The following is a 115,343-nucleotide window of genomic DNA, read 5'->3' as shown; positions in this document are numbered from 1 at the left end:
AAATGTTGTTCCAACTTGAAAATAGATTCTGAATTAACGTTACACCACAATAATTTGCGGTATAATCTATCGCAAATAACATAATAAACCTGTTAATTTAGAGGGTTAATGATAAGCGTATTTTTAAGCTCCCAATGGGGTGCATTTGAATATCTGCAAGTTACTACAGGGTAACTAGAACAATAATTCAGCAGAGTAGCAATGCACGATGTCTTTTCGGGAAAATAATGACACAAGAACAGAACCGGCACCTGTTAGAGTTAATTGTAAACTCTAGTGCAAAACAGCAGGGGAATTTTACTAAAACCTCTGAATTGGTTAGTAGACTTTTGCAGGAACATTTTGTTGCCTCATCTGTCTCTGTTTGGCTGTTTGACGAAAAATTTGATAGTGCCCACTCTGCTAATGACAGTAATCAAGTATCATTCAACTCTTGCTCTAAAAGGCAAATCGCCCATTACTGTGAAACCGATTTAAATCAATCAAAGACCATTTTTGAAGATCCACAATCAGAAATTCAATTTAGTTTTTTTGATGAGCTAAGACGTTACCGCTTTATTGCTGCCGATATTATTACCGCTAAAAATCAGTTGATCCATTCTTTTGACTATTATCAACGCCACTCAATACAGAGTACTTTGAATGTGGCAATACGGATCAATGGTCACATTGAAGGTGTATTAACCATTGAATTTAAACAGCCATTTGAATGGCTGCATGATCAAATTCAAATTGTTATTCAGTGTGCTGATCAGCTTGCGCTAACGCTTGCCACACGTTACTCCTACGATAAGTCTGAACAAATCAATTTATTGCGTAATGCCGCGGAGCATTCAGATCATGTGGTCATGATTGTTAATCTTGACACCTTGATGGTGGATTATGTCAATTTTGCCCATCAAAACATGACTGGGCTATTACGCAGTGATATAGAACATCATAGTGTGATGAATCTTGATATTTTTAGAAACAAGCCTGACGTATTGCAATATGTTCTGGATAAGTTGACTAAGAATGAAAGCGTGGTTGGTGATATTAAGCTAAAACGCATCGATAACCGCGAGTATTGGTTGCATTACCATGTGACAGGTTTTACGACGCAATTGGGTAATAGTTACGCATTGGTTTCAAGTTACGATATTTCATCAGAATTTCAACACAAAGCTGAATTAGAACGTTTAGCATGGCATTGTAGTTTAACCGGATTGCATAATCGCTCTTTTTTCACCCCAATACTTGATAGGGCTACTGATGGAGTATTACTGCTTGTCGATTTATTGGGTTTTAAACGGTTTAATGATTCCCATGGGCATGAGCAAGGTGACTCTTTACTCATCGAAGTCGCTAGACGCATTAAACACTTTGGAGCAAACCATCAAGCTATCAATGTAGCTCGAATTGGCAGTGACGAATTTTGCATTTTACTCCCTAAATTACCTCAAGACGGTGTAATAGAGGATATTGTCAGTAAATTGATGGCCAATCTCTCTGCTTTTGCTTTAATAAACCGTGAAAAAGTAGAGCCCAAACCCGCTGTTGCCGTAGTTGATATTGCATCTGTTGTTCATTATTTTTCGCCATTATCATGCGCAGATATAGCGTTACAATATGCTAAGAAAAAGTCTTTAGAACACTATCAATTTTTCAACCAAGATTTACTGGAACAATTCAAAAATAACGCTGAAATAGAAAAAGACCTGCAGTATGCAATTAAAGGTCGTCAATTTGAGTTGTATTATCAACCGTTAATGGATCTTCAAAACCATCGCTATATTGGTGCGGAAGCATTAATTAGATGGAACCACCCTAAAAAAGGCGTGTTGTATCCAGGTGCATTTATCGACATAGCTGAACAATCAGGCATGATTAATGCTTTAGGCGCCTGGGTGCTTGAAAGTGCTTGCAAGCAACTTAACCTTTGGCAGCATAAAAATGTCGATATCACTATGCATGTTAACGTCGCGGCAAGGCAGTTTTTCAGCGGAGATCTTTTTGATCAAGTATGGGATTTATTAAATCGCTATCGCATCAAACCCAAAAGTTTAATTCTGGAAATTACTGAAACAGAGTTGATGGGCGACATTCGTTATGCGACTCATTTATGCCAAGAATTAGCAGACTTAGGCGTAGGCATTGCGATTGATGATTTCGGCACGGGTTACAGTTCTATGAAGTATTTAAAACAGTTCCCCATTAGCAAACTCAAAATTGATCGTTCATTTATCATGGACATTTCATCCAGTAAGCAAAGCCGTGAAATTGTCAGTGCGATCATTGCTATGGCAAGAGCACTGAATATCTCAATTACTGCTGAAGGTGTTGAAACAAAGGAACAAGAAGAGTTTCTTGAGAAAATGGCTTGTGAGCATGCTCAGGGCTTCTTATACAGCCCTGCGATACGTGTTAATGATTTCAACAACTTCATTTTAGCTAAACTGCAGTAATGTAACCAACTCCAAGTGCCGCTTTAGTGTGATAACTCGCGCTTTTTACCTGCCACAACACAGCTTAAACTTTTTACCGCTATGACAAACACAAGCATCATTGCGTTTGGGCAAAGCCGCTTCCATTTGAACCCCTTGGGTGTAAAACCATTGACCATTTTGTTGCACAAAATGAGAGCGTTCAAAAATTGCATCGACACTTTTACCGTGTTTATACCATGCTTTAAAAGTAACAAAGGCTTGCAGGCTGCTTTCTAAATCTGTTACAAAATCAACGTGATGACTATCAATTAAGCCATGCTCTAACACGGTCAAGCCTAACCACTGGGTGTTACCTAATGCTAATTGCGCAGCCGTTAAGCCGTTGAGATAACTCTGATGGTGAGTTTTAATGAGATAATCAAATGCATTAACCACAAAAGCACAATAGCGTGAACGCATTAGTTGCTCAGCACTTTCGGCTTGTTCGGCGTTTGTATGAAATCTCTGGCAACACTCTTTATAAGCTAGCTGACTGTTACATGGGCAGGGGTGGGTTTCGGCAAATGTTATCATTATGGCTGTGGTGTGCTGTGTTGTATAAATTGGCGGCCATAATACCAATTTGGCATAGGCTTGGCGCTATAATAAAACTCTGGTTTAGAGCGGGTGTTAGAATCAACGCTAATTTTCCATTCGCCTTTTGACGTTCGTGTTGAGACAGTCACAAACTTACCAGCAAACTCACTTACCGGTTCGCCTGAATCGTCACCAGGGTGAAATTTTACCAAATAATAACCAACATCAGTTGATTGATTATCAGAAAACTGTCTCATAACGACTCTAAAATCGATTTCAATTTTGGCTTGTTTATGGCGGATTTTATTGAAGAACTTCTGATATAAATCAATAATTTTTTCACGCCCGAAAACAATGCCTTTGTCTTGTGTTTCAGAAATATACACAGCATCATCAACATAAATATTATTAACAATATCCATGTTCAGCTGTTCAAACCCTTGAGCAATAAACTGGTAGTTTTGATTGAGTTTATCGTTATCCACTTGAGTATTGCCATAGCAAGGAGAAACACTTGCAATAATTAGCAAGCCAAGTAATACGGGGATAAATGACAGTTTAAAAAAATTCATTAAAGCGATTTTCTCATCCGGTTGATCTGAACCACAACATGGCGTGTACTATAAATTATTATGCCGCATCGCAATAGAACATAATCATTACAAATTGTGTAGGAGGTCATTGTGGAACGACTAGATGACAACAGTTTATTTTTTCAAGAGATGGCAGATGTTAAGCCGCTAAAAGCAAGCCAAAAAACACAATCGGATGTATTTACCGTGCAGCTTTTGCCAACATTAGGGCAGTTAGCTAAACAAGCTGCGTTAAATGAACACGAGCTATTAGCCATGCTACCTATTGTACCTTTCGAGTTTCCTACTGTATCGCCCGATGTCGTGGTCAGTGAGAAACATGATGGTATGCAAGACGAAGTCTACAAGAGGCTCAGACAGGGAAAGTATGACATTAAAACGATTTTAGATGTGCATGAATACAGCTTACCACAAGCAAGGAGCAGTTTAGTTAATTGCATATTTGCGGCAATAGCACGTGGCGAGCGAAATATTTTAGTGATTCACGGTAAGGGATATCACAGTAAGCCGTATCCTGGCTTAATGAAGAGTGCTGTTTGTCACTGGTTGTCGGTTATTGATCAGGTAGCTGCTTATCATAGTACAACACGTGAACAAGGCGGCACAGGAGCTTTATTTGTTCTACTCAAAAAATCATCACAACAAAGAATAGAAAACAGTGAGCTAAACAGAAAGGGTGGTGGTTTTAGGTAAATCAAAACGCCAAATGATTTTGGCGTTTTGATTTAATAATCAACAAAGCACTAATACAACGAATAGGCTTAGATTAATATTTGTTGTTTACCAACCGCATTGACGGCTCGCTTGTGTATTTTGTTCATCCAACCACACTTGTAACGGCGCAAAATAATCGAGTACCGCTTTCGCATCCATTTGCTTGGTCCCGGTAACGACATTTAATGCTTCTGGCCATGGCTGACTTGCACCCATTTCCAGCATTTCATTTAATTTCGAGCCAGCTTCTTTATTACCATAAATACTACAGCGGTGAACTGGTCCAGTATCGCCAGCGATATCACATAATGCTTTATGGAACTGGAACTGTAAAACGTGTGCAAGGAAGTAACGGGTATAAGGCACATTCCCTGGGACGTGATATTTAGCCCCGGGGTCAAAATCCATTTCGGTGCGCGCAATTGGTGCTTTTACGCCTTGATATTTTTCACGCAATTGCCACCATGCTTGATTGTATTGTTCTGGTTTTATCGTGCCGTTAAAAACCTGCCAACGCCATTGATCAATCATTAACCCAAACGGCATAAAGGCAATTTTATCTAATGCTTGCTTAAGCAATAAACCAATATCTTTATCGGCGTCAGGTACTGTGTCGAGCAAGCCTATTTGTTGCAGATATTTTGGCGTGATAGAAAGCGCTATCGTGTCTCCAATGGCTTCATGAAAGCCATCATTGGCAGAGTTTTTAAAGATAAACGGTTGCTCTTTATAAGCGCGCTGATAAAAATTATGTCCTAGTTCATGATGGATGACGGTAAAATCTTCAGATGTTTTTTGGATACACATTTTAATACGAATATCATCTAGGTTATCCAAATCCCAAGCAGAAGCATGACAAACAACATCACGATCTTGCGGCTGAACAAACATCGAACGAGACCAAAATGAATCAGGTAACTTGTCAAAACCCAGTGAAGTAAAGAAACCTTCAGCCTGTTTTACCATTTTGACTTCATCATAATTGTTTTCAGCCAGAAGGGCGGTGACATTATAACCAGGGTCAGCATTGTCAGGGGCAACGGAATTGTAGATTGTGCCCCATTGCTGTGCCCACATATTTCCTAGTAAGTGTGCAGGAATAGGGCCTGTTTTAGGGGCGACCTCATCACCGTACTTTTGATTTAATTCACCGCGTACATAGCAGTGCAGCGAATCATATAACGGCTTAATTTGTCCCCAAAGGCGGTCTAATTCAGCAGAAAAGTCTTCGGGTTTCATATCATATTGACTACGCCATAATTCAGACAAATCCTGATAACCTAGATCGCGGGCACCTTCATTGGCTAATTCTACTTCACGCTCAAATAATGGTCGCATTGGCTTAGCGATGTCACGCCAGCCTTGCCATGCTTCTAATAGAACAGCCGGATCGCTTGATTCAGCCATAAGATTAGATAATTCTGGCTGGGTTAAACATTTACCATCGGCAAAACAATATTTGCCTTTTCCATATAGGCCGTTAAGTTCAGAACTGATTTTAGCCAGTTCAGCATTTTTTAGCGGATCTAATGGTGCGGGTAACACTAAGCTGCTACGTAAACTGTTCAGCTTACGCGCGTTAATGGGATCTAACTCCACATTGGCATATTTTGCGGCTTCAGTAGCATAGCGAACGGATGTAGAGATAACCTTTTCACCCATAGCAGCAGAGAGGGCGGCAGTGTCTTCAGTAATGAAATTGGAATATATCCATTCAGCACGATTTGCTTCTATTGATAGTTGGGCTAAATCGGCCTCAGCTTGATTAATAAATGCAATCGCTGAACTAGCATCAATTGTGTTGGTTTGTTGAGAAACACCATTAGCTGGCGCAGCATTACTTTGGCTAACATTATCACTTTCACTACAGGCAGCAGTTCCCAACACCAATGCAACAAGTAATGCAGTTTTAGACGGTCGTTTTAAAGGCAAATTCATTTTATTTTTCCTTATTGTTATTAGTCCTATAGTGTACCTAAAAACTTTGTATATTGCATGCAAGTTAAAACTGTTGGCTTTATGTGGGTGTTTGTGGTTTTTTTGCTAACTAAATAAGCTAAATTTAAATTGACATCTGTTCGCTCAATGATTAATTTAAACGGGTGTTTAAATTGAGAGTGAGTTAGAGGATGGCAGGTCGTACTGATACGAAAACAAGAATTCTAGACGCAGCAGAAAAACTTTTTGCCGAGCGAGGATTTTCAGAAACGTCTTTGCGTTTAATCACCAGTAAAGCAGAAGTGAACTTAGCATCGGTTAATTATCATTTTGGCTCGAAAAAAGAATTAATACGGGCAGTGTTAGCACGTTACCTAGATGTGTTTATGCCAACGGCTGCCAGTGAAATAAAAAGACTACATTTAGCACCAGAGCATGCATCGTTGAATGAAATATTTTCGGCATTGATTAAACCATTATTAGAACTTAACAAAGTTCGAAATGGTGGCACGATTATATTTTTACAACTGTTAGGTCGTGGCTATATTGAAAGCCAAGGTCACTTACGTTGGTTTATCACCACGCATTATGGCCAACACTTAACGACATTTGTACAAGCAGTATCAGCAAGTGCGCCTCATATTCCACCGGCTGAAATGTTTTGGCGTTTGCATTTCACCCTAGGCACCATTGTATTCACTATGGCGTCAGCTGATGCATTAAATGAAATTGCCGCTTCAGATTATGGTGAACATAATAATACTGAAGCCATTATCCGAAAAGTAATCCCCTACATGGCAGCAGGTGTTGCTGTGCCAGTTATATCTAACGAGTAAAACTTAAGAAGGTTAAAAATGAGTATTCTTATATTACTAATCATTGCCGTTGCAGTACTCTTTGGTGTGCGCAGTGTCAGGATGCAGGTTATCACGCGTCCCGCATTTACATTTTTCAAAAAAGTGCTGCCGCCACTATCAAGTACTGAAAAAGAGGCGATGGAAGCAGGGGATGTATGGTGGGAAGGTGAGTTGTTCCGTGGTAAGCCTGACTGGAATAAACTTCATGGTTACGCAAAACCGACATTAACGCCAGAAGAACAGAGCTTCTTAGACAATCAGGTGCAAACAGCGTTAACGATGATCGATGATTTTGATATCGTTCATAACCGCAAAGATCTTCCACCAGAGCTATGGGAATACTTTAAGAAAGAAGGTTTCTTTGCGTTAATTATTCCTAAAAAGTACGGTGGCCGCGAGTTTTCTGCTTATGCTAACTCGACTATTGTTGCCACAATTGCAACTCGCAGTGTTAGTGCCGCAGTAACAGTAATGGTGCCTAATTCGTTAGGGCCTGGTGAGTTATTGACTCACTATGGTACCCAAGAGCAAAAAGATCGCTGGTTACCTTCTTTAGCTGTTGGTAAAGAACTACCGTGTTTTGCGTTAACAGGGCCTGAAGCAGGCAGTGATGCTGGCGCAATTCCTGATATCGGTGTTGTCTGCCGTCAAGAGTTTGAAGGCGAAGAAACCTTAGGTATTAGCTTAACCTGGAACAAACGTTACATCACCTTAGCTCCGGTCGCTACCGTACTGGGTTTAGCGTTCCAAATGCGCGATCCAGATAAGCTATTGGGCGATAAGAAAAACCTTGGTATTACCTGTGCGTTGATCCCAACCGATCACGTAGGTGTTGAAATCGGTCGTCGTCATAACCCATTAATGATGGCGTTTATGAATGGTACAACAAGCGGTAAAGATGTGTTTATCCCATTAGATTGGATCATTGGTGGTCCACAATATGCGGGTAAAGGTTGGAGAATGTTAGTTGAGTGCCTATCAGCGGGACGTGGTATTTCATTACCTGCACTTGCAACAGCATCAGGTCACGTTACCACCAAAACCACTACTGCCTACAGTTATGTACGTCAGCAATTTGGTATGCCAATTGGAAACTTTGAAGGTGTTCAAGAAGCATTAGCGCGTATTATTGCCAATACCTATCAGTTAGAAGCCGCGCGTCGTCTAACAACAACGGGTATTGATGCCAACGTCAAGCCTTCAGTCGTCACCGCTATTGCTAAATACCACATGACAGAGTTAGGTCGTGATGTGTTAGAAGATGCGATGGATATTCAATCAGGTAAAGGGATCCAGTTAGGGCCTAAAAACTATTTGGGTCATGCTTTTATGGCTAACCCAATTTCAATTACCGTTGAAGGTGCAAACATTTTAACGCGATCGTTGATGATTTTTGGTCAAGGGGCAACCCGTTGTCATCCATACGTGCTTGCTGAAATGGAAGCTGCGGGTATGGAAGATGAAACGGCTGCAGTCGATCGTTTTGACCAGTTATTATTAGGCCATATTGGTTATGCAACTCGTAATGCGCTTAGCGCTTTTGCAAATGCATTAACTGGCAGTCGTTTTTCATCATCACCTGTAAGTGGGCCAACCCAAAAGTACTATCGTGATATGAATCGCATTTCGTCTTCATTGGCGATTATGACTGACTTATCGATGTTAATCATGGGCGGCGATCTTAAACGTAAAGAAATGATTTCAGCAAGAATGGGTGATGTACTCAGTCAATTGTACCTAGCATCTGCAACATTGAAATTCTATGAAGACAATGGCCGCCAACACGATGATTTACCGAGTGTGCATTATGTGATGACTGAACGTCTTCACTTAGCAGCTAAAGCGTTAGAAGATGCGATTCGTAATTTCCCAAGCAAAATTGCGGGTATATTACTAAAAGTGTTAATTTTCCCATTAGGTAATCACTTTACCGCCCCAAGCGATAAAGCGGCAGTTGAATTAGTAAAAGCTATGCTGAAGCCAAGTCCTGCACGTGACCGCATTACCTTTTTGTGTAGTGAGTTTGAGGGTGACACTGGTGGCATAGCAGAAGTAGAAGATGCATTCCTTGCAAAATATGCAGCAAGAGATTTGTATAAGAAACTGAAAAAAGCACAGCGCAGTGGTCATATTAAATCAAAATTACCTATGCTTGAATTATTCGAAGTAGCATTAGAAAAAGACATTATTACTGATGCAGAATATCAACAATTATTAGAAGCTGATAAGAAGCGTTTAGCGGCTATCAACGTCAATGATTTTGAAAAGCTATAACCTTCTAAGATAAATATTTAGCTTAGATACCAACCCCAAAAACGCTGACATTGTTCAGCGTTTTTTATTTTATGATAAAAACTGCCAAGTCAATTTCAACAAGATAGGATCTCTGCAACATGACGTTTTTATTTAGCTAGGGAAAATGAAAGGGAATGATATTGAGTCCAACATAATGATATGGATAGTAATCAATTGCCTGCAGCATGGGTGTTCAGGATGAACGGAATGTCGTGGTCAGATCAAGTCTGAGCTAGTACAATTTATATCTTCGATTTAGCTTCATTTGAGATAAGTTTTGATTTTAAAGCTAGCTTGGTTTTTGCCCCAACGTTTGCTTGGAATATGGCCTAAGGCCACTAACGTCGTGGCGCTTCGCCCACACCAGACCAAAGGGGCAAAACGCACGCTTTTTTACAAAAGAAGCCTTTGGAAACCCTCAGCGCCCCAGACGAAAAATGCTGAGAAGCGCATAATTTTCGATGGGGATCGATCCTGCTTTTAACCTCATCTGTAATCTGCTTCGGCCATTGTCACCTAATATAAAAAATATCCTAACGCTTCCGATGGGCCGTCCATGGCCCAACGAAAGCTAGCGTAGCATCCATGCCAAGCTCGCAGCCTTTTTTCGATGACCTCAACATCCAAGCTTTTCTTATGGAATTGTTACGAATGAAGTTAAATCGAAGATGTGAAAATTTCGGGTGCAGATGAGCCAGCGAGTATCCAAAACATGGATGTGTAGCGGTCAAGTAAAATTGGCCACGGTTTTAGAGTCATTCCAATATAAACGTTCTGACTCATTTGGCGTTAACCCACCATTATATTGATGGGGTCTGGTTTCACTGTAATATCCCGTGATGTAGTTTGTTATTTCTTTATCTGCTTCTGTAAAATTACCATAACCATTTACTGGCACCCATTCAGATTTCAAACTTCTAAAGAAGCGCTCCATTGGTGCGTTATCCCAACAATTCCCGCGACGACTCATACTTTGCTCAATTTGAAGACGCCATAATAACTGTCTGAATTTCAAGCTTGTGTAATGCGAACCTTGATCACTGTGATAAATCACATTCTCAGGTTTACCCCTTAACTCAAACGCCATATTCAAGGCTTTGCACGTCAGTTCGCTATCTGGCGATAATGACAAGGCCCATCCCACAGGTTTGCGGGAAAATAAATCTAGAACAACCGCTAAATATGCCCAACGATTACCGACCCAAAGTAGAGTAAGAGGCAGAGCGTAGTCGAGCTATTTCTCTGCTTCTCCTCTCCGAACCGTACGTGCACCTTTCAGCGCATACGGCTCTCCGCTTAATTGTGGCTAACAGCCATGGCAACATCGCTATAGCGAGACGTGACAGTATTTCTAATTTCATCTCTGAGGTAGGGATTTGCTTCTGGTGATCGCCATCTAAAGGGTAATTTAGGGCTACTCACTAATCTAAATAGTGACGCGCCACATAAATTTCCACGATTGCTTTTACCAAATAACACCCATGTCGTTGCCTGATTTGGTGTCGGACGTTTGATCCATTTCATCATTAACGATTTAATAGAACAACGATATTTCCTAGCCAACCACTTAGCGAGTTTCCAGAAAATAATACGATCAATTTTGCTGTAAACTTTCGCGGTGTAATCAGTATGTCGATAAAATTGTGCCCAACCCTTAAGTTTGCGATTGAGTTGTTCCACTTTGTCTATCTTGCTACAGCTATGATCCCCTGATAAAGCCTGACTCAATGAATGAGAAAATGCTTTGGCTTTACCGTTTGGAATACCAGACACCACTCGCATATTTCCCTTAGGTCCACGCTTTCGAATGATCCTATGTCCGAGAAATATAAAACCGTCATTCACATGTGTAATATGAGTTTTATCCATATTTAACGTGAGTTGCAGCTTACCTTCTAGGAAGTGTCGACATTGGTCCCGAATTGCCTCTGCTTGTTGTTTATTGCCTTTGACAATCACTAGAAAGTCATCAGCATAACGGCAATAAGCAACGGCAGGTTTCCATTGTCTGTTTTCCTCAACCGCAGGTTTTCGCTTGATTTTGATACTGTGGTTCCAGTACCAGCGGTCTTTACGGGCTTTCTTGCTCAAGTAACATTTATCCAAATATTGATCGAACTCATTAAGCATTATGTTTGACAATAACGGAGAAATTACACCACCTTGTGGTACGCCTTCGCTTGTTGCACAAAATAGGTTACGTTCAATGTGTCCAGCTTTAATGAAGCGCCAAAGCAAATCATTAAATCGACGGCAGTTGATCCGTTTACGAACACATTTCATCAATAATCGATGGTGAACTGTATCAAAATAACTTGATAAGTCACCTTCAACTACCCAGCGGCCTCTAGGCTCCTTGGATTCAGTCATTTGTAGCTTAACTGTTCTAATGGCGTGATGGACGCTACGCTCTGGTCTAAAACCATAGGACAACGAATGAAAATCATTTTCCCATATCGGCTCCATTGCCATGAGCATGGTACGTTGAACTATTCTGTCCCTAAGCGTCGGTATACCTAAAGGACGTAGCTTTCCATTGGCCTTGGGGATATAGATCCGTCTAGCAGGCATCGGTTGATAGTTAGCTGACAGCAGATCATTTCTGATCTCATCAAGATAACCAGCCAGATTAGCCTGTATATGAATCTTTGTTAGTCCATCAACACCAGGCGTTTTAGCGCCTTTTGAAGAAAGCGTTACTTGTGCCGCTTGGCGAAGCCAATGTGGATGACTGATAAGGCGCAACAGTCGATTAACGCGGTGCGCTTTATCGGTTGCTGTCCATGTTGCTAATTTGCGTTGCATTTCGCTGATTATCAAAGGTCTTCACCTCATTAAGGTCAGATAATTTGCTCACGCAAATCAATTAAACTGCGTCCCTTCGCCATGTAATGGGCTTTCCCCATCTCAGACTACTACGAACGCTCCGCCAGCTTGCTTGTCATCGGGGTCGTGCTCCCTTAGCATTCAAAACAAACCTTCCCCGGTTTACCTACCTGAACTCGAGCATATTGGGGTGGATGCCGATCGCAGTCTTTGACCTTATCATTCTGTAAGGTGATGATGCTTAAACGCAGAATTGTGATTTAACGTTTATCCATTAAATAAGTACATATTTATTACTCATTAATTCGGTAATAGTGCCCATACATTTAGCACTATTGCAGCACCATATTACCTATTAATTCGTGTAGGCAATGGCGACGTTTCAGCCCATAGATGCGGGTTAATCGGTTCATGTTCTTCATCCGTCCAATACTTAGTCTAGAGGAGCATCTTGGCTTAACGAATTCGCCTCACTCCCCGTTGTCAGCGAGTTACATCACCTTATCAGCATACGATAAGTCACTGCCGCTCAGACTCAACTATCTGCACAACCAGATAGTGCCATAAACAATGTAGCTCCTGCCGTAGTGTTCATGTATTTCAGATAGACTCGTGGTTCATTAAAGCATTCCGTGCTAGTGCTGAACTCCGGGCACACCATACGTCACGTCGCCACACCACACTTTATTTGGTTGGGTAACAGCAAACTGTCGATTAAGCGTATTAGGGATAGCAACATGCTCTTGTGTTGCTTTCCTATAAGCATGCTTAGGCTGCTGACAACTCACTAATCCAAGTTTGAGCATGAGATTTCGAGCTCGATAACGACTGAGTTTAATCCCTTTGTTCGTCACTAATTGCGCTATCGTTCTAGCACCGGCAGAGCCATTACTAATACGATGCGCGGCCTTCACTTCACTACATAAAATTGTAAAATCAGCATCGATATGGTCTTTTCTTTTTAGCCAATATTTATAGCTACTTCGATGCACTTTGAATGCATTACAAATTGTAAGAATAGAGTGGCTCTGCTTGAGTTGGCTGATTAGCGCAAATTGTTCATCGAGTCTGTAGGTGGCCAAAATAACTATGCCACTACAGTTTTACTATCTTCGTTATCGTGATCTAGTCGATTAGATTGTCAATTGATACGTCTGAACAAAGCATTGCCTTTGCCATGTTTTGAATTGTTATGGTAAAACCAGTTTATTATTACAAGACACAATAGGGCAAAATTTAACCCAAATGTTATGTTTTTTGGCTAATGTTAAAGCTATTCACTTTGCTACGTAATGAGCTAATAAAACATCAATTGATGAAGTTTCTTCATATCAGCAAGTAGGTATAAAAACATATCATTAGCTGTGATTTATCATTAATCATCCCCACATCCATGTTATCGCCTAAAAATTCATATCAATGTTCTACATTCAACTATTTAGCCTAGGCAGTCTTAAGTGATATGATATATAACTGTATGCCTACTAAGCTAAAACTGTGTCAGTTGAAACGTGAAAATATCGGCCTTTTTTGTATGGCAATTGCGATAATTTGATTTAAATTTGATGTATTTTTATTCTTCCGCCCTATATGAGGGCGCAGCCTTTAGATTATTTCAGCATTACTGGAGACAAATCTCATGACCAACGTGAATGTGGATGCCGCTATGTTAACGACTAAGCCATCCCAAGATGGATTTAGCATGCCTGGTGAGTGGGCACCGCAGCAAGCGGTATGGATGATTTGGCCACATCGTCCAGACAATTGGCGCTCAGCAGGTGCTTATGCTCAGGCGACGTTTGCTAAGGTTGCAGATGCCATAGCTCCAGCAGCACCTGTTTATATGGGCGTACCTAAAGCATTTTTAGCCCAAGCTAAGACTGTTATGCCGTCACACGTTACTTTAGTTGAAATTAATAGCGATGATTGCTGGGCTCGTGATACTGGCCCTACTGTTGTCGTCAATTCCAAGGGGGAATGCCGTGGTGTTGATTGGGGATTTAATGCTTGGGGCGGTTTAAATGGCGGTTTGTATTCGCCATGGGATAAGGACGAACAAGTCGCACAAAAGATGTTATCTGTGCATGGTTTTGAGCGTTATCAAGCGCCGCTGATCCTTGAAGGTGGATCAATTCATGTCGATGGTGAAGGTACCTGTTTGACCAGTGTTGAATGTTTACTTAACAGTAACCGCAACCCTGATCTAACCCGTGAACAGATAGAAGCATTACTATCTGACTATTTAAATGTGCAACAGTTTATCTGGTTAGAAGAAGGCGTTTACATGGATGAGACCGACGGACATATCGATAATATGTGTTGTTTTGCTCGCCCTGGAGAAGTGATTTTACACTGGACTGATGATCAAACAGATCCTCAATATCCTCGTTCAAAAGCGGCTTTAGAGGTTTTACAAAATACGGTTGATGCACAAGGTCGTAAGTTGAAAATTCATTTATTGCCACAACCAGGTCCTTTGTATTGCACAGCTGAAGAAGCGCAAGGTGTAACCCAAGGATCGGGTGTGCCTCGTACAGCGGGTGAACGTTTAGCCGGTTCTTATGTTAACTTTTTAATTACTAACCAACGAATTGTGTTCCCACTGCTTGACCCTCTAACGGACGATATTGCTGCACAAAAATTGCAGGAGATTTTCCCTGAGTATGAGATTGTTGGCGTACCAGCCCGTGAAATCTTATTGGGTGGGGGTAATATTCATTGTATTACCCAGCAGATCCCTTCAGGGCGATAAATAAAAACCAAGACCAATATGAAGACAGTGAATAATTAATCACTAATCACTAATCACTGTCTTTGATGATATCTATCTTTTAGAGCATTGATCTTCTACACAATTGCCTTTCAATAAGAGGTCGTAACATGTTTGAAGTAACTGAAGTTTCCATTGCTGAGCTGCGTGCCGCCCTAGAGTCCGGTCGTACCACAGCAGTTGAACTGGTTAAGTCTTATCTCGCAAGGGTGGAAGCTTATGACGGCCCAGCAACAAACACCAAGCTAAACGCGCTAGTGGTTCACAACCCTGACGCCATAAAAGAGGCTGAAGCTTCTGATGCGCGCCGCGCTAAAGGCGAAACACTGAGCCCACTTGATGGCATTCCTTATACTGCAAAAGACAGTTATTTAGTGAAGGGGCTTACGGCCGCATCTGGCAGTCCTGCATTTAAAAATTTAGTAGCCCAATACGATGCTTTTGCGGTCGAGCGTCTTCGCGAGGCTGGAGCCATATGTTTAGGTAAAACTAATATGCCTCCTATGGCAAATGGTGGCATGCAACGCGGTCACTATGGTCGCGCCGAAAGTCCATACAATGCTGATTACTTAACAGCACCCTTTGCATCGGGGTCTTCAAATGGCGCTGGCACCGGTACGGCTGCAAGTTATTCTGCTTTTGGTTTAGCAGAAGAAACCTGGTCGAGCGGTCGTGGGCCTGCATCAAATAATGGTTTGTGTGCCTATACTCCGTCACGGGGCGTTATTTCTGTGCGCGGTAACTGGCCGTTAACACCGACTATGGATGTTGTGGTGCCTTATACCCGTACAATGGCAGATATGCTTGAAGTACTAGATGTTATTGTTGCTGATGATCCTATTACCCGTGGCGACTTATGGCGTTTACAGCCTTGGGTAGACATCCCTAAAGCATCAAGTGTGCGTCCACAATCTTATTTAGATCTGGCAGCGCAAGCTGACTCCCTCAAAGGCAAACGTTTTGGTGTGCCACGCATGTACATCAACAAGGACGAATTGGCTGGCACCAGTGAAAATCCAGGCATAGGTGGTCCTACTGGCCAGCGCATTAATACCCGCGCATCGGTGATTGATCTTTGGCAAGCTGCCCGTAAAGCGCTTGAGTCTGCCGGAGCTGAAGTGGTTGAAGTGGACTTTCCGTTGGTGTCAAACTGCGAAGGTGATCGCCCAGGTGCGCCGACGGTATTCAATCGCGGCATTGTGACTCCAGAATTTCTTGATGATGAGCTGTGGGCATTATCAGGCTGGGCTTTTGATGAGTTTTTACGTGCCAATAATGATCCTAAATTGAATAAACTGGAAGATGTGAATGGTTATTTGATTTTCCCGCATGATCTTGGCACCTTGCCGAATCGTGAGGGAGATCTTGCCGCAGGCATGGATGAGTATGTCAATATGGCTAAACGGGGTCTAAAATCCTATAACCAAATTGATAGCATTCCGGATGGACTGCGTGGTTTAGAAAAAACCCGTAAGCTGGATCTGGAAGACTGGATGGACGAACTCAAACTTGATGCTGTGTTGTTCCCAACGGTGGCTGATGTTGGACCTGCTGATGCGCATGTAAATCCTGCGTCTGCAGATATTGCGTGGAGCAACGGTATTTGGGTGGCTAACGGCAATCTTGCTATTCGCCATTTAGGTGTTCCGACCGTTACTGTGCCGATGGGCGTTATGGCTGATATTGACATGCCAGTGGGTTTGACTTTTGCAGGCCGTGCTTATGACGACAACAACCTACTGAGGTTGGCTGGGGCGTTTGAGGCAACAGGCAATAAGCGCATGGTCCCGCCTCGCACACCATCACTGAGTTGATAAATATTTAATTAATATATATCGAATTAATCACTACTCATTTTTGACAATCGGGATTGGCTTCTTAAACCAATCCCGTTTTTGTATTCAAAGATAAATTCAGCCTCAACCTTCTAATTTTAGTAATCTTGATAGTGGATTTGAGCTACAAATGAGTTCTGCTAAACTGGTCATTTACTCAATCGGTCAAATAATTCTTCATGCAGCAAAAGACATTACGCCAAGCCAAAACCATTGATAACGTGTTCAGTAATGCTTATTGGCACCTTGGTCAACAAGACTTTACCATTAATGAAATCCGCACCAAGCTTGAACGAAAAACAGACAATCAACAGTGGATTGAAACCGTTATCACCCAGTTAGTTGATAATGGTTATTTAAAAAATGACTATGAGTTTGCTATTCGTTATTGCGAGTTGGCTTTTAGCAATCAATTGGGTAAAGGTGCAATAAAACGTAAATTGCAATTGCGCGGGCTAAATATTACTGATATCGATAATGCGATTGAACAAGTGATGGAACAGCAAAATATCGATTCTTATGCTTTGGCCACATCAAGACTGCTCAGTAAGTTTGATGATTTTCATCATACTAGTCGAGAGAAAATCTTTAGCCAAATGACTACCAAAGGGTTTTCGCGTGTTGAAATTGAATATGCATTCGCACAGCATCCGCAGCGGGACACTTTACGAAGTAAATTGGCCATAAAAGCCGATAAAGTCGATTTAAAGGCTGAAATTATTAAGCTGTATAAAAAAGGTAAGGGTAAAACATTAATTTTTCAGGAGCTAAAACAGCGGCTGATAGATATGAGTGAATTTGAAGACGCCCTGTACCAATTAGCATTAACGGATGAAGTTGATTTTTACCTCAGTTGTAAAAATGAGTTAGCAAAAAAACGTTACGATTTATCTGATTACAAACAAAAGTCTAAAGCCTATGCTTATTTAAGCCGTAAAGGCTTTGATAGCGAACAAATAAAACATGCTATGTCTGATGAAGAGAAATAATACCCACGTTTAACATCATTGATGTTTGCTTTTGGCGCTAATCCACGGAATACCACAATCAGCTAATACTTAAATAATCTGCTCAAATGGCTTTGTTGGCTATTATCTCGCTAAATGTCAGCAACATCCAAATGGTAAGTTGCCACATACAAAATAGCTCTTCCACTTTTTGATACTTTGCCATACATCATTTAAAACACAGCTTTAACAATGAAAATATCCATTTGGGTCATTGAATAATTGCGTTTAGGAATTTAATCTTATTTTAAGGTATTCCACATTTGAGAGTCATTCAAACTACAGTTGAGGTGAATAATGAGTGTAAAAGGGATAGTTGCCATTATTACAGGTGCGACAAGCTGCATATGATTAGAGGTCATAGATGCTTGTGCCGAACTGTAGCAAAGGAGGCTGCACCTCATGGCATTAATGCTAATGTCATTTTACCTGATTATGATAGAACGCTTTAGTTGAGAAGCAATTACCGTAGCAGGCAAAAAAACTTGGGCTAAGTGAAGATGAAGTTATTCACAATGTATAACTAAAAGCTACTGTTGACGGCGAGCTCACTTCACTTGAGGATGTAGTAAAAGCAGCTGTGTTTTTAGCGGGCTTTGAAAGTTGTGCTATAACTGGACAATCATTAATTGTAAGCCATGTTTGGTTCAAGGAGGAATTCAAAATTAACCTTGTTTAGGTATTGGTAATATCTTAATATGTAAAATGCGGCTAAAAACTAATAAGTATTTAATTTTAATTGTTATTTTTGTTAAGTACCATGAGTTCAATGATCATATTACGAAAGGATTTTGTATGAAAAAGCGCTATTTAGTTGTTTGTTCAATGTTGTTGAATATACTGCCATCTTCCCCTATATATGCACAAGATTACGATCTGGTTATTAATGGTGGTAGGGTGATAGATCCTGAAACCCTCTTTGATGACATAGCAAATGTCGCTGTAAAAGACGGCCGAATCGTTGCGATTTCTAAAAAAAGTATGAAGGGTAAAGAAACTATCGACGCGAAAGGAAAAATTGTCGCGCCAGGGTTTATCGACACCCATTTTCATTTTCAAATGCCGATCGGCTATTCCCTTGGGCTGCGTGACGGCTTGACCAGCAGCATGGATTTAGAGATGGGCTGTGCGGGATCCTATATTGAAAAGTGGTACAAGGCGCGCGAAGGTGTGGCTGGTGCTAACTACGGCTGTGCGGTGAGTCACGAATTTGCCCGCGCGAAGGTTATCGACGGGTCAAACGGCGATTACTTGCTAAACGGTCCCATAGCCGCTCTTGAAACCCGCAAGAAAACCGGGTGGAGCGTGACGCGTCCGACTTTAGAGCAAGGTAACAAGATCCTCGAAGAGATTGATAAGGGGCTACAGGCTGGCGCACCTGGTATTGGCAGTACTGTGGGCTATATGCGAGAAGGGGTATCTTCACGCGAGATGTTCGAGGTGCAGAAAGTCGGCGCACGCTATGGCCGCGCGACCGGAGCTCATACCCGCTATACGCTCGGCACAGACACCACAGAGGTTAACGGCGCGCAAGAACTCATTGCCAATGCGCTAGCGCTCGACGCACCGGCGATCGTTTTACACTTCAACAACCCCGGCTGGCGCGTGACGCACGAAATGATTACCGGGCTTCAAGCGCAAGGTCACAATATATGGGGTGAAATTTACCCGTATGCTGCCGGTTCCACCCCGATGAATGCATCGTTCCTGAAGCCTGAGAGCTGGGTTGACGATCTAGGCCACCGCTACGAAGATACCATGCTCGATCCGGAGACCGGTAAGTACTACACGTTAGAGACCTATAAGGCTACCGTCGCATCTGAACCAACGAAACCGATTGTGATCTTCAAGATGCCCGCCGAAGACGAAGCAAAATGGCTGACGCTGAAAGGGGTAACCATGGCCAGTGATGCAACGGCTGCCACGCCGTACGACGCAGCGTGGGATTACCCGATGGCGAAGTTAGGTGGCACCCATCCCCGCACGGCCGGTGCCCGTGGTGCGACAATTCGTCTTGGTCGGGATAACAATATTCCGATGATGCAACTGATGTCTATTCTGAGTTACAACGCGGCTAAACACTTAGGTGATACGGGGCTGAAGTTTATGCAAGAGCGCGGTCGTATCCAAGAGGGTAAGGTTGCCGATATCGTTGTTTTTGACCCTGAATTATTCAAAGACAATTCAACCTATCAACAGGGCGCGATCCCTTCAACGGGTATGAAAGCGGTTATCGTCAATGGTAAGGTCACTGTGCGTGATGATGAGCTACTTCCCGTTTTTGCGGGACAGCCGATCCGCTTTGAACCTGAAACTAAGCCGCGCTTCGAACCTATTTCACTAGAATCGTGGAATAATACCTTTTCAACAGGTATGCCTGATTTCCATTAACAAAAAGAGGCTGGATCAGGTCAATATTAATCTCATTGCAGCCTTTAAATACTCGATTTCTAGTACGGCATATTTGTCGTACTGGATTTTTGTGCAAAGTGAAAAATTCATATTTTAATATATGTAAATAATGACACAGGAGCGGGTGCACAATTAAATCGGTATTAATAATCTTTTTGGCATAACTTATTTTAAGTAGACAACCTCAACCTAGTTGAGATTAAACTTTACAGGGGCATTATTATGAAAATAAAAGTTCAAACTAAACTCAGGCTAACTGCGCTCAGCTTAATGGCCATTTTAGGTACCGCAATATCCTTCTCAGTAATATCCGAAACCTTCGATGTCGTTATCAATAATGGTCGAGTTATGGATCCTGAAACTCAGTTTGATAATGTTGCCAATATTGGTATTAAAGATGGCCTTATTGCAATCATTACCAAGCAGGAAATCAGTGGCACTGAAACCATTAATGCAGAGGGCTTGGTTGTAGCACCAGGATTTATCGATACCCATTATCATGCGACTGACCTGTTCGCCAGTAAGATGGCTTTAAGAGATGGTGTCACTACCGGTATGGACCTTGAAGCGGGTTCATTTAACGTCAAAGGTTGGTATGACGAAAAAGCCAAGACAGGTTGGCAGGTAAACTATGGTACTAACGCCAGTTTGTTATATTCGCGTATGGCCATTCATGACCCAGAGACAAATCTAAAAGCGCCCATCGATTTTTCTAATATCCCAACTTATGCCGCCAAGGCGTTGCAGGATGGGGTGCAAGGTTGGGCCGAAACTAAATCGTCCATTGAGCAGATGAACCAAGTTATGTCGTTAGTGGATGAGGATTTACGCCAAGGTGCCCTTGGTATTGCTGCGCCAATTGCTTATATGGCCAAAGGGATCACTAGCTACGAGTTGTTTATCGGCCAAAAGGCTGGTGCAAATTACGGCCGCCACACATCGGTTCATACCCGATACCATCTGTTATCTGAAACACCAACAGAAGCCCCCATTGCTTTTGATGAAGTGTTTACCAATGCGATGTTGTTAGATGCGCCTTTATTAATGGCGCATAACAATGATTATGGCTGGTGGGAAATTGAAGAGAAATTACAACTTGCTCGTAAAAAAGGCCTCAATATGTGGTCAGAATATTACCCTTATGCCGCAGGCTCAACCGCTATTACGGCTGCTTTTTTAAGTCCTGCTGAGTGGGTAGAAAAACGCGGTTACCGTTATGAAGATACCATTTACGACCCTATTGATAATAAATACCTCACCAATGAAACCTATGCTGCATTGATGAAAAAAGATCCCGGTCGCTCAGTTGTGGTTGAGTTTCCTTATCGTAAAGAGTGGATGAATCATTGGTTAGCTGTGCCACATATGACGATTGCCAGTGATGCTATGGCTGGTGTTGGTGATGATGGCAAATTATTACCTTGGGATGCAGATTGGAGCGAATATCGTGGTCATCCACGCACTTCAGGATCCCGCGGTGCTGTTTTACGTATGGCGCGTGAGCAGGGTGTACCACTTATGTTTACCATTTCACAAGCCAGTTACTGGCCAGCAAAACACCTAGGTGATTCAGGGCTTGTGGCTATGCAAGAACGTGGTCGTCTGCAAAAAGGTAAAATTGCTGACATCACCATTTTTGATCCTAAAACGGTTACCGACAACTCTAGCTTTAAAGTCGGTGAGCATGGAACGCCTACCACAGGTATCCCATATGTGGTTGTTAACGGTAAGCTTGTCGTAAAAGACAGTGAAGTGCTACCAGTTAAAGCGGGCCAAGCGATTAGATATCCTGTTGAAGCTAAAGGACGGTTTGTGCCAATTGAAAGAGCGGGTTGGTTAAATCAACATACTATTGGTTTAAACCCTGATCTAGTAGAGGCGCATTTAGACGATGACTCTGGTGCAGGTGCGCAGCTAAAACAACATAACTAAACTTGGGTTCAAAGCTGAACTCAATCAGCCACATTTTATCGATTTAGAGGGTGATTCGAGTTCAGCTTGAATATCAGAGCAGTAAAGAAGTAGCGATAGTTTTTAAAATATTCAAATTTTTAAATGGAAGTTAACAAGGAAATTGTGATGAATATAAAAGTTCACACTAAAATTAAGCTGACTGCAGTTGGTTTAATGGCGGTGCTAGGGACGGCTTTATCCTTCTCTGCTGTATCGGAAACCTACGATGTCGTTATCAATAACGGCCGAGTAATGGACCCTGAAACTAACTTTGATGGTGTTCGCAATGTCGGTATTAAAAATGGCAAAATTGTGGTTATCACTGAAAAGGCAATCAGCGGTAAAGAAACCATCAACGCCAATGGGCATGTTGTCGCCCCCGGCTTTATCGATCCACATAGTCACAATGTATCAACACCGTTCGGTCAAAAACTAGCGTTGCGAGATGGTGTAACAACGCCGCTGGAACTCGAGCTTGGAGTGCTTCCGATTAATTTTTGGTATGAGGGAATGAAGGGGAAATCGCAAACCAATTACGGCGCATCCGCCAGCCTTGAGGCGGCTCGTGAGAAAGTGCTCAACCCCAAATATAAAACCTTTGATGGAGCACTCATCAATGATGCCTCGATAATGGATGAGGCCCATCTCACCATGGCGTGGTCCAAGAATGTTGCTACCGACCAGCAAGTGGATCAAATTATCGCTTTGGTGGAAGAGGGATTAAAGCAGGGTGGCCTTGGCGTTGGTTATACGCCTGGCTACATGGTCCGCGGTGCAAGGACGGAAGAAGGGATCGGTGCCCAAAAACTGGCGGGAAAGTACGGCCGTTTTGTTTATTTGCACGGTCGTTTCTCTGGACAACTACCGCCCAATGACGGTTTAACAGGAGTGCTGCAACAGCTGGGGGCCGCAGAGGCATACGGCGGCGGCCTGGTTGTCGCTCACATGACAGCGCAGACTTTGAGTCAAACACAGCAGGCGCAGGCTCTCATTGATGCCGCAGCTAGGAAAGGTATACCTGTGGTGTCTGAAATTTATGCCTATACCTATGGCTCCAGCATCGTCGCTGCGGACTATCTCGAACCGGACAATTACCAAAATAACATGGGTCATGATTACAAGGACATTATCAACCTGACGACCATGCAGCCGTTAACTAAGGAATCCTACGAGCAATTGAAAAAAGATGCTCCCACCACTAACGTAACATTTGAAAATGCCAAGAAAGAAGACCTCTATTGGGCGCTTTCCCATCCGACTTCCCTCATAGGCAGCGATGCGTTTCCCGGTGTTTCCAAGCTGGATGGTTCTCTGCCTAAAAGTTGGGACACGCCTTATGAATCTGTCAATGCTCACCCCCGAGGTGCGGGTACACATGCGCGTATTTTTAAGTTGGTACGTGAAGATAATCTGATGCCCTTGATGCTTGCAATTTCCAAGATGACCTACATGCCGGCCAAATTCCTGCAGGAAAACGGTGTTGTGCAAATGTCTAACAAGGGACGGATTCAGCTGGGAAAAGACGCGGATCTGACAATTTTCGATCCAGCCACTATCAAAGACAACGCGACACCGCAGATGGGGACCTTACCATCGACGGGTATTCCCTACGTCATCGTCAATGGCAAGATCGTTGTCAAGGACTCCAAGGTTTTGAAGGATGTCTTTCCCGGTCAGCCGATCCGAGCATCGAGCATCAATGTTTTATAGATTTAAAGAGTGACTCAAGTTTGGTTTGAAAATTAGTGCAGTAAACAAGTAGCGATAGTTTTTTAAAGATCTAAATTTATAAATGGCATTTAACAAGGAAATTACGATGAATATAAATGTTAAAACTAAAATTAAGCTGACAGCAGTTGGTTTAATGGCGGTGTTAGGGACGGCTTTATCCTTCTCAGCCGTATCAGAAACCTACGATGTGGTCATCAATAACGGCCGAGTGATGGATCCTGAAACTAACTTCGATGCTGTGCGAAATGTCGGTGTTAAAAATGGCAAAATTGTCGTGATCACTGAAGATGTGATTAAAGGCAAACAGGTTATCGATGCCAAAAATCATGTTGTTGCCCCAGGTTTTATTGAGGGGCATCAGCATGGAACCGATCCGTTCACTCGCAAGGTAAATTTGCGCGATGGTTTAACCACTCAGATGGATTTCGAAGCGGGCGCTGGCGATATCGCTAAATGGTATGCGGCTCAAGAGGGGCAAACCCAGGCTAACTACGGTATGGTGGTGTTGGCAACGCTTGCTAGGGCACATGTGTTAGACGGTCCTGAAATAGCGGCTGCTGGAAATGAAATGGGCACGCTATTCACTACAGTGGTTCCTGCTTCCGCGGCAAAGGCTCAAAAACAGGGCCGCAAGCCAGGCTGGAGTGCAACTTTGCCAAACAAAGAGGAAATGACTCAGATTATGGCCTATGTTGATGAAGGTCTTCGCCAAGGCGCTTTGGGTGTGGGCATTCCTGTAGGTTACATGACTACCGGTGTTACCCAGTACGAATTGTATAAATATCAAGAGTTAGCGGCAAAATATGGGCGTATTTCCAATGGACATGTGCGTTTTGCGGGGATCAGACCGCCTAATGAGGGGCAGTTGGGGGTGCAGGAAATGCTGGCCAACGCCATGGTGTTGGATGCACCTTTTATGGCAGTACATCTGAACTCCAACATGGACTGGGAATACACCATTCCTATGATAAATGATGCACGAGAAAAAAGAGGCGCCAAGGTATGGGGTGAGGTTTACCCTTATTCGGCTGGCTCTACTATTGCTTCTACTGATGTGATCACCGAGCAAGGTATGGCCTCAATGGGTATTACTTACTCAGATGTTGCCAACCTTGATGGCACTCGTTGGGATAAAGCAATGTATGATGACGTTCGTAAGAATGATCCCGGCAGAGCGGTAGTTATTTACACCAATCCACAAGAAGCCATTGCTAAATGGTTGGCGATGCCAGGAGTGGTGATTGTCTCAGACGGGATGGCAATTCAAGATGAAAAAGGCCAATACTACCCTTGGGATTCTTCTTATGAAGCTAAATCAGTTCACCCACGCAGTGCAGGTACCCGCGCCAAGGTACTTCGTATGGTGCGTGAAGAAAAAATCATGCCGTTAATGGAAGCCATCTCTAAAATGAGCTACTTGCATGCTAAATATTTTGATGAGTTAGGCGGCATTCCTCATTTTAAAACCAAGGGACGCATGCAAGAAGGTATGGATGCGGATATTGTTGTGTTTAATCCCGATACTGTAAGAGACAACTCTACCTACGAAGCCGGCAAGGGCGCGCTACCAACTACCGGAATGCCTTATGTGTTGGTTAATGGTGAAGTAGTGGTGAAAGATTCTGTGGTGCAAAAAGTGTTCCCAGGCAAGCCAATTCGCTTCCCTGTTTTGGAAAAAGGCCGCTTAGACCAAATAGATATTGAGCCAAGAATCTTTATCCCAAATCAGTCGTGATTTGATGAGCGCTTAAGAGTAAAGGCGTTCCGCGCATTTAGCCCATAGGCATGCAGGAACGCCACTATCTGCAACGGCAAAACCGAAAACGGCTTAAAAATTGCCTGTGCAGGTGAAGAACACCCCAAAGCTTGTCTCACATAAGGAGATGCTTAATATGAAGTATCGTCATGTTATTGTAGCCCTTGCGGTTTTCGCGGCGGTTACCTTGAACTCGGCCTGCGGCCGGACAACGCAAGAACAATCCGTTGGCACCGCCTCGGTGTCCACGCAGCAGGCCGCGGATACGATCTATTTTGGCGGCGACATACTGACGATGGAAGGCAAAGCGCCACGCTATGTCGAGGCGCTCGCGGTAAAAGACGGCAGGATTACATTCGCCGGAGCGATTTCCGGCGCAGGTCGCTGGAAGGGGCCGAACACACACGAGGTCAATCTCGCAGGTCAAACACTTTTGCCTGGCTTCGTCGATGGTCACAGCCACATCTTCCTGCATGTTGAGGGCCAGGATTGGGCTGATCTTTCATCGGCTCCTGTAGGCTCGACCAAAAACTTCGACGACATCATTCGGGCGTTGAAGGACAAACAGAAGGCACTCGGCGCAGATGAAACACAGTGGTTGATAGGCTCTGGCTACGATGAGTCCCTGCTTGATGAGAAGCGTCATCCAACAGCCGCCGATCTCGACAAGGCATTTCCCAACACGCCGGTGCTGTTATTTCATGTATCCGGCCACATTTTTATTGTGAACTCGGCCGGCCTGAAGGCCAAAGGCGTCAATGCGGATACACCCGACCCTTCGGGCGGCGTGATTGTAAGGCTGCCCAACAGCCGCGAGCCCAGCGGCGAGTTGCAGGAAAACGCCCGCTTTCCGTTTCTTGACGTTATTGTAAAGGACCGCCCCATCGACGAATCTGCGAAGAAGTTGGCGAAAGCTTTTGCGTATTACGCCCAAAACGGGGTGACGACGGTTCAAGAGGGCGGATTGCAGGAATCGCACCTGCCAGTCCTTCGCGCGGTGGCAGAGCGTGGCGATATGAGCCTGGATTTTGTGGGTCTGGTTTTCCAACCTGTGGCCGAGAAGTTGATTGCCGAAGGCAACACCCAGTGGGGTGTTTACGAAAAAGGCGTCAAACTGGCCGGAATCAAGATTACCATCGACGGCTCACCGCAAGGCAAGACGGCTTACCTCAGCAAGCCTTATCTAACGCCGGTGCCTCACTGCCATGGGGATTGCCGCGGTGTTTCAGCACTGACCGCCGAGGAAGTCAAAGAGCTTATGCTGCTCAGCTACCAGAACAATGTGCAGGTGTACGCTCACTGTAATGGTGACGCCGCGGTCGATCTGATGCTGGCGGGTCATGAGTATGCCCTCGATCAGATGAAGGAAGACCCAAAAGCCAAGGATCGCCGCACCGTCATCGTTCATTCCCAAGTCATGCGTCCCGATCAGCTTGATGCTTACGCAAAGTATCGGATTTTTCCCTCATTTTTCACCAACCATACGTACTTTTGGGGAGATGCGCATCGCGCCAACTTGGGAGAGGAGCGCGGGGCCTTTATTAGTCCCATGCGATCGGCAATTGACAAAGGTATCCGCGTGGCCAACCACACCGATTATAGTGTGACGCCGGTCAACCAGATGTTCGTCGTCTGGTCCGCAGTGAATCGCATAACACGCACTGGCAGCGTGATTGGGCCGGAAGAACGCATCACGCCCTATGAGGCACTGCAGGCGATCACCATCAATGGTGCGTACATGTACTTCGAGGAAGACGGGAAGGGGTCACTCGAGCCTGGCAAGGTTGCCGATCTGGTGATTCTTGACCAAAACCCGCTCAAGGTGGATCCATTGACCATCAAGGACATCAAGGTGATGGAGACAGTTAAGGCTGGGAAGACAGTATTCACGCTTGAGAGCGCTAAATGATCCAGAAACTCGCACTCCTAGGAGGCCTGCTGCTCTGGCTCTGACCGCTCTTCACTAGGTGACTGGTTCGTAATGCTTCAAACCCTGTAAATTTTAAAAATGGAGATTGGAAAACATGATGAAAAAGATAGTCAGCCACTACAGTTGATAAACGTAATTGACCAAAGGAGAGGTCCCATGAAACGAAACATTCTACTATTTTTTATTGTAATAAGTGCGTCATTTGTTGCAATTAAACCGGTATTGGCTGAGGCGCAACAGGTGCCAACGCTTGTGCTTATCAACAATGTTAATATCTTCGACGGAAAAACCGAAACACTCCAAAAGGGTATGCATGTCCTAGTTGAAGGAAATCTAATCAAGCAAATTTCTAAAGAGCCCTTGATGGTTATGCAAACCGATAATGTGACCATCATTAATGGTGAAGGGCGAACCTTGATGCCTGGCCTTACCGATTGTCATTGGCACAGCATGGGGGCTTATATGACTGGCAACCCGTTTGCAGCGGGTTTGGGCAAACTGAATCTCGTGGCAGCCCATGGGTCAGAAAAGACGCTTATGCGGGGCTTCACCACAGTGAGAGACGTGGGCGGCCCTGTATTTGATGTAAAGGCGGCAATCGACGAGGGGCTGTTCGTTGGCCCTCGGATCTACGCTGCGGGTTCGATGATCTCGCAAACGTCTGGACATGCCGATTTCCGTAGCCCGATTGAAGTTCCTCAAAGCTATTCACGGGATCTTACTCCCCAAGAAAGGATGGGGACGGTCGCGATCGCAGACGGCAGGGCGCAAGTCATGCAGAGGGTGCGCGAGAACCTGATGCATGGGGCGGCCTTTATCAAACTGATGGGTGGTGGAGGAGTCGCTTCCCCTTCAGATCCACTCGATGTATCGCAATACACTATCGATGAAATTGCAGCAGCGGTTGAAGTCGCGGAGAACTGGGGCACCTATGTGACCGTTCATTCCTATACCGCGAAGGCGATCCAGAACGCAATCCGCGGCGGTGTTCGTAATGTCGAGCACGGCCAGATGATTGACAAGGAAACTGCAAAACTGATGCAGGAAAAGGGCACATCAGTTTGCATGCAGCCCTTCTATAACGATGAGGATGCCATCCCACTGCCTCCCGGTTCATTTGCGGAAAAGAAATACCAGCAACTGCTCTCAGGTACCGATAATGCCTTCAAGTTAGCAAAAAAATATGACTTGCTGATCGGATTTGGGACTGATTCGCAGGGGAGTCCTGCACTCGCAGAGCGTCAGGGTGCTCAGTTAGCGAAGCTCACCCGCTATTTCGAGCCGTGGCAAGTGCTGAAGATTGCGACTAGCCAGAACTATGAAATATTGAAGCGTTCTGGGCCTCGCGATCCCTATCCAGGCGAGAATGGAGTGGTTAAAGAAGGCGCTTATGCCGACCTGCTTTTGGTCGACGGAAATCCCTTGGAGGATATTAACCTGATAGCTGATCCGCATAAAAACTTCGTAGTTATTATGAAAGATGGTGTGATCTACAAAAACACTATTCAATAATTAACTGATTAGTCATGCTTCAAACCCTGTCGCTTTTAAAATAGAGAGAGTGGAAAACATGATGAAATAGATTGTCAGCTACTCTAAGTTGATAAACGTAATAAACGTAATAAACGTAATAAACTAAATAGACTAAAGGATAAGTCCAATGAAAAGAAACATCGCACTGCTTTTAATGGTAATAGCCTCGTCATTGGTTGCAGTGCAACCTGTCTTGGCTAAGGAACAAAATATTAAAGATGTTTCTCAGAAAATTGAGAAACTTTCACAGGGGCTGGTTGGCCGCATTGGTGTGGCTGCGCAGGAAATTGGCGGCGACCAGGTCATCGCGGTCAATGGCGATGAAACCTTCGCCATGGCCAGCACCTACAAGGTGGCGATCGCCACGAAAGTGATGGATCTCGTGGACAAGGGGGAACTGAGCCTCGACCAAATGGTCGACGTTCCACAAAACATATATGTTGCCGGCGAAGTTGCGATTGCCGAGAGATTCCCTTACCCAGGGGTCCAGTTCTCGGTAGCGAACTTGATATATGCGATGATTACAGAGAGTGACAATACGGCGACCGACGTCTGTTTGGGGCTGGTAGGCGGACCAGCGGCGGTGACCAAGAACCTGCGCAGGCTCGGGATCAAAGATTTCAGAGTCGACCGGCCTGTCAGCGGGATCCTCATGGATTTCTACGGCGTGCCAGCGGTAACCCCGGAAGCTATCGTTGAGGCCATCAGTAACAACCCAGCTCTGGTGGCGGCCCAGGCTAATCCCAATCCAAAGTTCGAGGCGGATCCCCGCGACCACACAACGCCCAATGCGTATCTGAAACTCTTACTTGCCATCGACAATGGCACGGCGATGAGCGACGAGAGCCGTAAGTTCCTACAGGGCGTCATGTCACGCACGCGCACCGGTGCTGGCCGACTCAAAGGATTGCTGCCGAAGGGAACGCCCGTAGCGCACAAGACCGGAACCCTAGGCGGAGTTGCCAACGACGCCGGTTATATCACGCTCCCCGACGGTCGCCGGTTTGCTATCGCTGTGTTCACCAACAGCAGCAACACACCCTCTGCGGACAGGGATCGAGCAATTGCAGAAATTAGCCGCACGCTATATGACTTTTATTATTTAACAGCTTTAGACAAATAGCTTTGTTATGCCCATTCCGACGCAAAAGCGCCGGCTGGTTGAACATGCATACAATAGGACTAAACTCAGAGCTATTGGACGTTTATTTTGGATGATAGCTCTGGTTTAGGTGTGCAATTAAACAATATTGATAACTTTCCTAATTATCTAATTTAAACAGATAACCTCAATCTACTCACCCTAGTTGAGGTTAAACTTCACCGAGATATTATTAAAATATAGGTTCAAAGTAAATTTAGGGAATACACCATTCCAATGATTAATGACCCCCGTGAAAAAAGAGACGCTAAAGTATGGGGTAAGGTTTACAGTGACGTTTGAGCCTTCGAGGCTATTTTTACCGCGAGTTGTCGGTGATTTTACACTTCTGTAAATTTGCAATATCAATATGACCTAGAAACTAAGCCAAAAGAGCCCTCACTATTAGTGGGCTCTTTTATCTTGCGTGTTTACTAGACCCTCGTTCAAACGCTTTCCATTTAAATAACCATTTGCCTATATAGAATGCCACATGTAATGTAATCAGAGACTTAATTTTTAAATATTAACTATCCTATTGTGAAAGTTGGAGCATATAAATGTATATAGAGTTGGCGATTTTAGCTGCTTTTGTTTTGTGTTATAGCCTAGTGGCAGGGCGTATAGAACGCTCGATTATTTCTGGGCCAATGGTGTTTGTGGTAGTAGGTTTTGTACTTGGACCATCAGTTTTAGGTTGGCTTGGAAAAGATATGGACGGTATGGGGATCCGTATTTTCGCTGATATCACATTGGCTATAGTATTATTTTGTGATGCCTCTAATTCGAATCTATCTGTTTTGAAAAGTCATATAAACTTACCGACGAGAATGTTGCTTTATGGTTTACCCGGAGCCATCATACTAGGATTCACAGTTGGGTATTTATTGTTTCCTGATTTAAGTCTGTTTGAAATTGCTGCATTAGCGACCATGCTAGCGGCAACCGATGCGGCATTAGGTAAGGCGGTGGTTTCTAGCCCGATAGTGCCTGCTAAGTTACGTGAAGGATTAAATATTGAAAGTGGTTTGAATGATGGTATTTGTGTCCCCATTTTGTTTGTGTTTCTGGCACTTGCTGCTGGCAGTGTCGCAGAAGGTGAAGTGTCTGAACTCGCAGTGCATTTTCTAGTTGAAGAATTAGGAATAGGGTTAGTTGTAGGGTTAAGTGTCAGCTTTATAGGTGCCCATTTAATTAAATGGAGTTATCAAAAGGGGTGGATTACTGAGGTCTGGAGCCAAAACATTGTATTAAGTTTGGCGTTAGCGTCTTTTGCGTTTGCGCAAGAACTTGGCGGTAGTGGTTATATTGCAGCGTTCTCAGGTGGCTTGTTATTTGGTCACTTATGTCAAGAACATAAACATAAACTCCTATTACCAACTGAAGGTATTGGTGAGATTATGGCATTACTGACTTGGTTATTGTTTGGCGCTTTGGTGATTGGTAAAGCGTTTCATGAATTTACCTGGACCATGCTAATTTATGCACTATTGAGCTTGACCATTGTTCGTATGTTACCCATATTTTTAGTCTTAGGTAAACAAGGTGGAAATGTGCCATCAAAATTGTTCCTTGGATGGTTTGGCCCTAGGGGACTAGCATCAATTGTGTTCGTGATTATTATGCTGGATAGGGGCTTACCAGGTGGTGAATTTATTGCCATGACTGTAATTTGTACTGTTTTTATCAGTCTTATTTTACATGGTATGTCAGCACAGCCTTTGGCGAAGTGGATAAGTAAACGCGCTGATTAAAATCATTTCTATTCAATAAGGAGTTGAGAGATTTTTCAACTCCTTTTTTATTTCAACATAATCTGTTATTGCTAATCAAATATTAAATGTCTAAAGATTTTTATTTATCTGAAACTTCAGCCGATTATAAAGGCTGCTATAGAGTAGAATGAGTCAATAAGGTTCAATTTTGCTTTTAACCTTTTGTTAACATTGGCTCATTTCTGTTAGTATGATTGTTACTATACTATTTAAAATTAAAATAACTTTTCAGTTAGCACTTTTTAAATACAAATCATTACAGGAAATCTAAATGGGCATGTTTTCAAAAAATTCAAGTCAGTCCATTGTCAGCCATACTCTGTTTTCTGTTGGCATTAGAATTTTGTTAGTGATCTCTTTAGTCACAACAATCAGTTATTACCATATTTTTTCCAATATGGAATCAACCAAATTAGCTGAACTGCAGTCATTTACCCAAGAAAGAGCAGCAAGGGAAAGCCAAGTGTTTACTTTGGCTGAGGATAACCACAAACTGCTAAAACAAGCTATTTTGAATGCTTATCAACCATTAAATACCGCTGAAACCCTGTCGTTTTTTGAGCATCAACTAGTCGTTCAAGAAGATGGTGCTATACGAATCAACCCAGAAACATTCAATGCAGAAGAAAGCGCAGGGGTGTGGATCGCAAAAGATGTCAAGATTACTGAAGAATTGAAATATCGTGTTAGCTTATTACATGAGCTTGTCAGTCATTATGGTAAAAGTTGGCGCAATCGATTTATTAATACCTATGCATTCGGTATTGAAAATTTTGCCACCATTTACTGGCCATCAATTGGTGATTTTACGTACCGTCTTGAAGCTGATTTCGATATTCGGCTTGAAGAATATTTTGCAATATCCATTGAAGAAAATAATCCGCAGAAACAAACTGTCTGGACAGGTGTTTATCTTGATAAACAATCTGATATTTGGATGGTATCTATTGAAACACCAATATATTTCCAGCAACAACACATTGCCACAATTGGTAATGATATGTCATTGGATGAATTATTTAAAAGAACCATTAATAAAGCGCCTCAAGGTGGCTATAACCTTATCTTTAGGGAAGATGGAAGGTTAATTGCACATGAAGAATATGTTCAACAGTTAAAAGAATTTGATGGAAATTTTATCATCGAGCACAATGGTGATGATAATTTAAAGTCCATTTACCGTACTGTAATCAATGCAGAAGATGATCAGCAGATGCTTGAACTCCCTTCTTTGAATGCGTATTTAATGGTCAGTAAATTAGATGGACCTGCTTGGTATTATGTTAGCGTTATTCCTAAGTCCGTTGTCAGTAGTGTGGCTTCAAATACTGCGATGATCGTTTTTATATCCGGTTTCATTGCGCTAGCAATCGAATTACTAGTGTTATTTGTTGTTATGAAACAAAAAATTACTCGACCTTTAACTCAGCTTAATCAAGCTACATTGGCGTTAACACAAGGACTTCTAGCGGATCATATTGATGAAGATCGTCCTGATGAACTAGGTCGATTAGCACGTTCTTTTAATCTCATGAATCAAAACCTGCTTAAACGTGATAAACAGCTTGCCGATGCAAATCAAACATTAGAGCAACAATTACAGCAGATACAATTCAGCCAAGACAGCTTAACTAATGCCCAAGCTGTTGCACGTTTGGGTAGTTGGCAATATGACACTGAAAATCATAAGTTAACGGTTTCTGATCAATTAATTTATTTACTTCAGTTAACGCCATTTCAGCAACAAGAGCTTAATTTAAATACTTTGTTTAATTGTCTAAGCAACAGTGGTCTAGATGAAATAACAGCGGTTTACCAGTGTTTTATTAACGAAGGCAAAGCGTTTACGTTTACCCATGAGATAAACGGCATTCATTCTCCTCAAGATATAAAATATGTGCACTCAACTGGGCAGGCTAGTGACGATGGTCGTGTGCTGACTGGCACTGTACAAGATATCACCTTGCAGCATAAAGCTGAGCTAGCAAAAATAGAAAGTCAGAAGTTATTTAATAATGTTTTTGAAAACTCGACTATCAGTATGGCTGTGGTGAGTTTAGACGGGGAAATACAACAAGCTAATAACACAATGTGCCAAACCTTTGGTTACACCCAAGATGAAATAGAACTGTTAAATTATATTGATTTACTGCCGTTTGATGAGCGCAGTGGCGGTGATGGTGAGTTAGAAATCATTCAACATGTAAAATCTGCATCCTATGATACTGAACGCATCTTAGTTTGTAAGGATGGTACAGAGCTTTATTGTTATATTAATGTATTCGTTCAAAAAAACGCATATGGTTTACCTGATTATATTTTCATACAGTGCATTGATATTAGTTTAAGAAAGCAAGCTGAGGTGAAACTCAATCAATTAGCTTTTCATGATCCTTTAACTAACCTCGCAAATAGAACGTTATTTATAGAGTTTTTAACAAAAGCAATTAGACAATACCAACGGAGTCCTAAATACAATTTTGCCTTATTATTCCTTGATCTTGATGGCTTTAAACTGGTCAATGATAGTTTAGGGCATTTAGAAGGTGATAAATTACTGGTCGGAATTTCAGAACGACTGAATCACGTTATTCGCAATTCTGATACTTTAGCGAGATTTGGCGGTGACGAATTTTGTGTGTTAATGGAATACATCAATGACGAACAACAGGCTATTGAATTGGCAGAGCGAATTAACCATGCACTTGCTGAGCCTTTTATATTGAAAAAAGAGTCCGTTATTACCAACGCCAGTATCGGTATTGTGTTGGCCAATGAAAGCTTAATGGACGCTCAAGAATACCTTCGAGACGCAGACAGTGCTATGTATCATGCAAAACATAGTGGTAGAGGTTGTTATGCGGTATTTAATGCAGATATGCATCAAATGGCTAAGGCTCAGTTGAGGCTGCGTAATGAAATGAATCAAGCATTGGATGACAAACAATTCGTTGCGTATTTTCAACCTATCATCAGTACACAAAACGGCGAAGTTACTGGCTTTGAAGCACTTGTGCGTTGGTATCATCCGACAAAAGGCTTAATTGAACCTGATACTTTTTTACGTATGGCTGAAGAAATTGGTCGTATTGCTGAAATAGATTACCTAGTAATAGATCAAGCCATGGCACAAACTGTAAAATGGAGAAAAATCCTCAATAGGCATGATTTATCTATAAGCTGTAATGTCTCAAGTGAGTTATTATCAACCCATCACGTCGTCGACAAACTAAAAAATCTGTTACACAAGCATGCATTACCGGCACATTGTTTTAATATTGAAATAACCGAAAATGTGTTGATAAATGACCCTGAAATGACCATGAAAATATTATATCAAATTGAATCCTTGGGTATTAAGATTCATTTAGATGACTTTGGTACAGGGTATTCATCTCTGAGTTACTTGCATCGTTTTCCGATCCATAACATTAAAATCGATAGAAGTTTTGTGAACCGATTAATGGATAATGAAAAAGATCACGCAATTGTCGAAAGTATCACTTTGCTTGCAAATAGGCTCGGTATAGGAGTCACAGCCGAAGGTGTCGAAACCTTGGCACAATATGAGGCTTTGCAATTGATAGGTATTGCAAATACTCAGGGCTATTATCACGGTAAACCAATGGATCAAGCTGCCGCGTTAGCGCTTTTATCTACCTAATCCATAATGTTGCAGGATCTAGAGTAGATCTGAATCTTTCCTAATCTAATGGTAAACAACTTTGAATCTGGACAGTAACAAATCACATGCGACTTGATAAATTTGTGCTAAAAAGTACTCGATTAACAAAAACCGAGGTTGTTACTCAAATTTGTGACGGCAATGTGTCAGTAAATGGCGTGGTAGAAACAAAAGTAAATTGTCAGGTACATGAAGATAATAAGATTGAGCACAATGGGGCTCTACTTGTAACTAGACCATTTCGGTACCTGTTAATGCATAAGCAAACTCACACCTTAAGTTCTAACCTTGATGGCCATTATCCATCTTTACTGTCTTCGTTAAATATTGCGGATAAAGACGAGTTACACATAGTCGGGCGATTAGATGCCGATACGACAGGTTTGGTATTAATAACCGATGATGGCCGTTGGTCCTTTAACATTACCCGACCGCAGAGTCATTGCCCTAAAGTGTATCGAGTGACATTAGCAAAGCCGATTTGTGATGAGGCCGTAACGAAAATCCAACAAGGCATACTCTTGCAAGGTGAAACGAAACCGACATTGGCGGCTAAAATAAACATCATTAATGATTATGAAGTGAAATTAACTATCACCGAAGGCCGTTATCATCAAATCAAAAGAATGTTTTTTGCTGTAGGTAACCGCGTCAACAAATTACACCGTGAACAAATTGGCCAAGTTGTGCTAGATATCCCTACAGGAGAATGGCGGCTATTAACCCATGCCGAAGTGATGTCGTTTATCTAATATTGTTCTATTGGCGTTGATTATTAACTTGTTAATGCGATTGCCAATGTTAAAAATGTGCCACAAAAAAGCAGCACATCATTTTACAAACACTCTAATTTATAACTACTGCAAGTCACTGAAGACTAATAAAAATAGTTTAAATTACATGGAAATATGTTTGAGATTTAGCTATTTTATTAAATAATATGAATTAACAATTAGTTGCCGAGTCAGCGGCTTAGTACACAGTGTCGGTATGCTTTAAGTTAGTCAGATTACAAAGGATTTTTATGACAACTAACAAGCAACAATCTTCAGATACACAAGTTACAGATAAAACAGAAGAGACGACGGACGTTTCAACGCAACAACTCGCACAGGATAATGCAAAAAACCTCAAGATTAGAAAAGTCACCAACATTATTTTACTCGTCGTATTTGGCATATTCATATTTCATCTAATTGCCGACAGGTTTATTCCAATTACCGATTTAGGGCGTGTCAGAGGATTTATTGTCCCTATTACGCCGCAGGTATCTGGAGAAATTATTAAAATTTCTGTATCCCCAAATACGCCTGTCAAGAAGGGGGATGTACTGGCACAAATTAATCCCATTGATTATGAGATTGCGCTGCAAACTGCAGAGCAAAATGTGACTAAAGCGGGTCAAAACATGGGGGCGTTAACTGCCAATGTCACCGCCTCAGAAGCGAAAGTAACTAACGCTCAAGCCAATTTAAAAAATGCCCAAGTTCAATCTAAACGTATTTTCGCGATGGTGAAAAAAGGGGTTATGTCAGAAGCGGATGCAGATAATGCCCGTGCTGAACTGACAAGCGCCGAAGCTGGAGTGGCCAGTGCAAATGCAGATCTTGCCAAATCAAAAGAACGTTTAGGCAGCGAAGGTGACAATAACACTAACGTAAAATCAGCTTTACTGGCACTTGAGCAAGCTAATATCAATTTACAAAGAACAAAGATAATTGCTCCAAGCGATGGCGTAGCGGCAAACTTTAGACTTAAAGAAGGCGTTTATGCAGCTGCTGGTCAGCCTGTAATGACGTTTATTTCAGCTGAGGATGTATGGATTGAAGCCAGTTTTCGTGAAAATAGTTTAGGTAATATGAAACCGGGCGATACTGCGGAATTTGCACTAGATTTTGCACCAGGGAAAATTTTTAAGGGTAAAGTTGCTTTTATCGATTATGGTGTTGATTGGGGCCAAAATGAACAGAATGGTAAACTCGCTCAAACTGCTGGGCAAACAGGTTGGTTACGTCAATCACAGCGATTTCCTGTAACGATTAAATTTGATGATGATGTCGCAAAAGGATTTAAACGGGTAGGTGGGCAGGCTGATGTCATCGTTTACACCGATGACAGTAGTGTGGTGAATGTGTTTGGGCGTTTTTGGATTAGATTAATCAGCTGGTTGTCTTATGTCCGCTAATCATTTGCTTCTAGATAGTGCTCAAGCACAGCGCATTCTTAATCGTCGGGTATTAAGATTTGCTTTAGGCATTGGTATTGCGATTGCTATTTCGGCGATTTTTTCCTGGCCTTTGGCTTATATAGTGCCTGTTTTTGTCGCTAAATTTTTAGTCGATCGTCAAGCACCAACCATTCAAACCGTGTATGAGTTATTAATTGCGACGCTAGTGACGATGGCAATTGGCTGGTTAGTCAGTAATGGACCAACTCATTATCCTTCGGTTTTGTTGCCATTGATCGCTATTGCAATGCTATGGGCATATTATTTATTCAGTGATCCTAAATGGAACTTCTTCGCATTAATTCTCATTGTCGCCTCGATAGTATTACCTTATTTAGCGGTGCTTCATCCTGGTGCATCCATGTTAGTGGCCTACGGATTGAGTTTATCTGGCGTAGTGTCGGTATTGATTTTTGCGTTATTGCATGTATTGCTGCCCGATTTTGCAGAGCAAAAGGACCAGCATCAGCGGTCTGAATTAGATAGCGAATCTCGTGAGCATGAGGCATTTCGCGCATTGATGTTGGCCTTCCCGATAATCTGTTTTTTTTATTTACTTGAGATCACTGGCGCATTACTGACTATGATCATGATAGCTATTTTGTCGCAACAAACAGCCGGTAAAAAAAGTGTTAAAGTCAGTTTGTTTTTACTGATCACTAACGGAGTAGGTGGTTTATTAGCTATCGTATTTTACAATTTTTTAGTCACTGTGCCGACTTTGCCATTCTATGTTGCATTATCGATGCTTTGTGCGATGATTTTTGGCTATAAAATTTATAGCGAACCGTTAAAATCGGCTATTTATGCTGGCATATTCTCAACGCTTTTAGTTGTCGTTGCTTCAACCGCAGCTTCTACAGATGCAGATGTCGCTAGCAATTTTTATGTACGCTTAGCCCAAATATTTCTAGTTGGTGTGTATATGGTTATTGCCTCTTATTATTTAGAAACGCGCAATTGGGCATTTTTGAAAAAACGAAAATAATTATCTAAACTTATTTAATAATATTAAAGATTTAACAAATACTTAAATTAACCAAAGGATTGATAAATGAATTCAAAAAATGATTTAACTTCAGGTACTTTTACCCATGCGGTAATTGATGCAGCAATTAAGGTTGCCCTGATATTTGTGATGGTAATTTGGTGTTTTCAAATTATTAGACCTTTTTTAATGCCCATTTTATGGGGAGGCATTATTGCCATTGCGCTTTATCCTATCGTGATGGTGTTAGCTAATAAGTTAAAATTATCAGTGGGTAAATCGAGTTTAGTTGTCACCTTATTTGCCTTGTCAATATTGATAGTTCCGAGTGTGTTGTTTTCTGAAGCCCTCGTATCAGGTACAACAGATTTCGTGGCAGAAATAAAAGAGGGAACTTTTGTTATACCGCCGCCAAAAGATTCAGTTGCTGAATTGCCTGTTATAGGTAAAAAGTTGCATGAGTTTTGGCTGCACTTGTCTGTAGATCTACAAGACGTTATTCATGAAAATAAAGAGTACATTACCCATTTTTCCGCTTCTGCAGCTTCGGCCATAGGGAGCTTTGGCTTAACCGTTTTACAATTCTTTATTTCGATTATTATAGCTGGTGTATTTATGAAACATGCTGATGGTTCTGGGCAAATGTTTTATAAAATCGCAACCAAATTGGCAGGTAGTCACGGCAATGAATTTGCCTCACTTGCGGTGGCCACGGTGCGCAGCGTGGTGCAAGGGGTTATTGGAGTAGCCTTTATTCAATGTATCTTAGCGGGTATTGGTATGGGGCTGGTTGGTGTTCCTGGTACAGGGATTTGGATGTTGTTGGTGTTAATTTTAGCCATAGTACAATTACCCGCGTTAATTGTATTAGGACCGATTATTGCCTATGTGTACTCGGTTGAGAGCTCAACTGTTGCAACAATATTCATGATTTGGAGTTTATTGGTAGCCACCAGCGATACATTCTTGAAGCCAATTTTAATGGGCCGAGGTGTTGATATTCCAATGCTAGTGATTTTACTCGGCGCTATTGGCGGCATGTTGTTATCAGGTATTGTGGGCTTATTTGTTGGCGCGGTGGTTTTAGCATTAAGCTATAAACTGTTCTCTGCATGGTTAGTGATTGAAACGACCGAAGCACCAGTTGAAGATGCCAAAGAAACTGTTGATACTCAAGCGTAATCGGCTACTAATAAATCGTTATCATTGACTGTTTAGCATTTTTTTTCATAAACGTGACATTTAATGGCTGATGATCTCATCAGGTTTTTAAAATACAAAATGGCCAATCTAACTGATTGGCCATTTTTTATTGTTACCAGTAATCAGTTAAATGGTTATAAATCTTTGTATAGGGTTTCTATCCATTTATCTTGATTGATAAATGCCCAGCTCCACGTTTTATATTGCTCTGGTACACCGATGTTTTTTATTTCATCTAAGCTTAGGCCATTTACTTTATTTGCCCTCATCCAATTTATGCTGTCATCCAACATATGCTTGAATTTTAATAAATCACTTTTACTGGCCAAGTCACCATGTCCAGGAATAATTTGAGCATTATCATCAATTTTGGCGATAACAGCAGCTACATTATCTCTATAGCCAACAACAGAACCACCGCCGTCTAAATCGATGTAGGGGAACCTATCTTTAAAGAACAGATCACCCATATGAATCACATTGGCTTTTTCCCACTTCACTACGCTGTCACCATCGGTATGACCTGGGCCTAAATGAAATACATCTAGCGTATCCTGGTTAAAATGAATCGAGATATGATCCGAAAATGTGATAACAGGCAAAGCGCTGGATGGGGTGTTACTGTCGGACGATAATCGTTTTAATACATTGTGGTGAGCCACTATGGTGCCTTTTTTACCAAAATGAGCATTACCCCCAGTGTGATCACCATGGTAATGCGTATTGACTATGTATTTTGGGGTACCCGCTTGGATCATATTCAGTGACGCGGTAATTTTGTCAGCCAGAGGTGCAAATTGGTCATCAATAATCAATAAACCATCAGATCCAGCAGACACTCCAATATTGCCACCAGAACCGACAAACATGTAGGTAGATTCAGTTAACTGTGTAGACGTAATGCTTACATCTTTGAACCTATCATCTGCCACACTTTGTCCTGCCAGCGTTATTCCTATAATTAACGCGCATGTTGATATGTTTTTTAATGGTTTCTTTTTATAAGCTAAAGTATTAAATAACATGATTTATCCTAAAATTAATTTCCAAATTAACTACACAGTCCAAGGTAGCAGTTTTTTGGCAAATTTGTCAGCAAGACCTAATCTTATTGCCGCGTTATGACGCAAGATATACAGTCCCTGATAACACAGTGGCACTAAGTATAAGCTTGTCACTGTGGAGAAGGTCAGTCCGCCAATAATTGCAATCGCCATAGGTGAATAAGGTGGACCCCCTCCGCCTATTTGGGTGTCGCCCATTGCTAAGGGCACTAATCCTAATACAGTGGTTGCAACTGTCATTAACACTGGGCGCAATCGAGTTATACATACATTGATGATCGTGTCTGACAACTTATCTAAACCCGGTGTCATTTGATTTATTTGGTCAACTAACACAATGCCGTTATTCACTACGATCCCCATTAGAATAAGGATCCCTATCATTGACATAACAGACATTGGCGTGGCTGTTACCCATAACGCCCAAAAAACTCCAGTAATAGAAAACAGAATAGAAGTTATAATTGCCGTTGGTAATAACAATGACTCAAATAATGCAGCCATAACGATATAGATCATCACAATAGCTAATAACATGTTAACAGCCATGATAGATTGGTCTTCATCCTGTCGTTCAAACCCACCACGTAAAGAATAGTTATAACCATAGGGGAAATTAACTGAATCCATGACTCGTGAAATCTGCTTTTGTGCTTCTTCTGTTGTCATGTCATCTAAATTAGCGCCTATGGATAATGCGGTTTGACGATTGTAATGTTTGATGCTGTCAAAACGCGGCACAATATTGATTTGCGCCAAACTATCTAAGGTATAAACACGATCATCTTTACGTAATATGGGGAGTTGCTTTAAGCGTTCCAATGAATACTGCCATGATTTATCGTAGGCCAGTTCAATCCTTAATTCGCCTGACGGATCATGTCTAAAGGATCTTAAAGGTGTACCTCTAAGTGCCAAGGCAATACTAGAGGCTACGTCATTAAGCTTAACATCGAGTCTGGCAGCCATTTCGCGGTCAACGATCACGACCACTTCTTGCTGGGCACTATTTACTTCCGAACGCACATCGACTAAACCCTCAATATCGTTTAATAAAGGCACAACCTGATTACTCAAACGAATAAGCTCAGAGGTAGACCGGCCAGTTAAAGTCACTCTGACGCCATTTTGCTCGTTACCCCAACCAAATTGCGGCGTAGCAATAGAGAACTTAGGAAATCCTTCACGGATATTCTTCTTCAGTTCCTTCATGTCGATGTCTAAATCTTTTTGTAAAATAATGGTGGATTGCGCATCGTGGGGAGCGTAATAGCTATATACCGCATCAATGTGAAACTTTTCTTTGTTGGCATACAAGTAGGTTTCCATTTCAGACACTAAGGCTTCGGTGACACGCAGGGCATGTCTACCTTCTAATTGATAATTAATGTAAAGGCGATCATTACCTTCACCGTCACCTTGGTCCTGTTGCACCATAGATAATGGTAAAGCGGTGGAGAGTAAAATTAACACTGAAACCACAGCAGAACGTTTAGGTCTTGCCAGTACCCAGGTCAAGCTGTTGTGATAAAACGCTGCTAATTTTCCCTGTTTCTCATTTAGGTTAATATCAAAGTGAAATGTATTTAACATCAATGGAATAAGTGTTTTAGCCACTAATAATGACGCGGCTAACGAGATACAAATGGCGATCGCCACATGCTCAAGAAAAATAGTTAGCTGTACTTTTACCCCAAAAATATTAGGTAAAAACACAATTGCGGTCGTTAGCGTTCCAGCTAACACAGCAAGCGAGACTTTATCTACACCCGCTAATACCGCGGTTTCGTTAGCCTTGAGTTGCTTGGTATCATCGATATGGCCAGCTTGTTTTTCCTGTAAAACACTTTCTGTTACGACAACAGCATTATCAATCAACATACCAACGGCCAATAACAGACCCATCATGGAGAGAATATTTAAGCTATAGCCCAGAAAATACATACCCGCTAATGTCATACAAAGTGAAATAGGGACTGATGAAACGACGACTAAGGTCATTTTCAAATTACGCAAAAATAAATACAACACACCAAATGACAATAGGGCACCTAACAGACCAGATAGGAGTAAATCCTGTAATGAGGATTTAACTCCAAAGGCCTGATCTTCCATAATAAATAATTTAACGCCATTAAATTGTTTATCTTGCTTTGTCTCTTCGATGACTTTCATCACACGATCGGACACTTCAACTAAATTGGCCCCAGACTCTTTGAATACATCGACACCGACAGCGTATTTTTGGTCTAAATGACGACCTTCAATTTTTTCAGGTAAGGCAAAATTAATTTTAGCAATATCCCCAAGAGTGATCCCTGGGATAAGGACTAAGCTACTGATGTCATCAAGGTTGGTGAATTCACCTTTAGGAGACACTTGAAACACGTTACCATCGCTTCTTAACGTGCCGGCATTGATAACAAAGTTTTGTGAGAGTAAACGATTCTGTAAGATTTGATTGCTGATACCACTGGCAATTAATTTGTCAGCATCGATTCGAATATCAATCTGTTTTTGTTCCACACCATACAAAGTGACCTTAGATACTCCATCAACACGCTCTAGGGGCTTACGTAGCTGTTTATCAAGTAAATCGAACGCATTGGAAAGTTCTTTTTCACTGGATATACGTATAGTAAGCACAGGCATATCAGCTGTTGAAAATTGCTGAATAATAACGCGCTCTACATCTTTGGGTAATAAATGTCTTACCGAATCGATTTTTTCACGGGCTTCTAAACTTTTCGTGGCAACTTTTTCACCCCACTTTAAATTTAGCTGAATAAAGGCGCCATCTTGAGTCGAATCTGAATGAAGCTCTTCTATACCCCCTATAGTGGCGAGGGCTTCTTCAAGTACTTTGGTGATATCCCGTTCAACTTCTGCAGGGCTTGAGCCTTTGTAAGGCACCTGTACCATAATTTGCGGAATATCAATCCCAGGAAACATCTCCAATGGCAACATTCTGCTAGCCGCCATGCCAAACAGCATAATCGCAACAAAAAACATGCTGGTAGTCACGGGACGTTTTAACGCCAGTTTGGTGATATTCATAGCTTTACCTCCGAATCCGGTGTTAACTCGGAAAAGGCGGCGTAATTCTTACGGTCAAATAAACCGTATAAGCATGGAATAACGAGAAGCGTCAGTAAGGTAGATAAAAGTAGGCCAAAAATAACCGTAATTGCCATTGGCGCTCTGACTTCGCTACCATCACCTATGCCTATCGCCATAGGAAGTAAACCTAGTGCTGTTGTCAGTGTGGTCATAAGAATAGGACGTAAACGCGATTTGGCTGCTTGCTCAATAGCATGAAGTTTATCCATACCATCTACACGTAATTGATTGATACGATCTACCAGCACAATGGCATTGTTAACCACAATACCCGCCAACATAATTAAACCAATGAATACAACAACACTTAGGTGAGTGTTGGTGATAAATAAGCCCAGAATACTACCGGCAACGGCCATAGGTATTGCGATCAAAATAAGTAACGGGTGTAGTAATGATTCAAACTGACTGGCCATCACCAAATAGACTAAAAATATAGCGAGCACTAAGGCAATTTTCAATGAGTTAAATGAATGTTCCATCTCTTCATTTTGACCACCAAAGTTAGTTTGAATCGATGAAGAAAATTGCTGCTGATCCAATATTAATTTTGCTTCGGCTACAGCGTCACTTAAATCACCGAAACCGAGGTTTGCCGATACAATCGCTACACGTTGTTGGCTAATGCGGTTAATCGCTGAAGGACCAACTTGTAATTGAATGTCTGCTACCGCACTTAACGGAATAGGTTGTGAGCTATTAGGATTAATGATTAACGCATCTATATCAGATATTTGATCGCGTTCTGATAATTCACTGCGAACCAAAATGTCGACTTTACGATCACGAACGGTATATTGACTGGCAACAGTACCACCGACACGCTGTGCGATACGGGCTGCAACTGTAGGTGCATCCATGCCCAGCGCGGCAAGTCTTTGATGATCAAATTGAATACTGATCTCCGGCTGCCCATCACGTAACGTTGTATTCAAATCGGTAAATCTTGCCGATTGTGCCAGTGCATCAACGAGTTTATCTGCACTGCTTTTGAGTTGAGCTAAATCGTAGCCTGACAATTCAATTTCTAACGGAGTTTTAAAGCTAAATAATTCTGGCTGTTCAATTTTTGCATCCAACTCAGGGATCCTTTTAGCGGCTTGTCGCAATATAGCTGTGACAGATTCAAACGCTGTAGGATGAGCAAGAACGACCTGAAGTCGACCCCAGTTCTCTCCGCCTCTAGCTGTATCGGAGGTCATAAGTCCGCCACTTCCTGCCTGGCTGAAAGTGTGTTTGACGTCAGGATTGTCACTAATCGTCAGTGCCAGTTGCTGTAAAACTTTATCTGTTTCGCTGACCTCTGTGCCAGGTGGTAATAACAGTTCAACATAAAACTCGCCTTGATTCATAGGTGGGATCAATTCCATCCCTAATTTAGGCAACAAACTACCTGCACCAAGGGTAACCCCTAGAGCGACGAGTAATGTCAGTATTTGATGTTTGAGCACATGATTAAGTAAATGGTCGTACACTTTCGCTATTGCGTTATAACCATAGTTAAATACTGTTGCTAGTGGGCGCATGACAAGGCCAACTAACCAACTTACAAATCGGACAATCACAATGCCAAAGGTCAGTAAAACCGCAGGAATATATCGAAACAGTAATTTAAATGGCCAACTGATAACAGCCGAAGCGTAGTAGCCGAATTTTCCATATCGAGTTGTAGGTATTACTACTGGCACAGCCTCATTAGACGGTGGCAGACTTTTGAAACCTTGACGCGAGGCTAACATTGGAATGGCTGTTAATGCGATAAACAGCGATGCCAGTAAGGCGAAAGTCACGGTAAGAGCCTGATCGGCGAACAAGGCGCCAGCGATTCCATCAACAAAGACTAAAGGAACAAATACCGCCAATGTTGTGAGGGTTGATGCCACAATTGCGCCAGAGACTTCTTGGCAACCAGCAACAGCAGCGTCCATTTTGCTTAAGCCCTGAGACTGATATCTGTCAATATTTTCAAGCACAACAATCGCGTTATCTACTAATAATCCAATGGCTAATGCAATTCCTCCCAACGACATGATATTGAGACTAATATCAGCAAAGTACATCATGTTAAATGTGGCAATAACAGAGAAGGGGATTGAGATGGAAATAATTAACGTTGCTAGAATATTACGTAAGAATAAATAAATGACTATCATAGCCAATATGCTACCAATTAGCGCTGAAGATGTGACTTCATTTACGGCACTTTCGATAAATTCAGATTGGTCATAAATAATGTTGAGTTGTTTATTTTCATCAGCGTTATTGATCTTTTCTAATTCTGCTTGCAATTTTTTTGCTACAGTAACAGTGTTTGCATCACCTTCCTTATAAATCGCTAACTCGATAGACTCAACGGCACCAATTCTTGTAATATCACTACGTTCTTTATACGCGTCACTGATTTGTGCGACTTCACTTAAGCGTACCAAAGTCTGCTCATTACGAAAAACAATCACATTTCCTAACTCTTCCAGTGAATTAAATTGATTCAATGTTCTGACTAAATACTCTTTGTCACTTTGAATCACTTTACCCGCTGAAAGATTAATGTTTTCTTGATTGATCCTTTGTTTAATATCATCTGCATTTAAGTTTAATTGCGCGAGCTTTTGCTGGTTCAATAAAATATGTACTTCTTGCTCAAGTCCCCCTGACAATCTAACCGCTGCTACACCTGACAGAGCTTCTAAGCGACGTTTTAACTCTTCTTCAGCAAATGTACGCATTTGCTTAAGATTGCTATCAGTAGCATCAGGCACTGAAAACGCTAATCGCATGATTGGATCAAGGTTAGGGTTAAACCTTAATAATAGCGGTTTATTGATATCTAGTGGCAACTCAATTGTGTCAAGTTTTTCTCGTACCTCTAGGCTTGCCATGTCCATATTGCTGCCCCATTCAAACTCGAGCACCACATCTGACATACCAGAGCGAGAGATAGAGCTGATTTTTCTTAAACCCTTAACTACGCCGACAGCTTCTTCAATTGGCTTTGAAACCAGCTGTTCTATTTCAACCGGTGCAGCGCCATCGTAAGCCGTGCGGATAGTGACGCTTGGGTAACTTAAGTCTGGCAGTAACATGACTGCAAGTCGGCTAAATCCAACCATACCGAATAGCATAACCGCAAGCATGAACATCCAAACCGTCACGGGACGATTAACAGAAGTGTTAATGATAGACATAAAATCGCTCCGTTATCTAATAGCCGCAACATTTAAAGGATTAATCACTTCTACAAGAGATTGATCTTTCAGGTTTTGTTGGCCACGGATGACGATTTGTTCACCGACAGCAACGCCCGATATAATTTCAACGGTATTATCTTGACGATACCCAAGGCTGACGACTCGACGTTCTGCGATTGTATCTTTAATGACATATAATGCTTGGGTATCATCCTGATTAATTAGCGCGTTATATGGCACCGTTATCACATCATCATGAGTGTCGTACTTAATTTCGACCCGAGTAAACATTCCGGCTTTTAAAAGGGCATTTTTATTGGGTACAGACAAGGTTACTTTAAACGTGCCACTTTGGGCATCAACAATTGGGCTTATCCTAAGCACAGTAGCATCGACCATATTGTTATCATGTTGATTTTGGCGAACACTTGCATGTTGGCCTAAGCGAAGGCTAGGAAGCTGTTGCTCTGGTAAATGCACGATACCGTGGAGTTCGTCTTGGTTAACCACATAGAATAGTTCGTCAAACTCACGCACCATGTTGCCTTGTTTAACATGTCTTTTAGCAACAACACCATTAATTGGCGACACGATACGACTTTCTTTGACTTGCAGCTCGGCCAAATCGCGCTTTGCAATAGCGGCTTGCAGATTAAATTCGAGTTTAGCCATAGTGTCTTGGCTAATAAACTCTTTGTTAGTCATTTTGCGTAAGCGATTTAATTCTTGTTCAATAATTTGTACTTCAGCTTGCGAACGGTTGAAGTCATATTGCTGACGCTTAGCATCTATTATTGCTAATACTTGTCCTGTGGTAACACGGTCACCTTCTTCGACATTAATGTTTTCAATTAATCCAGAAATTCGCGTCATAACGTGAGCTTCTTGAGGCGCTTCTAACGTAGCAGTAGTGCTGTAGAAAGACGATACATTGCCCTGTACAACTAATGTCGTTTCAACGGGAACAGCAAATTTGTCTTCTTCTTTTGCCTGTTCTTCTTCTCCATTACAACCCGCTAGCATCACTAAACAACAAAAAGGGATAATAAATTTTTTTACTGATTGAATCCTGTCCATGGGAACCTGCCTTAAATAAGTTAATCTGTGCTACGTTGCGAATTAAACCAATTTAGCTTGTATTAGCCTACGCCGTTTATTGGCTTCGTCACGCTGACTTTTGTAACAAATGTTGATTTATTGTTGAGTGTATAGCAGGAAGTATGCCAATAATTATTATTGTTTATTTTCAGGTGGTTATCGATTGGCTTTTGGTCTTGGGAAATCTGGTTAAGTCTTTTGTAGTGAGAACAATAACATGTTAGTCATAATGACTAACATGTTTTCGATAATTCACTCATGACTCAATTTTATCTCGGGGGATATAAGTAAGTTATATCGTAACCTGGGTGTAGGTAGAAGATGTTACTGATTCTGTAGGTGCTTTAATTTCAGGGCAGGTTGCTAATATATTAATATTATCACTCGCGTCAATTTGCTCTAAGCTCACTTTGAAGCCCCATAAACGGTGTAAATGTTTTAAAACTTCATTAACGTTATCCGACAGTGGAATATTATTGTGCGGGGTATAGCGTAAGGTTAATGATCTATCGCCATTAATCTCTACATTTTGTACCTGAATATTTGGCTCAATATTTGATAAGTTGTATTGTTGTGACAACATATTGCGTATTTCTTGATAACCACTTTCATCGTGAATGGCAGAAACATGAATAAATGATCGTTTCTCATCATCTAAAATGCCGAATAACTTGAAGTCTCGGATCACTTTTGGCGACAAATACTGGCTAATAAAACTTTCATCTTTAAAGTTTTTCATTGCAAAATGTACTGTTGTTAACCAATCACTGCCAGCGATATCAGGGAACCAATGTTTGTCTTCTTCTGTAGGGTTTTCACATATACGTCTAATGTCGACAAACATACTGAAACCTAAAGCGTATGGGTTTATCCCATTGTAATATGGACTATTATAGACAGGCTGAGCTACCACCGCGGTATGACTTTGTAAAAATTCAAGCATAAATCTGTCAGTGACTTTACCAGTGTCATATAAATGGTTGAGTATGGTGTAATGCCAGAATGTCGCCCAACCTTCGTTCATCACTTGTGTCTGTTTTTGTGGGTAAAAATATTGAGCCATTTTTCTAACAATTCGGACTATTTCTCGTTGCCAAGGCTCAAGTAATGGCGCGTTTTTCTCTAAAAAGTAAAGGATGTTTTCCTGTGGTTCTGATGGAAATTGTTTACGTTTGGTTTCAATATGCTCGTGATTGCTGGTGGGCACTGTACGCCATAAATCATTAACCTGGCTCTGTAAGTATGCCTCTCGATCTTTTTGTCTTGCTTGTTCTTCACTAAAAGAAATTTCAGAGGGGCGCTTGTACCTATCGACACCGTAATTCATTAAAGCGTGACATGAATCAATGGTAAGTTCGACTTGATCGACGCCATATTTAAGTTCGCATTGGTGGATATAGTTTTTAGCAAACACTAAATAATCAATGATAGAGCTAGCATCTGTCCAAGTTTTGAACAAGTAATTATTTTTAAAGAAACTATTATGGCCAAAACTTGCGTGTGCCATGACTAAGGCTTGCACCGTTATGGTGTTTTCTTCCATAAGGTATGCAATACACGGATCTGAGTTAATAACGATTTCATATGCCAAACCCATTTGGCCGCGTTTATATCCTTGCTCAGTCTCAATAAATCGTTTGCCAAACGACCAATGCGTGTAACCAATCGGCATACCTATTCCTGCATAGGCATCCATCATCTGTTCAGCAGTAATAATTTCAATTTGATTGGGGTATGCATCAATGTTAAAAAATTTTGCCGCTTTTTCAATTTCATCAAGATAGGCTTGCAGCAGGTCGAAAGTCCATTCTGGGCCATCACTTAAAGGCGAACGGGTAGATTTATCCATAGTGCCTCCTAAACAGCTTGTTTCTTAAAGAGTTCTCTAAATACTGGGTAAATATCATCAACTTGCTTGATATGTTGTACTGCCATGTTGTCAAAGCTTTGTTGTAACTGTTCATATTCTTGCCACAATGACTGATGAGCCCTATGGGTGATTTCGATGTAGCTGAAATATCTGACTAACGGCAGAATGTGTTTAGTTAATAGGTTTTTACATACAGGTGAATCATCCGACCAATTATCTCCATCTGATGCCTGCGCGGCATAAATGTTCCATTCATTTGCAGGATATCTTGCTTGCTGGATCTCGTGCATCAATTTTAAAGCACTAGATACAATGGTGCCGCCAGTTTCTTGTGAATAGAAAAACTCGTGCTCGTCAACTTCCTTGGCTTGTGTGTGATGACGTATGTAAACAACCTCTAAATTTTTATAAGTGCGGGTTAAAAATAGGTATAACAAAATATAAAATCGTTTCGCCATATCCTTGGTGGCTTGATCCATAGAGCCAGAAACATCCATTAAACAGAACATTACCGCTTGGCTAGAGGGCTTTTCTTTTTTTGTATAGTTGTTATAACGTAAATCAAACGTATCGATAAAAGGCACTTTAGCAATTTGTTTTTTGAGTAATTCAATTTGCGCTTTTAAATCAAGGATCAATTCTGCTTTTGAACCGGGTGTGTTTTCTAATTCAAACAGTTGTTGTTCTATTTGTTTAAGTAGTTTCTTTTTGCTGCCACTCATGGCGATTCTTCTTGCTAGAGAAGAACGTAAAGAACGGACAATATTAATATTTGCCGGTACACCGTCGTTGGTAAAGCCTGCTCTAAAAGTTTGGTATTCAATCAATTTATTCAAACGATTTTTTTGTAAATTCGGTAACTCCAAATCTTCAAACAGTAGTTCAAGGTATTCATCTTTAGATATTTGAAATACGAAGTCTTCATTACCTTCACCCGAATCAGAGGCATCACCTTTACCTGAGCCTCCGTCACCTTGTCCACCTTGAGGCCGCTCAATTTTGTCGCCTCGATTAAACTTATCGTTACCAGGGTGAACCATCTCACGACTTCCCCCTTTACCTTGTCTAAAAAGGGGCTCGCTGATATCTCGAGTGGGGATACTGATTTTCTCGCCTTTATCAATATCCGTTACACTGCGCCTTGTGACCGCATCACTGACAGCTTTTTTAATTTGTTTCTTATATCTTTCGATAAATCGTTGGCGATTAACTGTGCTTTTTCCCTTTGCATTTAACCGTCTATCTATAAAATTAGCCATACGCACCTCCCAAGCCTAAATGCAGGCTTTACGTCACTAAACTGCAGAGTAAAGCCTGTGTTGGGTTATGATGATTTACGCACGCGTAAATACCATTCCGACAGCAATCTGACTTGTTTCTTGGTATAGCCTTTATCCATCATCCGATTTACAAAATCATCGTGTTTTCGCTGGTCATCGTTAGATGTTTTGCCATTAAATGAAATCACTGGAAGCAAATCTTCAGTATTGGAAAACATTTTCTTTTCAATTACGGTACGGAGTTTTTCGTAACTGGTCCACAGTGGATTATTACCTTCATTATTGGCTCTAGCTCTAAGCACAAAGTTGACTATTTCGTTACGGAAATCTTTTGGGTTGCTTATTCCTGCTGGTTTTTCAATTTTTTCGAGTTCCGCGTTTAATGCGCCTCTATCGAATAGTTGTCCTGTTTCTGGATCTCGATATTCTTGATCTTGGATCCAAAAATCTGCATAAGTAACATAGCGGTCGAAAATATTCTGTCCATATTCAGAGTAAGATTCTAAGTAGGCGGTTTGAATTTCTTTACCGATAAACTCAACATATTTAGGAATGAGATATCCTTTTAAAAACTCTAAATATCGCTCACTTAGTTCATTTGGAAACTGTTCCTGCTCTATTTGTTTTTCAAGTACATAAAATAAGTGCACTGGGTTGGCAGCAATTTCAGTGTGATCAAAGTTGAATACTTTAGATAGAATTTTAAAGGCAAATCGAGTAGATAATCCATTCATACCTTCATCCACACCTGCGTAATCACGGTATTCTTGGTACGATTTTGCTTTAGGATCGGTATCTTTTAAACTTTCGCCGTTATAGACCCGCATTTTTGAATATATTGACGAGTTCTCTGGCGGTTTAATGCGCGATAACACACTAAATTGCGCTAGGGTTTCTAATGTACCTGGTGCACATGGCGATTGAGATAGTTCCGAGTTTGTTAATAATTTTTGATAGATCTCCATTTCCTCAGAAACTCTAAGGCAATAGGGGACTTTAACGATATATACGCGATCTAAAAAGGCTTCATTATTTTTGTTGTTTCTGAAGGTAGACCATTCTGACTCGTTACTGTGAGCCAATATGATCCCTGTATAAGGCAAAGCGGATAAACCTTCGGTGCCGTTATAATTGCCCTCCTGAGTTGCGGTTAATAATGGATGCAACACTTTTATCGGTGCTTTAAACATTTCAACAAATTCCATTAGCCCCTGATTCGCGCGACATAATGCGCCCGAATAAGCGTAAGCATCGGCATCATCCTGAGAGAAATGCTCTAATTGACGTATATCAACTTTACCGACTAATGCTGAAATATCCTGATTGTTTTCATCCCCTGGTTCAGTTTTAGCAATCCCAATTTGGTCTAGAATAGAAGGATAAACTTTAACTACTCTGAATTTAGATATATCACCGCCAAATTCATGTAAACGTTTTACAGCCCATGGGGACATGATCGTTTTTAAGTAGCGATGAGGAATATTATATTCTTGTTGCAGTAAGGCGCCATCCTCGTCTAAATCGAACAAGCAAAATGGATGGTCATTTACTGGGCTTCGCATGCCATTGGCGCTTAATATGTAGATAGGTACATGTTGGATAAGCGATTTTAGCTTTTCTGCCAGAGATGATTTACCACCACCTACGGGGCCGAGTAAATACAGGATTTGCTTTGACTCTTCTAAGCCTTGTGCCGAATGCTTAAGGTAAGAAACGATTTGTTCAATTGCTTCTTCCATGCCATAAAAATCTTTAAAGGCAGGGTAACAAGAGATAAGACGGTTTGAAAAAATGCGGCTTAACACAGAATTTTTTGATGTATCGACAACTTCAGGTTCGCCAATGGCCATCAATAAACGTTCTGCTGCAGATACGTAAGCACTTTTATCTTGCTTACAAATTTCAAGAAACTGCTCTAAGGTATATTCCTCATCAAGCTTTTTCTCGTAACGTTGTTGGTAATGTTCGAAAATGCCCATAATAACCCCCTAAAACATCAATGCCGGGATGGCAACTTAACGCGAGACATTAGCTAATTTGGGGCGGTTACCAAATTATCACTTCGGCCTCTTCTTATAGAGTTTAGGATAAAAAATGTGACACTGCGCAAGATAATTATAAATAATTGTTTATAAAACAATGATAAACGTAGCAATTGCAATAGTTGCATTTATTGGCGTCAAATTACAGATATAAAAAAGGAGCCCTAGGGCTCCTATTTTTAATTAACGGTAATAGTGATTAAGCAAAATTGCTGTTCACAAATTCCCAGTTAACTAATTGCCAGAAATGGTTTAAGTATTCTGGACGTGCATTACGATAATCAACGTAATATGCATGTTCCCAAACATCAACAGTCAGTAATGGTGTAACTGATTCATCTGTTAATGGTGTAGCGGCATTGCTTGTGTTAACGATAGCTAATGAGCCATCTGCTTTTTTTACTAACCAAGTCCAAGCACTACCGAAGTTGTTTACCGCAGAATCTGTAAATTTTGCTTTGAATTCTTCAAAAGAACCAAAAGAAGCATCAATAGCTGCAGCGATTGAACCAGTTGCAGCTCCTCCAGCGTTTGGTGCTAAACAATTCCAGTAGAAGGTGTGGTTCCAAACCTGTGCAGCGTTGTTGAACATGCCACCAGTTGAAGTTTTAACAACTTCTTCTAAGCTTTTGCCAGCAAACTCAGTTCCTTCAACTAAACCATTTAATTTTACAACATAAGTGTTGTGATGCTTACCATAGTGGTACTCAATTGTTTCTTGAGAAATATGTGGTTCTAGTGCGTTCTTTGCATAAGGTAATGCTGGTAATTCGAAAGCCATTAGTCTCTCTCCATGGATTTAGGTTTATCGTTTTTATACCTAATTGGTACATTGCTCTGCAGCTATTGTACTGATTATTTTTGTGATGTGAATCATTGTTTCTTGAATAATATCGATTAAGACGATTCAATAGTTGAATTAATCTATACCCTTACAAACTGTAGCATTTTGTTATTGCTCAAGGTGTCGTACAATATAGGCATTCTAGCTATTCATACTTTGTCTACCATTAGGAATTAAAATGGAAACTGTAGAAAAAATTAAGCAGCAGATCAGTGAAAACCCAATCATTGTTTACATGAAAGGCTCTCCTAAATTACCTAGTTGTGGTTTTTCTTCACAAGTTGCGCAGGTGATGATTAACTGTGGTGAACAGTTTGCCTTCGTGGATATTTTACAGCACCCAGATATCCGTGCTGAATTACCAAAATTTGCAAATTGGCCAACATTCCCACAATTATGGATTGAAGGTGAATTGATTGGTGGTTGTGACATCATCACTGAAATGTTCCAAAAGGGTGAACTTCAGCCAATCATTAAAGCAACTGCTGATAAATTCCGTACTGAAGACGCTGCTGAATAATTTTACTATTCAATATATTTGCGTTAAAAAAACCCAATGCATGCATTGGGTTTTTTATTATAAAGCATTAAATTGTTGAGGTATTAGTGCAATGTTGGCTTTACCTCGGCCTTTTTATCTTCTAGTTTGACATTAACAAGACGAGGTAAGTTTTTCTTGGTGCTCTTAATGTCAGCTAAATAAGGTCCAGGGTGCAGCGTTTCTGGCCAATCAAGCAACATCATCGCCAATACGTTTCTGTGCTCACCTGAAGCTAATTCAGCCTTACCCGTAGGTGAAGGGATCATCTGCATTTGTGGATTGTAAGATGAAATCACAAAATCTTTTACTTTTTGGGTTACTGGATGATTTTTATGTCCTGTGATCAAGAAGCTGATGCCCACCTCTGTAGTAATATCTTCAGTGGTGTCTGCAATGATCCTATCAATATTTTTTTCAAAATAGTCTAAAATCCACTGGTATTCTTTTGGATCTACCTGGTATTGATAATATTCACTAGCAGCAAAAATAAAGTGAGTCATGCCATAAATTTTGTTTTTAAACTGACCTTTTGACAATTTAGCGTCTTTACTGTCGGGATACGTTTTTCTAAACGCTGCTTTATAAGCTGGATAGTAATCACCAACACCGATTTGTTTTGCCCAGAAAACATAATTAATTAACTGTGCAGCCCATGATTTAATCATTTTTTTATCAGTAAATGCAGGCGTGAAATCATGCTCTTTTAATGTCTTGACCATTAAGTCATGACATGGACCTGTAAAACCAAACTCATCTATTCGACTGGAATAACGAAGTAGGGTATCGCTTAACAACATAAACTTTGGATAAAGCACAATGGCCTTTTTACGGGCTTTACCACGTGGACCTTTACCTAGTTTACTTCCTGCTAATGCTGATTCAGTTTCGATAAAATTAGGTTTATCCAAGTTACAAGCGTAATAAGCTTGGCGCTCAGCAACGGTTAACAAATCAATCAGTGCGCCATTTGCATATTTTTCATCACCTGTCATGCGGAACTGACGGATGGCATAATGTCCCTGCACACGTGGCGGTAATGAATACAAATTGGTTTCTAAATTGGTTTTTATTTGTTGGTAAACTTGCTCACCAGTTAAATTGTGTACTGGATTTACATAGGGTTCTTTGGCAAATAAACTGCTACTTAGTAACGCAGCGGATAATGCAACTAACGAGAGTGTTCTACTCTTGCTTAGTGCCAGCATAATTAATTCTCCGTAATAGGTTTTCAAAATCCATTGGCTGATTGAAAATAACAGACAATTGATCATAAATGGTTTGATTATGTTCATTGACAATGAGCACATCAAAAATGTCCTTGGCTTGACTGCTGGAAAGCGTTTGGGTATGGATTAACTGCGCCAGTGTTTCTTGCCACACCAGAAGATAATAACTAATCCCTTGATTAGCAATAGCCTGGTAACTAAATATTGCATTTGCACCATTTGTCCAAGGTACTCCAAAGCTGTCATAAAAAGCATTTGAGATGCTTTGATGTAAACTGGGTTCATGTAGTTGGTAATTTGAAAGATCCGCTTGCTGGTAAAACAAAAGGGCCACTTTTGCTCTGAAGACGTGTTGTTGTAGAGCAAAAGATTGTAGTAATTGTGCTCTGGCAGTTGTCGTATATTCATATGACAGTTTGTTTGCTAACCATGTAGCTAACCAATAACTCCCTAATTGTTGGTTAGCTAATGAGATATCAGATTGACTCAAATAATAAAAAACACTGCCTTTTGCTAGCTGATTAATGATATTACTCACCATAAAGACCAAATCATTATGCTGTTTGACACTGGTTATTTTTAATGGGAGCTTGAGTGTATATTGACCCATTTGATGACCAACTACGGCTTGTTTTATTCTGTGATGGTGAATTTTTGTCGTCTGTTTATCAAGCTCCACATAGATTTCACCTAGTAATCGAGAATTGAGCCATACCCGATAGAGTCGAAATGGGTTATCACTTGTCGAAATTAACTCAAATCGTAAATCAAATTCGCTTAATAGTTCAAATAATTGCTCAACAATCAATAATGATTCTTGTTGTTTAACCGCAATTTTAGGTAATGCATGCAACGCCCTAGGTAAATCCCAAGGAGCTAATTCAATGTTTTTCGTCTGGCTATTGAGAAATAACGTTAATTGCGAAGCCGTTAAGCCGTGCAAGGATAATTGATAATCGGCCACATTGTTAAAGCCTTGTTCGTTAGCCAGAACGGTTCTTAGTTTATGTAACGCTAATAAATTTGATTGATTATAGGTTGTAGTGCGCGCTTGGTAGGCAAGCCAAGCTTGTTTCCGGCAGTTTATATCTGGCTGTGTTATCAAATAATGCGCAATGCTTGATTCGGTGGTCACTTTTGCATTGGGCGTTTGATCCGTTTTATCAACAGCTTCTGCTAATGCGCAAGCTTGAGTGGTATCAAATTTAAAATCTTGGACGAAATAATGCTTAATACTGGCTTGTAAGCTATGTAATTGTGATTTTACGTTTAGGTCAAATTGCAGCTGTTGTAAGTGCAGTATTGTTTTAACATAAAGTGTAGATGGGGCATTAGTATCTATTTGAGTTCTAAGGATAAAATCATTTTTTAATTGATTGGCGTCGATGTTTTTGAACAATGCAGACAGTTCATCAGCCAAATGTACTTGGCAATTTAGTAGTTGCTGCTGTTGTTCAGTCTGCGAAGTTAAACTTCTATAATAGTTATTTCGATCATTTAAATTATTAAGTGAAAGTAAGCTGGATTCAAATTCAACCAATGAATTGTCAGAAGTAAGCGCTGTTGGGGGGTAGGGCGTTGATGATAATTGCCATTCTTGTGGAATGGCAATCTCGTGTAAGGCATCAAACTGTAGACATTGATCAACAAACAGATTTAAAGGATTAGCCACAGCAATTGCTGTGACTAAACAATTAAAATAAAGGCTTATCGCAAAAATGCTTTTTCGCATATTCTACTCTTTGCTCAACAGACATTGCAGGTCCCTTTAATGACTCTACATGTTTAAGGCGAGGTAGAATACCTTTACCATTAGCTATTTGAATGGTTAACCCAGGGCGGGCGTTTAATTCTAACAGTAATGGACCGCGATTTTTATCCAGCACCATATCAGTACCTAAATAACCTAGTTCACACATTTCATAAGCACTGGATGCTGTATGAAGTAAGGTTTCCCAATGTGGAACTTGAATATTAGATAACGGAAAATGGGTATCCGGATGTTTATCAACAGGTACATCAAATTGAACAGCATGCAAACTTCTGCCTGTAGCGATATCTAATCCAATACCAACAGCACCTTGGTGTAAGTTAGCTTTACCGTCTGAGGCTGCAGTTGAACAACGTAACATCCCCATTACAGGAAAACCTTTAAATACAATTAGGCGAATATCTGGTACACCTTCATAGCTGACACCGTTAAATATAGGATCAAATTCGATTAATCCTTCAACTAATGCAACATCGGGTTTACCTCCAAGTGAAAACAATCCACTAAGGGTATTTGATACATGACGATAGATTTCATTAGGGGTAACTTCGTTACCGTTAGCCTTATAATAGCGACCATTTTCAACTCGGGTAATGACCATAATGCCTTTACCGCCAGAACCTTTTGCTGGTTTAATAACAAAACCAGATTTTCCTAATACCATGGCAGGTATTTGTTCAATGTCATGCTGCTCTTTCACAACACCGATAAGATCTGGCACTGCAATGCCATTGGCTAAAGCTAATTGTTTAGTAATTAATTTGTCATCCACACGTTTATAGTGTTTGCGTGGATTGTAACGACCAATATAACTGATGTTTCGCTTGTTCATGTTTAGCACACCAGCGCGGCTAAGTTCCCAAGGCCAGGCATACTTCATTACTTCTCTCCCACTAAGGGTTTAAAGCGTTTTAACTCAGTTAAGCGGTAACCTGTGTATTGGCCCATTACAAGCACTAACGCAAGAATAACTAAGTGAATACCTAAGAAGTTAAATACCCAATGTTGGACTAATTCATTACTCATTGCTAAGTAGGCGATAGTTGCGACAAATAAACTGCCACCACCCGATACGAACACTTTCTTTGGACCTTCTTCTTCCCACAGAATTGACATGCGTTCAATGGTCCAAGCAAGAATGATCATTGGGAAGAATGTGACGGTTAATCCTTCACTTAGCCCTAATTTGAACGAGATCAATGTGAACAAGCCGATAATAAATATCACCACTATGATGACCGCGGATATTCGGGATATCAGTAACAAGTTAAGTGTCGATAAATAGGAGCGGATCATCAAGCCAAAAGATACGATTAACAGGAAGCCAATTAATCCAATTAGGAGGGTTGTTTGAATAAAGGCCATCGCAATTAGTACCGGCATAAAGGTACCAGATGTCTTAATACCAACAATCACGCGTAAAAATACTACCACCAAAACACCAATTGGAATTAACAAGATACCTTTAAATAGGCTTTGTTCTTCAAGTGGTAATTGATATAAAGAAAAGTCCAATGCATCGTCAGTCATCATCATATCTATCGATGTGGCTAATGCAGAACGCGTGTCTTGTAACATCGAGAAGTTAACTAAAGAGTTACTCCCTCCCATTACTTCTAATACAGAACCACCGGCATATTCCCAAAGTACCAGGTTGTTATCACGACCTTGTTTGTTGTTTTGTACATCAAACAAATGCCATTCACCATCTTGGTATACTTGGACGTAAGTGGTTAATTGTTGACGACGACGTTGGTCTTCAAGTAACAAACCGCTGACATAACGTGCTGGAACACCTTTGGTGTGCAGCATTTGTAAAAACAGTTTGGTTGATGTATTGGTCGATAAAAGCAAAGACATATTTTGGCTTTGATTATCATCGTTAATCAATGTCATTAACTGCTTTGCAAAAGACAGATTAGTCGCGCTGCGGCTCCAGACATCTTCAACAATTTGCTCAGCAGCTGTTTTTTCAGTAGCAGGCCAAAGATAAAGTTCGGTATCTGCAGGTTCTTGTTCAGCATGTAGCGCTAATTTTCCAGTTGGAACAAGCGTTACGCGATAAAATAATGATTGTGGACCAGAAGCTTCTCTAATTGACCAAATCGCTTTACGATTTGAATCATCAGTAATAGTTAAGCCATAGCCTGGCGAGGTGGTATTTTCAACTAAAATGTCAAATGCAGGATCATTGGGTAATGAGAACTGCACTTCTGCAGGCTGGTTACGACCGTTGAAGCTGATTTTTGCGTCGATAGCCCAACTTTGAACCTGTTCACCAGGCAAGAAAGGCACATTGTGCTGCATACCACGGTAAATACTGGCACCAATACCGGCAACAAACAGCAAAATAACGAATATATAAAACGGTCTACGAGAATGCATTTGTTGGCCTATTTAATTAGGGTAGTGACTTGGTTTTTAGCTTTACCGTGGATGTAGATTTGTCCTACATCGACGATTGCAATGTCTTTCATAAATTTACGGCCGAGCAGCAACGGATAATCTAAATGACTTCTGTCTGTAAGATTTAAATCCGTTTCAGCAGCATATTTGCCAATTTTTAAATGTGCATGGATAACAGGGCGACGATCATCACTGTTATCAACGTCTTGTTTGATGCGGACAAAACGTTCAACTTTAGATTCGAACGTATTGCCAGGTTGGTCCTCACCGTTCGTCATGACATCAAAACGAACCCATTCTTCGCCATTGCGTTCAAACAATACAATATTGCGCGCATCTAAAGACGATGATTCAGCACCTGTGTCAATACGTGTAGCAAACTTAGTCTTTAATTCATCGATATAAACACTTTCAACTTCACCAAGTAAAAACTTTTCACCCACTAATGCCTCTGGACATTGAGAAGGAACGGCGACAGGTCTTGGTGTGGGAAGTGGGGCGGCAACAACGCGCACTTTTTGCGATTGCGCCATAGCTTCACTGACTTGGGTTTTTAGCTTACGTAGTTCAGCTGATAATTCATTGATATCTTCAGACTGTTGACTACATTGCTCGTGAAAAGCATTAATGATTTGCACTTGAGAAGACTGTAAAGTCGTATTCAAGTCAGTATTGGTAATTGTAGGTGTACTAGGTTGTTGAGTTGCTGTGCAACCCGAGACAAGTATTGCCGCAAAGGATAGTGCAAGTGCCTGCTTAAACATGTCAATTCCTGTTGAATATTGTGAGTTAAATTAAATCTAAGTTAGGTTGATTTTTAGTCGCAATAATAATTGCTCTTTTTGGTGCTGGATAACCTTCAACCGTTAAGCTTACGTCATTTGGATCGAGATAATCTACTAGGGATTCATTTTGCATCCATTGTGTACTTCGTTGTTCTGCAAGAGACGTTATATCAACATCAACACATCTCACATCGGTAAAATCGCATTTTCTTAACCACAGCATTAATGCTTCAACAGAAGGTAAAAACCAAACGTTGTTCATTTTGCCGTATCTATCACTTGGGACTAAGATAGCATTTTCATCGCCATCTATCACCAGTGTTTCGAGCACTAACTCACCGCCCATCCGCAATTGATCACGTAATTGCATTATATGATCGATAGGCGAGCGTCTATGATAAAGCACCCCCATTGAAAATACAGTATCAAATGCATCTAATGGTGGCAGCTCTTCAATGCCTAATGGCAATAAATGAACTGGATGTTGTTGTCCAGCTAACCGTTTAACTGCTTCAAATTGGCAAAGAAATAAAGGTGATGGATCGATACCAACGACGCATTTAGCTCCCTCACCAAACATCCGCCACATATGATATCCACTTCCACAGCCAACATCTAATACCGTTCTATTTTTTAAAGGTGAAAGATGTGGCTTAACTCTATCCCATTTCCAATCGCTTCGCCATTCTGTATCTATTTGAATACCGTGTATTGAAAATGGGCCCTTACGCCAAGGTTTGAAAATACCTAATAAATTAGACAATTTCTCTGTTTCACCCGCCGAGAGTTGTTCCCCACTGCCAATAGTCACACTTGTACTGAAATCAATACTGTCAGGTGCCGGATAGTGCAGTTTATTGAGTACTTTTTCCCATTTGGGCAAACTACCGTGTTTGTGCTCGCGCTGCCAATTGCCCAATATTGAAGGCAAAGTTTCTAGCCAATGTTGTAGATTCGAATCGGCAATTTCTTTATAAAAACCACTAAAATTTATCATTTTACTGCTACCATTGACGCAAAATTGAAGCACTGAAACCAAACCGTGGAATGACTAAAACCGCATTCAGCGAAACGCTTGGTATGGTGTGCGAGTGTATCTGGACGCATGACATTTTCTAACGCACTTCTTTTTTGACTGATTTCGAGTTCGCTATAACCATTAGCTCGCTTAAAGTCTAAATGATGTTTATCGAGCAATTGCTGAATCGTATCATCTTCAAATCGAAGTTTTTCGGAAAGAACCAAAATGCCACCAGGCAACATACCTTGATAAATACTGTTGATTAAGGCATCTCTATCTACCACAGGTAAAAACTGCAGGGTAAAGTTCAACACCACCATAGAAGCGTTTTGGAAGGTAATATCTCTGATATCGCCACAAATCAACTCAACTTGAGTATCACTGACATAAGCCGATAGATTTTCATTACATCGCTGGATCATTGATTCGCTGTTGTCCACCGCAATAATTTTGCAGTTTCTTTGACTGATTTGACGCCTGATACTCAAGGTCGCAGAACCAAGAGAGCAGCCTAAATCGTAAACATTGGAGTTATTAGCAACAAAAGACTGAGCAAAATCACCAATGGTATTGATAATTTGTCCATAACCAGGTACGGATCGACGTATCATGTCATTGAATACGCCAGCGACTTTTTTATCAAAAACAAAATCAGCGACTTGATCGTTCGCTGTAGCATAGATATTGTCGAGTTCAGAGTTCATGTAATGGGTTTTTGTAAAATTCTAGCTCTATTTTAGCCAATCAAAGCAAACTGCAGCAAGTATTGCGTAAAAATTTATTATTTTTTATTACCTTGCCTATTTATGATGGCTATAGTAACCGTCAGCTTATATCGAATTAAAACCGAAATAAGCAAATAGATTGAATCTATTTCATTCTTTTTTAACACATTTTGACAAAAAACAATTAAAATAATAAAGTTATTCAAGAGTAAGTTATTTAAGTTGTTGAATTTTAGTGTAAAGCGATAAGATCATTCATCTTGAAGTGTTATTTGCTCAAATGTCTTTTGAGATACACCAGAAAGTAGATAGGGACACCACTTGAAATTAATCGGACGATTACTATTCTGTATCTTGTTGTGGAGTTACAGCTGGGATGTCACAGCCGCTGATACCCATAATACAGAAAATGCCACAGTAAACCATGTCAGTATTGTATTGGGGCAGGATACTTATCCTTTTCAGTATATGGACGATTCGGGGAAACCTGCTGGGATATTGGTAGATTTATGGCGTGAATGGTCTTTGGTGACTAGCATACCTGTAACCTTTGAGGTACGTAATTGGCAGGAATCCCTAGATAGCGTTAAAAGTGGCCAATTCGACGTTCATATTGGTATGACTCCTAATGATTCCCGTATGGCCTACTTTGATTTCGCAAATCCGATTACTTCCTTACAAACCTATTTGTTCATACACAATTCAATAAGCGCAAAACATCAATTGAGCGATTTAGTGCCATATCAAATTGGTATTGTTGATGGTTCATCCCATGAACAGTCTTTATTGACCATCAATCCAAATTTTTCTTTTAGAAAATATCCAAATAGAGAAGCTTTATTAAAGGCTGCTGTAAATGGAGAGGTGCTTGTTTTTGCTGGTATCGAAGGATTCCAACGAAATATGTCTTTGGAGCAAGACATCGCTGCAGAATATTATATTTCATCAAGAATTCCGATAGATAAAACAGTTATATCGCCAGCTGTCCCAAAAAGACACCCAAAATTATTGGAAATAATTAATGCAGGTTTTACTGCAATTGACGCAATACAAATAGAACGGATAGAACGTCGCTGGCTTGGATACCATAGGGAAAACACGGGGGTATTAATTGCTATGCAAACTAATGTTGAACCCTACGCAGACATTGGCAATGATGGTTTACCACATGGTTTATATGTCGATTTATGGAAGCTTTGGTCGAAAAAAACTGGGATAAGTATTGATTTTGTTGTGGGTGATATGAATAGCTCAGTTGATGATATTAAACGTGGTTTTGCAGATGTTCATATTGGGTATCCTGAAAGCAATGAAATGCGCACAGGTCTTGAACAGGCATGGCATTTAACATCAATAAAAAGTCGTTTTTTCAGTCTAAAAAATGACATCCAAGACTTAAATAAAATGGAAAATGTTCGCATCGGGGTATTTCCTACCGCTCCATATATATCTGAAGTTCACAAGCTTTACCCCAATGCACAATTGCGTTTTTATGAAACAACTGCTGAATTAGTTGAAGCCACAATAAAAGGAGAAGTCATTGGTTTTATCGCATCTTCAGCGATGACCTCGCATTATTTATTGACTAATAAGCTTTGGACAGATTTCAAGCAATATTCAACCATAGAGTTTTCTACTGACATATACAGTTTGACACGTCTTGATGACAGTGGTTTAGCAAAGAGAATCCGCGCTGGTTTTGAGTTAATTTCACCAGAAGAGCGTCTGCAAATAGAACGCAAATGGCTTATTAATCCAGATGACCGTTATGAAAGTGGATCGGCAAGTCATATCATTCTATCTAACCAACAAAAATCTTATTTATCAAGTTTAGGTGCGATAAAAATGGGTTATTTAAAAGATTGGCGACCGATGGAATTTCAGGGGAAAAATGGCGAATTTTTAGGGGTTAACTCAGATATCAAGTCAATTTTAGTTAACCACTTAGGTATATCCATCATCCCTGTTGGCTTTGATCATTTTGAAGATATGTTACAACAATTAGAAAATGGGGAGATTCAACTCGTAGCAAGTTTAGCCTACAACGCTGAGCGTGAACAAAAGATATTGTTCAGTGATCCTTACTGGCCATCACCATGGGCAGTAGCGAGTGATTTAACTCAACCGCCTATTTTTCACATTGGTCAGTTAAGTCATAAAAAGATCGCCGTAGTGAAAGGTTATCAATTAATCGATCAGCTACGGCAGCTGCATCCAGATTTAACATTAGTCATAGTGGCAGATACTCAAGAAGGATTAGATGCTGTTGTTAGTGGTCATGCTGACATGTTTGTTGAAAAGGTCAGTACCTTGGCTGATAAATTGAAGAATGGCCAATATCCAAGTTTAAAATTATCCTTAATAGCTGACTTAGCTGATCAACAAAGTCGTATAGGCATTTTTAGTGGTTTAACAGATTTAAAACCCCTTATTGATCGCGTGCTTGCTACCATAGACAGGGCTAGTCAGCAGGAGTTATATCAAAAGTGGAATGATGTTCAGCTCAATACCGATAATCAATTTTATCAACGTTGGATGAATTCGCTGATTATTGGTTTGTTGATTGTTAGTGCCATTACGGTTGTTGTATTAGTGGTTAATCGCAGGTTGAAAATTGAAATTTCCCGCAGAGAGGCCGCTGAAAATAAACTGGTGTTTATTGCAAATCATGACAATGTGACCGGATTAGCTAATAGAACCTTATTAGAACAAGAGTTAGCATTAGCTAAAAGCTCACATGACAAATCAAATAAAAAGTTTGCTATCTTATTCATTGATTTGGATGGTTTTAAAGTCGTTAATGATGAGCATGGACATGATGTTGGCGATCAACTACTTAAGGTGATTGCTGATATATTAAAAAGGGCAATTCGCACCACAGACTTTGTCGCAAGATTTGGTGGCGATGAGTTTGTTATTTTGTTGAATAACCTAGAAAGTGTAGAGCATGCAAAAAGACTTGCCGATTCGGTCTTAAAAAAACTATTACAGATTAATGCTATTGACGATAAACCTGTACAGATTTCTGCCAGTATCGGTATAGCAATGTATCCAGATGATGGAACTTCTTCGGATGAATTACTTAAATGTTCAGATCTATTGATGTATCAAGCAAAGCGCATTGGTGGTCATCGCCATCGTGCCAACCAATAGTGAACTAAGATTGGTTATCATTTCTGAACATTCTTAGATTGGTTTAATACCTTTAAGATTGAGTGTAAAAATGAACATAATGTTAGACATCAATTTCTAACAGCATCTAGATTTTCTAATGATTTATTGGAAGTGCTAAAGCCGAAGTTGTTAATTTTTCAACCAGCGGTTAAGGAGGCGCTTTAAAGAAAATGCTTATTTGAGTTGATTCGAGATACACTAACAATCTAGGACATGAATACATTCTCACTTCAAACTTTCTAAACAACACCAAACAGTCCTGAAAGCGTCTTGAAACCTGCTTGCCCTGTCTTTTTTTTATCCAGTTAATTCATATTATGCACTCAAGGTCTGGTTAAATTGTTTGTTCTGCTTGATACTGCCCACCATATTTTAAATTGATATTTTACTTTGTCGATTTCAGATGCAACATTTTGCGGAATACGGCCATTTATATGCCAATAAATTCATACTGGAACGAGCATCTTTATGCTGTTTAAGTATATAATGCCGTTTTATCATTGTTGATATGCGAAACGTTTGCTTTTCGAAATTCGTTTTTATTTAAAGGATACTGTTCAATGCGTAGCCATTATTGTGGAGACATCAATAAGTCTCATTTAGGTCAAGAAGTTACCTTAGTTGGTTGGGTTAATCGTAGTCGTGACTTAGGCGGCGTTGTTTTCCTAGACTTACGTGATCGTGAAGGGTTAGTTCAGGTTGTATATGATCCAGATCTAAAAGACGTATTTGATGTTGCAAGCACATTGCGCGCTGAATTTTGTGTTCAAGTGACAGGTCTTGTTAGAGCTCGTCCAGACAGCCAAGTGAATTCGCAAATGAAAACGGGTGAGATTGAAATTTTAGGTAAAGGCCTAACCATTATCAATGCATCAGCGCCGTTACCATTGAGTATGGACAACTACCAGAACAACAGTGAAGAACAACGTTTAAAGTATCGTTACCTTGATTTACGTCGTCCAGAAATGGCCGAACGTTTAATTTTCCGTGCAAAAGTAACCAGTTATGTTCGTAACTTTTTAGACAACAATGGTTTCTTAGATATTGAAACGCCTATTTTGACCAAAGCGACACCTGAAGGCGCGCGTGACTATTTAGTCCCAAGCCGTACTTATAAAGGTCAATTTTTTGCATTGCCACAGTCTCCGCAATTGTTTAAACAATTGTTGATGATGTCAGGTTTCGATCGTTATTATCAAATCGTAAAGTGTTTTCGTGATGAAGATTTACGTGCAGATCGTCAGCCTGAATTTACTCAAATTGATATCGAAACTTCATTTATGACGTCAGAGCAGGTCATGGAAAAAACTGAGCAGATGATGCGTGGTTTATTTCAAGATTTACTCAATGTCGATTTAGGCGAGTTTCCGCGCATGACCTTCGCTGAAGCGATGCGTCGATTTGGTTCAGACAAACCAGATTTACGTAATCCTCTGGAACTAGTTGATGTTGCAGATTTATTGAGAGACGTTGAGTTTGCAGTGTTCAATGGCCCTGCAAATGATATTGATGGTCGTGTAGCCGCATTGCGTATTCCAACAGGCGCATCATTATCACGTAAGCAAATTGACGATTACACTAAGTTTGTCGGCATCTATGGTGCTAAAGGCTTAGCCTGGATGAAATTAAATGATCTGGATGCGGGCATTGACGGTATTCAATCACCAGTGCTTAAATTCTTAACAGAAGACATTGTTAAACAGATTATTAGTCGTACAGATGCACAAACGGGTGACATTATTTTATTCGGTGCTGACAAAGCAAATATAGTTGCTGAAGCAATGGGCGCGTTACGTCTCAAAGCAGGTGAAGATTTCAATTTACTGCAAGGTCAATGGCGTCCGCTTTGGGTTGTTGACTTCCCGATGTTTGAAAAAGTGGAGGGCGGATTGCATGCTGTTCACCATCCATTTACTGCGCCACGAGGCGTTTCTGCCGAAGAGCTAAAACTTGATCCTGCCAATACAGTATCAGATGCATACGACATGGTATTAAATGGCTGTGAGTTGGGTGGCGGTTCGGTGCGTATTCATAATGCAGAGATGCAAAGCACTGTATTTGAATTACTCGGTATTGAGAAAGAAGAAGCTAAAGAGAAATTTGGCTTCCTATTAGAAGCACTTCGATATGGCACACCACCACATGCTGGTCTAGCATTTGGTTTGGACCGCATCATTATGTTAATGACGGGCGCCAATTCAATTCGTGATGTAATGGCATTCCCAAAAACCACTACAGCAGCATGTCCTTTAACTAACGCTCCTGGTTTCGCTAATCCACAGCAACTTGTAGAGTTAGGTATTAGTGTGATTGAGAAGCCAAAAGCTGACGCCGAATAATTTATTTCGTAACGCTTTTAGTTAATAACATTCCGAGGCTATTGCCTCGGTCTGTGTTTATAGCGCAGCCACTTTTTGATTATTCTTCTTCGTTAATACACTTTCTTATTGTAAACACGAATAGATTAACAGACAAAACAGGAGTCTTTCATGGCAGGACACAGTAAATGGGCTAATATCAAGCACCGTAAAGCAGCACAAGATGCTAAACGTGGAAAGCTATTTACCAAGTTTATCCGTGAGTTAACTGTAGCGGCCCGTGAAGGCGGTTCAGATCCAGACGCTAATCCTAGGCTTAGAGCCGCAATAGATAAATCTTTATCGAATAACATGACGCGCGATACCGTAGAGCGAGCGATTAAACGTGGTGCTGGTGAGATAGAAGGGCAACAACTGGAAACGATCATTTATGAGGGCTATGGCCCAGGTGGCAGTGCCGTTATGGTTGAAACCATGACAGATAATCGTAATCGTACCGTATCTGGTGTTCGTAATGCGTTCAGTAAAAATGGTGGTAACTTAGGTACTGATGGCTCGGTGTCATATTTATTTACCAAGTTAGGTGTTATCTCCTATGCTGAGGGTTTAGATGAAGAAAGCGTCATGGATGTCGCTCTGGAATCTGGTGCTGAAGATGTAATTGTCAATGAGGATGGTTCAATTGATGTGTACACGTTACCTGACACTTTTGGTAAAGTGAAAGATACCCTTGATGCCGCAAATCTTGAGAGTGTCAATGCAGAAGTCACACTGGTGCCATCGACCAAAGCTGAACTTGATTTAGAAAGCGCTGAAAAATTCTTAAAATTAATCGATACCTTAGAAGATCATGATGATGTTCAAGAGGTTTATCATAATGCAGATATCAGTGATGATGTTATGGAAGACTTAGGGTAATAAATGGCAATTATTTTAGGTGTTGACCCGGGTTCAAGGATCACTGGTTATGGTGTGATTCAGTGTGTTGGTCGTCAGCAACTGTATCTTGGTAGTGGTTGTATTCGTACACAATCTGATGAGTTACCCCAAAGGTTACAACAGATTTTTGCCGGAATATCAGAAATAATCCGTCAATACCAGCCAAATGAATTTGCCATTGAACGAGTTTTTATGGCTAAAAATGCTGATTCTGCACTAAAGCTCGGCCAAGCAAGAGGTGCGGCTATTGTTGCGGCAACGTGTGCCGATTTACCCGTTGCAGAATACAGCGCCACCCAAATCAAAAGCGCGGTAGTGGGTACGGGTAGAGCGCAAAAAACTCAAGTTCAACACATGGTCACACAGCTATTAAAATTACCCGCGGCGCCACAAGCCGATGCTGCAGATGCACTTGCGGTAGCCATGTGTCATTATCATACAAATCAAAGCTTAGCGGCCTTAGGTGGTCGAGCGAACACAAGAACCTACGGAAGATACAAATGATTGGTCGTTTAAAAGGCATTTTAGTTGAGAAACAAGCCCCAGAAATCGTACTTGATGTTAACGGTGTAGGCTATGAATTACAGGTGCCCTTAACCAGTTTTTATGAACTCCCTGAACTAAACCAACCTGCTATGGTATACACCCATTTTGTTGTGCGTGAAGATGCTCAATTATTATATGGTTTTATTACAAAGCAAGAGCGTGCGTTGTTTAGATTGTTAATTAAAACTAACGGTGTGGGACCTAAATTAGCACTGACCATTTTATCAGGTATGAGCGCTAGCGAGTTCGTTGCCTGCGTCGAGCGTGATGACATTGTCACCTTAGTTAAACTGCCCGGTGTGGGCAAAAAAACCGCCGAGCGCCTTGTCGTGGAAATGCGCGATAAGCTGAAATCGTTATTAGCGGCATCTGTTGGTTCCGAGCGTGAGTTTGTTTTACAATCTAACTATTCACCATCGCCATCGGTTGAAAGTGCAGAAGAAGATGCTATCTCGGCATTAATCTCGTTAGGTTACAAGCCAGCTCAAGCCAGTAAAGCAGTAGCTGCAAATTATAAAATGGATATGACATCTGAAGTACTCATTAAAGCGGCATTAAAGTCGATGCTTTAACGTAAAAGGACAGTGGTAACATGATTGAAGCAGATCGATTAATACAACCTCAAGTATTGGTGCAAGACGAAGTTATTGATAGAGCGATGCGGCCAAAAATGCTTGACGAGTATACTGGTCAAGACGATACCCGAGCCCAATTAAAGGTGTTTATTCAAGCTGCGCTTAACCGAAAAGAAGCGCTAGATCATATGTTAATATTCGGACCACCAGGTTTAGGTAAAACCACCTTAGCTATGATTGTGGCCAATGAGATGGGCGTTAATATTAAATCGACATCAGGACCTGTGTTAGAGAAAGCCGGTGACTTAGCGGCACTATTAACTAACTTAGAAGAAGGCGATGTGTTGTTTATCGATGAAATTCATCGTTTAAGCCCAGTCGTTGAAGAGATCCTTTACCCTGCACTGGAAGACTACCAATTAGACATTATGATTGGTGAAGGGCCGGCAGCTCGTTCAATCAAATTAGACTTACCACCTTTTACCTTAGTTGGGGCAACTACAAGAGCAGGAGCGTTAACTTCACCATTAAGAGCCCGTTTTGGTATTCCGCTAAGACTTGAGTTTTACAATGTGAAAGACTTAACGACTATCGTGACTCGTTCGGCAAAAGTGATGGATTTAGCAATTGCTCCCGAAGGCGCAGTAGAAATCGCCAGACGTTCACGAGGTACACCGCGGATAGCGAATCGATTATTACGTCGAGTGCGGGATTACGCAGAAGTTAAACACGACGGCGTTGTAACCAAAGAAGTGGCAGAACAGGCGTTAGATTTACTTGATGTCGATCTTGAAGGGTTTGATTACTTGGACAGGAAGCTCTTGCTTGCGATTATTGACAAGTTTATGGGGGGACCTGTAGGCCTGGATAACCTTGCTGCAGCAATAGGCGAAGATAGAGACACCATTGAAGATGTGTTGGAGCCATTTTTAATCCAGCAAGGCTTTATCCAACGCACCCCAAGAGGCCGGATAGCAACAGCAAGGGCATATCAGCATTTTAATATTATTCAACCGACATAACGATATTTGATACAAAAAAGGGCACTTTGGTGTCCTTTTTTATGCACTAACTTGTGGTTATTTCGTTATGACTTAGCGAGTTTTTCTATAGCTTTTACTTTATCTGCCACATATTTTAAATGACGGCTCACACATTAAATAAATGTCTCATTTTTGTGAGGGCATTGAACAGGTGATGCGATAGAAGTGCTGTGCATGGCGAAACTTGACCACATCTAAGCAAAAGCCTTTTGCCAAAGTTCAAACGTTTTTGTCGCTCCTTCGAATAACGTTTGTTGGTGACTCTTACTGCATTATCAAGTTTTGATGCTGAACAATATCACCACTAAGTTTCTGCCTAATACCTACTGCATGCCGCAAAATCATGTTCAAAGAACATTAAGTCATAACGATTAATTGAATTGTCTATAGATAGTGATAAATTTAAATATTCAGATGCTTAATACACCAATCACAAAATTATTCCCCTTATATCCGTAAGTTTTTTAAATTTTTGTGATGTGTTTTTTAATTTTTAGTAATTATATTGAAGTATCAACTTCGTGTAACAAGGGGCGCTTATTTGTAACAAGTGTGCGCTTAAATTAACATTTTAGCGTTATAGGGTATTATTCAATATAGCTTTATTCATAGATATTGAATAAAAACCTTACTAGTTAATTAAAATATTGAATTAAAAATTTTTACACTCACCTTTTTGTCAACATATACATTCATTAATCACCGGAGTGTAAAATTCATACACATACTTTTATCTTTTCAATGCTTTAAGTTTCTCATTTGAAAGAATTAACCTAGATTTACACTATATGGCCATTTATACGAATTGAACATTCATGTGATAGTTCCAATGGATAATTTAAAATCAAATAAATTGTGATGCTCGTCACACTTTTGTAAGTTTCCAGGTATATTTAATGTTATAACGCCTTAGGTTTAAACCTCTTTAAATATAAGAATAACCAGTGTTTGTAACTTATTTAGCAATTTTTTACAGTCAATTTTTTTTAGATTAACATAAATTGTCAAATAAATTCTTAATTGCTTAACATGATGTGCGGTAAACGTTAATTTTTTAGGGTTTGACCTGTTTTGATATTTTATTCAGTATCCAGCTATCGTTATTAATATAAATAACTAATTAACGAATATATAACAATAAATGATAGTCAGGGAGCCAATATAATATGAGCCAAAGAACACTTCTTTCGACAAGTATAAAAACCGCGTTGTTTGCATCAATTGCTGTTTCATCAAGTGTCTCTATTTCTGCTTATGCTGCAGAAGAGACCGCAAAAGTAGAACGCATCGAAGTGACGGGATCCCGGATCCAACGTCAGGACATGGAAACAGCATCACCTGTTACTGTAATCGACGCGGCTGCGATTAAAGCTGAAGGCTTTACTTCTGTTGATGAGTTGTTGCAGGCACAAACATCAATGGCGGGTGCAGCAGTTGGTTCAAGTACAAACAACGGTGCAGATGGTGTTGCACAAGTAGATTTACGCGGAATGGGCTCACAACGTACGTTGGTGTTATTGAATGGCCGTAGAATGGTCAATTCAGGCTCTGGTGCAGATAGCGCTGTCGATTTGAACGCCATTCCTGTTGCGATGATCGCCCGAGTTGAGATTTTAAAAGACGGTGCTTCTGCAGTATATGGTTCTGATGCTATTGCTGGTGTAGTCAACATTATTACCAAAAAAGACTTTGAAGGTTTTCAGTTTGATGTTCAAGGTGGCATGACCGACAAAAGCGATGGCGAAAATGGTGAAATTAGCGCGCTTTATGGCATGAATACCAATTCAGGCAATTATACTTTCGGTGTTGCTTATTCAAAACGTGAAGGCGTGATTCAATCAGATCGAGATTGGACCGACCCAGGTTATAGCTCATTTATCCCGACGGGTACATTAGGCGGGAAGGTAATTAACGAGCAAGGTGAATGGGTTAATCGTAATAGTGGTTATGATTTTACCCAAGATAGTTTCTATCAAACACCGAACGAGCGCACCAGTGTGTTTGCAAACATGGTGCAAGAAATTAACGATGATATTGTATTTACCGGTGATTTTTTATATACCAAACGTAAATCTAGTCAGCAAATGTCAGCCCAACCCGCTGATATCATGTTAAACGTGTGCGGGGATGCCAACACAATACCTGGTGAGCCGTGTATCACTCTTGATGATGCAATGATCAAAGGCGGCATTGCTGCTGATGAAACAGGCCGTGTAAATTATCGTCGTCGTACCACTGATGTTGGCCCACGTATTTATTCACAAGATACCGATACATATCGTTTATCTGCAGGCTTAGCAGGGACGTTAGATGTTCATACTGGCTTTAATTGGGATGCTTCTTATACCTACGGCAACAACAAAGCAAAAACGCAGGTTGATAATTCAATTAATGCGACAAACATGGAAGCCTCAGTTTATGCGAACCAAGGTGCATGGTTTAGTGGCGACCCATTAAATCAAGCCATTATCGACGACATTAGTTTTACCGAACAAAATAGTGGTGGCAATGAACAACATACTTTCTCTGCAGGTCTAAATGGTGAGTTATTTGATTTAGACGCAGGTGCAGTTGCTTTTGCTATTGGGGCAGAGTACCGCTATGAGAGTGGTTACTATACACCTGATCAAGTTATTCAAGATGGAGACAGTACTGCTGCGCAACAGGATGCAACGGATGGCGACTATAACGTGTTATCTATCTTCCAAGAAGTGAGTGTACCGTTCACTGATAAACTAACCGGTGAATTTGCGCTACGTTATGATGATTATTCAACCTTTGGTAAAGCGACAACTTGGAAAGTGGGTTTAACCTACGAAGCCACAGATGACCTAATGCTTCGTGGTGTTGCAGCAACAGGCTTTAGAGCGCCAAGCATCAGCGAATTATACGGTGGAGACACGGGTTCATTCGATTACCTAACCGATCCGTTAGGCCATGAGCAGGATCCACAAATTCTGGTTCGCTATACTTCAGATGATGATTTACAAGCCGAAGAGTCTGAATCATTAACAGCAGGCTTAGTATATTCACCAAGCGCAATTGAAGGCTTATCTTTAACATTAGATTACTGGAGCTTCAAAGTGACTAATGCGATTACACGTCTAGATGTGCAATCAGGCATTAATGCATGTTTAATCGGTAACGACAACACAGCTTGTGAAACCTTTGGAATTGACCCTACTGCTGGTGCGGCTAAGTTTGATAACTTAACTAGCTCACTGACTAACGTAGGTTCTCAAGATACCTCTGGTATCGACTTTAACTTAGCGTATACCTTTGAAGGTTTAGGATTAGACTGGAAGATCAGTAACGATACCACTTACTTGCTGAACTTTGAGCAAGATAACGAAGATTACACTGGCACAATTGACGGTAATTTTGGCGCCTATGCAAAAGTGCGTAATAACTTCAGTATTCAAGCGTCTCAAGGTGATTGGAGTGTGATGTATTTTAATCGATATATTGGGTCAATGGACGACCACTATACTGATTACGATGAAAATGATAATCCAATTGCTGCGTTAGCTAAGGCTGATTCAGTGCTCTACCACAACATCTCTGGCACGTATCACATCAATGATGATATGACCATTATTGCGGGTGTAAAAAACCTAACAGATGAAGAACCATCAAGAGTGTCAAATGGTTCTGACGGTGGTACGGTACCTGAAGTTTATGATGTTATTGGACGTCAGTACTATGCTGGCTTCTCAATGAAGTTTTAAGCCAAAACCTTAAAAAAGCCAGCAGCCGCTGGCTTTTTATTTAAAGTAGACTTATACCTTAACCTAATGCCGCGGTAGCAGCACTTTTTTGAATTAACTCAATTTTGTAACCATCAGGATCTTCAACAAAAGCAATTTCTGTTTTACCACCTGCAACTGGGCCAGGGGCGCGAGTGACTTTACCGCCTGCTGCAGTAATTGCTGCACAACGGGCGTAGATATCTTCTTCACCAATCGCTAAATGACCAAAGCCAGTACCCAGTTCATATTGATCGACTCCCCAGTTATAGGTCAATTCAATCACGGCTTGACCGGTTGATTCTTCGCCAAAACCAACAAATGCAAGGGTATATTTATATTCAGGGTTTTCTGATTGACGTAGTAGCGTCATTCCCATAACTTCAGTATAAAAGGCGATACTGCGGTCTAAATTACCCACTCGGATCATAGTATGTAAAAGTTGCGACATGATAGTTGTCCTATAACAAGGCAAATGACAAAAGTGGATCATAACAATAGTTGTAATGGGTTAACAGTAAAGTTCAGCGTTAAATTTACTGGATTGAATATCTAAAACAGGCGCTTATTAAATTACATCAGATTAATGGCAGTTGAGAATAAGTGATCCAATATTGATAGTATGCTTGTCATTAACTCACTATCATAGATACAGATTTATGCAGTCTAAAGCACGGTGATGCGTTACCTTATTTCGCGAAATCAAAATTGATAAAGACCTGTTTGATAAGCTTTAATTATTTCTAGCTGGAGTTTGAATCAAAAAATGAAATAAAATTTGCTTTAGTTCACAAATGCACAGTTCAACGCTACTAAAATTCTCTCAGCGCGCTATGATTTGTTCATAACAAATGGGAGATTTAACATGACAACCGAACTAAAAATGGCTTTAGGCACAACAGTAATCATTGCAATTTGTTTCAGTGCTTTCTTTGTTTCACTTTTTTAAATACCCAATCGACCATTCAATCGACATAATCAAAAAAGCCGCTTATAGCGGCTTTTTTTGATCTAAAATAAAACCTACAAGTACGTGGAGTTTATTCTTCTGGATAAACTTTCTGGTTAAATTCACATAAATCTTCAATGATGCACGATCCACAACGCGGTTTTCTGGCAATACAGGTATATCTACCATGTAGAATAAACCAGTGATGTACATCTACTTTAAATTCTGCAGGGGTGACCTTAAGCATTTTCTCTTCTACTTGGTCGACATTCTTGCCCATAGCAAACTTTGTCCGGTTCGCCATTCTAAATATGTGGGTATCGACTGCAATAGTTGGCCAACCAAAAGCTGTATTGAGTACCACGTTAGCAGTTTTACGACCCACACCAGGAAGCGCTTCTAATGCTTCACGATTTTCAGGAACTTCGCCTTGGTGAAGGTCGATTAACATTTTACAAGTGTTTATGACGTTAACGGCTTTGTTATTGTATAAACCTATGGTTTTAATATATTGCTTTAACCCGTCTACACCTAAATCATAAATCGCTTGTGGGGTGTTAGCAACGGGGAACAATTTATCTGTGGCTTTGTTTACGCTCACATCTGTTGCTTGAGCAGAAAGGGTTACGGCAACTAACAATTCAAAAGGCGAACTAAAGTTGAGTTCGGTTTCTGGTTTAGGATTATTCTCTCGTAATTGCTTGAGTATTTGTATTCGTTTTTGTTTATTCATCAGAAAACTAGCTCACTTTGGTGATACGTGCACGCTCCACCACATGGGATTGAATTTTAGGTTGGCGCTGTTTAACCTTTTGATCAATTACGTTTTTTAAGGCGATTAATAATCCCATGGCAATAAATGCTCCAGGTGGAAGTAATGCCAGCAAAAACGTGTTATCCACTTGCCATAGCTGAATTGTAAGTGATTTAGCCCAATCGCCGAGGAGTAAATCTGCGCCATCAAATAAAGTGCCTTGCCCAAGAATTTCTCGAGTTGCGCCTAATACTACTAACACTGCGGTGAAGCCAACGCCCATCATTAATCCATCAAATGCGGAGTGGGCTAGGGAGTTACGTGAAGCGAAAGCTTCTGCACGACCGATGATCACGCAGTTGGTGACAATGAGCGGTAAGAAAATCCCCAGAGATACATACAAGCCATACGCATAAGCATTGACTAGTAATTGTACGCAGGTAACCAGTGCCGCAATTATCATAACAAACACAGGGATACGAATTTCTTTAGGAACAAAGTCACGAACCAGAGACACTAAAATATTAGAGCCGACTAACACTATTAGCGTAGCAATTCCCAATCCAAGCGCGTTTGTGATCGTGGCTGTCACGGCTAACAGCGGACATAATCCTAATAATTGTACTAAACCAGGGTTATTAGACCATAATCCTTGCTTCGCGATTTCTTGATACTTACTCATGGGATTCTCCGCAGCGGCGACCACTTTGGTAAAGTGTTTTACGATTTGCATCAACAAAAGTCACGGCGTTGTTAATTGCCCTAACATAGGCTCTAGGGGTAATAGTCGCACCGGTAAATTGATCAAATTGTCCACCGTCTTTTTTTACTGCCCAAGAAGGGTCATCTTTGTGCCATTGCTGACCGGTAAAATAGGTTACCCAATCTGATTTTCGTTGTTCAATTTTATCACCTAGCCCAGGTGTTTCTTGATGAACAAGAGTTCGTACGCCCAGGACATTATTATCATTATCTATACCGATAATAAGCTTTATGTCACCGTTGTAACCATCTGGTGCAATAGCTTCTATCGCAATCGCGCTAGGTATCTGGGATTGCATTGCAATATAGGCAGGGAGATCATCTTCTGTGCCTAACAGCTCAGCAGAGTTAACTAAAATACATTGTGATACTAACTCATTATCATAGTATTGCGAGGGGATCACTTGGGTCAATGTTTGGCTGAGTTGTTCACGTTGCTGCTGTAAAATCGTGTCTTTAGTCAGCCCGTTAACTACCGCCACTAGGCCAGTACAACAAAGCGCAAACACGCCCAGAATAGTGCCATTTTTAAGCATCGAATTATCTTTGATTGACACAATTTAACTCCCTGAGCGATGACCATATGTTCTTGGGCGAACATAATGATCGATAAAAGGGGCACACATATTTGCCAACAAAACTGCAAATGCGACTGCATCTGGATAACCACCAAAGGTCCGAATCACATAAATCAGTGCACCTATCATAGCGCCGAATATGATGCGTCCTCGAGCACTTGTGGCTGCGGTGACAGGATCGGTTGCAATAAAGAAGGCCGCCAACATAGTCCCACCTGAAAATAAGTGCATAATGGGGCTAACATGGGTATCAGGATTAAGCAGAAAACCAAAACTGGAACAAATAAATAATGCGGTAAGTATCCCAAAGCTTATATGCCAGCGAATAACTTTGAGTTTGAGCATGATCAATCCGCCGATAAGGAAAGCAAAGTTAACCTCAAACCAACCCAAGCCCGTCATGCTTGAGAAAATAGGCTTTGCTAAACTTTCATGGGTTGTCAGCCCCATAGATAAGTCGGTTTTCAATGTATCAAGCGGGGTAGCCATTGTCGTGCCGTCAATGGCGAGATTATGGCCTGTCAAAATAATATCCGAAGTTGAATTGAATATCACTTGCCAAGCATATGATATATCTACGGATTGTTGTGCAGCTGACATTGGCGACACCCAGTCGGTCATTTGTACCGGAAAGGAGATAAGCAGTAAAACGTAACCCGCCATAGCGGGATTAAATAAATTATTGCCGAGCCCACCGTATAGATGTTTAACAATGATAATTGAAAATAGGGTGCCAATAACAATTACCCACCAAGGTGCTAACGGTGGAATAGCAATAGCAAGTAATAATGCGGTGACTAAGGCACTGTTATCAGCTAATGTCGATTTAATCGGTCGATTTCGCAGAGCTAATATTGTGGCCTCAGCCGCATATGCCGTTATGATGGCGATAGCGATTTGTAATAATGTGCCATATCCAAAAAAGTAAAGCTGAGCAGCAATACCGGGAATTAAGCAAAGTACGACTCGTTGCATGACTTTTGCTGTTTGCAATGTCGTGCCTACATGGGGTGACGAGGCAATCTTAAATGCCATGATTAATCCTTTTTCTCAGCTTGTTGAGCGAGTTTTTTCGCTTTCGCTTTCGCTACTGCAGCTGCGACTTTGGCTTTTTTATCCAATGCGGCTGTGTCGACATTTTCAGTTTGCGATGCTCTTGTGGATATATCCGATAACGCTGACTCTACATTGCTGCTTTCAGTCTGCTGTAGTTTTTTGGCTTTCGCCTTTGCAACTGCTGCAGCAATACGTGCTTTTTTGTCCTGTTCTACATTTTCAGGTTCAGCATCAGCAATAATCTCATTGTCTGAACTTGTTGATGTTCCATTGCTAATTTGTGTATTCAAATTTATTGGCAAAGAAGATGAAGACTCATCAGCTGCTGTTCTATCGTGTCCTTGTGGTGATTTTTTCGCTTTTGCCTTTGCGATGGCTAAAGCCACGCGTGCTTTTTTATCCAGTGAACCAATATCAGTTTTGGATTCCGTCACAAGCTTTTCTGAACCAATGCTACTGGCAACGGCCGTTTTTGTTATTGAGCTAACGTCTGCAAGTTCATTACCATCGGTATCATTGGCTATCCCAACCTGTTGTAATTTTTTAGCTTTTGCTTTGGCAATAGCAGCAGCGACTTTGGCTTTTTTGTCATTTACTGTTGAGTCAATTTCTAACGTTGAAACTCTCGCTGAGTCATTAACAACTACATCAGATGTAATAACTTGATTGTGTTGAGCAGCCTTTTTCGCTTTAGCACGTGCAACCGCTGCCGCAATACGGTCTTGCTGCGACATGCTAACTTCAGCAACATTACCGATAGAATTATCTTGCTGCAGTGTATTATTTTCAGCTGATGACGGAGGCGGTGTAGCTTGCGCCGCTTTTTTCGCTTTAGCTCTGGCTATCGTTGCGCTTACGGCAGATTTTTTATTTACGGAATCACTGACAGCTTGGTTATTTTGAATATCTGTTTGCTGATTGACGTCATTAGACTGGGCTGCTTTTTTGGCCGCAATCCTGGCCATTGCAGCGGCGACAGCATCTTTATCTGATGATTTCATATTCGCCTGGCGTTTTTCAGCGGCTTCTTTCGCTTTTGCTTCACGGGCTAACTTTTCATCTTCTAAACGTTGAAGTCTGGCTTCAAATCTCTGTTTTGCTTGTTCCGCAAGGACTTTTTCTTCAGCTTCAACTCTTAATGCTGATTTGGCAATACGATAATATTCAACTAAAGGGATATCGCTTGGACACACATAGCTGCAGCAGCCGCATTCAATACAATCTTGTAAATTGAAACTGGCGGCTTTGTCGTATTCTTCTGCCTTAGCGTGCCAAAACAATTGTTGTGGCAATAAAAGAGCTGGGCACGCAATCGCGCATTCGCCACAGCGGATACAGGCTTTTTCATCACTGTCAGGGCTAATTTCGTCATTAGACGGCGCTAAAATACAGTTTGTTCCCTTTAAAATAGGCACATAGGCGTCGTTTATGGCATAGCCCATCATAGGGCCACCGATGATCAGTTTCTGATCACTCGAAGGGCTAAAATCAACTAATTTAAGTGCAGTTGATACTGGCGTGCCGATTGGTAGCCAATAATTGCCGGGACGGTGAATATTTTTACCCGTTAGGGTCACGACCCGTTCTACGAGTGGTTTGCCATAATAGATGGCATCTTGAATGGCAAAAGCGGTGCCGACATTTTGTACAACAATGCCTAATTGAGATGGCAAGCAGCCACTTGGCACTTCTTTACCTGTGATGATTTGAATCAGTTGTTTTTCACCACCGGAAGGATATTTAGTGGGGATAACTGTCACTCTGGCGCTGTTTGCTGGTAGTTTACTGTGATTAATAGCCTGCTGCATCGCTTCTGCAGCTTCAGGTTTGTTATCTTCAATGGCAATAATAATGCGCTGTGGATTTAATAGGCGATGAATAATTTCAACACCCTTTAATATCTCATCACTGTGCTCGCGCATTAAACGATCATCAGAGGTGATATAAGGCTCACATTCAACACCATTAATGATGACAAGATCAATCTCACTTGCGGTATTTAATTTGATATGTGTAGGAAATGCAGCTCCACCCATACCAGCAATACCTGCCAGCTTAATTTTGGAGATAATCTCATCATTGGTCAGTGCAGAGGGGTCGGAAACAATGAGATCACACCAAGTATCATTACCATCTGCATCTATGATACAGCTCAACACTGGTAAACCAGAGGCGTGGTTACTGGCTACCGGTTTAACCGCCGTTATGATACCGGACGTTGGGGCATGAACCGGCAAATAGATAAATCCATTACCCTCGGTTAATACTTGGCCTTTTAAAACTGATTGACCGACGTCAACCAGCAAACGAGCCTGCTCACCAACCTGAGGGATAGGAACGACAAACTGCTTTGCTAATGGTAATCGACTAATTGCTTGCTGATTCGATAACTGTTTAAGCTCAGGAGGATGAATTCCCCCAGGAGACTGCCAGAGTGAGCCTTTATCTAATTGTTCTAATAAAGTTAACACTATCTATCCTCTAGGCTTTCTGACACAAGGGTGACAGGTATCGCATTAAGCTTCCAGTCCCAGTTTTTTAATGTGGTCTCTACAGGAAGCATATCAATACAGTCAACGGGGCAGGGCTCAACACATAAATCGCAACCGGTGCAATCTTTTGCAATGACTGTGTGCATTAATTTACCCGCGCCTAAAATTGCATCAACTGGACAAGCTTGGATGCATTTAGTGCAGCCAATACATTCGTCTTCTCGAATGTAAGCCACTTTTTTTACTGCTTCTTGGGCTTCTTGATTCAATGGCTCGGGCTCAACACCCATTAATTCTGCTAACTTTTCCATAGTAGCTGTGCCACCGGGAGGACATTTATTGACTTTATCACCATTGGCTATGGCTTCAGCATAGGGACGACATCCTGGATAACCACACTGGCCACATTGTGTTTGGGGTAAAAGTGCTTCCACTTGATCTATGATGGGATTGCCTTCCACTTTAAATTTATCGGCGGCGAATCCTAAAATTATGCCAAAAACGATAGCGGCAATTGTCAGTACAGCAACAGCTATAAAAATACTGGTCATCATTACTTCACTAGCCCCGCAAATCCCATAAAGGCTAATGACATCAGACCTGCTGTGATCATAGCAATCGCTCCACCTTTGAATGGTAATGGCACATCAGCGGCAGCAAGTCGTTCACGCATTGCAGAAAATAATATTAATACCAATGAAAAACCGACCGCGGCACCAAAACCATATACCGCAGATTGCAGAAAGTTATGATCCTCATTTACGTTTAGTAGTGCGACGCCTAAAACTGCACAGTTGGTGGTAATCAAGGGCAGGTAAATCCCCAACGCGCGATGTAATGTGGCACTGGTTTTTTGAACTAACATTTCAGTGAATTGCACTACAACAGCGATTACGAGGATAAAGCTCATAGTTCGTAAGTATGCTAAATCAAATGGTTGCAGCAAAAATTCATTGGTTAAATAGCTTAAAATTGATGCAAGGGTTAGCACAAAAGTGGTCGCCATTGACATACCAATCGCGGATGCCAACTTGCTGGATACCCCCATAAAGGGGCATAAACCAAGAAATTTAACTAATACAAAGTTGTTGACCAGTACTGTGCCAATCAATAAGAGAAGATACTCTGTCATCGCTACGCATTTATTAATAAAAGATCTGCATATTATCTAAGGTTTAGCGCTGAGAAACAACGGATAAAAAATAAGGTTAACGAGATTTTCGCTAACCTTTACAGAAATATGTCCATATTGTTTGCCATGCATTGTCGAAAACGATGTTATTCCGACGTAATTACCTCACTCGGTTTTGCTAAGTAATACCCTTGATAGCCATCGATAAACAACTTTTCAAGGGTCATTTTTTCATCTTGACGCTCAACACCAGTAGCGATAACTAATATATGTAATCTTTTAGCGATATCAACAATCATACGAACAAAAAAGCGATTATTATTATCAGATTCAATTTGATCACTGTAGCTGCTGTCCAGCTTTATATAATCAGGACGAACTTCACTAAAGAATTTGAAAGATGTAAATCCAAGACCAAAACGCTCGACGGCAACTTTAGCGCCGACTTTATGGATTTCAGACACAAAACGATAACTGGTATTTAAATTTGTTTGCATTCCAGACTCATTCACTTCAAAAACTAACCGAGATGCCGCTGCTCGGTGATTGCTTAATACATCTTTTAACCAGAAAATAAATTCGTCCTGTAAAGCCGATGTTGCACTGATATTGACCCCCAATGGACCCACTAAGTTTGGGTTGTTTTGGATTAACTCTAACGTGCTTGTCACAATCATTTTATCTAATTCGATATTTAGGCCGTATCTTTCAGACATTGCAATTACCGTTGCTGTCGGTAAATGCTGGCCTTCGGCATTAAAAAATCGGGCTAATAATTCGCGATATAAATTCTTATCGTTGTTACAAGGTAATATGGGCTGTTGATAAAATTTAACTGCGCGACGGTCAATAATATTGTTGATGGTGATTTTCCAGTGTTCGTCACCGAATTTTTCATTACCATCAAATTTTTCTAGAAAATGGAAACGATTTGGCCCCAGTGTTTGTGCAATACTTACTGCGGAATCAGCCATAGCTAATAATGTTACCGGATCATCTCCTGATTTATAGGGAACAATACCTATATGTGCTACTGAGTCTTTTTGAGTGTTTAAGGTATAATCATCGAATTGCTGTTTGAGTTTTTCAATATAATTGCTGCTGTCTTTTAGCGTTGAATTCTCCAGAAAAAGGGTAAAATCACTACTGGAGATTCTATAATACTCTTTAATCGTGTTTCTATTGCCTGCATTTCGAATGCAGTCAGATACTTTTCCTAAATAATCATCTCCCGCTAAACGACCATGAAGTTGATTTATGTTCGCCAGTTCTGATGCTTTAATGATAACTAACACACCAAATTCATTTTTTTGAGGTTGAGTTAACTTGTCTAATTTAGTTGTAAATCTTGGCCGAGTCGAAAACTCAGTGACAGGATCAAGATAAGCCAATTTTGTGAGTTTTTCATTTTCAAGCCTGACTTGCTCTAAACTTTCTTTTAGCCGGCAACGGCAATTTTCTAATGCAATACTAATAGGGGTAAGCAAACCATTAAGGCGTGAAGCTTCGATGGCCTGAAACGAAAGCGTTGGAATACTATCGATATAATGAGCTGCATACTTGATACGTTTTTTAAGGGCGAAAACTAAAAGGGCAAATAACAGCATTAAAACGATATAGGTAATCATTAGCTGTTCAAATATTGTTTGTAAATTCGCTAAACTATTGTCTAACATAGTTTTAGTACTCAATCGAACTTGCAACCTACCTTCTGGTAAATTGAAACTGTGGTCTAAATTGAGGGTAAAAAATTTATCTGCAATATTAGATTCACGCTTAGCTAAGCTACCAAAAGTATAGTTATATGTGCTATCGGATTTATGGCTGAATTGAAAAAATTGCAAGTCATTATCACGACTAAAGATTTCGTAGAGTTCCTTACCATTACCAGTCCAATCTTGGTATTTGACAACATAGGCAGTAAAGTTTTGGTTTACTGTTTGAGCATGACTTTGAACTTGATGATTTTCAAGTGTATAAACACGCAAAAACAACAACCCGAATACGAGCAGTAGTATCAATTGGAAGGATTTTGATAAGCCCATAAGATATCCATAATATAAGGGTGATCTCTTTTCGTACAAACATCAGTGGCTAAAAAATATCTAAAAACTGGATAGTTAAATTTTGATTTATACCAAAGAGATAAAATTGCATAAGCAAAGTATCATAACAGAATAACTCAGACTAAATCACTAGCCTAAACAGGTTATATGTTAGCAGGGTATGAATAAGCATATATAAAGAGGGGGGAGTGTAAGAATAAATAAGATATTTAGTTGGCTCCCCAGACTGGACTTGAACCAGTGACATACGGATTAACAGTCCGCCGTTCTACCGACTGAACTACTGGGGAATCGTTTAGCAATGTATTGCTGAGAACGGAGCGCATAGTAAAACGCTCTGTTGCATGAGTCAACTCGAGTTCTAAAAAAAAGTGAAATTAACTTGTTAACTGCTCATGTAATGTGCATCGTGAACGACTTTTGGGCATTAATCATAAAAAATGAACACTTTGTCTTTATTTTCAGATAGTGGAGGAATTTCGTAACAGGTTTGAATGAGGATAGGGTTCTAGAATACATTTATAGTTGATATGTGCTTCTGACGATATTAAATAAATCACCAACAAGTAGGATCATGTTAGGTTTATTTTGGTAGAACGCTAGAACGTCTCTCCACTCGTCACGCGAAATTCGTTTATATGCTGATAAACTTTACCTGAAAGATCTTCAGATCTTTGTTAAGTCATGGGATAACTAGGCTGCAAATAGATGGTTTAAAGATTTGTATTTATCTATCGTAATAGTTAGCAATTATGAATAATGCTGCACTGTAATGGCTAACTCTGCAGTGTAAGAGGTGAGTCAGCTACAGTAGCTTAGTTAGAAATGATTATTATTTTCCAAATATTCCAATAACCGCGATGATATCAATGCGCTTTTTATCTCCATCAGATAAAAATATTTTGTTCCCTATACTACCAATTGCAGCAGATGATCTAATCGATTGCTGAGTAGAGGCATTGTTTTGTTGTTGTAACCGGAAAACAGAATAAAGCGAAAACATTTCAAATGTAATAAACTTTCATCAAGCTATGATGACACTTCTGTGAATTGAGCATAACCTCAATCCCGCATGCTGACTGAGGTTGTGTGAGTTATCCACTAATTCTGTGGATAAGCTTGTGGGTTACTCATATTTATAGGCTGCAAACACTGATTAAGCCTGAGTTCAGCTTAAAATGGTAGATTTATTTAGCAGGTTCTTAAGTTATTGTTTGTGCTAGATAAAAAAAATGCAAGGTGTTTTTTTAGTGGGCGATATTTAAGTTGCAAAAATGTAATTGGTTTCAAACTGCTATTGTGTATTAAATTGCAGTTAACCTTGGTGTTTAAGGCTGTTAATGCCGATATTACTGAGGTAATGCATGTTGTTTGATAGTTTCATCTCGTTATCATCAATTTGACATTTATCTATGATTGTCGCTTCACTGTGCAATTAATCGCTAGGGTTCATAGTCGTTTTTTATTATGATAATTGTATTACATGACTAATTTTGCATAACATGACTAAATAGGGAACGCGCGTGTCAGAACAGCTGTTTCGTTTACACTCTCAATATTCTCCCGCTGGCGATCAACCCACGGCAATTAAGCAATTAGTCGAAGGATTACGCAATGGGGTTGCTAGCCAAACCTTATTAGGTGTTACTGGCTCAGGCAAAACATACACTATTGCCAATGTGATTCAAACGATGGGACGGCCAACTATCATCATGGCCCCAAACAAGACTCTTGCAGCGCAGCTTTATGGCGAAATGAAAGAGTTCTTTCCTGACAATGCCGTTGAATATTTTGTTTCTTACTATGATTATTACCAGCCAGAAGCTTACGTGCCTGCTTCTAATACCTTTATAGAAAAAGATGCATCTGTTAACGCGCATATAGAACAAATGCGCCTATCAGCAACTAAAGCGCTTCTAGAGCGTAAAGATGTGGTACTCATCGCATCGGTATCTGCTATCTATGGTCTCGGTGATCCAGACTCCTATTTGAAAATGTTGCTGCATCTTCGCCAAGGGGATTTCATGGGGCAGCGCGACATACTGATCCGCCTCAGTGAGCTGCAATATAAGCGCAATGATATTGAATTACAGCGTGGTACGTATCGGGTGAGAGGCGAGGTTATTGATATTTTTCCTGCCGATTCTGAACGTGATGCAATTCGAGTAGAATTATTTGATGATGAAATTGAGCGTTTAAGTGAGTTTGACCCACTCACTGGGAAGATTATTAAACGTATTGCCCGAACCACTATTTATCCAAAAACTCACTATGTCACTCCCAAAGAAAAGATTTTGGCAGCAACAGAATTCATCAAAGAAGAACTTAGGGTGCGTCGTCAATATTTACTAGAAAATCATAAGTTAATCGAAGCCCAGCGCATTTCTGAGCGGGTTCAATATGATGTAGAGATGATGGTTGAGCTAGGATATTGCTCTGGCATTGAAAATTATTCACGTTATTTATCGGGTAGAGCTCCGGGTGAAGGCCCACCGACATTGTTAGATTATTTACCTGCTGATGGCCTGTTAATCATCGATGAGTCTCATGTTACGGTTCCACAAATTGGAGCCATGTATAAAGGTGATAGAAGTCGAAAAACAACCTTAGTTGAATATGGCTTTCGCTTACCATCAGCACTTGATAATCGGCCACTTAAATTCGAAGAATTTGAAAACTTAATGCCACAAACAATATTTGTGTCGGCAACCCCAAGCCAATATGAATTAGATAAAAGTGATGGTGAGATTGCAGAACAGGTTGTAAGGCCTACAGGGTTACTCGATCCTGAGATTGAAGTAAGACCTGTTGGTATTCAAGTTGATGATTTACTATCTGAAATTCATAAAAGAGTCGCTGTTAATGAGCGGGTGCTTGTGACGACATTGACCAAAAAAATGAGCGAAGATTTAACTGACTATCTTGACGAGCATGGGGTAAAAGTTCGTTATATTCATTCAGATATTGATACCGTTGAACGGATGGAAATTATTCGTGATCTACGCCTAGGGCATTTTGATGTGATCGTCGGAATCAACCTATTACGTGAAGGTTTAGATATGCCAGAAGTGTCGTTGGTATGTATTTTAGATGCGGATAAAGAAGGCTTTTTACGCTCAGAACGATCACTTATTCAAACTATTGGACGTGCGGCGCGTAATATCAACGGCAAAGTGATCCTGTATGCTGATAGGATCACAAACTCGATGGCCAAAGCGATAGGTGAAACTGAGCGACGTCGTGATAAACAGCGTTTACATAATCAAACCCACGGCATTACGCCAAAAGGGGTCGTCAAGAGTATTACTGATGTCATGGACGTGGGTGACAGTAAGCAAGGTAAACGCTCTAAAACTTTTGAGAAGAACGATAGGGTGGCAGAATCTAGCCCTCAATACCTGAGCATAACGGATATTAGTCATCAAATAGATTTACTTGAAAAGCAGATGCTTGAACACGCTAAAAATCTTGAGTTTGAACAAGCCGCAGCGTTAAGAGATGAGGTTAAGCAACTTAGAGAGCAACTTATTATCGCTTCTTAGCCGTAAAATTGTTGAGTGTTATTATTTAAAAATAAAAAATTTAGACATAAAAAACGCGCTAATTAAGCGCGTTTTTTTCTGCAAGCTGATTATTTAGAAGTTTGCTGAACGTGGTGCGCGAGGGAATGGTATCACATCGCGAATGTTGTTTACGCCAGTGACATAAGAGACTAAACGCTCAAAACCTAAACCAAAGCCCGCATGTGGCACAGTACCGTAACGACGTAAATCGCGATACCACCAATAATCTTCCTGGCTTAGATCCATTTCAGCTAAACGGGCATCAAGTACATCCAAACGCTCTTCACGTTGCGCACCCCCGATAATCTCACCAATACCGGGCGCTAAAACGTCCATTGCAGCAACAGTTTTGCCGTCATCGTTCAGACGCATGTAGAAAGCTTTAATGTCTTTTGGATAGTTTTTAACAACTACAGGCGCTTTAAAGTGTTCTTCAGCAAGGTAACGTTCATGCTCAGATTGTAAATCGATACCCCATTCAACGGCGAATTCGAATGTCTTGCCACAATTCTTTAAAATTTCAACAGCGTCAGTATAATCGACCTGCGCGAAATCGCTGTTTACGAATGATTGCAAACGCTCAATCACTGTGTTGTCTACACGCTGATTAAAGAAAGTTAAATCATCCATACGCTCTTCAAGTACAGCATTGAATGCGAACTTAAGCATTTTTTCAGCAAGTTCTGCAGCATCATCTAACGTTGCAAACGCCACTTCAGGTTCTACCATCCAAAATTCAGCCAAATGGCGAGTGGTATTGGAGTTTTCTGCACGGAAAGTTGGCCCAAAAGTGTACACTTTAGATAAAGCACACGCATAAGTCTCAGCATTTAACTGACCCGATACGGTTAGGAATGCTTCTTTACCGAAAAAGTCTTTGTCATAATCCACTTTACCTGCGTCAGTTAGCGGTAAGTTTTCCATGTCCAGTGTTGAAACACGGAACATTTCTCCCGCACCTTCACAGTCAGAAGCTGTGATAAGTGGGGTAGAAACCCAAATAAAACCTTCTTGATGGTAAAAACGGTGAATAGCCTGTGATAAACAGTTACGTACGCGGGCAACTGCACCAATGATATTGGTACGTGGACGTAGATGAGCTAATTCACGAAGGTGTTCAATTGAGTGACGCTTAGCTGCCATTGGGTAGGTATCTGGATCATCGACAAAACCCGTTACATTTATTGAGGTAACTTGTAACTCAAATGCTTGTCCTGCACCTGGAGATTCTACAACCGAACCGGTCATTTCAACGGCACAACCTGCGGTTAATTTTAAAACGTCTTGCTCATAATTATCTAAGCTATTTGGCACAACGCCTTGGATAGGGTCAAAACATGAACCATCATAAACGGCTAAGAATGAGATACCCGCTTTTGAATCACGACGAGTTCTAACCCATCCTTGTACGGTTACTGATGAACCAACAGCGTGTTCACCTTTAAAAACTGAAGCGACAGATGCAATGCTCATTGTTGCTTTATTCTCCAAGATCAAAATAGTAAGTAATTTTGTGTTTATCTTACCTTTATGGTGGCTTTTCTCAAGCTGAAAACGTTATTCTAAGCGTATTAATGTGATAGTTTTACCAAGCAGAGGTAAATAATCTGCTAAATTGATACTTTTAAAGTTATTTAAGCAATTTTGATGTGTTGGGGTAAATGGTTAATGACCACAAATCAAATATTGGATAAGGAAGTAAAATGTCTCGGTTAGATGTACTACAAGTTATATTGACAGTGTTGTCAATTCTAGGTTGGAGTTTGGCCATCTATGCATTACTGATTTATGGTGAAGCAAGACCTGATCGTGCGGTAGGCTACTTTTTGTCCAAAGGCGTTGAAGTCCGTTTTGATTGGGATCCGGCGTTAACTGTGAAGTTAGAACATATTATTTGGTGGTGCGCAGGAGTGAGTTTACTTAACTTACTGGTAAATTTTTATGCCAAAACCACTGCTCGAATTGGATTTTGGTTTAATATTCCATTGTTGTTTCTTGTTTCTTTATCAGCAGGTTTGTATATACGCTACGTTGTGTAGCGTTCAGTTATCAATATGGCGGCACAATAAATCAATAATGGCTGCTGTGACGCCCCAAATAAATTTATCTTCGAACGGCATATAATGCACCTTATATAATTTACCTTTGCGCCAATGTTGTCCCAAATGACGATTTTCATTTTGTTTAAAGTAATTCAAAGGTACTTTAAAGCAACTGTCTACCTCACCAGGATCGATAACTAACTCGAATGGTTTGTTAATAATGCCTACAATCGGGGTGATGGTAAATCCGGTAAAGGTTTTATGGGGAGGAAAAGCACCGATAACCGTTACATTGTTTCTCTTTAATCCAATTTCTTCTTCTGCTTCACGTAATGCGGTGTCCATCGCATCTTTATCCTTAGCTTCAAATTTACCACCTGGAAAACTGATTTGGCCTGGATGATGCCTAAGGTGTAGCGGGCGTTTAGTTAACAATAAGTATAGCTGGTCATCAATTTGCTCAATTGGGATCAACACGGCGGCTTCACGTCCAGGAAAATGAGCTGGGGCTGAAGTGATGTTATTGGCAGAAAGTGGCTGTAATTGAAAGCGGATCAAGAATTCATTTAATTGCATAAGAAAGTGTATGAGCCATTAGTATCTTGCAAAAGTGATGTCATCGGTAAGCTGACAATTGAAAAATTGTGAGTGTGTTAATGCGATTAGTTTAAGTTAACTCAGTCGTGGTCTAATCAAAAGCAATATCTTAATTTTGTCTTGGAATAATAATTATCTGTGGTGCTTGTAGTCAATCGGCAACTTAAGTAGTCTTGTTTTCTTTTGTCGATGGAATGCACTGTGATAGCCAATTTATTACTCCTGTTAACTGCTGCGGTATGGGGCTTTGGTTTTGTTGCTCAATCAATGGGTATGGACCATTTATCGCCTTTTATGTTCAACGGGTTACGCTTTTTAATTGGGGCGATAAGTTTACTGCCATTGCTGTGGTATTTTGCGAATAAAAAAACACTGTTAGTCGGCAATCAAAAGTCATTACTTTTGGCATCAATTAGCGCGGGTTCTGTGCTGTTTTTCGCTGCTTCATTACAACAGGTAGGATTGCAATTTACCTCTGCAGCTAATGCCGGTTTCATCACGGGTTTGTATATTGTCATTGTCCCAGTATTGGGATTAATCCTTAAGCACCAGACCGGTGTGAATACTTGGGTCGGATGTGCTATTGCTGTTGTTGGGCTTTATTTTTTAAGTATTAAAGATGACATGAGTATTGGCTATGGAGATTTATTACAACTTATCGGTGCGGTTTTTTGGGCTATTCATATTCTCATTATCGACCATTTTGCTAAAAAGCATTCTCCAATTTTATTATCACATCTACAGTTTATTTTTTGTGGTTTGTTAAGTATCGCTGTCTCTTTGATAATTGAGACTACGGTTGTAGGTAACATAGGGTTAGCTTGGGCTGCATTGGCTTATTCTGGCATTGTTTCTGTTGGTGTTGGGTATACATTACAGGTAGTCGCCCAAAAAAATGCTCATCCAGCGCATGTGGCCATTATTTTAAGTTTAGAAACGGTTTTTGCTGCCGTAGGTGGCATTTTATTATTAGGTGAAACACTAGAACCACGTGCTTTGTTAGGCTGTAGCTTAATGTTGGCGGGGATTTTAGTCTCACAGATCCCACTGCGATATTTTATTAAATCGTGGAAACAAACTAAACATACTCAAGTTCAATCTGATTAAGACATGTTTATCAATTTAGTACTTTTGAATTTTTATTGAATGTTGTGATGTTAATTGGTCTCATATCATGTTTTTTTAAATGAATAGTGTTGAAGATCCACTCAACTACATTGTTATCTAAAATTATTGCGTTTATTAGCAGTAAAGTTGAGTGGTTTTAACCAATAATGCTTTTCCTGTAGTCATTTAAATGCTTAAGCAGATCCTAACTTGCTATGCCTGCTTGTTTCAGTGTTTGTGCCTTCATGTTTCGCAAGATAAGCATAAACTCAGTTTTAAAAATCTATCATAACAAACATTTTTGCGTTAAAGCTCTCTATTGAGTTCTAAAATACCGGCGTTTTTACTACCAAACAGCTGTTGATGAAGCCTTGCCGCGAATTCGTCTGTCATGCCAGAAATATAATCCGCCATCACCCTCATGGGATTATTGTTTTCTTGTTCAGATTTCACCCAACGTTCTCCGGTGTTTAGGGGCAAAAGCCGCTGTGGATCTGAAGCAAAAGCTTCAAACAATTCCATCACAATTTGCTGACCTTTATATTCAAGCATTTGAATTTCAGGCTTTCGGATCACGTACTTAAAAACAAACTGTTTAAGCACAGTTAATGTGGTGGCAAAATCTAATTCAAGTTCAGCATGATACTTGAGTAAATGTTCATCAAATTCAGGTTTTATTTGAATATTGATTGCCGTGACAAACGCGTTAACCAAAGTGCCGATAGCGTCTTTACGTAAATGATGTTGATTCGAGAATAATTTGGCACCTATGCTGTGAATTTCATTCTTTAGCCAGCTATCTTGTATGTGTTGCAACGAGGCCACTACATCTTCCTGCCACTGGTGTGGATTAACGATCCCCATGACGATAGCATCTTCTAGATCGTGTACCGCATAAGCAATATCGTCGGCTAATTCCATAATGGAACAATCGAGTGATTTAAATTTTGTTTTTAAATGTGGGTAATTAGGGTGGTGCTGACTTTGCTCACTTGATAAAAATAACCGGCGATCATTTTCTGTTAAACTTGATAACACCCAATCTAAGATGGGTTTATCATCATCGAACACCCCCTTAACGGGTGGCCAATCTGATGGTTTTAACTGCCTGTGATTTATCACAGGGGCGGGATGAGTGTTTATTCTTAATTGGGAATAGGGTGCTGGATATTTCAATATACCCAATAGTGTTCTACGGGTTAAATTCATCCCTGTGGATGGAGTGTATGGTTCTAAACGAGTCAATATTCTGAATGTTTGGCCATTTCCTTCAAAGCCCCCATGATCGCGCATCATGTAATGTAATGCGACTTCCCCCCCGTGGCCAAAGGGCGGATGACCAATATCATGTGCTAAACACAATGATTCTATTAAGCTCATGGAGTTAAGCAAATATTTAAGGTTAGGGTATTTACGTCTTAATTGCGCGGCAATACCCGTGCCTATCTGTGACACTTCAAGTGAGTGAGTTAAGCGTGTACGATAAAAATCATTCATGCCTATGCCTAAAACCTGTGTCTTTGCTTGTAGGCGTCTAAACGCTGCACTGTGTAATATTCTTGCTCTGTCACGCTGAAAAGGGCTGCGATGATCGTTTCTGCGCTGTTTATCTTCACCGGATATGCGCTGGTGCCAGATATTCTCATGGGCCTGAATATTATCGGGACTTGAAATAGCAGATTGAGGTAGAGAAGGTGAATTAGAGGCAGATGGCATAGCCGAAAATCCTTATAATTTCAGATGAGCATTAGCATTTAACTATTTTGTCAAAGCATGCTCAAACATTGGCTAAATTAATAACCAGATCTTACTGTACTTTACGCACTAATATCTTGATATGCTAGTTTTTATCTTTTGCACAATGGTATTGATTCATCCAATATTGATACGAAAAGTAAGGTAGATGATTATGAATAAGAATGTGGTTATTACAGGGGCTAATCGGGGTATTGGACTGGCCTTGGTAAAGGGTTATATTGCACAAGGTTATCAAGTGTATGCAGTTTGCAGGCATTCATCTGTTGAGTTAAATGCATTACCTGTTATTACGGTCAAAGATGTAGATGTGACGTCTGATGATGGGATTAATAAGCTTTTAAGAGACCTGGAACAGATAACCATTGATGTGCTTATTTGTAACGCTGGGATACTTCGTGATGAAAGTTTATCCGAACTAAACATTGATACCATTCGCGCACAGTTTGAAGTAAATGCCCTCGCGCCTCTTAGAATCGTATCTGGATTACAAGCACAATTAAACAGTGGCGCTAAAGTCGCCATGATAACCTCTCGAATGGGCTCTATTGCTGATAATTGTTCTGGCGGGCGTTATGGATATCGCATGTCAAAAGCTGCCTTAAACGCCGCTTCAATGTCGCTCAGTATAGATCTTAAACCCCGTAATATCGCTGTTGGCATTTATCACCCAGGGTATGTGCAAACTGATATGGTTAATTACGGCGGAGATATTTCTGCAACAGAATCAGCGTCGCGTTTAATCGACTTAATCAATCAACTCGATGTTACGGAAACAGGAGTGTTTAAACACTCAAACGGACAAATGTTACCCTGGTAACAATGATAATCCAGACTTTTTAACCATTCTTTATAACCACTCTATTCTAGAGTGGTTATTCGATTTAATAACTTAAAATAGCATGACGAGTTTTATGTTGAGGATTGCTTCAATAACAATGTCAATTAATAAGTGTTTTTATATTTAACACACTCCACTAAATACCCTGATGCACATGTTGAGAAACTTGCAATCAAGATGATGTTAATCATTTTGAAACTGTTGATTTATAGATTCAATTTCAATGTGATAAATGGTGAGGATATCACTAAGCTTAATATGAATTATTTTTGTCGATGAAAGTGGTTTTTGTAATGTTTGAACTCTTTCTGTAGAATATTACGCTTATTAACAAGTGCTTGGGGTGTAAGTTTGGTTTGATTTAATTTGATGAGTTTAGTTTTAATGCGTTAGCTTTGCGGTGCTGTTGCCGTTTCAATATCGAAATTTAATGCAGCCGTATCTGTAGATTGGGTTGTTGAGATTTTCTGAATGGGCTTTTTTCGAACAGCTAACTCGACACTATCTATTGATAAAGCAAGATTAAGATCCGTTTGCGGAATACAACAGCAAGGCAAGCATTCGTTTGCTTTAAGTTCAGCTAATGGTTCTTTGATATAAGTCACTTCGCCTGAAATGACTTGGGTTTTACAAGCACCGCAAAATCCATTGCGGCACTCTGAAAACACTTTTACTTTTTTATGTTCAAGCGCCTCAAGCAAGGTTTCTTTCTTGCCATCAAATAAGATAGCAGGTTGGCCTTTGAGGCTAACTATCGGCGCTTTAATAAAAAAATGCTTATAGGTCAAAATCAGAAAACTCGTCGCTGTCAACCGCAGAATCAATTTGGCCAACAAGGTAAGAAGAAACTTCCACTTCCTGTGGAGCCACTTGAACAGCATCACTTTCTAACCAATTTTTCATCCAAGGTAGTGGGTTTGATTGCTCTTCGTAAGGAAGAGGTAAGCCTACGGCTTTCATACGCTGATTCGTGATGTATTCAACATATTGACAAAGGATTTGCTCATTAAGACCAATCATTGAGCCATCTTTGAATAAATATTTGGCCCATTCTTTTTCTTGTTCAGCGGCTTTAAGAAATAGGTCATATGACTCTGAATAACATTCAATTGCTATTTCTGCCATTTCAGGGTCGTCTTTACCGCCTTGCATCAAGCTAAGAATGTGCTGTGTACTGTTTAGATGCAGCGCCTCATCACGGGCGATTAAACGAATAATCTTTGCATTACCTTCCATTAATCGACGTTCTGCAAAGGCAAATGAGCATGCAAAGCTGACATAGAAACGAATGGCTTCTAATGCGTTAACCGACATCATGCAAAGATATAAAGTCTTCTTTAAAATACGAAGGCTAACAGTGACTTCTTGACCACCAATCAGGTGAGTGCCTTCACCATGTAAATTATGAATTTGCGTTAAAAAAATCAAATCATCATAATATTTAGCAATATCACCCGCACGTTTTAAAATCTGTTCATTTTCAACGATATCATCAAAAACAACTGAAGGGTTATTGACAATATTACGAATAATATGGGTATAAGATCGTGAATGAATGGTTTCAGAAAATGACCAAGTTTCTATCCATGTTTCTAACTCTGGGATTGATACTAACGGTAAAAATGCCACGTTAGGAGAGCGACCTTGAATCGAATCAAGTAAAGTTTGATACTTCAAATTAGACAGGAAGATGTGTTTTTCATGTTCAGGAAGACTGGCAAAGTCAATTTTGTCGCGGCTAACATCCACTTCTTCTGGACGCCAAAAGAAAGACAATTGTTTTTCAATTAACTTTTCAAATATCTCATACTTTTGTTGATCGTAGCGTGCAACGTTAACGTTTTGACCGAAGAACATGGGTTCTTGGGTTGCGTCATTCGGTGTTTGACAAAATGTTGAGTAAGCCATGTTTGTTTTCCTAAAAAGCGGGGAAGTTACCCCGCATTTAATTCCTTATTAAAATTAGCAATCAATAAACCTAAGATTTATATCTTGCACGCACCACCGGCACAATCATCATCTTCTTTTTCGATAGACAAAATATCATCGTGTTGATCAGATGCACCGTCACGGGTGTTATGATAATAAAGTGTTTTTACACCAAGTTTGTATGCGCTAAGTAAATCTTTTAATAAGGTTTGCATTGGCACTTTACGGCTTGGGAATTTAGTAGGGTCATAATTGGTATTAGCAGAAATAGCCTGGTCAATAAACTTCTGCATAATGCCCACAAGCTGTAAGTAACCTTCATTATTTGGCATATTCCAAAGTAACTCATATTGATCTTTTAATAGATCAAAATCGGGAACAACTTGCTTTAACTGACCATCTTTACTGGCTTTAACACTGATTAACCCGCGTGGAGGCTCTATACCATTGGTTGCATTTGAAATCTGAGACGAGGTTTCTGATGGCATTAATGCAGATAACGTAGAGTTTCGTAAACCATATTGTTGGATATCTTTACGTAAACCTTCCCAGTCTAAATGTAATGGCTCATCACAAATTTTGTCCAGATCGCGTTTGTAAGTATCAATTGGCAAGATGCCTTTAGAATAAGTGGTCTCATTAAATAACGGACACGCACCTTGCTCTTGAGCTAACTTCATTGACGCTTTTAACAAATAAAACTGGATAGCTTCAAATGTTTTATGGGTGAGGTTGTTTGCTGAACCATCAGAATAACGTTTACCATTTTTTGCTAGATAGTTAGCAAAGTTAATCACACCTATCCCTAAGGTACGGCGATTCATTGACCCCAATTTGGCCGAAATAATAGGGTAATCTTGGTAATCCAATAAATTATCTAATGCTCGTACAGCCAATTCTGCTAAAGGCTCTAACTCTTCCAAATGCTTAATTGCACCTAGATTCAACGCCGATAAAGTACACAGTGCAATTTCGCCATTTGGATCATCGATATTCTTTAATGGCTTGGTTGGCAGGGCAATTTCTAAACATAAGTTCGATTGTTTAATTGGCGCAACTTTAGAATCAAAAGGACTGTGCGTATTACAATGATCAACGTTTTGAATGTAGATACGACCTGTAGAGGCACGTTCTTGCATCATTAACGAGAATAATTCGACAGCTTTGATTTGCTTTTTACGAATAGCTGGATCCTGTTCGTACTGAAGATACAAACGTTCAAACTCAACCTGATCTTCAAAGAAGGCATCGTACAAACCTGGAACGTCAGATGGGCTAAATAAGCTGATATTTTCAGCTTTAATCAAGCGTTGGTACATTAATTTGTTTAATTGCACACCATAATCTAAATGGCGAACACGGTTATCATCAACACCGCGATTGTTTTTCAATACAAGAAGCGATTCAACTTCTAAATGCCATAACGGGTAGAATAGGGTGGCAGCACCACCACGAACACCGCCTTGAGAACAAGATTTGACCGCAGTTTGGAAGTATTTATAAAAAGGTAAGCAACCCGTATGGAAGGCTTCACCGCCGCGTATAGGGCTGCCTAATGCACGAATTCGACCCGCATTGATACCAATACCTGCACGTTGGCTAACATATTTTACAATAGAAGATGCGGTGGCATTGATTGAGTCTAAGCTGTCGTCACACTCGATTAATACACAAGAGCTAAATTGACGCGTAGGTGTGCGTACACCTGCCATAATTGGGGTCGGTAGAGATATCTTGAAGCTAGAAGTCGCATCATAGAAATCTTTTACATACTGTAAGCGGTTTTCTTTTGGATATTTTGAAAACAGGCATGCTGCAACAAGAATGTATAAGAACTGTGCGCTTTCATACACCTCGTGTGTCACACGGTTTTGAACTAAATATTTACCTTCTAACTGTTTCACGGCCGCATAAGAAAAGTTCATATCACGCCAGTGATCAATATAGCTGTCGAGCACGTCTAATTCTTCACGGCTATAATCTGCCAGAATATGCATGTCGTATTTACCCATTTCAACTAAACGGGTGACATGGTCGTAAAGCTTTGGTGGTTCGAACTGACCAAAGGCTTTTTTACGTAAATGGAAAATGGCTAAGCGTGCGGCAACAAATTGATAATCAGGTGCTTCTGGCGAAATAAGGTCAGCTGCTGCCTTAATAATCGTCTCATGAATAGCTTCAGTAGGAATACCATCAAAGAATTGCAGGTGAGATCTGAGTTCAACTTCAGAAACCGAAACGTTTTTTAATCCCTTGGCAGCCCAAGTGATCACGCGGTGAATTTTATCTAAATCGATAGTTTCACGTTCGCCACAGCGTTTTGTGACAGTCATATTGCTATTCATTGAAGAGAGGCCTTGATTATATCTGTTATTGTGATTGAGCGCTTATTACAACAGGCGATCGTGTCTAACCACACGTTTACGTTCCCTTGTAAAAACAATCATCCTTAAGCATTAAAGACGACGGTTTGTGACATTTTAGCAGGATAAGTCACCCGTTCAGCTTAAAATAGTGAGTCGTCTATATTGACACACTAGTGTCTGAGATTGTATTTGACACACAAGATATGGTGTTATTTAGAATCTAAGATACAAGATAGTGAGGTTGGCGGCATTTTGCAAGCCACAATTTTCAGAACATCTTGTGGATAAGTTGAGGATAAATGCAGGGGTTAGTAAAAGCTAACCCTACACCCCAATTTTCAATAGCTTTTCTATCTACTGTTGTTTAATTGTTCTAAAAATGAAAAAAGTTTGATCGCTAAAATTATCGTCGATCGCATTAGCGAGCGCATTTTTTTATTGATCTTTAAATCAATGTTTGGATCCAATACTAATGACAGGGAGAATCATTTCTATTGACCCAAAATGAGTGATTAAATTGTCACAAACGAGTCGTCATTAGAACCATATTTAAGTTGTAACAAAAAAGTCATGTAAACATTTTGAAGTTTTAAAATGTAATTGCCCAGGCCAATGTTCAGGGGTGTCAAAAGCAGACAGATAACCCCAATAGGCAACACCACCGATCATGTTGGCATTTTGTGCCGCAACCAGATCCCTTTCGGCATCCCCTAAATACAAGATATTTGATGCAGGCACACCGATTTGTTGTGCCGCAAGTAACATAGGGGCAGGGTGCGGCTTGGAATAAAGGGTGCTGTCACCACTTATGATTGACTTCATCCTTGAGGTTAAGCCCAGTTTATGGACTAAAGGCCGCGCGAAACATGCATGCTTATTGGTAACAATGCCATATGGAACGTTATTTTCATCTAAATAAGTTAACAGTTTATCAAGCAGGCCAAATAAAACGCTTTTATCGCCATTAATGACTTTATAGTGACTTAATAATGATTGTTGTAACTGGCATTGCAATGCTTCATCAACATTAGGAAGCGCAGCTTTTACTAGGGCGAGACTACCATGGGTTACAGCATGTTTAACCTGTTCAATCTGGCACGTTGCAAAGCCTGCATCTATTAAAGCAAGATTCAACGCGTAGATTAAATCGGGCGCGGTATCAGCAAGCGTACCATCTAAATCAAACAGCACGCCTTTAATCGCTGACTTATCAACTCCATGGGTTGAAGTTGCCAATTTAATCAATCTTTTGAGTGGCAATCATGTAATTCACATCAACACTTTTACTGTATTTAAATACACCAGATAACGGGTTGTAAATTATACCTAAAGCGTCTTTGCACAGTAAATCCGTTTTATCGACAAGATCAATCAACTCAGACGGGCGAATAAATTTACTATGATCATGGGTGCCAACTGGCAGCATTTTTAACAGATACTCTGCACCAACTATCGTTTGTAAATAAGACATCCAATTTCGGTTAATGGTTGAGAAAAACACATAACCATTCGGTTTAACCATGTTGCAACAGGCTTGAATAACCGATAAGGGGTCTGGTACATGTTCAAGCATTTCCATGCAAGTGACGACATCGTAATAACCTTTATGGCTATCCCTATGTTGTTCAGCGGTACTTTTTATGTAGTTTACCGTGACACCACTTTCTAAGGCATGAAGACGAGCAATGTCTAACGGCTCATCACCCATATCGAGTCCATCGACATGGGCACCAATTTTAGCCATGCTTTCTGATAAAATCCCACCGCCACAGCCAACATCAAGCACTTTTTTAGCAAAAATGCCCTTTGAGGTTTGATCGATATAGTTAAGTCGTAACGGATTTAATTGATGCAATGGTTTGAATTCACCATTTGGATCCCACCATGTTTGAGCCATTGCTTCAAATTTCGCAATCTCTTGTGGATCGACATTTATATTAGAAGAGGTTTCAGTAGACATGCGGTACCTAATTTATCCATTATTGATTATGTCGACATTATATCGTCTCAAACAGTTTTTAATAGCGCTAAAATATCGCATTGCGTGTGATCAGCCTCGATAATCAAAGTGAAGCGCATGTTATTTGAACAATTAATCGAGTTAATACTCACATATCTCTAATTTAGGATAAATTTTAGCGTAATTTTATTGAATACAAACTTTGCTAACTTATTGTCACATTTGTTAATTCGTATTTTTTTTATCCCTAAAATCAAATTGGTTTCGGTTTGCTCTAGCGACAATATATATCTGTGTTAGAATGCCAAATCACGTTTTAAAGCTCGACGATAATATGGAATAAAAGTCGTCAGCTCAATTTCAGGGGAACGCGCAGTTTATGACTGATCTGGCTTCATCTATTTCGCCAATTAATATTGAAGACGAACTAAAAAATTCGTATCTAGATTACGCTATGAGCGTAATTGTGGGTCGTGCATTGCCTGACGTGCGTGACGGCTTAAAGCCGGTACACCGCCGCGTATTATTTGCGATGAGCGAACTAAAAAACGACTGGAACAAACCTTATAAAAAATCCGCTCGTGTTGTTGGTGACGTTATCGGTAAATATCACCCGCATGGTGATACTGCTGTTTATGACACTATCGTTCGTATGGCGCAGCCATTCTCGTTACGTTACACCTTAGTAGACGGCCAAGGTAACTTCGGTTCGGTTGACGGTGACTCAGCGGCGGCAATGCGTTATACCGAAATTCGTATGGAAAAGTTAGCCCATTCTTTATTGGCTGATTTAGAGAAAGAAACTGTAGATTTTGTACCTAACTACGATGGTACTGAATTTATTCCTGCTGTATTACCAACACGAGTGCCGAACTTATTAATTAACGGCTCTTCAGGTATTGCGGTAGGTATGGCGACCAATATTCCACCACACAACTTAAGTGAAGTGGTCAAAGGCTGTTTGGCATTAATTGATGAGCCTAGCTTATCGATTGAACAGTTAATGGAATACATTCCTGGTCCAGATTTTCCCACTGCTGCATCGATTAACGGACGTAAAGGCATTATTGATGCTTATAACACCGGCCGTGGTCGCGCCATTATGCGCTCTAAAGCCGACGTTGAAACCGATGAAAACGGCCGTGAACGTATTATTGTTCATGAAATTCCTTATCAAGTTAACAAAGCACGTTTAATTGAAAAAATTGCTGAGCTTGTTAAAGATAAGAAAATTGAAGGTATCAGTGGATTACGTGACGAGTCTGACAAAGACGGTATGCGTATTGTCATTGAAATTAAACGCGGTGAAGTGGGCGAGGTTGTACTTAACAACCTATATGCGCAAACTCAAATGCAATGTTCTTTTGGTATTAACATGGTTGCCCTAACCAATGGCCAACCTAAGTTATTCAATCTAAAAGAAATGCTAGAGTGTTTCATTCTTCACCGTCGTGAAGTGGTTACACGTCGTACTGTATTTGAATTACGTAAAGCTCGCGATAGAGCCCACATTCTTGAAGCATTAGCTATTGCATTAGCTAACATTGACCCAATTATTGCGTTAATTAAAGCCTCTCCAACTCCAGCTGAAGCCAAAGCCAAATTAATATCCCAAGGTTGGGAATTAGGCCACGTTCAAGGCATGTTGGAAAAAGCTGGTGATGATGCAGCACGTCCAGAATGGTTAGAACCTGAATACGGTATCCGTGATGGTCAGTACTATTTAACTGAACAGCAAGCGCAAGCCATTCTTGAATTACGTTTACATCGTTTAACCGGTCTTGAACACGAAAAAATTCTGAGTGAATACGAAGAATTATTAGTGCTTATTGCTGGATTGCTGCTGATTTTGCGCAGCCCAGAACGTTTGATGGAAGTCATCAAAGAAGAATTGCAAGAGATCCTTGAGCAATACGGTGATGAGCGTAGAACCATTATTAACGCTAATGAAATTGATATGAGTCTTGAAGATTTGATCAATGAAGAAGACGTTGTGGTAACGCTCTCTCACTTGGGCTATGCCAAATACCAGCCATTAACAGATTATCAAGCGCAGCGTCGTGGCGGTAAAGGTAAAGCCGCTACCAAAGTTAAAGATGAAGATTTTGTTGAAAAACTATTAGTAGCTAATACCCATGATACGATTCTTTGCTTCTCTGATTTTGGTAAAATGTACTGGTTAAAAGTTTATCAATTACCGCTTGCAAGTCGTACGGCTCGTGGTCGACCCATTGTTAACTTATTACCGTTATCTGATGGTGAGCGTATTACCGCGATTTTACCTGTTCGTGAATATGCTGATGATAAATTTATTATCATGGCTACCGCGCACGGTACTGTAAAGAAAACAGCCTTAACCGCTTATAGCAACCCACGTGCAAACGGAATTATTGCTGTTAACCTTAAAGAAGGCGATCAGCTTATTGGTGTTGATATTACTGAAGGTAGTGACGACATCATGTTGTTCTCTAACGAAGGTAAAGTGGTACGCTTTAACGAGAAAGCTCGCGATTCTGAAACTGGTGCAGTGAAAATTGACCCTGAAACCGGTGAAGAAATCATTGCGCTACGTCCGATGGGTCGTACTGCAACGGGTGTTCGTGGAATCAAGTTAGAAGAAGGCCAACGCGTTGTATCCTTGATTGTTCCTAAGGGTGATGGTGCCATTTTAACTGTGACTGAAAACGGTTACGGTAAACGAACTGAGCTTGAAGAATATCCTGCTAAGAGCCGTGGCACTAAAGGTGTGGTTTCAATCAAAGTAAGCAGTCGTAATGGTGCCGTTGTTGGTGCTGTTCAGGTTGGTAGTAACGATGAAATCATGTTAATCAGTGACAAGGGGACTTTAGTACGTACTCCCGCTGAAGGTGTATCTGTGATTGGTCGTAACACCCAAGGTGTCACTATCATTCGTACAGCTGAAGATGAAAAAGTGGTTGGCTTACAACGTATTGAAGAAATTCAATCTGATGAAGCGTTAGATGAAGAAGGTAATCCAATTTTAGTTGATTCAACTGAGTCTGAAGATGTTACGGTTGAAAACACTGAAGTAGAAGAGTCAGACGAACAAGAGTAATCTTGTGGTTTACTTAAATGAAAACGAGCGCCTATGGCGCTCGTTTTATTTTACGGAAAAAAATTCATCAAAAACGACTCATAAAGCACTATTCATCAGCTAATAAAGCCCTTAGTATTACATGTCTATTATCATCTAACTGATATCAATAACATTGAGTGAAGGAGTTGTCTGTGAGCACAATTTATAATTTCTGTGCAGGTCCTGCGATGTTGCCTCAACCGGTAATGCAAAAAGCACAACAGGAATTAATTGATTGGAATGGCTTAGGGGTTTCCGTAATGGAAATCAGTCACCGGAGTAAAGAGTTCATTGCTTTAACACAGCAAGCTGAAAAGACACTCCGTGAGCTCATGCATATTCCACAAAACTATCATGTGTTATTCATGCATGGTGGTGGCAGGGCACAATTTACCAATGTGGTCACTAATTTCTTGGGTAATAACGGACGCGCTTTATATTTAACATCAGGGCAATGGTCTAGTTCAGCTGTTAAAGAAGCCAAACGTATTGCCGGAGAATCGCAGATTGATGAGATCAATATTGTTGAAACCATTAATGGCTTACATCAGGTGTGTTTGCCTGATCTAAACCAAATCAACAAAGATTATCGATTTGTGCATTATTGCGCGAATGAAACCGTTGACGGTATTGAAATATTTGAGTCACTTACTAGCCCTTGGCCGATTGTTGCTGATTTATCATCAACCATTATGTCTCATGAAATTGATGTCAGTAAATTTGGTCTTATCTATGCGGGCGCCCAAAAAAATATCGGCCCTTCTGGTTTATCGATTGTGATTGTACGCGATGATATGTTGTCATTGCCTAGTTTAGTACAATCTTCAGTGATGGATTACAACATCACTAAAGATAATGACTCGATGTTCAATACTCCACCCACATTTGCTTGGTATTTAGCTGCTGAAGTATTTGAATGGCTAAAAAGTGTCGGTGGCGTCAGTGCCATGGAAAAAATCAATCAACAAAAAGCGCAATTACTTTACGAATGTATTGATCTACTCCCATTTTATAAAAATGGTGTTGCCATTGAAAATCGATCTAGAATGAACGTAACATTCCAACTGGCTGATAGTGCGTTAGATAGTCAATTTTTAGCGGACGCAGAGCAGGCGGGGTTAGTGGCCTTAAAAGGACACCGTATAGTCGGTGGTATGCGTGCAAGTATTTACAATGCTATGCCAATTGAAGGCGTACAAAAATTAGTTGTGTTTATGCAAGAATTTGCCAAGCAACACAGTTAGTATTAACGATTAAAAGCGATATTAAAAAGGGCTGATGAATCAGCCCTTTTTTTAAATATTTTACAATATGGATGCGATTGATTTCGCTAAGTAGTCCACATTCGACTCACTGATCCCTGCAATACTGATCCGGCTTGAACCCACCATGTAGATACTGTGTTGCGATTTAAGTGTTTCAACTTGAGATTGATTAACACCTAAGAAAGAAAACATCCCTTTTTGTTGAGCTATAAAACTAAAATCCTGCTCAACACCGTTTTCAATTAATTTATTAACCAACATGCTGCGATTACCGTTAATACGGTTACGCATCACAGCTAATTCATCTAACCATTGCTGTTTTAATTCTGCGTCCGCTAAAATGGTTTCAACAATTGCGGCACCATGGGCTGGCGGCATAGAGTAGATACAACGTACGACATATAATAATACCGAAAATGCCACATCAGTTTGAGCAGCATCTTTGCCAATAATAGAGCAGGCACCAATACGTTCACGATATAAGCCAAAGTTTTTCGAACATGAGCTACATAGAATCATGTTTTCTACGGCTGCAGCCATTTGACGAACACCATAAGCATCTTCATCAACGCCATCACCAAACCCTTGATATGCCATATCAATAAGTGGTGTAAAACCTTGTTTTGCCGTCACACTAATGACTTCATCCCATTGTTCTGTGGTTAAATCCATACCGCTTGGGTTGTGGCAACATGCGTGTAAAAGTACAACATCATCTTTTGATACCTGATTTAACGCTGCAAGCATTTGCTCAAATTTTAATGATTTTGTGTCGTAATCATAATAAGGATAAGTTTTAACAGTTATTCCCGCAGCTTCAAATAATCCTGTGTGGTTCGCCCATGTAGGATCGCTCACCCATAGCACCGCATTAGGGCGGCAACGTTTAATGAAATCTGCAGCAACACGAAGTGCGCCTGTGCCGCCGGGGGTTGAAACTGTTCTAATACGATTGGCAATTAAAGCGACATGATTTTTACCAAAAGCGAGTTCGGTCATTAATTGATTGAACAGAGGTGAACCAGTAGGACCAATATAAACCTTAGTATCTTCAGAATCTGTACGTCGTTGTTCAGCCACTTTTACGCAAGCAAGAATAGGAGTGTGACCCTGCGGATCTTTATAAACCCCCACGCCCAAATCTACTTTTTGTGGATGTGAGTCAGCACGATATTGAGTCAACAAACCTAAGATAGGATCAGCAGGCATGGCTTTTAATAATTCAAACATGAGAAGACCTTTTAATGAATGACATTTCTTTTTATATTCAGCTAGGATAGCGCGCTTTAAACACTTAGTTAAAGCCCTTATTTATCTCAAATCAGTTTAATTGCTAAGTTGAGAATATTTCAGTTGGAAACTATTAATGACATACAAAAAATACTGTCATCTTTAACAACAATCTGCTGTAATGGCTTCCCATTACATAGAGTGGCATTTTATTCAATAAACCTGATAATCTCGCCGTTAAGCGTGAAAATGACTTGAAACCTGTGGTTCATTCATTAATGTATAGCGACTATGGTGAATGTAATTAAATAGTTCCAGTTATTTTATGTTCACCATAAGCTCACTACAGTTTGAATCCTGAATTTAATTAATTGATAGAAGAAGACATACATGAAGCAACTGCATTTAGAGCCTATCGAAAAGATGAATGGCGAAATTAATATTCCAGGTTCGAAAAGTATCTCTAACAGGGCATTGTTGCTAGCGACTTTAGCTAAAGGCACCACAACACTCACAAATTTACTCGACTCTGACGACATTCGATATATGTTAGCCTCACTTAAACAGTTAGGTGTTAAATTTGAGCTCAGTGAAAACAACACAGTGTGCAAAGTTCAAGGCCTTGGTGGTGTATTGAATTCAGTTGAGCCGCAAACGCTTTTTCTTGGAAATGCCGGTACCGCTATGCGTCCACTATGCGCAGCCTTAACCTTAGGGCAAGGGCAGTTTACTTTAACGGGCGAACCTCGTATGGAAGAAAGGCCTATTGGAGATTTAGTAGACGCTTTACAACAACTTGGTGGTGCTATTACTTACCTTAAAAATCCGGGGTTTCCACCACTAACTGTCAATGCGACGGGGCTAAACGGTGGTGATGTTGAGATTGCAGGTGATTTATCAAGCCAATTTTTGACCGCTTTGTTGATGGTCGCACCTTTAGCAAAAGACAGCGTTAATATTGTGATTAAGGGAGAGCTGGTTTCAAAGCCCTATATTGATATCACTATCGCATTAATGAAGCAGTTTGGTGTAGAGGTGATTAACCATAACTATGCTCGTTTTGAAATTATCTCCGGTCAGCAATATATTTCGCCTGGTAAAGTGCTTGTTGAAGGGGATGCCTCTTCAGCATCCTATTTTCTGGCTGCAGGTGCCATTTGTGGCGGCGATGTAAAAGTGACTGGCGTAGGAAAACTCAGTATTCAAGGTGATGTAAAGTTTGCTGATGCACTTGCAGCTATGGGCGCGGAAATTGAGTGGGGAGATGATTTTATTATAGCAAGAAAGTCGTCTTTAACTGCCATTGATATGGACATGAATCACATTCCAGACGCGGCAATGACAATTGCGACTGCTGCCTTGTTTGCAAAAGGCACTACATCTTTACGTAATATCTATAACTGGCGAATAAAAGAAACCGATCGATTAGCAGCAATGGCGACTGAACTGCGTAAGGTAGGTGCAATAGTCGAGGAAGGGCACGACTACATTACCATCACGCCACCTAACACAATTAATACAGCAGCAATTGATACTTATAATGATCATCGAATGGCGATGTGTTTTTCATTAGTGGCATTTGCTGATTGTGGCATCACCATTAATGATCCAGATTGCACCTCAAAGACATTCCCAACGTATTTTGACGAGTTCCAACGTTTATCAACTCATTCTATTAATCAACTTAAATAACCCTGAAGCCTTGTACGCAAACGAGATTGTCATATAAACTGCCAATCTCGTCTGCTTTTGAGTAATTTTTTAGCCCATTAAAGGTTTTTTAATGAGAATTGATATACAATACCGCCGCTTAATTTTGGGTAAAACTTTTTATATTCATGGATGATGTTTTTCGGAGGAATTTATGACTGAACGGGCTCCAATCGTGACTGTGGATGGTCCTAGCGGTGCAGGTAAAGGGACGATATGTCAGTTATTATCCAAACATTTAGGATGGCATTTATTAGATAGCGGTGCAATTTATCGCGTACTTGCCCTTGCAGCTATTCATCACGATATAGAATTGAGTAATGAAGAAGCATTAACCTTGATGGCCGCTCACTTAGACGTGCAGTTTTTAACTAATACTGACAGTAATGCCATTAAAGTTGTGCTTGAAGGCGAAGACGTGACTACAACGATTCGTAGTCAAGAGTGCTCTGATGCTGCATCTAAAGTCGCCGCCTTACCGCGTGTTCGTGAAGCATTATTACGCCGTCAACGTGCCTTTTCAGCAATGCCTGGACTCGTGGCAGATGGCCGAGACATGGGAACTGTTGTGTTTCCTCAAGCGCCCGCGAAAATTTTCTTAACCGCTTCAGCTCAAGAGCGAGCGGAAAGACGCTTTAATCAGTTGCAGGACAAGGGCTTCGATGTTAAAATCGACCGCCTTTTAGCTGAGATTATAGAACGAGATGAACGTGATATTAATCGTTCAGCCTCACCTTTGGTTCCAGCTGAAGATGCATTAGTTATCGATACTAGTGGTATCTCAATTGAAGGCGTACTTGCTCTTGTATTAGAGCATGTAAACAAAAAAATTACGGACTAGTTAAGATTTATAGTAACTTTATTAGTTATTTAAGCTAAACTAGCTGTAGGTATTCACGTTAAGGATGACGTGGATAATATTACTAGACTCCACATCTAGGATGGATGGTGGTTTATTACATAAAGTAACTTAAAAACATGACTGAATCTTTTGCTGATCTATTTGAACAATCCCTTCAAACTCTTGAGTTCCGTCCAGGTTCTATCGTTCGTGGTACAGTTGTTGCCATCGAAAACGGTATGGTACTTGTAGACGCAGGCCTTAAGTCTGAAAGCCCAATTTCTGCTGACGAATTCAAAAACGCACAAGGCGTTTTAGAAATTCAAGTTGGTGACGAAGTTGACGTAGCGCTTGACTCTGTTGAAGATGGCTTTGGTGAGACTCAATTATCTCGCGAAAAAGCTAAGCGTCATGAAGCTTGGATCGTTCTAGAAAAAGCGTACGAAGATGCTGAAACTGTAATCGGTATCATCAATGGTAAAGTTAAAGGTGGTTTCACTGTTGAATTAAACGGTATCCGTGCCTTCTTACCAGGTTCTCTAGTTGATGTGCGCCCAGTTCGCGACACCGCTCACTTAGAGTACAAAGAATTAGAATTCAAAGTTATCAAGCTAGACCAGAAGCGCAACAACGTTGTTGTTTCTCGTCGTGCTGTTATCGAATCAGAAAGCAGTGCTGAGCGTGATGCACTTCTTGAAAATCTACAAGAAGGCCAAGCAGTTAAAGGTATCGTTAAGAACCTTACTGACTACGGTGCATTCGTAGATTTAGGTGGTGTTGACGGTCTATTACATATCACAGATATGGCATGGAAACGTGTTAAGCACCCATCTGAAATCGTTAATGTTGGTGACGAAATCAACGTTAAAGTACTTAAGTATGACCGTGAGCGTACTCGCGTATCACTAGGTCTTAAGCAACTTGGCGAAGATCCATGGTTAGAAATCAGCAAGCGCTACCCAGAAAACACACGTTTAACTGGTCGCGTAACTAACTTGACTGACTACGGCTGTTTCGTGGAAATCGAAGAAGGCGTTGAAGGTCTAGTACACGTTTCTGAAATGGATTGGACTAACAAGAACATTCACCCATCTAAAGTTGTTAACTTAGGTGATGAAGTTGAAGTGTTAGTTCTAGACATCGATGAAGAACGTCGTCGTATTTCTTTAGGCTTAAAACAGTGTAAAGTTAACCCATGGGATGACTTCGCTACTAAGTTTAACAAAGGCGACAAAGTATCAGGTAAGATCAAGTCAATCACTGACTTCGGTATCTTCATTGGTCTTGACGGCGGAATCGATGGTCTTGTTCACTTATCTGACATTTCTTGGAACGGTACTGGCGAAGATGCAGTGTCTGAATACAAGAAAGGCGATGAAATCCACGCTGTAGTTCTTTCAGTAGACCCAGAGCGTGAACGTATCAGCCTAGGTGTTAAGCAAACTGAAGATGATCCATTCAATGCATATTTAGCTGACAAGAAGAAAGGCACCGTAGTACACGGTACCGTTGCTGCTGTTGATGCTAAAGGTGTTACAGTTGAACTAGCTGAAACTGTTGAAGGTTATATCCGTGTTGCTGACATTTCTGCAGAGCGCATCGAAGATGCATCTACAGTATACTCAGTAGGTGATGCAATCGAAGCTAAGTTCATGGGTGTAGATCGTAAGAACCGTTCTATCAGCTTATCTATCAAAGCGAAAGATGAAGCTGAACAGAAAGAAGCGATTGCAACTTTGAACAAGCAAGACGATGCTGTAATCAGCAACGCAATGGCTGAAGCTTTCAAAGCAGCTCGTAAGTAATCGAAAATCGTCTGTTGTATGGGGAGTATCCCTCCCCATTAGGCGACTGTGTTTGGCTTGGAAATAGGGGATAGCTAGGATGACTAAATCTGAACTTATCGAAAAACTCGCCACCAGGCAGTCGCAACTGTCGGCGAAAGAAGTTGAAAGTGTTATCAAAGAAATGTTGGAGCAAATGGCAACAACATTAGAAACCGGTGATCGTATTGAAATCCGTGGATTTGGTAGCTTTTCTCTTCACTATCGTGCGCCACGTGTTGGCCGTAATCCTAAAACTGGAACCTCAGTTGAGTTGGAAGGCAAATATGTACCGCACTTTAAGCCGGGTAAAGAACTGCGCGAACGTGTCGATGCTGTTAATCAATGATTAACGCTTGAGTAAAAAGCCTCCAGTTGGAGGCTTTTTTGTATCTATTCAAAGTCAAAGCTGGTCAGCACAGTAAATATCTTAGATAATCATTTTATTGCTTTGTTCAAATGGAGAATCACGTGAAGTCTTTTTTCGCAATTATTATTGTAGGACTGTTGTTTATCTTAGCCTTATTATTCGGTGCTAAAAATGAACAGATAGTCACTTTAAGTTACTTTGTCGCCGAAGGTCAGTATCGTTTACCCGTTGTATTAGCTGTCGTATTTTTAACTGGATTTGTGTTGAGTTGGTTGCTTGCCAGTTTTTATATTATGCGAATGAAACTTGCTTTACGAAAGGCGAACAAAAGCCTTGCCAAATTAGGGCACGTTCAAACAGAAAATAGTAAAAGCTTAGCGGCACAGCCCCACGTGGATATCGCACCTTAAATATGCTTGAAATACTGTTTCTATTATTGCCTATCGCAGCGGGTTACGGCTGGTATATGGGGCGGAGAAGTATTCTGCAACGTGATAGTCAAAAAAGTAAAAAATTAAGCCGTGATTATTTTACGGGCTTAAACTTTTTGCTTTCAAATGAATCAGATAAAGCCGTAGATCTTTTTATTAGTATGTTAGATGTTGATGATGAAACCATAGATACACATCTCTCATTAGGCTCACTATTTCGAAAACGTGGCGAAGTTGACCGCTCGATTCGTATTCACCAAAATTTAATTGCCAGACCACACTTAACCACAGAGCAGCGTGATATTGCGATGATGGAATTAGGTAAAGACTATATGGCAGCAGGTTTTTACGATCGCGCCGAAGAAATTTTTCTTAACTTGGTTAATCAAGAAGACCATAGTGAAGAAGCTGAGGCACAATTGATTTCTATTTATCAAGTCACTAAAGAGTGGCAAAACGCCATTAACGTGACCCAAAAGCTTCCCAAAAAACGTCAACAGGTGTTTAAATGCACCACAGCGCATTTTTATTGCCAGCTCGCAGATGAAACATCTGATACACAAATTAAAATCCAAAAGTTACATTCTGCAATTAAGCAGGATGAAAATTGTGGTCGCGCCTGGTTAGCTCTGGCAAACATATACTTAGATAGTCTTCAGTTTAAAGAATGCAAACAAGCGCTGGTACAATTGTTAAATGCGGATCTCGCACTTTTCCCTGATTGTATAAATATCGCTAAACAGGTTTACCGCCAAACATCAGATTGCGATGGTTATGAAAAGTTGCTCAGTGAAGCATTAGCTAAAGGCGCAGGTGCAACGATTGCTATTGCATTAGCGGAACATCAAATTAGCAAAGATAACAGTGAAAATGCCGAAGCTATGATGCTGGATAATCTATATCGACACCCAACAATGAAAGGGTTTCAGCATTTAATGAAACTCCATATTCAACAAGCTGAAAATGGCAAGGCTAAGCAAAGTTTAGCTATGCTTGAAAAGTTAGTAGAACAGCAAATTAAATATCGCCCAAGTTATCGTTGCCACGAGTGTGGTTTTCCTGCACATGCTTTGTATTGGCATTGCCCATCATGTAAGCAGTGGGGCAGTATAAAACGTATTAAAGGGTTAGACGGAGAATAGTTTACTTCTCTGTAATTACAGAACATAAATCAATATTATTTAAAAGCACTAGATGTTTAAGTTGGAGACAGTATGACGGATAAACCGATTGTTGTGGCATTAGATTACGACAACAAAGCTGATGCCTTAACGCTTATCGATAAATTAGACCCTGCAATGTGTCGATTAAAGATTGGCAAAGAGATGTTTACTTTGTTCGGACCAACATTAGTTAAGGATATCCATAATCGTAATTTCGATTTGTTTTTAGATTTAAAGTTTCATGATATCCCTAATACGGTTGCTAAAGCAGTCAGTGCTGCTGCAGACTTAGGCGTTTGGATGACAAACGTCCATGCTAGTGGTGGCTTAGCCATGATGCAAGCAGCCAAAAATGCACTAAAATCACACGGCAAAGATGCACCATTATTAATCGCCGTAACGGTTTTAACCTCAATGTCAGATGAAGATTTGGCGTTACTTGGTATCAATGTGCCTGCATTCGAACATGTATTACGCTTGGCTAAACTGACACATCAAGCGGAGTTAGATGGTGTAGTTTGTTCGGCTCAAGAAGCAAAATTGCTAAAATCTACTTTTGGTGAAGATTTTAAGTTAGTGACTCCTGGAATACGCCCAGCGGGAAGTGACGCTGGTGATCAACATCGCATTATGACACCGCCACAAGCTATCGCTGTCGGCTCAGATTATTTGGTGATTGGTAGACCTATTACCAAAGCTGTTGACCCATTAGCGGCATTGACGGCAATTCATCAATCGTTACAAACTCAAGTTTAAGTTTTTATCGACTCACTGCATTTTTATAAGGATTAAATATGTTTGATTATACTAACCAGAACGTTGTTGTGGTCGGTGGTACCTCAGGTATTAACTTACAAGTTGCAGTGAGCTTTGCCAACGCTGGGGCCAATGTGGCTGTTGCCAGCAGAAATATTGAGAAAGTGAATGCTGCTGTGGCATTATTAAAACAAGCTAACCCAAACGGCAACCACCTTGGTGTCAGTTTTGATGTGCGTGATGAACTCGCTTTAGCACAAGGTTTTACTATTATTGCAAAATCATTTGGCCATATTAATGTACTAGTCAGTGGCGCCGCAGGTAACTTCCCCGCCAGTGCAGCCAAACTCTCTAATAACGGTTTTAAATCTGTTATCGATATTGATCTCATTGGTAGTTTTCAAGTGTTAAAGCAAGCTTATTCGTTACTTAAGCGCCCAAATGCTTCTATCATTCAAATTTCAGCCCCACAAGCCTATATCGCAATGCCACTTCAAGCACATGTTTGTGCAGCTAAAGCCGGGGTTGATATGTTAACTAGAACCTTAGCAATTGAATGGGGAATCGAAGGCGTTAGAATTAACTCTATTGTGCCAGGCCCTATCGCTGACACTGAAGGTTTTAATCGATTAGCGCCCAACGATGCTTTGCAGCAAAAAGTTGCCTCAAGTGTGCCATTACAACGCAATGGTCAGAAACAAGACATTGCTAACGCCGCATTGTTTTTAGCTTCAGATATGGCCTCTTATATTACAGGTGTAGTTTTACCTGTAGATGGCGGTTGGTCTTTGGGTGGCGCCAGTATCGCAATGACCGAATTAGGCAGCATGGCTGTAAAACAGGGTTTATAATTAAGGATTTACTATGGCGAATGCATTACAAGAACAGTTACTTAAAGCCGGTTTAGCCAGCAAACAAAAAGTAAAAAATGCTAGAACACAACAGCGTAGAGATAAAAAAGCAAAAGTTGATGATGGCAGTGCAGCATTGAAACAACAAATTGCGGAACAAAAATTACAGCAAGCGAATAAAGACAAACAATTAAATGAACAGCGATTTAAAGAGGCAACAGAAAAAGGCCAAGTAAAAGGTTTAATTACCGAATTTACACGCTTTGCCATTTCATTGCCTAAAGAGGCTGAAACTAAGTTTAATTATACGTTAGAAAACAAAATCTATTCTGTTTACATTAACGACAAAATTCAAGCTCAACTG

The 115,343-nt window shown here is 40.6% G+C and carries 81 protein-coding genes, 1 tRNA gene and 2 pseudogenes (2 of these 84 cut by a window edge); 44 read left to right on the top strand and 40 right to left on the bottom strand.

The genetic code is table 11. From position 1 onward, the window contains the following. Together ORI98_RS09380 and ORI98_RS09375 are read left to right on the top strand one after the other, a co-directional pair. Positions 1–32, top strand: partial view of a YfcZ/YiiS family protein gene (locus ORI98_RS09380; RefSeq protein WP_261299350.1) — the end only. The gene continues 256 nt to the left of window position 1, outside the view; only the last 32 of its 288 coding nucleotides appear in the window; the start codon falls outside the window, past its left edge; it ends in the stop codon at positions 30–32. Positions 33–227: 195 nt separating this feature from the next. Further along, positions 228–2,444 carry an EAL domain-containing protein gene (locus ORI98_RS09375; RefSeq protein ID WP_306135054.1) on the top strand — a complete coding sequence of 739 codons (2,217 nt, stop codon included), beginning with the start codon at positions 228–230 and terminating at the stop codon, positions 2,442–2,444. 45 nt (positions 2,445–2,489) lie between these two features. On the opposite strand, the gene ORI98_RS09370 is transcribed toward ORI98_RS09375, so the two are convergent. Both ORI98_RS09370 and ORI98_RS09365 read right to left on the bottom strand, forming a co-directional pair. Beyond that, positions 2,490–2,999, bottom strand: coding sequence for a YchJ family protein (locus tag ORI98_RS09370; protein ID WP_306135053.1), 510 nt, complete (start codon positions 2,997–2,999; stop codon positions 2,490–2,492). Beyond that, positions 2,999–3,574 (bottom strand): DUF4440 domain-containing protein, encoded by a 576-nt coding sequence (locus ORI98_RS09365; protein WP_306135052.1) that lies wholly within the window; start codon positions 3,572–3,574, stop codon positions 2,999–3,001. The genes ORI98_RS09370 and ORI98_RS09365 overlap by 1 nt, the downstream gene beginning before the upstream one ends. Positions 3,575–3,685: 111 nt before the next feature. Between ORI98_RS09365 and ORI98_RS09360 the strand changes: the two genes are divergently transcribed. Beyond that, complete coding sequence (locus ORI98_RS09360; RefSeq protein WP_306135051.1) at positions 3,686–4,288, top strand: Smr/MutS family protein; 603 nt, start codon at positions 3,686–3,688, stop codon at positions 4,286–4,288. Positions 4,289–4,375: 87 nt separating this feature from the next. On the opposite strand, the gene ORI98_RS09355 is transcribed toward ORI98_RS09360, so the two are convergent. Then, the gene (locus ORI98_RS09355) at positions 4,376–6,247 is read right to left on the bottom strand and encodes a M2 family metallopeptidase (RefSeq protein WP_306135050.1); all 1,872 of its coding nucleotides are present in this window, start codon (positions 6,245–6,247) and stop codon (positions 4,376–4,378) included. A gap of 191 nt (positions 6,248–6,438) precedes the next feature. Here ORI98_RS09355 and ORI98_RS09350 point away from each other — a divergent pair, with 191 nt between their 5' ends. Continuing rightward, a complete protein-coding gene (locus tag ORI98_RS09350) occupies positions 6,439–7,083 on the top strand; it encodes a TetR/AcrR family transcriptional regulator (protein WP_306135049.1) in 645 nt (214 codons plus the stop codon). Between the two features lie 18 nt (positions 7,084–7,101). Then, positions 7,102–9,378 carry an acyl-CoA dehydrogenase gene (locus ORI98_RS09345; RefSeq protein ID WP_306135048.1) on the top strand — a complete coding sequence of 759 codons (2,277 nt, stop codon included), beginning with the start codon at positions 7,102–7,104 and terminating at the stop codon, positions 9,376–9,378. Positions 9,379–10,126: 748 nt separating this feature from the next. On the opposite strand, the pseudogene ORI98_RS09340 reads toward ORI98_RS09345, so the two are convergent. The 3 genes and pseudogenes from ORI98_RS09340 to ORI98_RS09330 all read right to left on the bottom strand — a co-directional run. Beyond that, positions 10,127–10,615, bottom strand: a pseudogene (locus tag ORI98_RS09340) (IS3 family transposase); the annotation flags it as partial. A gap of 80 nt (positions 10,616–10,695) precedes the next feature. Next, positions 10,696–12,219 (bottom strand): group II intron reverse transcriptase/maturase, encoded by a 1,524-nt coding sequence (ltrA, locus tag ORI98_RS09335; protein WP_371931141.1) that lies wholly within the window; start codon positions 12,217–12,219, stop codon positions 10,696–10,698. Between the two features lie 665 nt (positions 12,220–12,884). Then, positions 12,885–13,295 (bottom strand): annotated as a pseudogene (locus tag ORI98_RS09330) (IS3 family transposase); the annotation flags it as partial. A 569-nt stretch (positions 13,296–13,864) separates the two neighbouring features. Here ORI98_RS09330 and aguA point away from each other — a divergent pair. The 16 genes from aguA to ORI98_RS09250 all read left to right on the top strand — a co-directional run bounded on the left by aguA (position 13,865) and on the right by ORI98_RS09250 (position 40,150). Further along, positions 13,865–14,977, top strand: a complete 1,113-nt coding sequence (aguA, locus tag ORI98_RS09325; RefSeq protein WP_306135047.1) for an agmatine deiminase — start codon at positions 13,865–13,867, stop codon at positions 14,975–14,977. Positions 14,978–15,105: 128 nt separating this feature from the next. Beyond that, positions 15,106–16,809: an amidase gene (locus ORI98_RS09320; protein ID WP_306135046.1), complete on the top strand. Its 1,704-nt coding sequence runs from the start codon at positions 15,106–15,108 to the stop codon at positions 16,807–16,809. A 200-nt stretch (positions 16,810–17,009) separates the two neighbouring features. Further along, a complete protein-coding gene (locus ORI98_RS09315) occupies positions 17,010–17,819 on the top strand; it encodes a RecX family transcriptional regulator (protein WP_306135045.1) in 810 nt (269 codons plus the stop codon). Positions 17,820–18,632: 813 nt separating this feature from the next. Then, positions 18,633–20,228, top strand: coding sequence for an amidohydrolase family protein (locus tag ORI98_RS09310; RefSeq protein WP_306135044.1), 1,596 nt, complete (start codon positions 18,633–18,635; stop codon positions 20,226–20,228). A gap of 243 nt (positions 20,229–20,471) precedes the next feature. Further along, positions 20,472–22,181 (top strand): amidohydrolase family protein, encoded by a 1,710-nt coding sequence (locus ORI98_RS09305; RefSeq protein WP_306135043.1) that lies wholly within the window; start codon positions 20,472–20,474, stop codon positions 22,179–22,181. Positions 22,182–22,328: 147 nt separating this feature from the next. Beyond that, positions 22,329–23,912, top strand: a complete 1,584-nt coding sequence (locus tag ORI98_RS09300) for an amidohydrolase family protein (protein WP_306135042.1) — start codon at positions 22,329–22,331, stop codon at positions 23,910–23,912. 106 nt (positions 23,913–24,018) lie between these two features. Next, complete coding sequence (locus ORI98_RS09295) at positions 24,019–25,668, top strand: amidohydrolase family protein (RefSeq protein WP_306135041.1); 1,650 nt, start codon at positions 24,019–24,021, stop codon at positions 25,666–25,668. A gap of 157 nt (positions 25,669–25,825) precedes the next feature. After that, positions 25,826–27,598 carry an amidohydrolase gene (locus ORI98_RS09290; protein ID WP_306135040.1) on the top strand — a complete coding sequence of 591 codons (1,773 nt, stop codon included), beginning with the start codon at positions 25,826–25,828 and terminating at the stop codon, positions 27,596–27,598. A 177-nt stretch (positions 27,599–27,775) separates the two neighbouring features. Beyond that, positions 27,776–29,131 (top strand): amidohydrolase family protein, encoded by a 1,356-nt coding sequence (locus ORI98_RS09285; protein ID WP_306135039.1) that lies wholly within the window; start codon positions 27,776–27,778, stop codon positions 29,129–29,131. 148 nt (positions 29,132–29,279) lie between these two features. Next, positions 29,280–30,275, top strand: coding sequence for a class A beta-lactamase (gene bla / locus ORI98_RS09280; protein WP_371931140.1), 996 nt, complete (start codon positions 29,280–29,282; stop codon positions 30,273–30,275). 578 nt (positions 30,276–30,853) lie between these two features. Continuing rightward, on the top strand, positions 30,854–32,047 hold the full coding sequence (locus ORI98_RS09275; protein WP_306135038.1) for a sodium:proton antiporter: 1,194 nt from the start codon (positions 30,854–30,856) through the stop codon (positions 32,045–32,047). 292 nt (positions 32,048–32,339) lie between these two features. Next, positions 32,340–35,732, top strand: coding sequence for an EAL domain-containing protein (locus tag ORI98_RS09270; RefSeq protein ID WP_306135037.1), 3,393 nt, complete (start codon positions 32,340–32,342; stop codon positions 35,730–35,732). A gap of 86 nt (positions 35,733–35,818) precedes the next feature. After that, a complete protein-coding gene (locus ORI98_RS09265) occupies positions 35,819–36,505 on the top strand; it encodes a pseudouridine synthase (protein WP_261298247.1) in 687 nt (228 codons plus the stop codon). 272 nt (positions 36,506–36,777) lie between these two features. Continuing rightward, positions 36,778–37,938: an HlyD family secretion protein gene (locus ORI98_RS09260; protein ID WP_306135036.1), complete on the top strand. Its 1,161-nt coding sequence runs from the start codon at positions 36,778–36,780 to the stop codon at positions 37,936–37,938. Then, positions 37,928–38,968 carry a DUF2955 domain-containing protein gene (locus ORI98_RS09255; RefSeq protein WP_306135035.1) on the top strand — a complete coding sequence of 347 codons (1,041 nt, stop codon included), beginning with the start codon at positions 37,928–37,930 and terminating at the stop codon, positions 38,966–38,968. Before ORI98_RS09260 ends, ORI98_RS09255 begins: the two co-directional genes overlap by 11 nt. Positions 38,969–39,034: 66 nt before the next feature. Next, positions 39,035–40,150, top strand: coding sequence for an AI-2E family transporter (locus ORI98_RS09250; protein ID WP_306135034.1), 1,116 nt, complete (start codon positions 39,035–39,037; stop codon positions 40,148–40,150). Positions 40,151–40,305: 155 nt separating this feature from the next. Here ORI98_RS09250 and ORI98_RS09245 read toward each other — a convergent pair whose 3' ends face one another. The 8 genes from ORI98_RS09245 to sodB all read right to left on the bottom strand — a co-directional run bounded on the left by ORI98_RS09245 (position 40,306) and on the right by sodB (position 54,614). Next, entirely contained in the window at positions 40,306–41,196 is an 891-nt protein-coding gene (locus ORI98_RS09245; protein ID WP_306135033.1) for an MBL fold metallo-hydrolase, read from the bottom strand. A gap of 30 nt (positions 41,197–41,226) precedes the next feature. After that, positions 41,227–44,292, bottom strand: a complete 3,066-nt coding sequence (locus ORI98_RS09240) for an efflux RND transporter permease subunit (protein WP_261298243.1) — start codon at positions 44,290–44,292, stop codon at positions 41,227–41,229. Next, entirely contained in the window at positions 44,289–47,540 is a 3,252-nt protein-coding gene (locus ORI98_RS09235) for an efflux RND transporter permease subunit (RefSeq protein ID WP_306135032.1), read from the bottom strand. Before ORI98_RS09235 ends, ORI98_RS09240 begins: the two co-directional genes overlap by 4 nt. A gap of 12 nt (positions 47,541–47,552) precedes the next feature. Then, entirely contained in the window at positions 47,553–48,620 is a 1,068-nt protein-coding gene (locus tag ORI98_RS09230; protein ID WP_261298241.1) for an efflux RND transporter periplasmic adaptor subunit, read from the bottom strand. 313 nt (positions 48,621–48,933) lie between these two features. Further along, positions 48,934–50,490 carry a SpoVR family protein gene (locus ORI98_RS09225; protein WP_306135031.1) on the bottom strand — a complete coding sequence of 519 codons (1,557 nt, stop codon included), beginning with the start codon at positions 50,488–50,490 and terminating at the stop codon, positions 48,934–48,936. Positions 50,491–50,498: 8 nt separating this feature from the next. Then, entirely contained in the window at positions 50,499–51,770 is a 1,272-nt protein-coding gene (locus ORI98_RS09220) for a YeaH/YhbH family protein (RefSeq protein WP_306135030.1), read from the bottom strand. A gap of 65 nt (positions 51,771–51,835) precedes the next feature. Further along, positions 51,836–53,770 carry a PrkA family serine protein kinase gene (locus tag ORI98_RS09215; RefSeq protein WP_306135029.1) on the bottom strand — a complete coding sequence of 645 codons (1,935 nt, stop codon included), beginning with the start codon at positions 53,768–53,770 and terminating at the stop codon, positions 51,836–51,838. 262 nt (positions 53,771–54,032) lie between these two features. Further along, positions 54,033–54,614, bottom strand: coding sequence for a superoxide dismutase [Fe] (gene sodB / locus ORI98_RS09210; RefSeq protein WP_188839649.1), 582 nt, complete (start codon positions 54,612–54,614; stop codon positions 54,033–54,035). Between the two features lie 241 nt (positions 54,615–54,855). On the opposite strand from sodB, the gene grxD reads away from it, so the two are divergent. Beyond that, positions 54,856–55,197 (top strand): Grx4 family monothiol glutaredoxin, encoded by a 342-nt coding sequence (grxD, locus tag ORI98_RS09205; protein ID WP_261298237.1) that lies wholly within the window; start codon positions 54,856–54,858, stop codon positions 55,195–55,197. An 83-nt stretch (positions 55,198–55,280) separates the two neighbouring features. Here grxD and ORI98_RS09200 read toward each other — a convergent pair whose 3' ends face one another. Genes ORI98_RS09200 through cmoA form a run of 7 tightly spaced genes read right to left on the bottom strand, consistent with a single transcriptional unit; the run spans position 55,281 to position 63,131 of the window. Continuing rightward, positions 55,281–56,423, bottom strand: a complete 1,143-nt coding sequence (locus tag ORI98_RS09200; protein WP_306135028.1) for a DUF3541 domain-containing protein — start codon at positions 56,421–56,423, stop codon at positions 55,281–55,283. Continuing rightward, a complete protein-coding gene (locus ORI98_RS09195; protein ID WP_306135027.1) occupies positions 56,401–58,176 on the bottom strand; it encodes a hypothetical protein in 1,776 nt (591 codons plus the stop codon). The genes ORI98_RS09200 and ORI98_RS09195 overlap by 23 nt, the downstream gene beginning before the upstream one ends. Further along, positions 58,139–59,095, bottom strand: coding sequence for an alpha-L-glutamate ligase-like protein (locus ORI98_RS09190; protein ID WP_306135026.1), 957 nt, complete (start codon positions 59,093–59,095; stop codon positions 58,139–58,141). Before ORI98_RS09190 ends, ORI98_RS09195 begins: the two co-directional genes overlap by 38 nt. Beyond that, the gene (locus tag ORI98_RS09185; protein WP_306135025.1) at positions 59,095–60,600 is read right to left on the bottom strand and encodes a UUP1 family membrane protein; all 1,506 of its coding nucleotides are present in this window, start codon (positions 60,598–60,600) and stop codon (positions 59,095–59,097) included. Before ORI98_RS09185 ends, ORI98_RS09190 begins: the two co-directional genes overlap by 1 nt. An 8-nt stretch (positions 60,601–60,608) precedes the next feature. After that, the gene (locus tag ORI98_RS09180) at positions 60,609–61,385 is read right to left on the bottom strand and encodes an ATP-dependent zinc protease (protein ID WP_306135024.1); all 777 of its coding nucleotides are present in this window, start codon (positions 61,383–61,385) and stop codon (positions 60,609–60,611) included. Between the two features lie 25 nt (positions 61,386–61,410). Then, the gene (gene cmoB, locus ORI98_RS09175; protein ID WP_261298231.1) at positions 61,411–62,403 is read right to left on the bottom strand and encodes a tRNA 5-methoxyuridine(34)/uridine 5-oxyacetic acid(34) synthase CmoB; all 993 of its coding nucleotides are present in this window, start codon (positions 62,401–62,403) and stop codon (positions 61,411–61,413) included. Further along, positions 62,400–63,131 carry a carboxy-S-adenosyl-L-methionine synthase CmoA gene (gene cmoA, locus ORI98_RS09170; RefSeq protein ID WP_261298230.1) on the bottom strand — a complete coding sequence of 244 codons (732 nt, stop codon included), beginning with the start codon at positions 63,129–63,131 and terminating at the stop codon, positions 62,400–62,402. Before cmoA ends, cmoB begins: the two co-directional genes overlap by 4 nt. 342 nt (positions 63,132–63,473) lie before the next feature. Between cmoA and ORI98_RS09165 the strand changes: the two genes are divergently transcribed. The 7 genes from ORI98_RS09165 to ORI98_RS09135 all read left to right on the top strand — a co-directional run bounded on the left by ORI98_RS09165 (position 63,474) and on the right by ORI98_RS09135 (position 75,475). Next, positions 63,474–66,305, top strand: coding sequence for a diguanylate cyclase domain-containing protein (locus tag ORI98_RS09165; protein WP_306135023.1), 2,832 nt, complete (start codon positions 63,474–63,476; stop codon positions 66,303–66,305). 581 nt (positions 66,306–66,886) lie between these two features. Continuing rightward, a complete protein-coding gene (aspS, locus tag ORI98_RS09160; protein WP_261298228.1) occupies positions 66,887–68,665 on the top strand; it encodes an aspartate--tRNA ligase in 1,779 nt (592 codons plus the stop codon). A gap of 150 nt (positions 68,666–68,815) precedes the next feature. Further along, positions 68,816–69,562, top strand: coding sequence for a YebC/PmpR family DNA-binding transcriptional regulator (locus tag ORI98_RS09155; protein ID WP_306135022.1), 747 nt, complete (start codon positions 68,816–68,818; stop codon positions 69,560–69,562). A 3-nt stretch (positions 69,563–69,565) separates the two neighbouring features. Beyond that, positions 69,566–70,087 (top strand): crossover junction endodeoxyribonuclease RuvC, encoded by a 522-nt coding sequence (gene ruvC / locus ORI98_RS09150; protein ID WP_306135021.1) that lies wholly within the window; start codon positions 69,566–69,568, stop codon positions 70,085–70,087. After that, positions 70,084–70,701, top strand: a complete 618-nt coding sequence (gene ruvA, locus ORI98_RS09145; protein WP_306135020.1) for a Holliday junction branch migration protein RuvA — start codon at positions 70,084–70,086, stop codon at positions 70,699–70,701. Before ruvC ends, ruvA begins: the two co-directional genes overlap by 4 nt. 20 nt (positions 70,702–70,721) lie before the next feature. After that, positions 70,722–71,726, top strand: a complete 1,005-nt coding sequence (ruvB, locus tag ORI98_RS09140) for a Holliday junction branch migration DNA helicase RuvB (RefSeq protein WP_306135019.1) — start codon at positions 70,722–70,724, stop codon at positions 71,724–71,726. A gap of 1,187 nt (positions 71,727–72,913) precedes the next feature. After that, on the top strand, positions 72,914–75,475 hold the full coding sequence (locus ORI98_RS09135) for a TonB-dependent receptor (protein WP_306135018.1): 2,562 nt from the start codon (positions 72,914–72,916) through the stop codon (positions 75,473–75,475). A gap of 58 nt (positions 75,476–75,533) precedes the next feature. Here ORI98_RS09135 and gloA read toward each other — a convergent pair whose 3' ends face one another. The 10 genes from gloA to ORI98_RS09085 all read right to left on the bottom strand — a co-directional run bounded on the left by gloA (position 75,534) and on the right by ORI98_RS09085 (position 85,572). Then, complete coding sequence (gloA, locus tag ORI98_RS09130; RefSeq protein WP_261298222.1) at positions 75,534–75,944, bottom strand: lactoylglutathione lyase; 411 nt, start codon at positions 75,942–75,944, stop codon at positions 75,534–75,536. Positions 75,945–76,533: 589 nt separating this feature from the next. Next, entirely contained in the window at positions 76,534–77,175 is a 642-nt protein-coding gene (gene nth, locus ORI98_RS09125; RefSeq protein WP_306135017.1) for an endonuclease III, read from the bottom strand. 7 nt (positions 77,176–77,182) lie between these two features. Then, the gene (locus ORI98_RS09120) at positions 77,183–77,878 is read right to left on the bottom strand and encodes an electron transport complex subunit E (RefSeq protein ID WP_306135016.1); all 696 of its coding nucleotides are present in this window, start codon (positions 77,876–77,878) and stop codon (positions 77,183–77,185) included. Further along, complete coding sequence (gene rsxG, locus ORI98_RS09115) at positions 77,871–78,494, bottom strand: electron transport complex subunit RsxG (RefSeq protein ID WP_306135057.1); 624 nt, start codon at positions 78,492–78,494, stop codon at positions 77,871–77,873. The genes ORI98_RS09120 and rsxG overlap by 8 nt, the downstream gene beginning before the upstream one ends. A gap of 24 nt (positions 78,495–78,518) precedes the next feature. Continuing rightward, positions 78,519–79,571 (bottom strand): electron transport complex subunit RsxD, encoded by a 1,053-nt coding sequence (gene rsxD / locus ORI98_RS09110; RefSeq protein WP_306135015.1) that lies wholly within the window; start codon positions 79,569–79,571, stop codon positions 78,519–78,521. 2 nt (positions 79,572–79,573) lie between these two features. Next, positions 79,574–82,063: an electron transport complex subunit RsxC gene (gene rsxC, locus ORI98_RS09105; protein WP_306135014.1), complete on the bottom strand. Its 2,490-nt coding sequence runs from the start codon at positions 82,061–82,063 to the stop codon at positions 79,574–79,576. Next, positions 82,063–82,635: an electron transport complex subunit RsxB gene (rsxB, locus tag ORI98_RS09100; RefSeq protein WP_261298259.1), complete on the bottom strand. Its 573-nt coding sequence runs from the start codon at positions 82,633–82,635 to the stop codon at positions 82,063–82,065. Before rsxB ends, rsxC begins: the two co-directional genes overlap by 1 nt. A gap of 2 nt (positions 82,636–82,637) precedes the next feature. Further along, on the bottom strand, positions 82,638–83,216 hold the full coding sequence (rsxA, locus tag ORI98_RS09095; protein ID WP_261298217.1) for an electron transport complex subunit RsxA: 579 nt from the start codon (positions 83,214–83,216) through the stop codon (positions 82,638–82,640). A gap of 146 nt (positions 83,217–83,362) precedes the next feature. Then, positions 83,363–85,261 carry an EAL domain-containing protein gene (locus ORI98_RS09090; protein ID WP_306135013.1) on the bottom strand — a complete coding sequence of 633 codons (1,899 nt, stop codon included), beginning with the start codon at positions 85,259–85,261 and terminating at the stop codon, positions 83,363–83,365. Between the two features lie 235 nt (positions 85,262–85,496). After that, a tRNA-Asn gene (locus ORI98_RS09085) sits at positions 85,497–85,572 on the bottom strand. A 1,233-nt stretch (positions 85,573–86,805) separates the two neighbouring features. Between ORI98_RS09085 and uvrB the strand changes: the two genes are divergently transcribed. Next, the gene (gene uvrB / locus ORI98_RS09080; RefSeq protein ID WP_306135012.1) at positions 86,806–88,824 is read left to right on the top strand and encodes an excinuclease ABC subunit UvrB; all 2,019 of its coding nucleotides are present in this window, start codon (positions 86,806–86,808) and stop codon (positions 88,822–88,824) included. A gap of 93 nt (positions 88,825–88,917) precedes the next feature. On the opposite strand, the gene asnS is transcribed toward uvrB, so the two are convergent. Next, positions 88,918–90,318, bottom strand: coding sequence for an asparagine--tRNA ligase (asnS, locus tag ORI98_RS09075; RefSeq protein WP_261298214.1), 1,401 nt, complete (start codon positions 90,316–90,318; stop codon positions 88,918–88,920). Between the two features lie 230 nt (positions 90,319–90,548). On the opposite strand from asnS, the gene ORI98_RS09070 reads away from it, so the two are divergent. Beyond that, the gene (locus tag ORI98_RS09070; protein WP_306135011.1) at positions 90,549–90,884 is read left to right on the top strand and encodes a hypothetical protein; all 336 of its coding nucleotides are present in this window, start codon (positions 90,549–90,551) and stop codon (positions 90,882–90,884) included. A 3-nt stretch (positions 90,885–90,887) separates the two neighbouring features. On the opposite strand, the gene ORI98_RS09065 is transcribed toward ORI98_RS09070, so the two are convergent. After that, complete coding sequence (locus tag ORI98_RS09065; protein ID WP_261298212.1) at positions 90,888–91,463, bottom strand: CoA pyrophosphatase; 576 nt, start codon at positions 91,461–91,463, stop codon at positions 90,888–90,890. Positions 91,464–91,685: 222 nt separating this feature from the next. On the opposite strand from ORI98_RS09065, the gene ORI98_RS09060 reads away from it, so the two are divergent. After that, positions 91,686–92,591, top strand: coding sequence for a DMT family transporter (locus ORI98_RS09060; protein WP_306135010.1), 906 nt, complete (start codon positions 91,686–91,688; stop codon positions 92,589–92,591). Between the two features lie 306 nt (positions 92,592–92,897). Here ORI98_RS09060 and ORI98_RS09055 read toward each other — a convergent pair whose 3' ends face one another. After that, complete coding sequence (locus ORI98_RS09055) at positions 92,898–94,307, bottom strand: anti-phage deoxyguanosine triphosphatase (protein ID WP_306135009.1); 1,410 nt, start codon at positions 94,305–94,307, stop codon at positions 92,898–92,900. Positions 94,308–94,500: 193 nt separating this feature from the next. Here ORI98_RS09055 and ORI98_RS09050 point away from each other — a divergent pair, with 193 nt between their 5' ends. Beyond that, on the top strand, positions 94,501–95,166 hold the full coding sequence (locus tag ORI98_RS09050; protein ID WP_306135008.1) for an SDR family oxidoreductase: 666 nt from the start codon (positions 94,501–94,503) through the stop codon (positions 95,164–95,166). Positions 95,167–95,576: 410 nt separating this feature from the next. Here ORI98_RS09050 and yfaE read toward each other — a convergent pair whose 3' ends face one another. The 5 genes from yfaE to ubiG all read right to left on the bottom strand — a co-directional run bounded on the left by yfaE (position 95,577) and on the right by ubiG (position 101,442). Beyond that, on the bottom strand, positions 95,577–95,975 hold the full coding sequence (gene yfaE / locus ORI98_RS09045; RefSeq protein WP_261298208.1) for a class I ribonucleotide reductase maintenance protein YfaE: 399 nt from the start codon (positions 95,973–95,975) through the stop codon (positions 95,577–95,579). Continuing rightward, a complete protein-coding gene (gene nrdB, locus ORI98_RS09040) occupies positions 95,965–97,095 on the bottom strand; it encodes a class Ia ribonucleoside-diphosphate reductase subunit beta (RefSeq protein ID WP_261298207.1) in 1,131 nt (376 codons plus the stop codon). Before nrdB ends, yfaE begins: the two co-directional genes overlap by 11 nt. A 77-nt stretch (positions 97,096–97,172) precedes the next feature. Then, positions 97,173–99,461, bottom strand: coding sequence for a class 1a ribonucleoside-diphosphate reductase subunit alpha (gene nrdA / locus ORI98_RS09035; RefSeq protein ID WP_261298206.1), 2,289 nt, complete (start codon positions 99,459–99,461; stop codon positions 97,173–97,175). Positions 99,462–100,031: 570 nt separating this feature from the next. Then, positions 100,032–100,718 (bottom strand): HAD family hydrolase, encoded by a 687-nt coding sequence (locus tag ORI98_RS09030; protein ID WP_306135007.1) that lies wholly within the window; start codon positions 100,716–100,718, stop codon positions 100,032–100,034. A 1-nt stretch (position 100,719) separates the two neighbouring features. Beyond that, the gene (gene ubiG / locus ORI98_RS09025) at positions 100,720–101,442 is read right to left on the bottom strand and encodes a bifunctional 2-polyprenyl-6-hydroxyphenol methylase/3-demethylubiquinol 3-O-methyltransferase UbiG (protein WP_306135006.1); all 723 of its coding nucleotides are present in this window, start codon (positions 101,440–101,442) and stop codon (positions 100,720–100,722) included. 379 nt (positions 101,443–101,821) lie between these two features. On the opposite strand from ubiG, the gene gyrA reads away from it, so the two are divergent. Both gyrA and serC read left to right on the top strand, forming a co-directional pair. Then, positions 101,822–104,518, top strand: coding sequence for a DNA gyrase subunit A (gene gyrA, locus ORI98_RS09020; RefSeq protein ID WP_306135005.1), 2,697 nt, complete (start codon positions 101,822–101,824; stop codon positions 104,516–104,518). A 173-nt stretch (positions 104,519–104,691) separates the two neighbouring features. Beyond that, on the top strand, positions 104,692–105,783 hold the full coding sequence (serC, locus tag ORI98_RS09015) for a 3-phosphoserine/phosphohydroxythreonine transaminase (RefSeq protein ID WP_261298202.1): 1,092 nt from the start codon (positions 104,692–104,694) through the stop codon (positions 105,781–105,783). A gap of 60 nt (positions 105,784–105,843) precedes the next feature. On the opposite strand, the gene ORI98_RS09010 is transcribed toward serC, so the two are convergent. After that, entirely contained in the window at positions 105,844–107,034 is a 1,191-nt protein-coding gene (locus ORI98_RS09010; RefSeq protein WP_306135004.1) for an amino acid aminotransferase, read from the bottom strand. Positions 107,035–107,424: 390 nt separating this feature from the next. On the opposite strand from ORI98_RS09010, the gene aroA reads away from it, so the two are divergent. The 9 genes from aroA to ORI98_RS08965 form a co-directional block, all read left to right on the top strand. Continuing rightward, the gene (gene aroA / locus ORI98_RS09005; protein WP_306135003.1) at positions 107,425–108,726 is read left to right on the top strand and encodes a 3-phosphoshikimate 1-carboxyvinyltransferase; all 1,302 of its coding nucleotides are present in this window, start codon (positions 107,425–107,427) and stop codon (positions 108,724–108,726) included. Between the two features lie 172 nt (positions 108,727–108,898). After that, positions 108,899–109,585 carry a (d)CMP kinase gene (cmk, locus tag ORI98_RS09000; RefSeq protein ID WP_261298199.1) on the top strand — a complete coding sequence of 229 codons (687 nt, stop codon included), beginning with the start codon at positions 108,899–108,901 and terminating at the stop codon, positions 109,583–109,585. Positions 109,586–109,722: 137 nt separating this feature from the next. Then, positions 109,723–111,390, top strand: a complete 1,668-nt coding sequence (gene rpsA, locus ORI98_RS08995; RefSeq protein ID WP_188839695.1) for a 30S ribosomal protein S1 — start codon at positions 109,723–109,725, stop codon at positions 111,388–111,390. Between the two features lie 79 nt (positions 111,391–111,469). After that, on the top strand, positions 111,470–111,757 hold the full coding sequence (gene ihfB, locus ORI98_RS08990) for an integration host factor subunit beta (protein WP_261298198.1): 288 nt from the start codon (positions 111,470–111,472) through the stop codon (positions 111,755–111,757). Between the two features lie 122 nt (positions 111,758–111,879). Further along, positions 111,880–112,188, top strand: a complete 309-nt coding sequence (locus tag ORI98_RS08985; RefSeq protein ID WP_306135002.1) for a LapA family protein — start codon at positions 111,880–111,882, stop codon at positions 112,186–112,188. Between the two features lie 2 nt (positions 112,189–112,190). Continuing rightward, positions 112,191–113,351, top strand: coding sequence for a lipopolysaccharide assembly protein LapB (lapB, locus tag ORI98_RS08980; protein WP_306135001.1), 1,161 nt, complete (start codon positions 112,191–112,193; stop codon positions 113,349–113,351). Between the two features lie 72 nt (positions 113,352–113,423). Continuing rightward, the gene (pyrF, locus tag ORI98_RS08975) at positions 113,424–114,128 is read left to right on the top strand and encodes an orotidine-5'-phosphate decarboxylase (RefSeq protein ID WP_261298195.1); all 705 of its coding nucleotides are present in this window, start codon (positions 113,424–113,426) and stop codon (positions 114,126–114,128) included. A gap of 38 nt (positions 114,129–114,166) precedes the next feature. Then, positions 114,167–114,979 carry an SDR family oxidoreductase gene (locus ORI98_RS08970; RefSeq protein ID WP_306135000.1) on the top strand — a complete coding sequence of 271 codons (813 nt, stop codon included), beginning with the start codon at positions 114,167–114,169 and terminating at the stop codon, positions 114,977–114,979. 13 nt (positions 114,980–114,992) lie between these two features. Then, positions 114,993–115,343, top strand: the 5' portion of a protein-coding gene (locus ORI98_RS08965; RefSeq protein ID WP_306134999.1) for a DUF2058 domain-containing protein. The gene runs 201 nt beyond the window's last position; only the first 351 of its 552 coding nucleotides appear in the window; the start codon lies at positions 114,993–114,995; its stop codon lies beyond the right edge, outside the window.

It is taken from the genome of Shewanella sp. ULN5 (genome assembly GCF_030731885.1).
Lineage (GTDB): Bacteria > Pseudomonadota > Gammaproteobacteria > Enterobacterales > Shewanellaceae > Shewanella > Shewanella holmiensis.
Note: the sequence above shows the minus strand (reverse complement) of the source record. Positions and strands in the feature narration are given on the sequence as shown.

Excerpts from the sequence above, each read along its gene's own strand:
- aguA (WP_306135047.1), top strand. The coding sequence starts at position 13,865 with ATGACCAACGTGAATGTGGATGCCGCTATGTTAACGACTAAGCCATCC.
- ORI98_RS09070 (WP_306135011.1), top strand. The coding sequence starts at position 90,549 with ATGTCTCGGTTAGATGTACTACAAGTTATATTGACAGTGTTGTCAATT.
- ORI98_RS09200 (WP_306135028.1), bottom strand. The coding sequence starts at position 56,423 with ATGCTGGCACTAAGCAAGAGTAGAACACTCTCGTTAGTTGCATTATCC.
- ORI98_RS09260 (WP_306135036.1), top strand. The coding sequence starts at position 36,778 with ATGACAACTAACAAGCAACAATCTTCAGATACACAAGTTACAGATAAA.
- ORI98_RS09255 (WP_306135035.1), top strand. The coding sequence starts at position 37,928 with ATGTCCGCTAATCATTTGCTTCTAGATAGTGCTCAAGCACAGCGCATT.
- rsxA (WP_261298217.1), bottom strand. The coding sequence starts at position 83,216 with ATGACAGAGTATCTTCTCTTATTGATTGGCACAGTACTGGTCAACAAC.
- ORI98_RS09275 (WP_306135038.1), top strand. The coding sequence starts at position 30,854 with ATGTATATAGAGTTGGCGATTTTAGCTGCTTTTGTTTTGTGTTATAGC.
- ORI98_RS09375 (WP_306135054.1), top strand. The coding sequence starts at position 228 with ATGACACAAGAACAGAACCGGCACCTGTTAGAGTTAATTGTAAACTCT.
- ORI98_RS09090 (WP_306135013.1), bottom strand. The coding sequence starts at position 85,261 with ATGGGCTTATCAAAATCCTTCCAATTGATACTACTGCTCGTATTCGGG.
- aroA (WP_306135003.1), top strand. The coding sequence starts at position 107,425 with ATGAAGCAACTGCATTTAGAGCCTATCGAAAAGATGAATGGCGAAATT.
- ORI98_RS09220 (WP_306135030.1), bottom strand. The coding sequence starts at position 51,770 with ATGGCTAATTTTATAGATAGACGGTTAAATGCAAAGGGAAAAAGCACA.
- ORI98_RS09225 (WP_306135031.1), bottom strand. The coding sequence starts at position 50,490 with ATGGATAAATCTACCCGTTCGCCTTTAAGTGATGGCCCAGAATGGACT.
- rsxD (WP_306135015.1), bottom strand. The coding sequence starts at position 79,571 with ATGGCATTTAAGATTGCCTCGTCACCCCATGTAGGCACGACATTGCAA.
- rsxB (WP_261298259.1), bottom strand. The coding sequence starts at position 82,635 with ATGACCAGTATTTTTATAGCTGTTGCTGTACTGACAATTGCCGCTATC.
- grxD (WP_261298237.1), top strand. The coding sequence starts at position 54,856 with ATGGAAACTGTAGAAAAAATTAAGCAGCAGATCAGTGAAAACCCAATC.
- ruvA (WP_306135020.1), top strand. The coding sequence starts at position 70,084 with ATGATTGGTCGTTTAAAAGGCATTTTAGTTGAGAAACAAGCCCCAGAA.
- ORI98_RS09190 (WP_306135026.1), bottom strand. The coding sequence starts at position 59,095 with ATGAAGTATGCCTGGCCTTGGGAACTTAGCCGCGCTGGTGTGCTAAAC.
- ORI98_RS09285 (WP_306135039.1), top strand. The coding sequence starts at position 27,776 with ATGAAACGAAACATTCTACTATTTTTTATTGTAATAAGTGCGTCATTT.
- ORI98_RS09065 (WP_261298212.1), bottom strand. The coding sequence starts at position 91,463 with ATGCAATTAAATGAATTCTTGATCCGCTTTCAATTACAGCCACTTTCT.
- cmk (WP_261298199.1), top strand. The coding sequence starts at position 108,899 with ATGACTGAACGGGCTCCAATCGTGACTGTGGATGGTCCTAGCGGTGCA.
- nrdB (WP_261298207.1), bottom strand. The coding sequence starts at position 97,095 with ATGGCTTACTCAACATTTTGTCAAACACCGAATGACGCAACCCAAGAA.
- ORI98_RS09345 (WP_306135048.1), top strand. The coding sequence starts at position 7,102 with ATGAGTATTCTTATATTACTAATCATTGCCGTTGCAGTACTCTTTGGT.
- ORI98_RS09215 (WP_306135029.1), bottom strand. The coding sequence starts at position 53,770 with ATGGGCATTTTCGAACATTACCAACAACGTTACGAGAAAAAGCTTGAT.
- ruvC (WP_306135021.1), top strand. The coding sequence starts at position 69,566 with ATGGCAATTATTTTAGGTGTTGACCCGGGTTCAAGGATCACTGGTTAT.
- sodB (WP_188839649.1), bottom strand. The coding sequence starts at position 54,614 with ATGGCTTTCGAATTACCAGCATTACCTTATGCAAAGAACGCACTAGAA.
- ORI98_RS09010 (WP_306135004.1), bottom strand. The coding sequence starts at position 107,034 with ATGTTTGAATTATTAAAAGCCATGCCTGCTGATCCTATCTTAGGTTTG.
- ORI98_RS09230 (WP_261298241.1), bottom strand. The coding sequence starts at position 48,620 with ATGGACAGGATTCAATCAGTAAAAAAATTTATTATCCCTTTTTGTTGT.
- ORI98_RS09305 (WP_306135043.1), top strand. The coding sequence starts at position 20,472 with ATGAAAATAAAAGTTCAAACTAAACTCAGGCTAACTGCGCTCAGCTTA.
- ORI98_RS09250 (WP_306135034.1), top strand. The coding sequence starts at position 39,035 with ATGAATTCAAAAAATGATTTAACTTCAGGTACTTTTACCCATGCGGTA.
- gloA (WP_261298222.1), bottom strand. The coding sequence starts at position 75,944 with ATGTCGCAACTTTTACATACTATGATCCGAGTGGGTAATTTAGACCGC.
- ORI98_RS09355 (WP_306135050.1), bottom strand. The coding sequence starts at position 6,247 with ATGAATTTGCCTTTAAAACGACCGTCTAAAACTGCATTACTTGTTGCA.
- ORI98_RS09295 (WP_306135041.1), top strand. The coding sequence starts at position 24,019 with ATGAATATAAATGTTAAAACTAAAATTAAGCTGACAGCAGTTGGTTTA.
- ORI98_RS09315 (WP_306135045.1), top strand. The coding sequence starts at position 17,010 with ATGCAGCAAAAGACATTACGCCAAGCCAAAACCATTGATAACGTGTTC.
- ORI98_RS09320 (WP_306135046.1), top strand. The coding sequence starts at position 15,106 with ATGTTTGAAGTAACTGAAGTTTCCATTGCTGAGCTGCGTGCCGCCCTA.
- ORI98_RS09300 (WP_306135042.1), top strand. The coding sequence starts at position 22,329 with ATGAATATAAAAGTTCACACTAAAATTAAGCTGACTGCAGTTGGTTTA.
- ORI98_RS09310 (WP_306135044.1), top strand. The coding sequence starts at position 18,633 with ATGAAAAAGCGCTATTTAGTTGTTTGTTCAATGTTGTTGAATATACTG.
- ORI98_RS09185 (WP_306135025.1), bottom strand. The coding sequence starts at position 60,600 with ATGCATTCTCGTAGACCGTTTTATATATTCGTTATTTTGCTGTTTGTT.
- ORI98_RS09235 (WP_306135032.1), bottom strand. The coding sequence starts at position 47,540 with ATGTCTATCATTAACACTTCTGTTAATCGTCCCGTGACGGTTTGGATG.
- ORI98_RS09370 (WP_306135053.1), bottom strand. The coding sequence starts at position 2,999 with ATGATAACATTTGCCGAAACCCACCCCTGCCCATGTAACAGTCAGCTA.
- ORI98_RS09135 (WP_306135018.1), top strand. The coding sequence starts at position 72,914 with ATGAGCCAAAGAACACTTCTTTCGACAAGTATAAAAACCGCGTTGTTT.
- ORI98_RS09270 (WP_306135037.1), top strand. The coding sequence starts at position 32,340 with ATGGGCATGTTTTCAAAAAATTCAAGTCAGTCCATTGTCAGCCATACT.
- ORI98_RS08970 (WP_306135000.1), top strand. The coding sequence starts at position 114,167 with ATGTTTGATTATACTAACCAGAACGTTGTTGTGGTCGGTGGTACCTCA.
- rsxG (WP_306135057.1), bottom strand. The coding sequence starts at position 78,494 with ATGCTTAAAAATGGCACTATTCTGGGCGTGTTTGCGCTTTGTTGTACT.
- ubiG (WP_306135006.1), bottom strand. The coding sequence starts at position 101,442 with ATGTCTACTGAAACCTCTTCTAATATAAATGTCGATCCACAAGAGATT.
- cmoB (WP_261298231.1), bottom strand. The coding sequence starts at position 62,403 with ATGATAAATTTTAGTGGTTTTTATAAAGAAATTGCCGATTCGAATCTA.
- ORI98_RS09245 (WP_306135033.1), bottom strand. The coding sequence starts at position 41,196 with ATGTTATTTAATACTTTAGCTTATAAAAAGAAACCATTAAAAAACATA.
- nrdA (WP_261298206.1), bottom strand. The coding sequence starts at position 99,461 with ATGAATAGCAATATGACTGTCACAAAACGCTGTGGCGAACGTGAAACT.
- nth (WP_306135017.1), bottom strand. The coding sequence starts at position 77,175 with ATGAATAAACAAAAACGAATACAAATACTCAAGCAATTACGAGAGAAT.
- ORI98_RS09180 (WP_306135024.1), bottom strand. The coding sequence starts at position 61,385 with ATGTTTAAGCAGGCACTTGCACTATCCTTTGCGGCAATACTTGTCTCG.
- ruvB (WP_306135019.1), top strand. The coding sequence starts at position 70,722 with ATGATTGAAGCAGATCGATTAATACAACCTCAAGTATTGGTGCAAGAC.
- lapB (WP_306135001.1), top strand. The coding sequence starts at position 112,191 with ATGCTTGAAATACTGTTTCTATTATTGCCTATCGCAGCGGGTTACGGC.
- ORI98_RS09365 (WP_306135052.1), bottom strand. The coding sequence starts at position 3,574 with ATGAATTTTTTTAAACTGTCATTTATCCCCGTATTACTTGGCTTGCTA.
- ORI98_RS09350 (WP_306135049.1), top strand. The coding sequence starts at position 6,439 with ATGGCAGGTCGTACTGATACGAAAACAAGAATTCTAGACGCAGCAGAA.
- ORI98_RS09265 (WP_261298247.1), top strand. The coding sequence starts at position 35,819 with ATGCGACTTGATAAATTTGTGCTAAAAAGTACTCGATTAACAAAAACC.
- aspS (WP_261298228.1), top strand. The coding sequence starts at position 66,887 with ATGCGTAGCCATTATTGTGGAGACATCAATAAGTCTCATTTAGGTCAA.
- pyrF (WP_261298195.1), top strand. The coding sequence starts at position 113,424 with ATGACGGATAAACCGATTGTTGTGGCATTAGATTACGACAACAAAGCT.
- bla (WP_371931140.1), top strand. The coding sequence starts at position 29,280 with ATGAAAAGAAACATCGCACTGCTTTTAATGGTAATAGCCTCGTCATTG.
- cmoA (WP_261298230.1), bottom strand. The coding sequence starts at position 63,131 with ATGAACTCTGAACTCGACAATATCTATGCTACAGCGAACGATCAAGTC.
- ORI98_RS09055 (WP_306135009.1), bottom strand. The coding sequence starts at position 94,307 with ATGCCATCTGCCTCTAATTCACCTTCTCTACCTCAATCTGCTATTTCA.
- rpsA (WP_188839695.1), top strand. The coding sequence starts at position 109,723 with ATGACTGAATCTTTTGCTGATCTATTTGAACAATCCCTTCAAACTCTT.
- asnS (WP_261298214.1), bottom strand. The coding sequence starts at position 90,318 with ATGAGCATTGCATCTGTCGCTTCAGTTTTTAAAGGTGAACACGCTGTT.
- gyrA (WP_306135005.1), top strand. The coding sequence starts at position 101,822 with ATGACTGATCTGGCTTCATCTATTTCGCCAATTAATATTGAAGACGAA.
- ORI98_RS09120 (WP_306135016.1), bottom strand. The coding sequence starts at position 77,878 with ATGAGTAAGTATCAAGAAATCGCGAAGCAAGGATTATGGTCTAATAAC.
- ORI98_RS09050 (WP_306135008.1), top strand. The coding sequence starts at position 94,501 with ATGAATAAGAATGTGGTTATTACAGGGGCTAATCGGGGTATTGGACTG.
- ORI98_RS09240 (WP_261298243.1), bottom strand. The coding sequence starts at position 44,292 with ATGAATATCACCAAACTGGCGTTAAAACGTCCCGTGACTACCAGCATG.
- ORI98_RS09290 (WP_306135040.1), top strand. The coding sequence starts at position 25,826 with ATGAAGTATCGTCATGTTATTGTAGCCCTTGCGGTTTTCGCGGCGGTT.
- ORI98_RS09155 (WP_306135022.1), top strand. The coding sequence starts at position 68,816 with ATGGCAGGACACAGTAAATGGGCTAATATCAAGCACCGTAAAGCAGCA.
- ORI98_RS09195 (WP_306135027.1), bottom strand. The coding sequence starts at position 58,176 with ATGCGAAAAAGCATTTTTGCGATAAGCCTTTATTTTAATTGTTTAGTC.
- ihfB (WP_261298198.1), top strand. The coding sequence starts at position 111,470 with ATGACTAAATCTGAACTTATCGAAAAACTCGCCACCAGGCAGTCGCAA.